The sequence below is a fragment of the Allobosea caraganae genome (genome assembly GCF_003351345.1).
Taxonomy (GTDB): domain Bacteria; phylum Pseudomonadota; class Alphaproteobacteria; order Rhizobiales; family Beijerinckiaceae; genus Allobosea; species Allobosea caraganae.
Genome location: NZ_QQTO01000016.1, coordinates 1 through 109,652 on the forward strand (window position 1 = coordinate 1; position 109,652 = coordinate 109,652).

113 protein-coding genes and 1 tRNA gene are annotated in these 109,652 nt (G+C 65.9%); 52 read left to right on the forward strand and 62 right to left on the reverse strand.

Translation table 11 applies throughout. From position 1 onward, the window contains the following. Positions 1-154 precede the first annotated feature (154 nt). Complete coding sequence (locus DWF00_RS07030) at positions 155-739, forward strand: GNAT family N-acetyltransferase (protein ID WP_114831427.1); 585 nt, start codon at positions 155-157, stop codon at positions 737-739. A gap of 18 nt (positions 740-757) precedes the next feature. Here DWF00_RS07030 and DWF00_RS07035 read toward each other — a convergent pair whose 3' ends face one another. Further along, entirely contained in the window at positions 758-1,612 is an 855-nt protein-coding gene (locus DWF00_RS07035) for an alpha/beta fold hydrolase (protein ID WP_114831428.1), read from the reverse strand. Positions 1,613-1,720: 108 nt separating this feature from the next. Here DWF00_RS07035 and dapB point away from each other — a divergent pair, with 108 nt between their 5' ends. The 4 genes from dapB (at position 1,721) to DWF00_RS07055 (ending at position 6,621) form a co-directional block, all read left to right on the forward strand. Further along, a complete protein-coding gene (gene dapB, locus DWF00_RS07040; protein WP_114831429.1) occupies positions 1,721-2,524 on the forward strand; it encodes a 4-hydroxy-tetrahydrodipicolinate reductase in 804 nt (267 codons plus the stop codon). A 184-nt stretch (positions 2,525-2,708) separates the two neighbouring features. Continuing rightward, entirely contained in the window at positions 2,709-4,352 is a 1,644-nt protein-coding gene (locus tag DWF00_RS07045) for a methyl-accepting chemotaxis protein (RefSeq protein ID WP_181832808.1), read from the forward strand. Between the two features lie 282 nt (positions 4,353-4,634). Continuing rightward, the gene (locus DWF00_RS07050) at positions 4,635-5,729 is read left to right on the forward strand and encodes an ATP-dependent DNA helicase (RefSeq protein ID WP_114831431.1); all 1,095 of its coding nucleotides are present in this window, start codon (positions 4,635-4,637) and stop codon (positions 5,727-5,729) included. A 184-nt stretch (positions 5,730-5,913) separates the two neighbouring features. Continuing rightward, on the forward strand, positions 5,914-6,621 hold the full coding sequence (locus DWF00_RS07055) for a DNA helicase (protein WP_114831432.1): 708 nt from the start codon (positions 5,914-5,916) through the stop codon (positions 6,619-6,621). 172 nt (positions 6,622-6,793) lie between these two features. Here the strand turns inward: DWF00_RS07055 and DWF00_RS07060 are convergent, their stop codons facing one another. Together DWF00_RS07060 and DWF00_RS07065 are read right to left on the reverse strand one after the other, a co-directional pair. Beyond that, on the reverse strand, positions 6,794-7,558 hold the full coding sequence (locus DWF00_RS07060) for an anti-sigma factor (protein WP_245973780.1): 765 nt from the start codon (positions 7,556-7,558) through the stop codon (positions 6,794-6,796). Continuing rightward, complete coding sequence (locus DWF00_RS07065) at positions 7,555-8,118, reverse strand: sigma-70 family RNA polymerase sigma factor (protein WP_114831434.1); 564 nt, start codon at positions 8,116-8,118, stop codon at positions 7,555-7,557. Before DWF00_RS07065 ends, DWF00_RS07060 begins: the two co-directional genes overlap by 4 nt. Positions 8,119-8,316: 198 nt before the next feature. Between DWF00_RS07065 and DWF00_RS07070 the strand changes: the two genes are divergently transcribed. Beyond that, on the forward strand, positions 8,317-9,120 hold the full coding sequence (locus DWF00_RS07070) for a DUF4394 domain-containing protein (RefSeq protein WP_114831435.1): 804 nt from the start codon (positions 8,317-8,319) through the stop codon (positions 9,118-9,120). A 69-nt stretch (positions 9,121-9,189) separates the two neighbouring features. Here the strand turns inward: DWF00_RS07070 and leuD are convergent, their stop codons facing one another. From leuD to DWF00_RS07105, 8 genes are all read right to left on the reverse strand, one after another. Continuing rightward, positions 9,190-9,792, reverse strand: a complete 603-nt coding sequence (gene leuD / locus DWF00_RS07075) for a 3-isopropylmalate dehydratase small subunit (RefSeq protein WP_114831436.1) — start codon at positions 9,790-9,792, stop codon at positions 9,190-9,192. Positions 9,793-9,851: 59 nt separating this feature from the next. After that, entirely contained in the window at positions 9,852-10,484 is a 633-nt protein-coding gene (locus DWF00_RS07080; protein ID WP_114831437.1) for a LysE family translocator, read from the reverse strand. Between the two features lie 3 nt (positions 10,485-10,487). Continuing rightward, entirely contained in the window at positions 10,488-10,961 is a 474-nt protein-coding gene (locus DWF00_RS07085) for a metallopeptidase family protein (protein WP_114831438.1), read from the reverse strand. Next, positions 10,961-11,206 (reverse strand): hypothetical protein, encoded by a 246-nt coding sequence (locus DWF00_RS07090; RefSeq protein WP_114831439.1) that lies wholly within the window; start codon positions 11,204-11,206, stop codon positions 10,961-10,963. The genes DWF00_RS07085 and DWF00_RS07090 overlap by 1 nt, the downstream gene beginning before the upstream one ends. 124 nt (positions 11,207-11,330) lie before the next feature. Further along, a complete protein-coding gene (leuC, locus tag DWF00_RS07095) occupies positions 11,331-12,749 on the reverse strand; it encodes a 3-isopropylmalate dehydratase large subunit (protein ID WP_114831440.1) in 1,419 nt (472 codons plus the stop codon). A 105-nt stretch (positions 12,750-12,854) separates the two neighbouring features. After that, entirely contained in the window at positions 12,855-13,019 is a 165-nt protein-coding gene (locus DWF00_RS29360; RefSeq protein WP_181832817.1) for a hypothetical protein, read from the reverse strand. A 366-nt stretch (positions 13,020-13,385) separates the two neighbouring features. Beyond that, positions 13,386-13,769 carry a 50S ribosomal protein L19 gene (gene rplS, locus DWF00_RS07100; RefSeq protein WP_114831441.1) on the reverse strand — a complete coding sequence of 128 codons (384 nt, stop codon included), beginning with the start codon at positions 13,767-13,769 and terminating at the stop codon, positions 13,386-13,388. 173 nt (positions 13,770-13,942) lie between these two features. Then, on the reverse strand, positions 13,943-14,179 hold the full coding sequence (locus tag DWF00_RS07105) for a DUF6894 family protein (protein WP_114831442.1): 237 nt from the start codon (positions 14,177-14,179) through the stop codon (positions 13,943-13,945). A gap of 142 nt (positions 14,180-14,321) precedes the next feature. Here DWF00_RS07105 and DWF00_RS07110 point away from each other — a divergent pair, with 142 nt between their 5' ends. The 4 genes from DWF00_RS07110 to DWF00_RS07125 all read left to right on the forward strand — a co-directional run bounded on the left by DWF00_RS07110 (position 14,322) and on the right by DWF00_RS07125 (position 20,622). Beyond that, positions 14,322-15,110 (forward strand): SDR family NAD(P)-dependent oxidoreductase, encoded by a 789-nt coding sequence (locus DWF00_RS07110; protein ID WP_114831443.1) that lies wholly within the window; start codon positions 14,322-14,324, stop codon positions 15,108-15,110. Positions 15,111-15,385: 275 nt separating this feature from the next. Then, a complete protein-coding gene (locus tag DWF00_RS07115) occupies positions 15,386-17,464 on the forward strand; it encodes an elongation factor G (protein WP_114831444.1) in 2,079 nt (692 codons plus the stop codon). 219 nt (positions 17,465-17,683) lie between these two features. Further along, positions 17,684-19,399 carry an AMP-binding protein gene (locus DWF00_RS07120; protein WP_114831543.1) on the forward strand — a complete coding sequence of 572 codons (1,716 nt, stop codon included), beginning with the start codon at positions 17,684-17,686 and terminating at the stop codon, positions 19,397-19,399. Between the two features lie 113 nt (positions 19,400-19,512). Further along, positions 19,513-20,622 (forward strand): sulfite oxidase, encoded by a 1,110-nt coding sequence (locus tag DWF00_RS07125; protein ID WP_114831445.1) that lies wholly within the window; start codon positions 19,513-19,515, stop codon positions 20,620-20,622. 4 nt (positions 20,623-20,626) lie between these two features. Here DWF00_RS07125 and DWF00_RS07130 read toward each other — a convergent pair whose 3' ends face one another. The 3 genes from DWF00_RS07130 to dapF form a co-directional block, all read right to left on the reverse strand. Continuing rightward, on the reverse strand, positions 20,627-21,214 hold the full coding sequence (locus DWF00_RS07130) for a hypothetical protein (protein ID WP_114831446.1): 588 nt from the start codon (positions 21,212-21,214) through the stop codon (positions 20,627-20,629). Positions 21,215-21,306: 92 nt separating this feature from the next. Continuing rightward, entirely contained in the window at positions 21,307-22,578 is a 1,272-nt protein-coding gene (gene mtaB / locus DWF00_RS07135) for a tRNA (N(6)-L-threonylcarbamoyladenosine(37)-C(2))-methylthiotransferase MtaB (RefSeq protein WP_114831447.1), read from the reverse strand. Further along, entirely contained in the window at positions 22,578-23,462 is an 885-nt protein-coding gene (gene dapF, locus DWF00_RS07140) for a diaminopimelate epimerase (RefSeq protein ID WP_114831448.1), read from the reverse strand. The genes mtaB and dapF overlap by 1 nt, the downstream gene beginning before the upstream one ends. A 203-nt stretch (positions 23,463-23,665) precedes the next feature. On the opposite strand from dapF, the gene DWF00_RS07145 reads away from it, so the two are divergent. Beyond that, positions 23,666-24,469, forward strand: a complete 804-nt coding sequence (locus tag DWF00_RS07145) for a GyrI-like domain-containing protein (RefSeq protein ID WP_114831449.1) — start codon at positions 23,666-23,668, stop codon at positions 24,467-24,469. 118 nt (positions 24,470-24,587) lie between these two features. Here DWF00_RS07145 and DWF00_RS07150 read toward each other — a convergent pair whose 3' ends face one another. Further along, positions 24,588-25,646, reverse strand: a complete 1,059-nt coding sequence (locus DWF00_RS07150) for an MBL fold metallo-hydrolase (RefSeq protein WP_114831450.1) — start codon at positions 25,644-25,646, stop codon at positions 24,588-24,590. Between the two features lie 110 nt (positions 25,647-25,756). Then, complete coding sequence (locus DWF00_RS07155; RefSeq protein WP_114831451.1) at positions 25,757-26,383, reverse strand: LysE family translocator; 627 nt, start codon at positions 26,381-26,383, stop codon at positions 25,757-25,759. Between the two features lie 137 nt (positions 26,384-26,520). Between DWF00_RS07155 and DWF00_RS07160 the strand changes: the two genes are divergently transcribed. Further along, a complete protein-coding gene (locus DWF00_RS07160; RefSeq protein ID WP_114831452.1) occupies positions 26,521-27,084 on the forward strand; it encodes an NUDIX hydrolase in 564 nt (187 codons plus the stop codon). A gap of 12 nt (positions 27,085-27,096) precedes the next feature. On the opposite strand, the gene DWF00_RS07165 is transcribed toward DWF00_RS07160, so the two are convergent. Further along, entirely contained in the window at positions 27,097-27,525 is a 429-nt protein-coding gene (locus DWF00_RS07165; RefSeq protein WP_114831453.1) for a hypothetical protein, read from the reverse strand. A 392-nt stretch (positions 27,526-27,917) separates the two neighbouring features. Here DWF00_RS07165 and ffh point away from each other — a divergent pair, with 392 nt between their 5' ends. From ffh to trmD, 5 genes are all read left to right on the forward strand, one after another. Next, entirely contained in the window at positions 27,918-29,492 is a 1,575-nt protein-coding gene (gene ffh / locus DWF00_RS07175; RefSeq protein WP_114831455.1) for a signal recognition particle protein, read from the forward strand. A gap of 70 nt (positions 29,493-29,562) precedes the next feature. Then, positions 29,563-29,925 (forward strand): 30S ribosomal protein S16, encoded by a 363-nt coding sequence (gene rpsP / locus DWF00_RS07180; protein ID WP_114831456.1) that lies wholly within the window; start codon positions 29,563-29,565, stop codon positions 29,923-29,925. 73 nt (positions 29,926-29,998) lie between these two features. Further along, on the forward strand, positions 29,999-30,520 hold the full coding sequence (gene rimM, locus DWF00_RS07185) for a ribosome maturation factor RimM (RefSeq protein ID WP_114831457.1): 522 nt from the start codon (positions 29,999-30,001) through the stop codon (positions 30,518-30,520). Next, on the forward strand, positions 30,510-31,178 hold the full coding sequence (locus DWF00_RS07190; RefSeq protein ID WP_114831458.1) for an HAD family hydrolase: 669 nt from the start codon (positions 30,510-30,512) through the stop codon (positions 31,176-31,178). Before rimM ends, DWF00_RS07190 begins: the two co-directional genes overlap by 11 nt. Before the next feature lie 157 nt (positions 31,179-31,335). Next, a complete protein-coding gene (gene trmD, locus DWF00_RS07195; protein WP_114831459.1) occupies positions 31,336-32,076 on the forward strand; it encodes a tRNA (guanosine(37)-N1)-methyltransferase TrmD in 741 nt (246 codons plus the stop codon). Positions 32,077-32,147: 71 nt separating this feature from the next. Here trmD and DWF00_RS07200 read toward each other — a convergent pair whose 3' ends face one another. Both DWF00_RS07200 and DWF00_RS07205 read right to left on the reverse strand, forming a co-directional pair. Then, complete coding sequence (locus DWF00_RS07200) at positions 32,148-32,558, reverse strand: rhodanese-like domain-containing protein (protein WP_147283775.1); 411 nt, start codon at positions 32,556-32,558, stop codon at positions 32,148-32,150. A gap of 50 nt (positions 32,559-32,608) precedes the next feature. Beyond that, the gene (locus tag DWF00_RS07205) at positions 32,609-33,811 is read right to left on the reverse strand and encodes a pyridoxal phosphate-dependent aminotransferase (RefSeq protein WP_114831461.1); all 1,203 of its coding nucleotides are present in this window, start codon (positions 33,809-33,811) and stop codon (positions 32,609-32,611) included. Positions 33,812-33,975: 164 nt separating this feature from the next. On the opposite strand from DWF00_RS07205, the gene DWF00_RS07210 reads away from it, so the two are divergent. Continuing rightward, positions 33,976-34,890 carry a hypothetical protein gene (locus DWF00_RS07210; RefSeq protein WP_147283776.1) on the forward strand — a complete coding sequence of 305 codons (915 nt, stop codon included), beginning with the start codon at positions 33,976-33,978 and terminating at the stop codon, positions 34,888-34,890. A 92-nt stretch (positions 34,891-34,982) separates the two neighbouring features. Continuing rightward, positions 34,983-35,795 carry a transglutaminase-like domain-containing protein gene (locus DWF00_RS07215; protein WP_114831463.1) on the forward strand — a complete coding sequence of 271 codons (813 nt, stop codon included), beginning with the start codon at positions 34,983-34,985 and terminating at the stop codon, positions 35,793-35,795. Positions 35,796-35,911: 116 nt separating this feature from the next. Here DWF00_RS07215 and DWF00_RS07220 read toward each other — a convergent pair whose 3' ends face one another. The 5 genes from DWF00_RS07220 to DWF00_RS07235 all read right to left on the reverse strand — a co-directional run bounded on the left by DWF00_RS07220 (position 35,912) and on the right by DWF00_RS07235 (position 37,376). Then, positions 35,912-36,142 (reverse strand): hypothetical protein, encoded by a 231-nt coding sequence (locus DWF00_RS07220; protein ID WP_114831464.1) that lies wholly within the window; start codon positions 36,140-36,142, stop codon positions 35,912-35,914. 76 nt (positions 36,143-36,218) lie between these two features. Next, positions 36,219-36,350: a hypothetical protein gene (locus tag DWF00_RS29970; RefSeq protein ID WP_281270129.1), complete on the reverse strand. Its 132-nt coding sequence runs from the start codon at positions 36,348-36,350 to the stop codon at positions 36,219-36,221. 290 nt (positions 36,351-36,640) lie between these two features. Continuing rightward, positions 36,641-36,868 carry a hypothetical protein gene (locus DWF00_RS07225; protein ID WP_114831465.1) on the reverse strand — a complete coding sequence of 76 codons (228 nt, stop codon included), beginning with the start codon at positions 36,866-36,868 and terminating at the stop codon, positions 36,641-36,643. A 57-nt stretch (positions 36,869-36,925) separates the two neighbouring features. Further along, positions 36,926-37,156 (reverse strand): hypothetical protein, encoded by a 231-nt coding sequence (locus DWF00_RS07230; protein ID WP_114831466.1) that lies wholly within the window; start codon positions 37,154-37,156, stop codon positions 36,926-36,928. Between the two features lie 34 nt (positions 37,157-37,190). Further along, complete coding sequence (locus DWF00_RS07235; protein ID WP_147283777.1) at positions 37,191-37,376, reverse strand: hypothetical protein; 186 nt, start codon at positions 37,374-37,376, stop codon at positions 37,191-37,193. Positions 37,377-37,505: 129 nt separating this feature from the next. On the opposite strand from DWF00_RS07235, the gene DWF00_RS07240 reads away from it, so the two are divergent. From DWF00_RS07240 to DWF00_RS07250, 3 genes are all read left to right on the forward strand, one after another. Beyond that, on the forward strand, positions 37,506-37,985 hold the full coding sequence (locus DWF00_RS07240; protein WP_114831468.1) for a YaiI/YqxD family protein: 480 nt from the start codon (positions 37,506-37,508) through the stop codon (positions 37,983-37,985). Between the two features lie 302 nt (positions 37,986-38,287). Continuing rightward, positions 38,288-39,262: a Bug family tripartite tricarboxylate transporter substrate binding protein gene (locus DWF00_RS07245; protein WP_114831469.1), complete on the forward strand. Its 975-nt coding sequence runs from the start codon at positions 38,288-38,290 to the stop codon at positions 39,260-39,262. 258 nt (positions 39,263-39,520) lie between these two features. Then, on the forward strand, positions 39,521-40,654 hold the full coding sequence (locus DWF00_RS07250) for a PQQ-dependent sugar dehydrogenase (RefSeq protein ID WP_114831470.1): 1,134 nt from the start codon (positions 39,521-39,523) through the stop codon (positions 40,652-40,654). Positions 40,655-40,761: 107 nt separating this feature from the next. Here DWF00_RS07250 and DWF00_RS07255 read toward each other — a convergent pair whose 3' ends face one another. The 4 genes from DWF00_RS07255 to DWF00_RS07270 all read right to left on the reverse strand — a co-directional run bounded on the left by DWF00_RS07255 (position 40,762) and on the right by DWF00_RS07270 (position 42,549). Beyond that, a complete protein-coding gene (locus tag DWF00_RS07255) occupies positions 40,762-41,064 on the reverse strand; it encodes a hypothetical protein (RefSeq protein WP_147283778.1) in 303 nt (100 codons plus the stop codon). A gap of 39 nt (positions 41,065-41,103) precedes the next feature. Then, a complete protein-coding gene (locus DWF00_RS07260; RefSeq protein WP_114831472.1) occupies positions 41,104-41,862 on the reverse strand; it encodes a class I SAM-dependent methyltransferase in 759 nt (252 codons plus the stop codon). Positions 41,863-41,867: 5 nt separating this feature from the next. After that, positions 41,868-42,224, reverse strand: coding sequence for a DMT family protein (locus DWF00_RS07265; protein ID WP_114831473.1), 357 nt, complete (start codon positions 42,222-42,224; stop codon positions 41,868-41,870). A 64-nt stretch (positions 42,225-42,288) separates the two neighbouring features. After that, positions 42,289-42,549 (reverse strand): SemiSWEET family sugar transporter, encoded by a 261-nt coding sequence (locus DWF00_RS07270; RefSeq protein ID WP_114831474.1) that lies wholly within the window; start codon positions 42,547-42,549, stop codon positions 42,289-42,291. A gap of 137 nt (positions 42,550-42,686) precedes the next feature. On the opposite strand from DWF00_RS07270, the gene DWF00_RS07275 reads away from it, so the two are divergent. The 5 genes from DWF00_RS07275 to DWF00_RS07295 all read left to right on the forward strand — a co-directional run bounded on the left by DWF00_RS07275 (position 42,687) and on the right by DWF00_RS07295 (position 47,700). Next, complete coding sequence (locus DWF00_RS07275; protein ID WP_114831475.1) at positions 42,687-43,859, forward strand: lytic murein transglycosylase; 1,173 nt, start codon at positions 42,687-42,689, stop codon at positions 43,857-43,859. Positions 43,860-44,090: 231 nt separating this feature from the next. Continuing rightward, complete coding sequence (locus DWF00_RS07280) at positions 44,091-44,489, forward strand: RidA family protein (RefSeq protein WP_114831476.1); 399 nt, start codon at positions 44,091-44,093, stop codon at positions 44,487-44,489. Positions 44,490-44,641: 152 nt separating this feature from the next. Then, positions 44,642-45,751 carry a 3-isopropylmalate dehydrogenase gene (leuB, locus tag DWF00_RS07285; protein ID WP_114831477.1) on the forward strand — a complete coding sequence of 370 codons (1,110 nt, stop codon included), beginning with the start codon at positions 44,642-44,644 and terminating at the stop codon, positions 45,749-45,751. Positions 45,752-46,007: 256 nt separating this feature from the next. Next, positions 46,008-46,964 carry a protein-methionine-sulfoxide reductase catalytic subunit MsrP gene (msrP, locus tag DWF00_RS07290; RefSeq protein WP_114831478.1) on the forward strand — a complete coding sequence of 319 codons (957 nt, stop codon included), beginning with the start codon at positions 46,008-46,010 and terminating at the stop codon, positions 46,962-46,964. Between the two features lie 169 nt (positions 46,965-47,133). Continuing rightward, positions 47,134-47,700 (forward strand): methylated-DNA--[protein]-cysteine S-methyltransferase, encoded by a 567-nt coding sequence (locus DWF00_RS07295; protein WP_114831479.1) that lies wholly within the window; start codon positions 47,134-47,136, stop codon positions 47,698-47,700. A gap of 567 nt (positions 47,701-48,267) precedes the next feature. On the opposite strand, the gene DWF00_RS07300 is transcribed toward DWF00_RS07295, so the two are convergent. From DWF00_RS07300 to DWF00_RS07310, 3 genes are all read right to left on the reverse strand, one after another. Further along, complete coding sequence (locus tag DWF00_RS07300) at positions 48,268-49,158, reverse strand: LysR family transcriptional regulator (RefSeq protein ID WP_114831480.1); 891 nt, start codon at positions 49,156-49,158, stop codon at positions 48,268-48,270. A 143-nt stretch (positions 49,159-49,301) separates the two neighbouring features. Beyond that, positions 49,302-50,267 (reverse strand): thioredoxin-disulfide reductase, encoded by a 966-nt coding sequence (trxB, locus tag DWF00_RS07305; protein WP_114831481.1) that lies wholly within the window; start codon positions 50,265-50,267, stop codon positions 49,302-49,304. 92 nt (positions 50,268-50,359) lie between these two features. Next, on the reverse strand, positions 50,360-51,343 hold the full coding sequence (locus DWF00_RS07310; RefSeq protein WP_245973781.1) for a mitochondrial fission ELM1 family protein: 984 nt from the start codon (positions 51,341-51,343) through the stop codon (positions 50,360-50,362). 91 nt (positions 51,344-51,434) lie between these two features. Here DWF00_RS07310 and DWF00_RS07315 point away from each other — a divergent pair, with 91 nt between their 5' ends. Next, positions 51,435-51,899, forward strand: a complete 465-nt coding sequence (locus tag DWF00_RS07315) for an Lrp/AsnC family transcriptional regulator (RefSeq protein WP_114831544.1) — start codon at positions 51,435-51,437, stop codon at positions 51,897-51,899. Between the two features lie 11 nt (positions 51,900-51,910). Next, entirely contained in the window at positions 51,911-52,360 is a 450-nt protein-coding gene (locus DWF00_RS07320; RefSeq protein ID WP_245973782.1) for a GNAT family N-acetyltransferase, read from the forward strand. Positions 52,361-52,369: 9 nt separating this feature from the next. Here the strand turns inward: DWF00_RS07320 and DWF00_RS07325 are convergent, their stop codons facing one another. The 5 genes from DWF00_RS07325 to DWF00_RS07345 form a co-directional block, all read right to left on the reverse strand. Continuing rightward, positions 52,370-52,852: a hypothetical protein gene (locus DWF00_RS07325; RefSeq protein ID WP_114831483.1), complete on the reverse strand. Its 483-nt coding sequence runs from the start codon at positions 52,850-52,852 to the stop codon at positions 52,370-52,372. 27 nt (positions 52,853-52,879) lie between these two features. Continuing rightward, entirely contained in the window at positions 52,880-53,371 is a 492-nt protein-coding gene (locus DWF00_RS07330; protein WP_114831484.1) for a hypothetical protein, read from the reverse strand. Between the two features lie 74 nt (positions 53,372-53,445). Then, positions 53,446-53,919 carry a transcription elongation factor GreA gene (gene greA / locus DWF00_RS07335; protein WP_114831546.1) on the reverse strand — a complete coding sequence of 158 codons (474 nt, stop codon included), beginning with the start codon at positions 53,917-53,919 and terminating at the stop codon, positions 53,446-53,448. Between the two features lie 99 nt (positions 53,920-54,018). Continuing rightward, positions 54,019-57,336 (reverse strand): carbamoyl-phosphate synthase large subunit, encoded by a 3,318-nt coding sequence (gene carB, locus DWF00_RS07340; protein WP_114831485.1) that lies wholly within the window; start codon positions 57,334-57,336, stop codon positions 54,019-54,021. A gap of 145 nt (positions 57,337-57,481) precedes the next feature. Further along, complete coding sequence (locus DWF00_RS07345) at positions 57,482-58,690, reverse strand: MFS transporter (RefSeq protein WP_114831486.1); 1,209 nt, start codon at positions 58,688-58,690, stop codon at positions 57,482-57,484. A gap of 120 nt (positions 58,691-58,810) precedes the next feature. Here DWF00_RS07345 and DWF00_RS07350 point away from each other — a divergent pair, with 120 nt between their 5' ends. Both DWF00_RS07350 and DWF00_RS07355 read left to right on the forward strand, forming a co-directional pair. Continuing rightward, the gene (locus tag DWF00_RS07350; RefSeq protein WP_114831487.1) at positions 58,811-59,167 is read left to right on the forward strand and encodes an ArsR/SmtB family transcription factor; all 357 of its coding nucleotides are present in this window, start codon (positions 58,811-58,813) and stop codon (positions 59,165-59,167) included. 227 nt (positions 59,168-59,394) lie between these two features. Then, positions 59,395-59,802, forward strand: a complete 408-nt coding sequence (locus DWF00_RS07355) for a GtrA family protein (protein ID WP_114831488.1) — start codon at positions 59,395-59,397, stop codon at positions 59,800-59,802. 1 nt (position 59,803) lies between these two features. Here the strand turns inward: DWF00_RS07355 and DWF00_RS07360 are convergent, their stop codons facing one another. Together DWF00_RS07360 and DWF00_RS07365 are read right to left on the reverse strand one after the other, a co-directional pair. Beyond that, positions 59,804-60,496 (reverse strand): class I SAM-dependent methyltransferase, encoded by a 693-nt coding sequence (locus DWF00_RS07360; protein ID WP_114831489.1) that lies wholly within the window; start codon positions 60,494-60,496, stop codon positions 59,804-59,806. Positions 60,497-60,597: 101 nt separating this feature from the next. Further along, a complete protein-coding gene (locus DWF00_RS07365; RefSeq protein WP_114831490.1) occupies positions 60,598-60,846 on the reverse strand; it encodes a PilZ domain-containing protein in 249 nt (82 codons plus the stop codon). A 277-nt stretch (positions 60,847-61,123) separates the two neighbouring features. Here DWF00_RS07365 and DWF00_RS07370 point away from each other — a divergent pair, with 277 nt between their 5' ends. Continuing rightward, entirely contained in the window at positions 61,124-62,377 is a 1,254-nt protein-coding gene (locus DWF00_RS07370; protein ID WP_114831547.1) for an SAM-dependent methyltransferase, read from the forward strand. A gap of 18 nt (positions 62,378-62,395) precedes the next feature. Here DWF00_RS07370 and DWF00_RS07375 read toward each other — a convergent pair whose 3' ends face one another. From DWF00_RS07375 to DWF00_RS07395, 5 genes are all read right to left on the reverse strand, one after another. After that, positions 62,396-62,788 (reverse strand): DUF4280 domain-containing protein, encoded by a 393-nt coding sequence (locus tag DWF00_RS07375; RefSeq protein WP_210207925.1) that lies wholly within the window; start codon positions 62,786-62,788, stop codon positions 62,396-62,398. A gap of 35 nt (positions 62,789-62,823) precedes the next feature. Beyond that, positions 62,824-64,413, reverse strand: coding sequence for a hypothetical protein (locus tag DWF00_RS07380; protein WP_114831491.1), 1,590 nt, complete (start codon positions 64,411-64,413; stop codon positions 62,824-62,826). A gap of 125 nt (positions 64,414-64,538) precedes the next feature. After that, positions 64,539-65,828, reverse strand: a complete 1,290-nt coding sequence (locus DWF00_RS07385) for a DUF2169 family type VI secretion system accessory protein (RefSeq protein WP_114831492.1) — start codon at positions 65,826-65,828, stop codon at positions 64,539-64,541. A 292-nt stretch (positions 65,829-66,120) separates the two neighbouring features. Further along, a complete protein-coding gene (locus DWF00_RS07390) occupies positions 66,121-66,636 on the reverse strand; it encodes a GNAT family N-acetyltransferase (protein WP_114831493.1) in 516 nt (171 codons plus the stop codon). A gap of 69 nt (positions 66,637-66,705) precedes the next feature. Continuing rightward, positions 66,706-67,605: a DMT family transporter gene (locus tag DWF00_RS07395; RefSeq protein ID WP_114831494.1), complete on the reverse strand. Its 900-nt coding sequence runs from the start codon at positions 67,603-67,605 to the stop codon at positions 66,706-66,708. 91 nt (positions 67,606-67,696) lie between these two features. Between DWF00_RS07395 and DWF00_RS07400 the strand changes: the two genes are divergently transcribed. Beyond that, a complete protein-coding gene (locus DWF00_RS07400; protein ID WP_114831495.1) occupies positions 67,697-68,629 on the forward strand; it encodes a LysR family transcriptional regulator in 933 nt (310 codons plus the stop codon). 186 nt (positions 68,630-68,815) lie between these two features. Here the strand turns inward: DWF00_RS07400 and DWF00_RS07405 are convergent, their stop codons facing one another. Together DWF00_RS07405 and carA are read right to left on the reverse strand one after the other, a co-directional pair. Beyond that, positions 68,816-69,616, reverse strand: coding sequence for a prephenate dehydrogenase (locus DWF00_RS07405; protein ID WP_114831496.1), 801 nt, complete (start codon positions 69,614-69,616; stop codon positions 68,816-68,818). 339 nt (positions 69,617-69,955) lie between these two features. Next, a complete protein-coding gene (gene carA / locus DWF00_RS07410; RefSeq protein WP_114831497.1) occupies positions 69,956-71,164 on the reverse strand; it encodes a glutamine-hydrolyzing carbamoyl-phosphate synthase small subunit in 1,209 nt (402 codons plus the stop codon). A 154-nt stretch (positions 71,165-71,318) separates the two neighbouring features. Here carA and DWF00_RS07415 point away from each other — a divergent pair, with 154 nt between their 5' ends. Then, on the forward strand, positions 71,319-71,780 hold the full coding sequence (locus DWF00_RS07415; RefSeq protein WP_114831549.1) for a GatB/YqeY domain-containing protein: 462 nt from the start codon (positions 71,319-71,321) through the stop codon (positions 71,778-71,780). Between the two features lie 24 nt (positions 71,781-71,804). Here DWF00_RS07415 and DWF00_RS07420 read toward each other — a convergent pair whose 3' ends face one another. Together DWF00_RS07420 and DWF00_RS07425 are read right to left on the reverse strand one after the other, a co-directional pair. Beyond that, the gene (locus tag DWF00_RS07420; protein ID WP_245973784.1) at positions 71,805-72,194 is read right to left on the reverse strand and encodes a type II toxin-antitoxin system VapC family toxin; all 390 of its coding nucleotides are present in this window, start codon (positions 72,192-72,194) and stop codon (positions 71,805-71,807) included. Continuing rightward, complete coding sequence (locus tag DWF00_RS07425; RefSeq protein ID WP_114831498.1) at positions 72,191-72,466, reverse strand: type II toxin-antitoxin system VapB family antitoxin; 276 nt, start codon at positions 72,464-72,466, stop codon at positions 72,191-72,193. The genes DWF00_RS07420 and DWF00_RS07425 overlap by 4 nt, the downstream gene beginning before the upstream one ends. 117 nt (positions 72,467-72,583) lie before the next feature. Here DWF00_RS07425 and dnaG point away from each other — a divergent pair, with 117 nt between their 5' ends. The 7 genes from dnaG (at position 72,584) to DWF00_RS30095 (ending at position 80,635) form a co-directional block, all read left to right on the forward strand. Further along, positions 72,584-74,491: a DNA primase gene (gene dnaG, locus DWF00_RS07430; protein ID WP_114831499.1), complete on the forward strand. Its 1,908-nt coding sequence runs from the start codon at positions 72,584-72,586 to the stop codon at positions 74,489-74,491. Positions 74,492-74,687: 196 nt separating this feature from the next. Continuing rightward, on the forward strand, positions 74,688-76,706 hold the full coding sequence (rpoD, locus tag DWF00_RS07435) for an RNA polymerase sigma factor RpoD (RefSeq protein WP_114831500.1): 2,019 nt from the start codon (positions 74,688-74,690) through the stop codon (positions 76,704-76,706). A gap of 489 nt (positions 76,707-77,195) precedes the next feature. After that, positions 77,196-77,690: a hypothetical protein gene (locus tag DWF00_RS28995; protein WP_147283779.1), complete on the forward strand. Its 495-nt coding sequence runs from the start codon at positions 77,196-77,198 to the stop codon at positions 77,688-77,690. Between the two features lie 71 nt (positions 77,691-77,761). After that, on the forward strand, positions 77,762-78,373 hold the full coding sequence (locus DWF00_RS07440; RefSeq protein ID WP_114831501.1) for a LysE family translocator: 612 nt from the start codon (positions 77,762-77,764) through the stop codon (positions 78,371-78,373). Continuing rightward, on the forward strand, positions 78,373-78,795 hold the full coding sequence (locus tag DWF00_RS07445) for a secondary thiamine-phosphate synthase enzyme YjbQ (RefSeq protein WP_114831502.1): 423 nt from the start codon (positions 78,373-78,375) through the stop codon (positions 78,793-78,795). The genes DWF00_RS07440 and DWF00_RS07445 overlap by 1 nt, the downstream gene beginning before the upstream one ends. 128 nt (positions 78,796-78,923) lie before the next feature. Then, entirely contained in the window at positions 78,924-79,211 is a 288-nt protein-coding gene (locus tag DWF00_RS07450) for an HlyU family transcriptional regulator (RefSeq protein WP_114831503.1), read from the forward strand. Positions 79,212-79,324: 113 nt separating this feature from the next. Next, on the forward strand, positions 79,325-80,635 hold the full coding sequence (locus DWF00_RS30095; RefSeq protein ID WP_114831504.1) for a putative bifunctional diguanylate cyclase/phosphodiesterase: 1,311 nt from the start codon (positions 79,325-79,327) through the stop codon (positions 80,633-80,635). 56 nt (positions 80,636-80,691) lie between these two features. On the opposite strand, the gene DWF00_RS07460 is transcribed toward DWF00_RS30095, so the two are convergent. Next, a complete protein-coding gene (locus DWF00_RS07460; protein ID WP_114831505.1) occupies positions 80,692-81,702 on the reverse strand; it encodes a 2-dehydropantoate 2-reductase in 1,011 nt (336 codons plus the stop codon). Positions 81,703-81,938: 236 nt separating this feature from the next. On the opposite strand from DWF00_RS07460, the gene DWF00_RS07465 reads away from it, so the two are divergent. Further along, positions 81,939-83,162 (forward strand): MFS transporter, encoded by a 1,224-nt coding sequence (locus DWF00_RS07465; RefSeq protein WP_114831506.1) that lies wholly within the window; start codon positions 81,939-81,941, stop codon positions 83,160-83,162. Between the two features lie 28 nt (positions 83,163-83,190). On the opposite strand, the gene DWF00_RS07470 is transcribed toward DWF00_RS07465, so the two are convergent. Then, positions 83,191-84,282 carry an SMP-30/gluconolactonase/LRE family protein gene (locus tag DWF00_RS07470; protein ID WP_114831507.1) on the reverse strand — a complete coding sequence of 364 codons (1,092 nt, stop codon included), beginning with the start codon at positions 84,280-84,282 and terminating at the stop codon, positions 83,191-83,193. A gap of 401 nt (positions 84,283-84,683) precedes the next feature. Continuing rightward, positions 84,684-85,103, reverse strand: a complete 420-nt coding sequence (locus tag DWF00_RS07475; RefSeq protein WP_114831508.1) for a VOC family protein — start codon at positions 85,101-85,103, stop codon at positions 84,684-84,686. A gap of 191 nt (positions 85,104-85,294) precedes the next feature. On the opposite strand from DWF00_RS07475, the gene DWF00_RS07480 reads away from it, so the two are divergent. From DWF00_RS07480 to DWF00_RS07500, 5 genes are all read left to right on the forward strand, one after another. Beyond that, positions 85,295-85,477: a hypothetical protein gene (locus tag DWF00_RS07480; RefSeq protein WP_114831509.1), complete on the forward strand. Its 183-nt coding sequence runs from the start codon at positions 85,295-85,297 to the stop codon at positions 85,475-85,477. Continuing rightward, positions 85,470-85,880 carry an acyl-CoA thioesterase gene (locus tag DWF00_RS07485; RefSeq protein WP_114831510.1) on the forward strand — a complete coding sequence of 137 codons (411 nt, stop codon included), beginning with the start codon at positions 85,470-85,472 and terminating at the stop codon, positions 85,878-85,880. The genes DWF00_RS07480 and DWF00_RS07485 overlap by 8 nt, the downstream gene beginning before the upstream one ends. A 125-nt stretch (positions 85,881-86,005) precedes the next feature. Then, positions 86,006-87,379 (forward strand): TadE/TadG family type IV pilus assembly protein, encoded by a 1,374-nt coding sequence (locus DWF00_RS07490; RefSeq protein WP_114831511.1) that lies wholly within the window; start codon positions 86,006-86,008, stop codon positions 87,377-87,379. Between the two features lie 357 nt (positions 87,380-87,736). Next, on the forward strand, positions 87,737-90,142 hold the full coding sequence (locus tag DWF00_RS07495; protein ID WP_114831512.1) for a methyl-accepting chemotaxis protein: 2,406 nt from the start codon (positions 87,737-87,739) through the stop codon (positions 90,140-90,142). A gap of 113 nt (positions 90,143-90,255) precedes the next feature. Beyond that, a tRNA-Ile gene (locus tag DWF00_RS07500) sits at positions 90,256-90,331 on the forward strand. Here the strand turns inward: DWF00_RS07500 and DWF00_RS29790 are convergent. From DWF00_RS29790 to DWF00_RS07540, 10 genes are all read right to left on the reverse strand, one after another. Then, on the reverse strand, positions 90,288-91,850 hold the full coding sequence (locus tag DWF00_RS29790; RefSeq protein WP_114831551.1) for a recombinase family protein: 1,563 nt from the start codon (positions 91,848-91,850) through the stop codon (positions 90,288-90,290). The genes DWF00_RS07500 and DWF00_RS29790 overlap by 44 nt on opposite strands. Before the next feature lie 66 nt (positions 91,851-91,916). Further along, on the reverse strand, positions 91,917-92,336 hold the full coding sequence (locus DWF00_RS07510) for a recombinase family protein (protein ID WP_114831513.1): 420 nt from the start codon (positions 92,334-92,336) through the stop codon (positions 91,917-91,919). A 746-nt stretch (positions 92,337-93,082) separates the two neighbouring features. Continuing rightward, on the reverse strand, positions 93,083-94,339 hold the full coding sequence (locus DWF00_RS29000) for a hypothetical protein (RefSeq protein WP_147284283.1): 1,257 nt from the start codon (positions 94,337-94,339) through the stop codon (positions 93,083-93,085). After that, positions 94,321-94,842, reverse strand: a complete 522-nt coding sequence (locus tag DWF00_RS07515; RefSeq protein ID WP_114831515.1) for an AAA family ATPase — start codon at positions 94,840-94,842, stop codon at positions 94,321-94,323. The genes DWF00_RS29000 and DWF00_RS07515 overlap by 19 nt, the downstream gene beginning before the upstream one ends. Beyond that, a complete protein-coding gene (locus tag DWF00_RS07520; RefSeq protein WP_181832812.1) occupies positions 94,839-96,005 on the reverse strand; it encodes a DNA methyltransferase in 1,167 nt (388 codons plus the stop codon). Before DWF00_RS07520 ends, DWF00_RS07515 begins: the two co-directional genes overlap by 4 nt. Beyond that, positions 95,993-97,156, reverse strand: coding sequence for a hypothetical protein (locus DWF00_RS29365; protein ID WP_181832813.1), 1,164 nt, complete (start codon positions 97,154-97,156; stop codon positions 95,993-95,995). Before DWF00_RS29365 ends, DWF00_RS07520 begins: the two co-directional genes overlap by 13 nt. 119 nt (positions 97,157-97,275) lie before the next feature. Then, positions 97,276-98,721 (reverse strand): hypothetical protein, encoded by a 1,446-nt coding sequence (locus DWF00_RS07525; RefSeq protein ID WP_147283782.1) that lies wholly within the window; start codon positions 98,719-98,721, stop codon positions 97,276-97,278. 32 nt (positions 98,722-98,753) lie between these two features. Beyond that, complete coding sequence (locus DWF00_RS07530; protein ID WP_147283783.1) at positions 98,754-99,422, reverse strand: hypothetical protein; 669 nt, start codon at positions 99,420-99,422, stop codon at positions 98,754-98,756. 796 nt (positions 99,423-100,218) lie between these two features. After that, entirely contained in the window at positions 100,219-102,525 is a 2,307-nt protein-coding gene (locus DWF00_RS07535; RefSeq protein ID WP_181832814.1) for a S8 family peptidase, read from the reverse strand. A 175-nt stretch (positions 102,526-102,700) separates the two neighbouring features. Next, entirely contained in the window at positions 102,701-103,702 is a 1,002-nt protein-coding gene (locus DWF00_RS07540) for an AAA family ATPase (protein WP_114831520.1), read from the reverse strand. A 547-nt stretch (positions 103,703-104,249) separates the two neighbouring features. On the opposite strand from DWF00_RS07540, the gene DWF00_RS07545 reads away from it, so the two are divergent. Continuing rightward, a complete protein-coding gene (locus DWF00_RS07545) occupies positions 104,250-105,995 on the forward strand; it encodes a ParB/RepB/Spo0J family partition protein (protein WP_245973785.1) in 1,746 nt (581 codons plus the stop codon). A 76-nt stretch (positions 105,996-106,071) separates the two neighbouring features. On the opposite strand, the gene DWF00_RS07550 is transcribed toward DWF00_RS07545, so the two are convergent. After that, positions 106,072-106,668 (reverse strand): recombinase family protein, encoded by a 597-nt coding sequence (locus DWF00_RS07550; protein WP_114831522.1) that lies wholly within the window; start codon positions 106,666-106,668, stop codon positions 106,072-106,074. 287 nt (positions 106,669-106,955) lie between these two features. On the opposite strand from DWF00_RS07550, the gene DWF00_RS07555 reads away from it, so the two are divergent. Together DWF00_RS07555 and DWF00_RS07560 are read left to right on the forward strand one after the other, a co-directional pair. Then, positions 106,956-107,183 (forward strand): hypothetical protein, encoded by a 228-nt coding sequence (locus tag DWF00_RS07555; RefSeq protein ID WP_114831523.1) that lies wholly within the window; start codon positions 106,956-106,958, stop codon positions 107,181-107,183. A gap of 9 nt (positions 107,184-107,192) precedes the next feature. Further along, positions 107,193-107,939 (forward strand): hypothetical protein, encoded by a 747-nt coding sequence (locus DWF00_RS07560; protein WP_147283784.1) that lies wholly within the window; start codon positions 107,193-107,195, stop codon positions 107,937-107,939. 77 nt (positions 107,940-108,016) lie between these two features. On the opposite strand, the gene DWF00_RS07565 is transcribed toward DWF00_RS07560, so the two are convergent. After that, the gene (locus DWF00_RS07565; protein ID WP_181832815.1) at positions 108,017-108,595 is read right to left on the reverse strand and encodes a recombinase family protein; all 579 of its coding nucleotides are present in this window, start codon (positions 108,593-108,595) and stop codon (positions 108,017-108,019) included. Positions 108,596-108,779: 184 nt separating this feature from the next. Here DWF00_RS07565 and DWF00_RS07570 point away from each other — a divergent pair, with 184 nt between their 5' ends. After that, a complete protein-coding gene (locus DWF00_RS07570; protein WP_114831526.1) occupies positions 108,780-109,031 on the forward strand; it encodes a hypothetical protein in 252 nt (83 codons plus the stop codon). Positions 109,032-109,039: 8 nt separating this feature from the next. After that, a complete protein-coding gene (locus DWF00_RS29005) occupies positions 109,040-109,378 on the forward strand; it encodes a hypothetical protein (RefSeq protein WP_147283785.1) in 339 nt (112 codons plus the stop codon). Positions 109,379-109,652 lie beyond the last annotated feature (274 nt).

Here is a 109,652-nt window from a genome sequence, read left to right on the forward strand (position 1 = left end):
GCGCCATCCGCTCCCAGGCCGCGTCGTTCAGAACAAGGCGATCCATCACACCCAAGACTGCCTCCCAAAAGCAGTCTTGAATCACAACCCCCGGAAAATGGGAATCCTAAGAGTCCACACCACCTAGCCTGCGCGGGCCGACGACGGAGCTGGAATGGACAAAGCCGGTTTCAAGGTCTTCCCGCTGACGCCTGAGCGCTGGCCCGATCTGGAGGAGCTCTTCGGGCCGAAGGGCGCCTGCTATGGCTGCTGGTGCAACCATTTCCGCATGCCGCAGAAGCAGCGCATGTCTTTGCTCGGCGAGGGCGCGCGGCTGCTGTTCGCGGAGCGCGTGCGCGAGGGGCCACCGCCCGGCGTGCTCGCCTATGACGGCGAAACCTGCATCGGCTGGCTCCAGGTCGGCCCGCGCCGCGACATCCCCGAATGGAACAACCCGCGCCGCGCCTCGACACCGCTGCCGGATGCGCCGGCCGAGGACGCGCGCAACTGGGCTGCGTCATGCTTCTTCGTGCGCCGGCAATGGCAGGGGAAGGGCGTGACGGCGGCCCTGCTCGACGGCGCGGTCGATTTCGCCCGCACCAGCAGCGCGCGCCTGCTGGAAGCGGCGGCGATGGACCACGAGCTCAAGCGCAGCAGCGCGGGCCTTTACGTCGGCCCCGAACGCATCTTCCTGCGCGCGGGGTTCACCGAGGTTGCCCGGCACAAGGAGGGCCGGCCGCTGATGCGGCTGATGCTCTGACCAGTCTATTGCCGGCCGCTATTCCGCGAGGATGAACTCGCGGATCAGGCGAAAGGCGCGCTCGGGTTCGTCCGGGACCACACCATGGCCGCAATCGGGGAAGCGTTCGAAGCGGACGAGTCCATCGGGCAGGCACTCGACCAGGGTCTCGCTGAATGCCATCGGCATGATCGGGTCGCGGTCGCCCGCCAGAACCAGAACCGGACGGGTCACCCGGGCGAGGCCGGCGCGAAAATCCATGCGTCCCTGCTCATTGGCGGGCCCGTTGAACCAGAGCGCGACATCGCTGCGGGCGATCATGCGCGACGGCGCATCAGGCGTGTCGGCGGGCCGCGCCCGGTAGAGTGGCAGGCAATATTTGAAATAGGCGGCGCGGCTCTCGGAGGACGGGCTCGACCAATAGGCTTGCGCGATCGCTCGCGCCTGCGGGCCGCCTATGCGCTCGAAGGCCGCGTAGATCGCCGGGAAGTCGATCTTTGCCGCGGTGCTGGTCAGGATCAGCTTCGCGGCATGGCCGGGGTGGCGGGTGGCATAGGCCTGCGCCACGAAGCCGCCGAAGGATGCGCCATAGATGATCGGCTTCTCGATGCCGAGCGCGTCGCACAGCCCCTTCACGTCGTCGCCCCACTGCGCGAGATTCCAGCTGTCCCGTTCGCCGTCCGAACTCCGCCCGCAGCCGCGGTGATCGAGGTAGACGATCTGCACGACGTCGCTGAGGGCCGAAAAGGCCGGCTTGAAGATGGAATGGTCGGCGCCAGGGCCGCCATGGAGCAGGATCAGCGTCGGCTTGGCGCGCATGGCCGGGCCGTCGGGCACGAGCCCGGCGCCCTCGACATCGAAATAGAGTCTGGTGCCATTGACATGGACGTACATACGGACACGCGCTTGTTCTCGGGACCGGAAGCAGTGTAGCGGCCGGGGCCAGATGGACAATGGCGCGCCGTGCCATCGGCGGCACAACGATAGTCTCGGGAGGTTCTCATGATCCGCATCACGCTTGCCGGCTGCACCGGCTGGGTCGGCAAGGCGCTCGTCGCCGCCATTACGGCCGCGCCCGATCTCGAACTGGTCGCCGGCATCTCGCGCAAGGCGGCGGGGCGCGATCTCGGCGAGGCGGCGGGCCAGCCCACGAACGGGCTGCCGATCTTCGCGACGGTCGCGGAGGCGCTGTTCGTCCCCTCCGACGTGCTGATCGACTACACCAAGCCCGATAGCGTGAAGGCCAACGTGCTGACCGCGGTCGCCGGTGGGCGCCATGTCGTGGTCGGTGCCTCCGGCATGACGGGCGAGGACTATGCCGAGATCGATGCGGCGGCGCGCGAGGCCGGCATCGGCGTTTTGGCGGCCGGCAATTTCTCGATCACCGCGACCCTGCTGCGCCGCTTCGCCCGCGAGGCGGTGAAGTACGTTCCCGATGTCGAGATCATCGACTACGCCTCGGCCTCGAAGCCCGATACGCCGTCAGGCACCGGGCGCGAGCTGGCCGAGACGCTTGGGGCTGAGCGTATGGCCGGAACCTCGAAGCCGGTCTCCGAACTCGGCGGCGCGCGCGAGACGCGCGGCGCGGCAATCGGCGCCCCGCACGCTGTCCAGGTGCATTCCGTGCGCATGCCCGGCTTCGTGCTGTCCTGCGAGGCGGTGTTCGGCCTGCCCGACGAGCGGCTGGTGATTCGCCACGACGCCGGCACCTCCGCCGCTCCCTATGTCGGGGGCACTCTGCTCGCGGCGCGGCGGGTTTCGGAAAGTGTCGGCCTGCGCCGCGGCCTCGACAGCCTGATGGTCTGAGACCGCCCGAAATTGCCTGGAAACGAGGGTTTTCCGCAGGATTCGTAACCGGCTAACTTGCTGATTTCGATCGTTTTCTGACGCAACGTTAACCCCACGTTCGCTCGCATCTGCGAAAGCAGCGGCGCGTTTGGATTTGGCGGTGAGTGCGATGCGGAAACTGGGGCTGACAGCGAAGATCACGATGTTGTTCGCGCTGTTGGGCATCGCCGCGGGCATCGGTCTCTACAGCGCCGTGAAGGGGCTCGATTTGGTCCATGAGATCGACAAGGAGGCCTTTGCCGGGCTCGCCTTGTCGAACCGGGCGACGCTGCTCTCGAACCGCGTCGCCCAGACCTCGCTGCTCAGCCGCTTCGACGACGCGGCCACTCCGCGTGCCATCGAGGCGGCGCTCGATGCGCTCGACGGCTCGATCGAGCTGGTCGATGCGGCCCGCGCCAGCTTCATCTCGTCGCTGCCCGAGGATTTCCGGGCGGAGAACCAGACGCTCGACCCGATCATCAGGACCTTCATCGCCTTCCAGCGCGACATCGTCGCGATGGGCCGCAACGTCTCGCCCAAGGCGGCGCTGATCGAGGCCTCCGCCGACGCCGCGCGCGAGAACGTGCGCCAGATCCTGACGATCACGACCAAGCTGACCGATGGGCTCGACCGGCGCGCGCAGCTCAGCGCCGCCCATGCCAGCGAGCTCGAGCGCTCGGTGCGCTGGAAGGTGATCATCACAGCGATCAGCCTGCCTTTGGCTGGCGCAATGCTGGCGATCTACCTGCTGCGCACGCATCTGACCCGGCCGCTGCGCGAGCTGATGGTCACGATCGCCGCCGCGACCTCGTCGAGCGCCGTGATCGAGGTGCCGCATGTTCGCCGCAAGGACGAGATCGGCCAGCTCGCCCGCACCGTGCGCACTTTGAGCGAGGTCCGCGCCACCCTCGTCACCCGCGAGGCCGAGGCCGACCTCGCGCAACTGCACCAGGGCGAGCGCACGCAGGAGCTCGGCCGCATCGCCGACGAGTTCGAGGGCAGGCTCGGCGTGCTGCTGCGCGACATTGCCGAAGTCAGCGAGATCCTGCGCGCCGCGCTGCAGGATTCCGCGGTGCGCGCCCAGCAGGTCTCGCAGAGCACGGCGACGGCGGCCTCCGCCGTCACCGGCGCCGGCGACGAGGCGCAGCGCATCACCGACGCCGCGCTGCGGCTCGAATACGTCATCCAGCAGATCAACACCGAGGTCCGACGCGTCTCTGAGACCGCGACCGCCGCCTCGCAGGAGGCCGCCGGCACGTCTGGCCTCGTGCGCCGGCTCACCGAGAACGCGAGCCAGATCCGCGACGTCGTCGAGATCATCGAGGCGATCGCGCGCCAGACCAACCTGCTGGCGCTGAACGCGACGATCGAGGCGGCGCGCGCCGGCGTGCATGGCCGCGGCTTCGCGGTGGTCGCCAGCGAGGTCAAGGCGCTGGCGGGCCAGACCGCGGAGGCGACGGCGCAGATCGTCAAGCGCATCAGCAACGTCAACGAGGCGCTGTCGCATGCGGCGCAGGCCGTCTCGGCGATCGTGTCGAGCGTCGGCGCGGTCGAGCAGACCAGCACCGAAATCTCGACCATGGTGGCCTCGCATTCCGAGCTGCTCGGCTCGCTTGGCGATACGGTCGGGCGCATCTCGCATGTCACCGGCACGGCGGCGGGCGCGATGGCCGAGATCGCCAAGGCCAACGTCCAGGGCGTCGCCCAGGCCGATATGGGCGCGATGGGCGCCCGCGACCTCGACGAGCGCATCGCCGCCCTGCAGGGCGAGGCGGTCGAGTTCGTGAGAAGGCTGCGCGCGGCGTGACAGCGCTTCGAGCAGGCGCGCCCTCCCTTCTCCCCCTGCGGGAGAAGGTGCCCGGAAGGGGCGGATGAGGGGTCGCGCTGCGCTATCCGGATGTCGAAGATGCCACGCGCGATGTTGCAATCGTCGCGCGACCCCTCATCCGTCAGCGCTTCGCGCTGCCACCTTCTCCCGCAGGGGGAGAAGGGAAGGACGCGCTTGTTCAGGCTTGCGTCGGAGGCCCGACTCGCGCCCATTGGCGGGCATGCCAACCTGCCCCACATCCCGCCCGAATTGCTTGTGCCCATGAGCAACTGGTCGCCGCAACAGGATGCCGCGCTGAGCGCCGTCGCGCGCTGGCTCCAGGGCGGCCATCCGCAGGTCTTCCGGTTGTTCGGCTATGCCGGCACCGGCAAGACCACGCTCGCGCGCCATATCGCCGAGGGCGTCGATGGCGACGTCGTCTTCGCCGCCTATACCGGCAAGGCGGCGCTGGTGCTGCGCAACAAGGGCTGCGACGGCGCGCAGACGATCCATTCGCTGATCTACCGCTCGCGCGGCGTCGAGGAGGAGAGCCCGACCTTCGTCATCAACCGCGAGAGCAACGCCGCCAAGGCCAGCCTGATCATCATCGACGAATGCTCGATGGTCGACGAGGACCTCGGCAAGGACCTGCTCTCCTTCAATACGCCGGTGCTGGTGCTGGGCGACCCGGCGCAGCTGCCGCCGGTCAAGGGCGGTGGCTTCTTCACCGAGGCCGAGCCCGACGTGATGCTGACCGAGGTGCACCGGCAGGCGGCGGACAACCCGATCGTGCGGATGTCGATGATCGTGCGCGAGGGCGGGCGCCTCGATGTCGGCGAGTACGGCGAGAGCCGGGTGATCCGGCGCGATGCGATCAACTCCGAGATCGTGCTCGGCGCCGACCAGGTGCTGGTCGGCATGAACAAGACACGGCGGCTCTACAATGCCCGCATCCGCCAGCTGATGGGCCGCACCGAGACGGTTCCGGTCGCGGGCGAGAAGCTGGTCTGCCTGCGCAACGACAAGAGCAAGGGCCTGCTCAACGGCGGCTCCTGGATCGTGCAGGAGCTGAAGACCTCGAAGAAGGGCCTCGTCACCATGCGGGTGACGCCGGAGGACGAGGCAGGCGGCAAGCCGGTCAAGGTCTCGGTGCTGCCGAACTTCTTCGATGGCACCGAGGAAGAGGTGCCGTGGGAGCTGCGCAAGCATACCGACGAGTTCACTTTCGGCTACGCGCTGACAGTCCACAAGTCGCAGGGCTCGCAGTGGGACGACATCGTGCTGTTCGACGAGGCCTTCGCCTTCCGCGAGCACCGGGCGCGCTGGCTCTATACCGGGCTGACAAGGGCGGCGGAGACGATCACGGTGGTGGTGTAGCCGCGAGACCGTTTCGGGATTCCAGAGACGTTCAAGTCCGGCTATCATCTGATTCTGGCGTGGCCCGCGCCTCCTCCCTCCAACCGGGAAAGCACTGCGCAGGGCGAGAGAAACGTCGAACCGACTGTTCGAGCACGATGCATGAGGAGGGATTGCAGCAGCCGCTCGCACCAGGAGGTTCTGCATGAAACTGTCTCAACCCGTCGATTATTTGAAGCGCAAGGCCCGGCTGTTGTCGCGGCAGGAGCGGATTCCGCTGCACGCGGCCCTCGACCGCATCGCGGCCGAGGAGGGGTTCCGAAGCTGGGGCTTGCTCATGGCGAGGGCGCCGTCGATTGCGGGCGAACTGTATTCGCGCCTGGAAACGGGGGATCTGGTTCTGCTGGGAGCGCGGCCGGGATTGGGCAAGACCCTGATGGGTCTCAAGCTCGCGGTCGAGGCCGTCAGGTCCGGCCGGCGCAGCGTCTTCTTCACGCTCGAATATGCCGAGAAGGACGTGCTGGGCCGTCTCCGCGCCATTGGCATCGACAGGCGGCAGCTTGGCGCCTCGTTCGACTACGATTGCTCGGATGCGATCAATGCCGACTACATCGCGACTACGCTGGCAGCGGCGCCGGGCGGTACGCTTGCGGTGATCGACTATCTGCAACTGCTCGATCAAAGGCGCGAGAATCCCGACCTGAACAGCCAGGTTCAGGTCTTGAAGGCATTCGCGCAGCGCCAGGGCGTCGTGCTGGTCTTCCTGTCGCAGATCGATCGGCGGTTCGAAGCGTTGGGGAAGGAGCTTCCCGACCTGAGCGACATCCGCCTGCCGAACGCGCTCGATCTGTCCCTGTTCAGCAAGGCGTGCTTCATGAACGGGGCCGAGTACAGCTTCCAGGCGCTGCAGTAGAGCTTGCTCTGAATGGTCAGAATCAAGCGCCGTCATCCCGGCCGGAGCGCAGCGTAGCGCCGGGATCCATCGTAGAGCGCAGTTCCCTACGATGGATCCCGGAGCGGCGCCGCTTCGCGGCTTGTCCGGGATGACGCGGAGAGGTTCCCGCACTGTTCCAGCCGGCCGGTCGTCAAAGCGCCTGCGAGGTCGTTCCCTTGGCGATGACCGGGCCGGTCGGGCGGCCGGTGGGCGAGCCGGTGGCCGGCTCCAGCGTGATCTCGAAGAGCTGGTTTGCGCCGAGCGGCAGCTGGTCGAGCCTGAGCGCGGTGGCGCGGGGGCGCTCGATCAGGCCGACCGAGCGCGGGCCGACCGCGCGGTCCCACAGCGTCCAGATCTCCAGCGCCTTGCCCTCGGGCACCGCGATGGCTTGCAGCGGCAGCATCTCGACGCGCCCGTCGCGGAAGGTGTTGACCACGGCGGCCGCGACATTGGTCTCGGTCAGCAGCACCGCGACCATGACCGGCTGGCGCCGGGCGCGGTCGAGCGCGCCGACGAGGCTGGCCGCGAGCAGCAGCGTCGCCAGCGCGCCGGCGAGCGCTGCGCCGCGCCAAACGAACAGGCTGTTCCACCAGTCGGAGAAGCGCGAGCCGGACGAGGGGATCGGCGGGACAGGGGCCGTCGTGGCCGCGGGCCGCGCGGCCAGCGGCGTGATCGCGGCGAGTTCTGTCTCGATCCGCCGCCAGAGCTCGGGCGAGGGCGGGATTGCCGGCGCGGTCGCATCGATCGCGGCGAAGTGCTGGCGCCAGCGCTCGACGGAGGCGGCGAGTTCGGCATCCGCTTCAAGGCGGCGTTCGAAAGCGGCGAGGTCGGCGCCTTCGAGCAGGCCGAGCACGTATTCGCCGGCCAGCGCGTCGCGTTCGCTCGGAGTGAGCGGCATGTCGGGGGAGGGGCTCATCCCAGGCACTCCTTCAGTGCGAGCAGCGAGCGCCTGATCCAGGATTTCACCGTGCCGATCGGCAGCTTGAGCCGGCCCGCGATCTCGCCATGGGTCAGGCCCTGGACGAAGGCGAGCAGCACGATGCCGCGCCGCTGCTCCGGCAGTTGCTCCAGGCAGGCGCGCAGGGCCTTGGCGTCCGACAGCTTCGACATCACCGTCTCGGGATCGTCCTCTTCGCTCGCCGTCTGTTCGGCGACAGGGGTATCGCTCGTCTCCGTCCGCTTCTCGTCGCGCAGGATCGAGAGCGCCCGGTTGCGCAGGATGGCGTAGATCCAGGTCAGGCCGCTGCCGCGCTCGGGGTCGAAGCGGGCGGCATGGCGCCAGATCAGCACGAAGGCGTCCTGCACCGCCTCCTCGGCCAGCGCCCGCCGCTTGAGCAGGCGCTGCGCCACACCGAGCATACGCGCCGACTCGGCCTCGTAGATGCGCTTCAACGCAAGTTTATCGCCCGAGGCGCAGGCGCGCAGCGCGGCTTCGATCTCGGTCGCCTGCTTTGGCAGCGTGGCGCTCGTCGCCATCCCGTCCCCCTGCTCGGCGCCTCCTGCGAGTGCGCTGGTGCGAGTCTACGCGCCGGAACGCGCCGTGGATGCAGTCCGATCTTTTATTTCTTCAAACGCATCCGCACCAGCGCTCCGGCCTTATCCGCAACGGGCAGCACGCCAGTCACAGGCGGCGACCGGCCCAAGAGAATTGCGATCCAACTGGAGGATACCCTCATGCAGACCGCTCGCATCACGCGCCTTGCGCTCATCGCCTCGACGATCCTCGGCGCATCCTTCGCCGCCACGCTCGCAGCCCCGGCCGGGACGCTGGTCGCTTTGACCGGCGACGACACGCTCACCATGATCGACACCGCCACGCAGAAGGCGGGCAAGTCGATCAAGGTCACCGGCATCAGCGGCAAGATCGCCGGCATCGACGTCCGTCCCGCCGACGGCATGCTCTACGCGCTCGCCGGCGACGGCACGATCTACACGGTCGATCACGCCAGCGGCAAAGCCACGATGAAGTCGAAGATGGACACGGTGCTTAGCCCCGGCACGATGGCGACGGTCGACTTCAACCCGGCCGCCGATCGGCTGCGCGTCATCGGCGCCGATGGCACGAACCTGCGCGTCAATGTCGAGGACGGCAAGACCACCGTCGACGGCAAGCTCAAGTTCGCCGAGACCGACATGCACAAGGGCGAGGCGCCGATGGTCGTCGCCGGCGCCTACTCGAACTCGGTCAAGGGCACCAAGGAGACGGCGCTCTACGACATCGACGGCAAGATTGGCGGGCTGCTGAAGCAGGCGCCGCCGAATGACGGCGTGCTGGGCGCGATCGGCAAGCTCGGCGTGACGCCGAAGGCTGCGGCCTTCGACATCGAGGCCGGCGCTGACGGCTCGAATACCGGCTGGCTGCTGGCCGATGGCACCCTGCACAAGGTCGACCTCGCCACCGGCAAGGCCTCGTTGGTCGGGAAGGTCAGCGGGCTCGCCGCACCGGCGCGCGACATCGCGGCGCTGCCGGCGATGTGAGTTCGCCTGACCTGACCGGCTGGCCGAGGGAGCCGCCGCCTTCCGAGAGGCGGCGGCTCTTTCGTTGGCTCAGGCCCAGGCGCGCTGCGAGAGCTTCTTCTCGTAGGCGTCGATCGCCGGGGCCTTCTCCATGGTCAGGCCGATATCGTCGAGGCCGTTGAGCAGGCAATGCTTGCGGAACGGGTCGAGGTCGAACTTCACCGTGCCGCCGTCGGGGCCCTTGATCTCCTGCTTTTCGAGATCGACGGTCAGCGTCGCGTTCGAGCCGCGTTCGGCGTCGTCGAAGAGCTTTTCCAGGTCTTCCGGCGAGACGACGATCGGCAGAATGCCGTTCTTGAAGCAGTTATTGTAGAAGATGTCGGCGAAGCTGGTGGAGATCACGCAGCGGATGCCGAAATCGAGCAGGGCCCAGGGCGCGTGCTCACGCGACGAGCCGCAGCCGAAATTGTCGCCGGCGACCAGGATCTCCGACTTGCGATAGGCCGGCTGGTTCAGCACGAAATCGGGGTTCTCCGTGCCGTCCTCCTTGTAGCGCATCTCGGAGAACAGGGCGGTGCCGAGCCCGGTGCGCTTGATCGTCTTGAGGTACTGCTTGGGGATGATCATGTCGGTGTCGACATTGATCACCTTCAGCGGGGCGGGGGTGGAGGTCAGCGTGGTGAAGGGCTGCATGGCGAGGACTCCAACAGGTCTTTCTGGTCAGGAGAGCGTGGCGTGGCGGGCGGCGAGGCTCATAGCTGCGCCGTCAGGAGCTTGAAGCTGGCGAAGCCGAAGAAGGCGGCAAGGCAGGCCTCCGCCCGGCGGCGAATCTTGCGGTAGCCGGCGACCATGGCGGCGGTCGAGAACAGAACGGCGTAGCCCTGGTTGAGCACCAGCGAGATCAGCATGCAGCCGATGACGATGGCGTAGACGACGACCGCGGGCGTCTCCGCGCGCAGGCCGAGCGCGATGATCGCGGTCCAGCTCAGGATCGCCTTGGGATTGGTGAGGTGCATGAGGAAGCCGCGCAGATAGGCTTGGCGCCCGGGCACAGCGGCCTTCGGCGGTGGCATGTCCACCCGCATGGCCGAACGCGCCGAACGCCAGGCCAGGAAGAGCAGGTAGAGGCCGCCGACGATCTTGATGGCGTAGAGCGCGCCGGGATGGGCCACGATCAGAGCGGAGACGCCGATGGCGGCCAGAATGCCCCAGGTCAGGGAACCCGTCGTGACGCCGAGCGCAAGGATGAGCCCGGCGCGCCTGCCATGTTCCATCGATGTCGCCATGACGGCGAGGTTGCTCGGGCCGGGGCTGGCCACGGCCACGAAGAAGGCCGAGTAGACCAGGGCCAGATCGGGCCAATGGCGGATCAGATCGTCGATCATCGTCTAGCGCTCCGCTGAGGCTTCGATCGCCTCCATGTCCTCGTCCGAGAAGCCGAAATGGTGGCCGATCTCGTGGACCAGGACATGGGTGACGATGGCGCCCAGGCTCTCGTCGTTCTCCGCCCAGTAGTCGAGGATGGGGCGGCGGTAGAGGTGGATCGTATTCGGCATCTGCCCGGTCTGCGGGGCGTAGCCCTGCTGGGGCAGGCCGACGCCGCTGAACAGGCCGAGGATGTTGAACGGGCTCTCCGCCTCGAGCTCCTTGACCACGTCATCCTCGGGGAACTCGGTGACGTTGATGACGAGGTCGGAGCAGAGCGCGCGGAACTCGTCCGGCAGGTTGTCGAAGGCGGTCTGAGCCAGCAGCTCGAACTCCGCGGTGGAGGGAGCTTTCAGCTCGCTCCAGCCGACGGAGGACGAGGCGTCGGCATGGGCCGAGGCGCTGGCGGAGGCGGAGATCGACGGCACGGTTCCCATCACCAAATCTTGAGCTGATGCCCCAGCCACCAGGCCAGCACGACGACGCCAATGAGCGAGAGGGAGCGGCCGATGCGCCGGCCCCAGAGCTCGATCTTGTCGCCCTCGGGCGCGTCCGTGGCGGAGAAATGCTCCGATGCGCGGGCCATGGAGGAGCCGAACACGCCCTCCTGGTCGCGCTTGACGCGGTCGAGCGTGGCCTTGGCCTCGGCGGCGCGGGCGGCTTCGCGGGGGTCGGATGTCATGCCTTGCCTCCCGCTACGGCATCGGGCCGGATATCGTATCCGATCCGATGCCGTAGCCCTTTGATTGAGCATCGGCTTTTCCGAAAACCGCATGCCACTTTTCGGGCCGATGCCAAAGGGCTTCTCAGCCCAGCTGCCTCACATCGACGAAATGGCCGACCAGCGCTGCCGCCGCCGCCATTTGCGGCGAGACCAGGTGGGTCCGGCCCTTATAGCCCTGCCGGCCCTCGAAATTGCGGTTCGAGGTCGAGGCGGCGCGCTGGCCGGGCTTGAGCTGGTCGGGGTTCATGCCCAGGCACATCGAGCAGCCCGGCTCGCGCCATTCGAAGCCGGCGGCCAGGAAGATCTTGTCGAGCCCTTCCTCCTCCGCCTGCTGCTTCACCAGGCCGGAGCCGGGCACGATCATGGCGTAGTCGAGCGATCCCGCGATGGTCTTGCCCTCGACGATCCTGGCGACGGCGCGGAGGTCCTCGATGCGGCCATTGGTGCAGGAGCCGATCCAGATCACGTCGAGCGGGATCTCGGTCATCTTGGTGCCGGGCTTCAGGCCCATGTAGTCGAGCGCGCGCCATTTCGAGGAGCGCTTGGTCTCGTCGGCGATGTCGTCCGGGTTGGGCACGGCGCCCGCGACCGAGATCACGTCCTCGGGGCTGGTGCCCCAGGAGACGATCGGCGGCAGGTTGGCGGCGTCGAGCCTGACGATGCGGTCGTAATGCGCGCCCTCGTCGGTGCGCAGCGTCTCCCAGTAGCGCACGGCCTGCTCCCAGGCGTCGCCCTTGGGCGCCTTCGGCCGGCCCTTGAGATAGGCGTAGGACTTCTCGTCGGGGGCGACCATGCCGGCCCGCGCTCCGCCCTCGATCGACATGTTGCAGACCGTCATGCGGCCTTCCATCGAGAGGCCCCGAATGCCCTCGCCGGCATATTCGATCACCGAGCCGGTGCCACCGGCGGTGCCGATCTCGCCGATGATGGCGAGCGTGATGTCCTTGGCGGTGACGCCCTTGGCCGGGGTGCCGTCGACCTGGACGAGCATGTTCTTGGCCTTCTTCTGGATCAGCGTCTGGGTGGCGAGCACGTGCTCGACCTCCGAGGTGCCGATGCCGTGGGCCAGCGCCCCGAAGGCGCCATGGGTCGAGGTGTGGCTGTCGCCGCAGACGATCGTGGTGCCGGGCAGGGTGAAGCCCTGCTCGGGGCCGACGATGTGGACGATGCCCTGGCGGATATCGAGCTCGTTGAAATACTCGACGCCGAAATCCTTGGCGTTCCTGGCGAGCGCCTCGACCTGGATGCGGCTCTCTTCCTCGGCGATGCCGGCCTTGCGGTCGGTCGTCGGGATGTTGTGGTCGACGACTGCCAGCGTCTTCTCGGGAGCGCGGACCTTGCGGCCGGTCAGGCGCAAGCCCTCGAAAGCCTGCGGGCTGGTGACCTCGTGGACGAGGTGGCGGTCGATATAGAGCAGGCAGGTGCCGTCAGCCTGCTGGTCGACGATGTGGTCGGCGAAGATCTTGTCGTAGAGCGTGCGGGGGGCGGTGGACGACGTCATGTCGATGAGCCTCGGTCTTGGAATTCTTCGATCTTGGAATTCTGGTGCCGGCTCGAGCCGGCGGAGCGCTTCGCAAACGGCCTGTCGCCGGCCGAAGGGCCGGTCTCAGGCGCGCGTAAGGCCTGCTACGGCAGAGGTCGTGAAGCGGCCGAAGAAGCGCCAGGGCAGGCGGGCATGGTCATGCAGCGCCGCAAAGCCCTGCGTGGTCGGGATGCGGCGCAGGTTCGCCTCGCGCCTCACGGCGCGGCGGCTGCCATCCTCAATCTGCACGCATGGATTCATGCAAAGGCTTCTATCAGTTCCAAACTGGCTCGGCAACGAAGGCGCAGGGCTTCATGCGCCGCGTAACTATATGGGCCGCCAAGCGTCTGCTGCACAGGGGGAGGGCCGGAGCGCCTCCGTCATCCCGGACGGAGCGCAGCGGAGCTCCGGGATCCATCGTAGGGCTCTGGCACATTCCGTCATGCTCGCCCTTGTGGCGAGCATCCACGTCTCGAACGCCGCCCGCGGCAGGCGAAGACGTGGATGGTCGGGACAAGCCCGACCATGACGGCGAGGGTGATAGCGGGCGATCGCCAAAGAAAAACGCGGCCCCGAGGGACCGCGTTGGAAATTCGTTCAGCGCTGGCTGAAATCTTACTTGGCGCCCTTGGCCGGACGGGCCTCGACGCGCTCGGCGATGCGGGCCGACTTGCCGCGGCGATCGCGCAGGTAATACAGCTTGGCGCGGCGGACCTTGCCCTTGCGCACGACCTTGATGGAATCGATGTTCGGCGAGTAGAGCGGGAAGACGCGCTCGACGCCCTCGCCATAGGAGATCTTGCGGACGGTGAAGGCCTCGTTCAGGCCGCCGCCATTGCGCGCGATGCAGACGCCCTCATAGGCCTGGACGCGGCTGCGCTCGCCTTCCTTGACCTTGACGTTGACCTGCACGGTGTCGCCCGGCTGGAAGTGCGGGATCTCTTTGCCTTCGCTGAGCTTGGCAATCTGCTCTTTGTCGAGCTGCTCGATGATGTTCATGGGTCTCTCCATGGCCGTGTTCGCGCGGAAGCGCGGGCTTTCGGCTCGCTGTTTTCAGTTGAGGCCGTGCCCATACAGGAGGGCGGGGCGTTTGTCGAGCGGGCAGGAGACGAGCGGGCAGGAGAGCAGTTCCGCGACGACCTGGACGGCTGACCGTCCAGGCGTGCGCAGGGCTAGTTCTGCCACCTGTCTTCGAAAGCAAGCGCAGCCGAGTAGAGCAGGGAGCCTGCGGCATCCCGGACACTCACTCTGAACAAGCGGCTTTCGCTGTCGGGAAGCTCATCGCCCGCCATATCGCGAAGCGTGCGCACGGCCATCTGGCGCGCGGTCGCCACGTCCGGGAGGTTGTAGCCATCCCGGTCCCGGGCCACCAGGTCGCCGTTGTGTGTGTCGATGAAAAAAAGCGGCATGGCTTCCCAACCCAAGGCAGAACGTAATGTTCCTGCCCAGCATCGGTTTCGCGAGATGAGTCATCTCTGAGAGGCTTGCGCCGGCTCGAATAACACGCTGGCATGCAGACCGTATTGTGAAGCGTTACTACCGGACAGCGCCATGCACCAGGACATACCAAAAACTGCCCTCGTCACCGGCGCCGCTCGCGGCATCGGGCTCGCGACCGCCAAGCGCTTCCTCGCCGAGAACTGGCGGGTCGCGCTGCTCGACGTCGACGCGGTGACGCTGGCGCAGGCGATGGCCGAGCTCGATGCGCCTGAGGTCACGATGGCGCTGGTCTGCGACGTTGCCGACCCCGCCGCTGTCGCTGCGGCCTTCGCTGCGGCGGCGGAGCGTTTCGGGCGGCTCGATGCGTTGGTCAACAATGCCGGCACCGCGGTGTTCAAGCCGTTGCTGGAAACCACTTATGACGAATGGCAGCGCGTGCTGGCGGTCAACCTGACCGGGCCGTTCCTGTGCACGCAGGCCGCCGCGCCGCTGATGGCCGATGGCGGCGGTGGCGCCATCGTCAACATCACCTCGATTTCAGGCTTGCGCGCCTCGACGCTGCGGGTCGCCTACGGCACCAGCAAGGCCGGCCTCGCGCATCTGACCAAGCAGCAGGCGGCCGAGCTTGCCTCGCTCGGCATCAGGGTCAACGCGGTCGCGCCCGGCCCGGTCGACACCGCCATGGCCAAGGCGGTGCACAGCCCGGAGATCCGGGCCGACTACCACGACGCGATCCCGCTCAACCGCTACGGGCTGGAGGAGGAGCTGGCCGAGGCCATCTTCTTCCTGTGCAGCGAGAAGGCGAGCTACATCACCGGCCAGGTGCTTGCCGTCGATGGCGGGTTCGATGCGGTCGGGATCGGATTGACGACGCTGCGCGGCGAGAGGCGGAACCGGTAGCCAGACGCAATTTTCAAAGAGAGCAGGCCAGGCGGGAGAGGTTGGCGGTTTGGGGGGGCGACCCCCGCAACATTCCGCTTGCGCCCCGCCTTCAACGGCGCGAACCTCTCCCCAGCTACCCCTCTATCGACGGCCGCCCGACCCAAGTCGGGCCTGAGCGACCGCCGCCTTCCCGGCGTGGGCGCTCGATCATCGCTGCCGCCGGGCATCCGCCGTGCCGGACACAGCGCCCGCTGCTCTTCGTCCGCCATGGCCCATAACCCAAGGAGGACGACATGGCTGCACAGTCAGGCAATGGAGGTTCCACCAACGGCAATAGAGCGTCGGGGCCGCGATGCATCGCGATCGTCGGCCCCTTCCAGAGCGGCAAGACGAGCCTGCTCGAAAGCATCATGGAGCGCTGCGGCGCACTCACTCGTGCCGGCTCGGTCAAGACCGGCAACAGCATCGGCGACGCCAGTGCCGAGGCCCGCGCTCATCAGATGAGCACGGAGCCGAACGTGGCCACCGTGGACTTCCTCGGCGAGCGCTTCAGCTTCATCGACTGCCCCGGCTCGGTCGAGTTCCTGCACGAGATGCGGCACATCCTGCCTGCCGTCGATGCCGCGGTCGTGGTCTGCGAGGCGGATGACCGCAAGGCGCCGGCGCTCGAACTCGTGCTGCGCGAACTCGAAGAAGCCGACATCCCGCGCTTCCTCTTCCTCAACAAGGTCGACACCGCGTCGCGCCGCGTGCGCGAGACGCTCGGCATCCTGCAGCGGGCCTCGCGCACGCCCTTGCTGCTCCGGCAGATCCCGATCTGGCAGAAGGGCATCGCCGTCGGCTTCATCGACCTCGCGCTGGAGCGGGCCTTCATCTACCGCGAGCATGCGCCGAGCGAGATCGTGCCGCTCGGCAGCGACGAAGTCGGCCGCGAGAAGGAGGCGCGCTTCTCGATGCTGGAGAAGCTCGCCGACTATGACGACGCCCTCATGGAGGACCTGCTCGGGGATATCGAGCCGCCGCGCGACCTCGTCTTCGACGACCTCGCCCGCGAGCTGAGGGAGCGCCATGTCGTGCCGGTGCTGATCGGCGCGGCCGAGCGCGGCAATGGCGTCACCCGCCTGCTCAAGGCGCTGCGCCACGAGGCGCCGAGCCTGGCGGAGACGCGCGGGCGCATCGGCGTGGTCGAGGGCGGCGGGCCGTTGGCGCAGGTGATGAAGACCTGGCATTCCGGCCAGGGCGGCAAGGTCTCGCTCGTCCGAGTGCTGCGCGGCCAGCTGTCGGAAGGGGATATCGTGACCTCGTCCGGCGGCGTCGAGACGCGCATCGCCGGCGTGCTGGAGCTGAAGGGCGCGGAGCAGAGCCGCAAGCCCTCGGCCGGGGAGGGCGAGGTCGTCGCCCTGGCGCGGCTGGAGGGCGTGCGCACCGGCGACGCGCTCGCCGCCGGCAAGGCGCGGCCCGGCATCGTCAACTCGGTCGCCCCGCCGGAGCCGGTGCATGCGCTCGGCATCGGCGTCCGGGATCGCAAGGACGATGTCCGCCTGACCGCGGCGCTCAACCGCATCGCCGAGGAGGACCCGGCCTTGTCGGTGGCGCACCTACCTGAGTTCGGCGAGATGCGCCTGTCCGGCCAGGGCGAGATGCATCTGCGCGTGACGATGGAGCGGCTCTCCGGCCGCTATGGCGTCGCGGTGGAGTGCCGTCCGCCCGAGGTCGGCTATCGCGAGACGATCCGCGGCAAGGCGGGCGCGCGCGGCCGCCATCGCAAGCAGAGCGGTGGCCACGGCCAATATGGCGATGTCGTGCTGGAGGTGGCGCCGCTGGAGCGCGGCGAGGGCATCCGCTTCGTCGACAAGATCGCCGGCGGCGTCGTGCCGAAGCAGTACATTTCGTCGGTGGAGGCGGGCGTGCGCGACTTCTGCCAGAACGGCCCGCTCGGTTTCCCCCTGGTCGATCTCGAGGTGACCCTGACCGACGGCTCCTACCACACGGTCGATTCGTCCGACATGGCGTTCAGGCAGGCGGCGCGCATCGCGATGGTGGAGGCGATCCCGCAGGCGAAGCCCGTGCTGCTCGAGCCGATCCTGGCGGTCGAGGTGGTGATTCCGTCGGACGCGATGTCGAAGGCCTCGGCCATCGTCTCGGCCAGGCGCGGCCAGATCCTGGGTTATGACGCGCGGCCGGGCTGGCGCGGCTGGGACCAGATCAACGCGCTGATGCCGGAGGCCGAAATGGCCGGGCTGATCGTCGAATTGCGCTCGGCGACGTCGGGCGTCGGCTCGTTCAGCGCGCGCTTCGACCACCTTGCCGAGCTTGCCGGCAAATCGGCCGACGCCGTGGTGGCGGCGCATGCCCTGGCGCACGGGCGCTAGCTCTTTAATTTTGCATCGGCTTTTTCCGAAAACCGCATGCCACTTTTCGGGCCGATGCTTTTGCCTCTCGACTTGCAGTGCGAACAGTTCATATCTAAACTTTCTCCCTGCCGGAGCGGCGGGCGCTTGCGCCCGCCGCTTTCGTCTCGCACTGTAACAGTCACAACAAGGCAGCAACGTCCGCAGACAAGGGCGAAATGCCGGCCAAGGGAGGGAATGATGACCGCGACGAGTGCCGCGCAGGTGAAGCCTGAGATGCGTCCCTGGCTGGCCCATTATCCGCCGGCCGTGCCGCCCGTGATCGACGAGGCCAAGGTCGGCACGCTCGCCGACCTGATCCGCAGCGCCTGCGAGACCTATGCGGAGCGCCCTGCCTTCGAGAGCTTCGGCAAGTCGATCACCTTCGCCGAGACCGGCCGCGCCGCGCAGGCCTTCGCCGCCTGGCTGCAGGGCCGCGGCTTCAAGAAGGGCGACCGCATCGCCCTGATGATGCCGAACATCCTGGCCTATCCGGCGACGATCTTCGGGGCGCTGATCGGCGGCTTCACCGTGGTCAACGTCAACCCGCTCTACACCGCCCGCGAATTGACCCACCAGATCAACGATGCCGGCGCGTGCGCGCTGGTGGTGATCGAGAACTTCGCCCATGTCGTCGAGGAGGCGCTGCCCAACCTCAAGCTCGACGCGATCGTGGTCGCGACCGCCGGCGACCTGATGGGGTTCAAGGGCACGATCGTCAATTTCGTCGCCCGCAAGATCAAGAAGGTGGTGAAGCCCTACAACCTGCCGGGCTCGGTCGCGCTGAAGAGCATCCTCGCCCAGGCCGCCCCGATGCAGCCGGTCACCGTGCTGCCGCAGGACGTCGCCTTCCTGCAATATACCGGCGGCACCACCGGCGTCGCCAAGGGCGCGACGCTGACGCATCACAACGTCGCCTCCAATGTCGAGCAATCGGCGCTCTGGCTGGGATGGGGGCTGGAGCCGCCGCAGGGCCGCAGCGACTACCAGCACGTCATGGTCACGGCGCTGCCGCTCTACCATATCTTCGCGCTGACCTGCTGCTGCATGTTCATGCTGCGCATCGGCGCCAAGGGCCTGCTGATCGCCAATCCGCGCGACATCGCCGGCTTCGTCAAGATCCTGAAGACGAGCCGGATCACGCTCTTCTCCGGCGTCAACACGCTCTACAACGCGCTCGCCAACCATCCCGAGATCGGCTCGGTCGACTTCTCGGAGCTGCGCTTCGCGGTGGCCGGCGGCATGGCGACGCAAGCCGCCGTCGCCAAGCACTGGAAGGAGGTCACCGGCCGGCCGATCGTCGAGGGCTACGGCCTGTCGGAGACCTCGCCGGTCGCCTCCGCCAACCGCCCGGATATCGCCGAGTTCACCGGCACGATCGGCTTCCCGCTGCCCTCGACCGATTTCGCCATCCGCGACGCCGAGGGCAACGACGTGCCGATGGGCGAGGCCGGCGAGATCTGCATCCGGGGGCCGCAGGTGATGGTCGGCTACTGGCAGCGGCCGGACGAGACCGCCAAGGTGATGACGGCGGACGGGTTCTTCCGCTCCGGCGATGTCGGCGTGATGCTGCCGGACGGGCAGATCAAGATCGTCGACCGGATGAAGGACATGGTCCTGGTCTCCGGCTTCAACGTCTATCCCAACGAGGTCGAGGACGTGCTCGCGAGCCATCCCGGCGTGCTCGAGGCGGCGGTGATCGGCCTGCCGGACGAGCATTCGGGCGAGGCGGTGACGGCCTTCGTGGTCAAGAAGGACCAGTCGCTCACGGCCGAGGAACTGCGCGCCTTCTGCAAGGAGAACTTGACCGGCTACAAGGTGCCCAAGCACATCGTCTTCCGCGAGGCCCTGCCGAAGACCAATGTCGGCAAGGTGCTGCGCCGGGCGCTGCGCGAGGAGGCCACGACGAAGCGCTGACATTGGGAACCACAGCCCTCGGGACGAGGGCTGTGGTTCCCGCCGGCTGCCGGGTTGCCCGGTTCCATGGCTGCGGCTAGCTTCTGCGGCCAATCCCGGAACAAGGTGGCCGTTTGCCCCGTCGTCTCATCGAATTGCCGCTGCTGCGCCGCCTCAAGCCCGGCCTCTACGTCCATGACGAGGAGGCGCTCAACGCCGAGCCCGAGGTCGGCCTGCTCGACCAGCCGATCACGCCGGTCGACGCCTTCTTCATCCGCAACAACGGCGCCCTGCCGGAGATCGACCATTCGCGGGACTGGACGCTGACGCTCGACGGCGAGGTTGAGCGTCCCCGCGCCTGGACGGTCGAGGCGCTGCGCGAGCGCTTCGAGACGGTGACCATCGCCGCCGTGCTGGAATGCGCCGGCAATGGCCGCTCGCTGTTCTCGCCGCCGACCGACGGGCTGCAATGGCGGCTCGGCGCGGTCGGCTGCGCGCGCTGGACCGGCGTGCGGCTCAAGGATCTGCTGGAGCATGCCGGCGCGAGGCCGGGCGCGGTCTATACGGCGCATCACAGCCCGGATCGGCTGATCAGGGACGAGACCAGGCCGGCGCTCTCGCGCGGCTTGCCGATCGCGAAGGCGCTGAGCGAGGAGACGCTCGTCGCCTTCGCCATGAACGGCGAACCACTGCCGCCCCTGCATGGCGGGCCGCTGCGCATCGTCGCGCCGGGCTTTCCCGGCTCGGCCTGGCAGAAATGGCTGAGCGGCATCACGATCCGCCCGGTCGAGCATGACGGCGAGAAGATGTGCGGCACCGACTACCGCATGCCGGTCAGGCCGGTGCTCCCGGGCGAGCCGATCGACAAGAGCCTGTTCGAGGTCATCACCGACATGCCGGTCAAGGCGCTGGTGACGGCGCCTGTCGAGGGGTTCTCGGTCGAGGTCGGCGGCGCGGTCGAGATTCGCGGCTTCGCCTGGAGCGGGACGGTGCCGGTCGCGGGCGTCAGCCTCTCCAGCGATGGTGGCGCGAGTTGGCGCGAGGCTGCGCTGGAGCCGGGCGAGGGGCCTTTCGCCTGGCGCCGTTTCCGCGCGCGCTTCGTTGCCGAACAGGCCGGGCCGGTGACGATCATCGCCCAGGCCCGCGACGAGGCTGGTAACGTCCAGCCGCTGCACGAGGCGCAGTGGAACCCGCGCGGCTATTGCAACAACCAGGCGCAGCGGGTGAGGGGCACGGCGCGGTGATGCGCTATTCCGGCGCCCTGATGCTCGCGCGCAGCGCGCGAAACAGCGGCAGGACCTTCTCAATCTCGTCCTTCGTCGTGACGCAGACGAGGCTGGTGCGGCCCTTCTGCGTATCCAGCAGCGCGCTGTAGATCACGCTCGTGCCCGCGCCTGGCCCGATATTGGCCACGGCCGTGAGCTCGATGCCGGCATGTCCCTGCTGCCTGAAGATGGTGAAAGGGCTGATCGTACCCATGCGCTCGAATGCAGTCCGCTGACGGGCGAGCCAGTCCGGATCGGAGAACTGCCTGTCGAGCTCTTCCCGGGTGAAAATCGAGCCCGGCGGGGGCTTGATGAAATAGGCGCCGCAGAGCCTGCCATCGACATTGCCGCTCTTCGGTTCGCCCGTGGTGCTGTCGATATCGATGATCGCGGCGTAGAGGCGGCGCTCGGCCTCGTCCATGGCATGGGCGCTGGCGGCAAAGGGCGGCGGCGGATCGATGACGGCGAGCCCGGTCGCGGGGTCGGTGTAGGACTGGGCCTGGCTTGCCGTGGCGCAGAAGGCGAAGGCGATGCTGGCGAAGGCGGTTCTGACGGCTTTGGTCTGGATCATGTGCCCCGCATGAGGCCGATCGGGACCGCAACAACAGTACGGTGCGGTTGTGTTTCTGCAACAATGCAGTTGTTGGGGCGGCGCAGCCCGGCTCAGGCCGCCATCAGCGCCTTGTCGTCGCAGGCCATCGCCGTGACCGGCAGGATCGCGCCCGGCGCGATGTCGCGGCTGAAGCGCAGCAGGGTGAAGTCCTCGGCGCGGCCGGTGTTGCCGCGCTCGGTCAGCACGCTCAGCGGCCGGCCGATGCGGGCCTGTAAATGCCGGGCATGCGCCTGGCGCGCGGCCTCGCGCAGGCGGGCGGCGCGCTCGCCGACGATCTCGCCCGCAAGCTGCGGCATGCGCGCTGCCGGCGTGCCGGGCCTGGACGAATAGGGGAAGACGTGGACGAAGCTCAGACCGCATGCCTCGATGAGCGAGAGCGAGCGGGAGAACATGTCCTCGTCCTCGGTCGGGAAGCCGGCGATGAGGTCGGCGCCGTAGACCATGTCGGGCCGTAGAGCTTGAATCTCGGCGCAGAAGCGGATCGCGTCCTCGCGGCTGTGCCGGCGCTTCATACGCTTCAGGATGAGGTCGTCGCCGGCTTGGAGCGAGAGGTGCAGGTGCGGCATCAGCCGCTTCTCGCCCGCGATCAGTTCGCGCAGCTCACCGTCGACCTCGACGGCGTCGATCGAGGAGAGGCGCAGGCGCGGCAACTCCGGCAGCTCGCGCAGGATCGTATGCACCAGCCGGCCGAGCAGCGGCTGGCCGGGCAGGTCGCGGCCATAGCTGGTCAGGTCGACACCGGTCAGGACGATCTCGCGGGTGCCGGCCTCGACCAGCCGGCGACATTGGGCAACGACGTCCGCAACTGCGAGCGAGCGCGAATTGCCGCGGCCGAAGGGGATGATGCAGAAGGTGCAGCGATGGTCGCAGCCGTTCTGGACCTGGACGAAGCCGCGCGTGTGGGCGGTGAAGCTGGCGGGCGCCAACGTGCCGAGGGCGGTCTCGCGCATGATGTCGCCGACGGCGAGCTTGTCTTCGGGCAAAGCCGAGGCGACCCGCAGGCTGTTGGAGCCGGCAAGCGTGGCCCATGTCTCAGCCCGCATCTTCTCGGCATTGCCGAGCACGCGCGCCGTCTGCGGCATCGCGGCGAAGCCGGCGGGCTCGATCTGCGCGGCGCAGCCGGTGACCACGACCGGCCGCCCGGGCTGCTCGCGTTTCAGGCGGCGGATGGCCTGGCGGGCCTGCCGGGCGGCTTCGGAGGTAACGGCGCAGGTGTTGACGATGGCGAGGTCGCCGAGGCCGGCGGCCTCGGCCTGGGCCTTGATCGCCTCGCTCTCGACAATGTTGAGGCGGCAGCCGAAGGTGAGAACCTCCAGCGCCATCAGGCGGCGCTCTCGAACAGGGCGGGCGCCAGCGTGCCCTCCCATTCGAATTCGACCGGGCCAGTCATCAGGACATGGCCGTCGCTCTCGCGCCATTCGATGGTGAGGTCGCCGCCGGGCAGGCTGACGGTCGCCTTGCGATCCGACAATTCCCGCCGCACGGCGGCCACGAGCGCGGCGCAGGCGCCGGAGCCGCAGGCCTGCGTGATGCCGGCGCCGCGTTCCCAGACGCGCAGCACGATATGATCGGGCGCCTTCACCGCGGCGAGCTCGATATTGGCGCGGTCGGGGAAGATCGGGTGGTTCTCCAGCAGCGGGCCGATCTGCTCGAGGTTGAAGGCATAGGGGTCGTCGACGAAGAAGACCGCGTGGGGGTTGCCCATGTTGACGGCGCAGGGCGTGTGCAGGATCGGATCGTCGATCGGGCCGATCTGCAGCTCGAAGCGGCTGGTGTCGTGGAACGGGTCGGCGAGCGGGATCTCGTCCCAGGCGAGCCTGGGCTCGCCCATGTCGACGGTGAAGACGATCTCGGAGTTTCTGATGGCCGGCAGCAGCCCGGCCTTGGTCTCCAGCAGCAGCTCGCGCCGGCCGGGCGCGCCGCTTTGCGGATCGGCCATCATCGCCCAGGCGACGCAGCGCGTGCCGTTGCCGCAGGCGCCGGCCTCGGAGCCGTCGACATTGTAGATGCTGACGAAGGCGTCGGTGCCGGGCGTGCGGGCGTCGTGCAGGACCATGAGCTGGTCGAAGCGGGCGCGCGGCTCCGAGGCGATGGCGCGGGCCTCCGCTTCGCCGACTTTCAGCTTCGTTCCGCGCAGGTCGAGCACGGTGATCTGGTTGCCGAGCCCGTTCATCTTCAGGAACCGGCGATGCGCCAATGCGTTCATTCGGTCACACGTCCAACAAAGAGCGGGTATATGGGCGAGCCGACGCGAAAAAGCCACCCTTCGGACCGTTCCTGAGCGCAGTTGGACATTCTATGCTGCGCCGCGAAGGTGCGAATCAATTTTCTGTCGGAGCCATGGTGATGCGGCGTTCCAAGCTTGCTTTTGCAGCTCTGGCATTTCTTGGTGGGGCGAGCGCTGTCGTCATGGCGCAGACGCGCGTCGCGCCGCCGATTGCCGTCGATTCCGCGCCGCTGGCACCCCCTCCGGGCGCGACTCCGGCTCAGGCCCAGCCGGCTCCCGACCCCGTGCCCTCGCCGCAGCCCGTCCAACCCGCGCCCGCGCCGCAGGCGCCGTTGACGCCGCAGCCGGTGCAGCCCGCGCCGGTGCCGCAAGTGCCGCTGGAACCGCAGCCGGTCCAGCCGCCGCCGGCCTTGCCGGCCCCGACGCAGCCGCAGCTCCTGCCGGCGCCTCCGGTCGCGCCGCAGCAACAGACCGGCGCGCCCAATGCCAACGCCACCCTTGCCGGCAAGCCGGGCGATCCGAGCGATGTCGACGAAGTCCAGCTGATTGCCAAGCCGGCGCTGATGCTGTCGGGCCAATCGAGCTGGGACCAGGGCTTCCAGCGCCTGTCGGAGAGCATGAAGACCCTGCGCCAGGAGGCGGCGAAGGCGGGGCTGGCGGTTGCCGGCCGGCCGCTGACGCTGTTCGTCGAGACCGACGATAACGGCTTCCGCTTCGAGGCGATGCTGCCGGTCGAGCGCGCGCCGGATGCGGCCACGCCGCTCGGCAACGGCGTCAAGGCGGGAGCGACGCCGGCCGGGCAGGCGCTGCGCTTCGTCCACACCGCGCCCTATGACGACATCGACTCGACCTATGAGACGATCACCGCCTATCTCGAAGCCAAGAGCATCGTGGTGAAGGACGCCTTCCTCGAGGAGTATGTCAGCGATCTCAACGATCCGCTCGACCCGAACCTCGAGATCAACGTCTACGTGCAGCCGAAATAGGGCGAGCCTCTTTCCGTCATTGCGCACGTAGCGAAGCAATCCAGGGCGGCCGCGCTCTATGTCCCCCTGGATTGCTTCGCTACGCTCGCAATGACGGCGTTGCGTCGGGAGCCAGCCTTCATACCTCCCAGCTCAACCCCGGCTGCATCGGCCTGAAGCGCTCCGCCGGCAGCCCCGCTTCTGCCAGCGCCAGCTTCAGCGCCTCGGGCGGGCGCTCGATGCCCTCGTCGGTGAGCTGGAACGTGCCCCAGTGGTGGCCGAGCGCAGCTTCGGCCCGCAGGGCGAGCATCACCTTCACCGCCTCTTCCGGGTTCATGTGGTTGTCGCCCATGAACCAGCGCGGCTCATAGGCGCCGATCGGCAGCACCGCCAGCCGGAACGGGCCGTGCTCGGCGCCGAGCCGCTCGTAGAGCGAGCCGTCATGGTAGCCGCTGTCGCCGATATGGAAGAGCTTCGCCGCCGGCGTCTCGATGACGAAGGACGTCCAAAGCGCCATGCGCCGGTCGAGCGCGCCGCGGGCCGACCAGTGGTAGGTCGGCACCAGCGTGATCGCGACATCGTCCGAAAGCGCGACGCGGTCGCTCCAGTCATGGGCCTCGGCCCGGATCGCCGGGTTGCGGGCGCGGATGATCGTGTCGTTGCCGAGCGGCATGATCATGCGCGGCTGGTCGCGCCGGTGCAGCGCCTCGAGCGTGGCGAGGTCGAGATGGTCGTAGTGGTTATGCGTGACCAGCACGACGTCGATCTTGGGCAGGTCCTCAAAAGCGACGCCCGGCGCGTTCACCCGCCTGGGGCCGATGAAGCTGAAGGGGCTGGCGCGCTCGGCATAGACCGGGTCGACCAGCACGTTCAGCCCGGCCATCTGGTAGAGGAACGAGGCGTGGCCGAGATGGACGATGCGCAGGCCTTCGACGCGCTCGGGCGGCTTGTCCTGCGGCGGAGCGGGGTAGTGCTTCGGGAAGGCCTCGCGCTCGCGTTTCGAGGTCTGCCAGCGCAGGACATCGCGCAGGCCCTTGGTCACCGGCCTGCCGTCGCTGAAGAGCAACCCGTCGAAATGGTCGCTGACCGGCCCCTGGTAATAGGGGTTGCGCGAGCGCGCGAAGGCGGCAAAGGCCGCGCCCGTCGAGCCGATGAGCGCGGTGATGCCGAGGAGCGAGAGCAGCTTGCGTCGATTCATGGCAGGAGAGGTGGGGCGGATCGGCTGAAGGTCAAGCGCCGATCCTCTCCCGGATCGCGCGCCGCGTCAGGCCGACCTCACGGCGTCTTGAACCGCCGCGAGGCGCAGGCTCAATTGCTGCCCGAGCGCACGGCGACGGTCGCAATGCCGGCGCCGATCAGTAAGGTGCCGCCGGCCTTGTTGAACAGGCCGATGGCGCGCTCGTTGCTGACCAGCGAGCGGGCGCGCGAGGCGATCAGCGCGTAGCCGAAAGCGTTGGCGAAGGCGAGCGTGATGAAGGTCGCCTCGAAGATCAGCATCTGCGTCCAGAAATCGGCCTTGGCGTCGAGGAACTGCGGCAGGAAGGTCACGAAGAAGGTGATGCTCTTCGGGTTCAGCGCCGTCACCAGCCAGGCATGGCCGAGCATCTTCACGGCCGAGGCGCGGTCCGTGCGCGGCTGCGCGTCGAGGCTGCCGCCGGCGCGGAAGAGCTTGACGCCGAGCCAGATCAGATAGGCGGCGCCGACCCATTTCAGCGCGGTGAAGACCGTGGCCGAGGCCGCCAGCAGCGCGCCCACGCCGAGCATGGCGAGCGTCATCGCCGTGAAGTCGCCGAGCGCGACGCCGATCGCGACCGGGAGCGCCGTGCGCCAGCCCTGGCCGAGCGCATAGGAGATCACCAGCAGGATGGTCGGGCCGGGAATGACGAGCAGGATCGCGGTGGCGGCGGCGAAAGTGGCCCAGGTTTCGAAGGTCATGGTGTCGGCTCCAATGATGGGCGGAGCAATCCCCAGCCGCAAGCGCTTGTAAAGAGCCTGAAGCCGGGTATCAGCGAGCCAGGTATCAGCAAGCTAGGCATAGGCGCCTGGGAGGCAGGCCAAGGAAAGGGCGACCGATGAGCGCAGCGTGGCAAGTCACCTCCTCGCAGACATTGTTGAAGGATCGCTGGATCGACCTGAGGGCCGATCGCTGCGTCACCGCTGCGGGCACGGTCATCGAGCCCTATTACGTGCTGGGCTATCCCGACTGGGTGCATGTCGTGGCGCTCACCGATGCCGATGAGCTCGTCCTCGTCAGGCAGTATCGCCACGGCGCCGGTGCCATGGTGCTGGAGCTGCCGGGAGGCTGCGCCGATGCAGCCGACGCCGATATGGAGGCGGCGGCGCGCCGCGAGCTGCTGGAGGAGACGGGTTTTGGCGCGGCCGAGGTCCGGCACGTCACGACGCTGTTCCCCAACCCCGCGACGCAGTCGAACCGGCTGCACATCATGCTGGCGACCGGGCTGCGGCGCGAGGCAGCGCAATCGCTCGACCCCGGCGAGGATGGGCTGACGATCGAGCTCCTGCCGCTCGCCGAGGTCTTGGCTGGGCTACAGAACGGACTGATCGGCCAGGCCATGCACGTGGCGGGCTTGCTGCTCGGGCTGGCGAAGGCCGGGCGGCTGAAGCTCGGCGTCTAGCGGCGTTGGCCGTTACCTGCGGGCGGCGGCGATGACGCGGCACATGAAGGCGCGGGCGCTGGGTTCGTTGGCGATCTGGCCGGGCTGGACGGTGAAGACCATGTCGACGCGGGTGGCCGGGCCGCTCGTCTTGGCGGTGACCTTCAGGAATTGCGGGCGTCCCGAGCCGGACGTCTCCTGCATGGCGGAGACCGTGGCGCCGGCCTTGTCGACCTCGATGTTGCCGAAGCCGTCAGCCGCAATGGCGCGGGCAAGCGGGCTCAGCACGACCGCCGGCTTGCGATTGGGGATGAGATCCCAGGTGCGGTAGGTGATGGCCGTGACCATCGGGACGCCGGCCGACTTGAAGTTGTCGGCGCAGGATTGCGCCTGGGCGCCGGCAGCGGCGAAAAAGCTTAGTGCGAAGGGGAGGGCGGCAAATGCCGCGGCGCGCTTGGTCATGCGAATGAGCTTTCTGTTCCTGTAGCCTGATCAACCGCTCATAATCTCCAAACTGCCGCGCTGCCATCCTGACCTAGCGTCGTGGAGACGATCTGTACTGTGGATTGCGCTTGTTCGATTGATTGAGCCATCTGGTGTAGCCGTCGCTGCGCTCGCAATGATGGTGAGGCGCTGCGCGGCGATCTTGACTTTCGCCACAATCTGGCGCTTTAACCCGCCCATTCGTTTCGCCGACATCGACGAGACCACATCCGCCGACCGGGCCGCTCGCCTGAGCCAAGAGAGCCCGGAGGTCAACGCCCGACAGCGCGTCTGCGCCCTCGGGCGCGAAACCGTTTGGAGATGGTGTCCGTTCTGTTCGGCGAGTAACTGATCGAAACGGACAAAGCCGCATGTTCGGCACGCTGAGCGACAGACTCTCCGGCATCCTCTCGGGCCTGACCCGCAGGGGTTCGCTGACCGAGGACGACGTCAACGCCGCGCTCCGCGAGGTGCGCAAGGCGCTGCTGGAGGCTGACGTCGCGCTCGAAGTGGTCCGCACCTTCACCGAGAAGGTGCGTGAGCGGGCCGTCGGCGCCGAGGTGCTGAAATCGATCACGCCCGGCCAGCAGGTCATCAAGATCGTCAATGACGTCCTGATCGACACGCTCGGCGGCGAGGGCGAGGGCATCACCTTCGACGCCGTGCCGCCGGTGCCGATCCTGATGGTCGGCCTGCAGGGCTCCGGCAAGACGACCTCGACCGCCAAGATCGCCAAGCGCCTGACCGAGCGCAACAAGAAGCGCGTCCTGATGGCCTCGCTCGACACGCGCCGCCCGGCCGCGATGGAGCAGCTCGCCATTCTCGGCCAGCAGGTCGGCGTCGCTACGCTGCCGATCGTCGCCGGCCAGTCGGCCGTGCAGATCGCGCGTCGTGCCGTCGAGGCGGCCAGGCTCGGCGGCTTCGACGTGGTGATGCTCGACACCGCCGGCCGCGTCACGCTCGACGACACGCTGATGGCCGAGGTCGCCGAGGTCAAGGCGGCGACCAACCCTCACGAGGTGCTGCTCGTCGCCGACGCGCTGACCGGCCAGGACGCGGTCAACACGGCGCGCGCCTTCGATGCCCGCGTCGGGCTGACCGGCATCGTGCTGACCCGCATGGACGGCGATGGCCGCGGCGGCGCCGCGCTCTCGATGCGCGCCGTCACCGGCAAGCCGATCAAGCTCGTCGGCACCGGCGAGAAGACCGATGCGCTCGAGGATTTCCACCCCTCGCGCGTCGCCAACCGCATCCTCGGCATGGGCGACATCGTCTCGCTCGTCGAGAAGGCGGCTGCGACCGTCGATGCCGACCAGGCCCAGGCGCTCGCCCAGCGCCTCGCCAAGGGCAATTTCGACCTTTCCGACATGCGCACGCAACTCCAGCAGATGGAGAAGATGGGCGGTCTCGGCGGTGTCATGGGTATGCTGCCCGGCATGAAGCAGGCGCAAGGCCAGCTCGCCAATGCCGGCATGAACGACGCCGTGATCAAGCGCCAGATCGCGATCATCGGCTCGATGACGCCGGGCGAGCGCAAGAATCCCGACCTGCTCAAGAACAGCCGCAAGAAGCGCATCGCGGCCGGCTCCGGCACGACGCCGGAGGCGATCAACAAGCTGCTCAAGATGCACCGCCAGATGGCGGACATGATGAAGCAGATGGCCCGCCAGAAGGGCGGCATGCTCGGCAAGCTCGGCCAGATGTTCGGGCTTGGGGGCGGCATGCCGGCCGGGATGCCGGACCCCTCGAAGATGGATCCGGCGCAACTCGCCGAGCTCCAGAAGCAGCTCGGCGCTGGCGGTGGCATGCCGTCGCTACCGCCCGGCGGCTTCCCCGGATTGCCCAAGGGCGTCACGCCGCCCGCGGGCATGATGCCGAAGCTGCCCGGACTGGGCGGTGGCGGCGGATTGCCCGGCCTCGGCAACCCGTTCGGCAAGAAGAAATAGGGGCGGAGCGGGAAACACCCTCTTCGTCGCTCGCTATCAGTTCAAGCACTCAACCAAAGGAAGAAGACCAATGTCCCTCAAGATCCGCCTGACCCGCGGCGGCGCCAAGAAGCGCCCCTACTATCGCATCGTCGTTGCCGACGCCCGCTCGCCGCGCGATGGCCGCTTCATCGAGAAGATCGGCTCCTACGATCCGATGAAGGCGAAGGATTCGCCGGAGCGCGTCGTGCTCGACCTCGAGAAGGCCGCGGCCTGGCTCGCCAAGGGCGCCCAGCCGACCGACCGCGTGCTGCGCTTCCTCGATGCCGCCGGCATCGCCAAGCGCCCGGCCCGCAGCAACCCGGAGAAGGCCGTTCCCGGCGACAAGGCCAAGGAGCGCGCCGAGAAGAAGGCCGCGAAGTCCGCCGCCCCGGCTGAAGCCGCTGCTGAGTGAGCTGCTTGCGGTCATGCTCGGGCGAGGCCCGGGCATGACGCGCTTGGCGCGTTCCTGTCCGGATTGACCCCTCATGGCTGACGACCTCGTCCTGCTCGGCATCGTCGGCGCGCCGCATGGCGTGAAGGGCGAGGTCCGGATCAAGACCTTCACCGGCGATCCCCTCGCGATCGGCGAATACGGCCCCCTGTTCGACGATCAGGGCCGCAGTTTCGAGATCGCCGAGCTCCGGCCCGCCAAGGAGGTGGTCGTCGCCCGGCTCAAGGGCGTGAGCAGCCGCGAGGCGGCCGAGGCGCTGAACGGCGTCAAGCTCCATGTCGAGCGCAGCCGCCTGCCGGTTGCCGACGACGAGGACGAGTTCCTCCATGCCGATCTCGTCGGCTGCGCTGTCACCGATTCCGACGGCGCGGTGCTCGGCGAGGTCCGCGCCGTCGCCAATTACGGCGCCGGCGACCTGCTCGACATCGAGCTGCCCGACGGTCGCTCGGTCTTGATGCCCTTCACCAAGGCCTTCGCGCCGCATATCGACATCGCCGCCAGGCGGATCGAGGTCGCGCCTCCGGTCGGGCTGTTCGAGGTCGACGATGACAAGTGAGCCTGCCCGCGCGCTGATCTTCGACATGGACGGCACCATCGTCGACAACATGCGCTTCCATGACGATGCCTGGGAGCGCTGGCACCAGAGCCAGAACCTCGCCTTCGACCGCGCGAGCTTCTTCAGCCGCACCGCCGGCAAGGCCAATACCGAAATCCTCTCCGGCTATTTCCCCGGGGCCAGCCTGGCCGAGCTCGAAGCCTTCGGGCTCGACAAGGAAGAGCTCTACCGCGACACGTACCGGCCGCATGTCGTGGCGCATGCCGGCCTGATCGAGCTGATGGCCAGGGCTGAGGCGGCCAACGTGCCGATGGCGGTGGCCTCAGCCGCGCCGCCGGCCAATATCGACCTCGTGCTCGACACGCTCGGCCTGCGCTCGCGCTTCGCCACCATCGTCTCGCCCTCGCAGGGCTTTCGCGGCAAGCCGCATCCCGACATGTTCCTGGCGGCGGCCGAGCGCATGGGCGTGCAGCCCGAAGCCTGCCTCGTCTTCGAGGATGCGCCGCTCGGCGTCGAGGCCGCCAAGCGCGCCGGCATGAGGTCGGTCGCGATCCTGACCATGCTGGGCGCCGAGGCCTTCGCCCATTTCGACAACGTCATTGCCAGCGCGCCCGATTTCACGGCGCTGGACGGGGTGCCAGCCCTGCGCTTCGTATAGTTTTCCGTGGAAGCACGCCGTCATCCCGGGCAAGCCGCGTTTGCGGCGCAGCTCCGGGATCCATCGTAGGACGCCGGAGCCCACGATGGATCCCGGAGCTCCGCTTCGCTCCGTCCGGGATGACGCCGCATTTGCTTTGTGTCAGCAGAGTCGAACCATGCCCTTCCGCGCCGACATCCTGACGCTCTATCCGGAGATGTTTCCCGGCCCGCTCGGCATCTCGCTGGCGGGCGAGGCTCTGCGCACCGGCCTGTGGTCGCTTCAGGCGCATCAGATCCGAGAGCACGGCATCGGCCGGCACCGCACGGTCGATGACAGCCCGGCCGGCGGCGGGGCTGGCATGGTGCTGCGCTGCGACGTTCTGGCGGCGGCGATCGATGCGGCGGTGCCGGCCGAGGATACCAGACCGCGCCTGCTGATGTCGCCGCGCGGGCGCCGGCTCGACCAGGCCTATGTCCGCGAGCTGGTGGCGGGGGAGGGCGTCGTCATCGTCTGCGGGCGCTTCGAGGGCGTCGACGAGCGCGTGATCGAGGGACGTGGCCTCACCGAGGTCTCGGTCGGCGACTACGTGCTCTCCGGCGGCGAGATGGCGGCGCTCGTGCTGCTCGACGCCTGCGTGCGGCTCATCCCCGGCGTGATGGGCAAGGAAGCCTCCGGCACCGACGAGAGCTTTGAGAACGGGCTGCTGGAGTATCCGCAATACACCCGCCCGCGCGAATGGGAGGGCAGGGGCCTGCCCGAGGCGCTGCTCTCCGGGGATCACGCCCGCATCGCGAGGTGGCGGCGTGAGCAGGCGGAGCTGATTACAAGAGAGCGGAGGCCGGATTTGCTCTCTCCTTCTCCCCTCGGGGGAGAAGGTGGCCCGGCGAAGCCGGGTCGGATGAGGGAAGGACGGTAGGGGAGTTCGCCATCCTTCCCTCATCCGTCAGCGCTGCGCGCTGCCACCTTCTCCCCCGAGGGGAGAAGGGTTTACGGCGCTTCGACCGGCAGCCTTTCGGCCAGCCAGCCGCCGTTGCCCAGCATCCCCGCCCTTACGATGGCGAGATCGCGCCAGCCGCGGCCCGCGAGTTTCTGCTGGACAGAGCTGGCCTGGCCGCCGCTGCGGTCGATCAGGATGATGCGCTTGTTGGGGTAGTCGACGCGCAAGCCGGCGAGCCTGACTTCGAAACCGGATGCCTCGGCATCGAACCTGAGCGCACCTTTCGGCACGCCGGTATCGGTCCATTCCTCCGGCGTGCGGATGTCGACGAGGATGAGCTTGCGGGCGCGGACGCCGTCATAGGCCTCGCGGGCCGAGAGCGCGGGCACAGACGATTGTGCGCCGGCCTGGGTGGCCGGCGCACATAATGCGATCGCAAGGAGGAAGACGCGACGGTTCACGCCAGAAGCGCCAGCCAAGGCCAGCCCTCCCGGCGCTTTGCCGCCAAGCCTCAGCGCAGCTCGGCGCAGAAGCGCTGGATGCGGCGGCAGGCCTCTTCCAGCTTCTCGTCCGCGGTGGCGTAGGAGATGCGGAAGTTCGGGCCCAGGCCGAAGGCCGAGCCCTGCACGGCGGCAACGGATTCGTGCTCGAGCAGGCCGATGACGAGGTCCTCGTCGGTCTCGATCACCTTGCCGTCCGGCAGCTTCTTGCCGATCAGCCCGGAGCAGTCCGGGTAGACGTAGAAGGCGCCTTCCGGGGTCGGGCACTTCAGGCCGCGCGTCTGGTTCAGCATGGAGACGACGAGGTCGCGCCGGCGCTCGAAGGCCTTCTTGAACACCGGCAGGTGGTCCTGCGTGCCGTCGAGCGCCTCGACCGCGGCCCATTGCGAGATCGCCGAGGTGCCCGAGGTCTGCTGGCCCTGGACCATGTCCATGGCGTTGATCAGGTGCACGGGGCCGGCGGCGTAGCCGATGCGCCAGCCGGTCATGGCATAGGACTTCGAGACGCCGTTCATGGTCAGCGTGCGCTCGTAGAGGCCGGGCTCGACCTGCGCCGGCGTGACGAACTTGAAGTCGCCGTAGACGAGGTGCTCGTACATGTCGTCGGTCAGGATCCAGACATGCGGGTGGCGCATCAGGACCTCGGTCAGCGCCTTCATCTCGGCATGGGTATAGGCCGCACCGGACGGGTTCGAGGGCGAGTTCAGGATCAGCCACTTGGTCTTGGGCGTGATCGCGGCCTCGAGATCGGCCGGCTGGAGCTTGAAGTTGTTCTCCAGCCGCGCCTCGCAGAAGGTCGCGGTGCCGCCGCAGAGTGCGACGATCTCGGGATAGCTGACCCAGTAGGGCGCGACGCAGATCACTTCGTCGCCCGGGTTCAGCGTGGCGAGCATGGCGTTGTAGATGACGTGCTTGCCGCCGGTGCCGACGATGGTCTGGTTCGGCTTGTAGTCGAGCCCATTCTCGCGCTTGAGCTTGCGGGTGATCGCCTCGCGCAGCTGCGGGATGCCGGCAACCGGCGTGTACTTGGTCTCGCCGCGGCGGATCGCGGCGATCGCCGCCTCCTTGATATTGTCCGGCGTGTCGAAATCGGGCTCGCCGACTGAGAGCGAGATCACGTCCTTGCCCTGCGCTTTCAGGTCGCGCGCCTTCTGCGTGATGGTGATGGTCGCAGACGGCTTCACGCGCTTCAGGGCGTCGGCAAGAAAGGCCATGGAACTGATCTCCGGGGAGCGGACAGGGCTGCGCTCAAGGCTAAGCGCGCGCGTGGTTTAGGACTCATGCGCCGGCATCGCAAGCAAGAGTGCTTGATCATTCGCAGAAGCGAAGCGAATTTGAGCAGCTGTCTGGCGGTTTTTTGGCGCGGGAGGCCCGGTTCGTGGCGGAGGAAAGCTGGTTCTGGAAGCATCGCTGGAGCCTGATTCCCGCCGGCTTCGTCGCGGCCTGCTTCGCCTATGGCGTCGGCGGCGCACTCTGGTACCGCTTCGTCACCTCCGGCAGCAACCGGCCCGAGCAGGTCGAGACCTGCGCGCTCGGCTCGTATGACGTCGCGGCCTTTCGCGCGCTGATTGCCCGGGTCCGGCAGGATGGCGGTGCGGGCGGTGGCGGTTGCGGCAAGGCGGACGACCCCGGCGCCTGCCTTGGGCGGGTGCTGAAGGAGCGGGTCGACTCCGTCCAGCGCGTCGCGGGGCCGGACATGATCGGACGGATCATGGCGATGCATGCCGTCATGCGCGCCAACAAGGCCGTCCTGCTGTCGCAGAAGACGGAGCCGCCGGACCAGCCGACCCGCTTCGAGCCGACGCCGGCCGGGTTGCGCCTGGTGCCGTTCGGCCCATCGACGGTGGTCCGGGCCGAGCGCTTCGTCTACGCGCTGGACCAGCGCGAGGTCGGCTTCGACGGGCCGGCCCTGCTCGGCAGCGCGCGGCGGCAGTTCACCTGGGACAGCAGCAGAACCAATGCGCCGAGCGGTCTCTATGCCATCGCCGAAGTGACGATCCTGCTGTCGGACCCGGCGCTGAAATATCCCGACGACCTGACCACCGGCGCAGTCCGCGAGACGATCGATTATGTCGATGCGGCCTGGAGCCATCGCAGCTCCGATTCGGAATGGGCGCGGCGACAGGCGCTCCCCGCGGAATCCGTGCATGAGATGACGTCGCTGTGCCCGCGCCGGCCGGGCTGGCTCGACCAGCCGGCGGTCAAGGCGGCGAGGCCGACGAAGCCGTTTTCGTTCAACAACCTCATGCAGGAGATGAACGAGGCCATGGGACGCTCGGGCGCGAAGCCATGAGCTGCGCAAGCTTGGCCGGAAACGTGCATAGTGCCGGCATTGGCTGAGGGGCCACCAATGACCAGCGCGCCGCGACGCGCAGAAGGCATCCCGTGAAACTCAGGATCGGCTACGAGCTCACCTACGATTTTCCGCAGCCGACCCCGATCATCCTGATGCTGAACGTGCATTTCAGCCGGGTCTCCGACCTGGCCGGGCCGGACCAGATGCGGATCAGCCCGCCGGTTCGCGTCAGCGCCTATCGCGACGGCTTCGGCAACTGGTGCAGCCGGCTGCTGGCGCCGCAGGGCCGCATGCTGATCTCGGCCGACGCCGTGATCAGCGACACTGGTTTGCCGGAGGAGATCCGGTACGATGCCGGGCAGGTCCCGGTCGAGCAATTGCCGGAGGAGTGCATCGTCTTCCTGCTCGCCAGCCGCTTCTGCGACAGCGACCGCCTGCTCGACCTCGCCTGGCAGCTCTTCGGCCATACCCAGCCCGGCGCGCCGCGCGTGCAGGCGATCTGCGACTTCGTGCACCAGCGCATCGCCTTCGACTACAACGACGCCAGCGTGACGCGGACGGCGTCCGACGCCTATCGCGAGGGCCGCGGCGTCTGCCGCGACTATGCCCATCTCGCGATCGCCTTCTGCCGGGCGATGAACATCCCGGCGCGCTATTGCACCTGCTATCTCGGCGATGTCGGCACGCCGCCGCCCTATCCGCCGGGCGATTTCGCGGCGTCCTTCGAGGCCTATCTCAGCGCTGGCTGGCAGATGTTCGACCCGCGCAACAACGTGCCGCGGATCGGCCGCGTGCTGATCGCGCGCGGGCGCGACGCGGCCGATGTCGCCATCGCCACCACGTTCGGGCCGAATACGCTTACGGGCTTCAAGGTCTGGACCGACGAGGTCGTCGAGGCCTGAGGCGCAGCCGCCAGGCCAGATCGCCGTGCGTCCTCTCGGACGCACAGTGGCGATCCAGGCTTTTGTCATTGCATCGGATTTTCCCGAAAGTGGATTCCACTTTTCGGTCCGATGCTCTAGCCGGCGGCTTCGCTATCCGCCGCAGGAGCCTTCTCGTCGAAGAGCGGAGCGACGTCCGGCTTCCTCGCGCGCAGCGGGGTCTTGCGGGTGAGGCCCTTGGATTTCACGGCGGGCTCGTCGGCCTCCGCAGGCCGCGGCTCGAATTGCGCCGGAGCCGGCCGTGGGGCCTCAGCGGGCTGAGTGGTCTTCGCAGCCGTCTCCGGCTCGATCGTCTTGAAGCGGATCATCGTGGTCCTGTCGGTTGGCTTGAGCCGTGGCTGACATGCCCCCGACGGGCTGGATATCGCTGCTCGGGGGCCGTGTTCACTTCTTCTTCGGCGTGGCGGCCTTTGCGACCACTGCGGCGAAGGTCGAGGGCGCGGCGGCTGCGACCTTCGGCTTGTCCTTCTTCGGCTTCTTGGCTTCGCGGTTGCCGCGTTGTTCGCCTTTTGCCATGGGATCGGCTCCTTGTTTCGAGGCCGCGGGCTGCGGCCTTGCAGGGTCAGGCCAGCCGGAGCTGCGTATCGATCGCCACGATCGGAAACGCACGCGGGGCCGCATTCGCTGCGGGCGCGGCGTGCTGCTTTTCGGGATCGATGGTGCTTTCGGTCATTGCGGCCGGCTTTCGGCTGCCGCGGCTGTCCCGGACAGAGGCCGGGCGCACATGTCGAAGCAGAATCGGAGTCTAGGGCAGAGCCTGCGCGGGTGCACGCGGTTTCTTGCGCAACACGCGAGGAGGGGTTGCTTCAGGCGCGCGCGTCCAGCCAGGCCTTGCGCCGCAGCACCATGCTCACAGCGCCGGCGCTCCAGCGCGGCCGGCCCCAGCAGGGAAAGCCGCGGCGGTTCAAGCGGCGGGCGATGTCGGCTGGGTCGTCTATGCCGGCCGCGACGAGCTGGCCGATCAGCGCGCCGGCCGCCTCGACGAAGATCGCGAACAGCGCCCGCTCGAGCCGGCGCTCCCTGCCATCACGCAATCGGCCGGGCTTTCGCCCGGCCGAATCCGCCTGGATATGGTCAATTCTTGCGAGAATTCAGCGTACTCCCAGGCCGAAGCTGGGCTCGACCGCGTTGGGCGAGAGCATCACCGCGTTGGGATGGCCGCCCTCGAACAAGGCGAAGCGGACAGCGTCCTTCTTGTCGCGGAAGATGCCCTCGGACTTGCCTTCGAGATCGCGGGCGACCCAGAAGCCGGCCTTGGACTGGCCGACCAGGAAGAGATGGCTCGTGGCATCGAGCGGTTGGATAGGCGTGGATTGGCCCATGTCTTTCGTACTTAGCCTCTTTCGTGCTCAGCGCTCAGTTCGGCATCATCAGCCAGGTGCGCAGGGCGACCAGGCCGGCCGCGACCAGCATCATCACGGCGAGAACGGCGAGCTCCGCCGCCAGGATTCCGACCTGCGGCCGCTTGGTCGCAATGCTGCGATAGACGGCGCGGGCGCGGCGCTGGTGAGGGGTGTAGGCGTTGGTGACATCAATCGTCATATCGACCTCCATCGATGACGGAGATGTAGGTCCGGCCCCGGTAAGCTCGCCATGCGGAAGATGCTGCAGCGCATAAGGCCGGCATAAAGGCCGCTTGCCTGCGCCGATTTTCCCTGCGATGGGCCGGGAATGAGCGAAGCGCCAAACCCGATCGCGATCTATGTCGATGCCGATGCCTGCCCGGTGAAGCCCGAGATCTACCGGGTGGCCGAGCGGCACCGGCTGAAAGTCTTCGTCGTCGCCAACTCGTTCATGGCGGTGCCGCGCGAGAGCTGGATCGAGCGCGTCATCGTCTCCGACGGGTTCGATGCGGCCGATAACTGGATCGCGGAGCGGGTCGGGCGTGGCTCGATCGTTGTCACCTCCGACATCCCGCTGGCCGACCGCTGCATCAAGGCCGGCGCCGACGTCATCGGTCCGACCGGAAAACCCTTCACCGAGGCCTCGATCGGCATGGCGCTGGCGACGCGCGACATGATGGAGGACCTGCGCGCGGCCGGCACCGTGACCGGCGGGCCGAAGCCGTTCTCGGCGCGGGATCGCTCGGCCTTCCTGCAGGCGCTGGACGTCGCGATCCAGCGGCTGAAGCGGGCGGGATTTACCGGGTAAAAAGAGAAGCGCGAGGAACCCTCCCCCGTGTGGGAGAGGGCAGGGTGGGAGCCTGCGGTTAGACGCTGCTGCTGTGAGCTATCCGCGGCTCTGTTTCCGCTTCGCTGGTTTTCTGTCCGGCCCTCACCCGCCCCTGCCGGGGCACCTTCTCCCACACGGGAGAAGGGAAGAGGGCGTCGTGCTCGGCGTAGTCGGCGAGCCCGCTCGTGAAACGGCGTTAGCCGACGCTGGACGCATGGCGCCTTTGCCCGTAAATCCTCGGCGAAAGCCCGTTTCCCAATCGGGCTTCTGGGAGGAATTTCATGTCGATCACCCGCCGTTCCGCGCTCGGCCTCGTTGCCGGCGCCGTCTTCGCTCCGGCCGTCGTCCGGGCCCAGGCCTTCCCGTCGAAGCCGATCAGCCTGGTCGTGCCCTATCCGGCCGGCGGCCCGACCGACGCGATCGCCCGCTTCGTGGCGCAGGACCTCTCGACTTCGATCGGCCAGAACGTGCTGGTCGACAACCGCGCCGGCGCGTCCGGCGCCGTCGGCACCCGCGCCGTCGCCCATGGCGCGGCCGATGGCTACACGATCGTGTTCGGCAACAACCAGACGCATGGCAACAACATGTTCCTGCTGAAGGATCCGGGCTACGACGCGGTCAAGGATTTCGCGCCGCTCGCCGGCGTCGGCGCCTTCGAGCATGCCTTCGTGGTGCGCAACGACCTGCCGGCCAAGACCATCCCCGAGCTGATCGCGCTGGCCAAGGCCGATCCCGAGAAGCTCAACTACGGCTCGACCGGCGTCGGCTCCGGCTCGCATCTCGCCATGGAACTGTTCATGCAGCGCACCGGTATCAAGATGACGCATGTGCCGTTCCGCGGCGCCGCGCCGCTGGTGCAGGAGATCATCGGCGGCCGCATCGACATCGCCAACTCGACGCTGCCGAGCGTGCTGGAGCAGATCAACGCCGGCACGCTGCGGGCGCTCGCCATCGCGAGCCCGGAGCGCAACCCCTACGCCAAGCAGATCCCGACGCTGCGCGAGCAGGGCGTGAACAATGCCGACGCCGATTCCTGGGCCGCCTTCTTCGCGCCGGCGGCGACGCCGCAGCCGATCTTGGACCAGCTCTCGAAGGCGATCATCGCTTCGCTCGCCAAGCCGGAGACCAGCAAGGCGATCCTGAACCTCGGCTTCACGCTGAAGGTGCGCGATCCAGCCGCGTTCAAGCCCTACCACATCCAGGAGATCGCGACCTGGAAGCAGATCATCACTGACGCCGGCGTGAAGCCGGAGTAGGCGGCGCGGCTTGCTGCGCTTCGCCGGCCCGGGCGACGCCTCTCCCGTCATGGTCGGGCTTGTCCCGACCATCCACGTCTTCGCTCATCCTGGGTGGCGTTCAAGACGTGGATGCTCGGGACAAGCCCGAGCATGACGGTGAGGGCAAACCTTACGACGGGGCCGACCGTTTCACTTCGGCGTGAGCCGGTGGCAACGGAGTGGTGAAGCATCGCGTTATGCTCCACTGCCGTTCGCAGGAACGACAGGGAGAACTCGATGCGCCCCACCGCCCTTGCCCTCTGCCTCAGCGCCGTGCTTTCAGCCTTCGCCAGCACGCTTCCGGCCGGCGCCCAGCAGCGCTTTCCGTCGAGTGCTGGCGAACTCGTGGTCGAGACGGTCGCGGGCGGGCTCGAAAATCCCTGGGGCCTCGCCTTCCTGCCGGATGGGCGCATGCTGGTGACGGAGCGGCCGGGCCGGCTGCGGCTGGTCTCGGCCTCCGGCGAGCTGTCGCGGCCGATCACCGGCGTGCCCAGCGTGATGGCGCGGGGGCAGGGCGGGCTGCTCGATGTCGCGCTCGATCCGAACTTCGCGCAGAACCGGCAGATCTACCTGTCCTTCGCCGAGCCGCGCGCCGGCGGCAACGGCACCAGCGTCGCCAAGGCGCGGCTCAGCGCCAACGGCACGGCGCTGGAAGGCCTGAGCGTGATCTTCCGGCAGATGCCGACGATCAACAGCAACATGCATTTCGGCTCGCGGCTGGTCTTCGACCGCACGGGCGCGCTCTTCGTCACGGTCGGCGACCGCTACAGCCAGCGCGACCAGGCGCAGAACCCGGCCAACCATCTCGGCAAGGTGCTGCGCATCAGCACCGATGGCGGCGCCGCCCCGGGCAATCCGAAGAAGGAGGGCTGGGCGCCGGAGATCTGGTCGATCGGCCATCGCAACGTCCAGGGCGCGGCGCTGCATCCGGAGAGCGGCCAGCTCTGGACCGCCGAACATGGCGCGCGCGGCGGCGACGAGGTCAACGCCCCCAAGGCCGGGCTGAACTATGGCTGGCCGGTCATCACCTACGGCATCGACTATTCCGGCGTGAAGATCGGCGAGGGCACGTCGAAACCGGGCATGGAGCAGCCGCTGTTCTATTGGGACCCGTCGATTGCGCCTTCGGGCGCCGCCTTCTATACCGGCGCGGTCTGGCCGGCCTGGAAGAACTCGCTCTTCGTCGGCGCGCTCGCCGGCCAGATGCTGGTCCGGCTGTCGACGAGCGGCGAGGCCGTGACCGGCGAGGAGCGCCTGCTCACCACCATCAGCGAGCGCATCCGCGATGTCCGGCAGGGGCCGGACGGGTTTCTCTACCTGTTGAGCGATGATGCCGGCGGGAAGATCTTGCGGGTGCGGCCGGCCCGGTAAGGCATTCTCCACCCGTCATTGCGAGGAGGCGCAGCCGACGAAGCAATCCAGGGGCCTCACGCACTTCCTCTGGATTGCTTCGCTGCGCTCGCAATGACGGGGCGGCCTCAGGGCCCGCAATCCCACTCGTTCTCGATGGCGAAGACGTTGCGCTTGGCGAGTTCGCCGGTCGGGGAATAGAGGTCGCCGATATAGTACGCAGTGCCGGAGGCATCATGCGTGCTGCGCTCGACCTGCAGCGACCAGCCCAGGCCGACATGGTTGGCGCCGCGATAGTCGCGGTGGAGGTTGCTCGGCGAGGCGGAGGCGAGGATGCGCGCGCTGTCGTCGCTCGGGCTGCAGGTCGGGCCGGCGAGGACCGGGCTCGCGGCGGCCAGAAGGCAGCCGGCGATCAATGCCGTTCTAATCAAGACGTGTCTCCTAAGGCTTAGGCTGGGAAGCGAGGGCAGTCAGGTGATGGCCGCCAGCCGCGTGTCGAGCGCCAGCACCATGCACCAGTGCGGCTCGAAATCGGCGCCGAGCGGCCAGAGTTGCTCCTTGAAGATCTCGAGCATCCGGGTCTGGTAGCGCTCGAACCAGGACCGCTGGCAAAGCACGAACTTGGTCGCGGCGACAATCGTCTCGCGGTCGATGATGCAGAGCGGCACAATCTCAGGATGCGCTTCGAGATAGTTCTGCACAGTTACCATCAGCGTCGGGTAGCCAGGGTGGAGCATGTCGTCGAGGACGAGCAAGCCGCCATCGGCGAGGCAGGCGGTGGCGAGGGCGAGGTCCTTGGTCAGCGCCGCACGCGAGTGCTCGCCGTCGATATGGATCAAGCGCAGCGTCTTGCCGCCCGCGTGCTTAAGCAGGTCGGCCGGGGCCATCGCGCCGGCATCGGCCTTGATGGTAACGCGGCGCTCGGGCGCGATGCCGTGCTTCAGGCAATTGGCCTCGAAGCGATCCTTCACCCCGGCATCCGGCCATTCGAAGATGTCGATGCCGAGCGCGACCTCGCCGGGGTCGAGCGCATGCGCCAGCGCGATGAAGAAGCGGCCCTCGAAGGCGCCGATCTCGGCGATCGGCCCGCTCACGCCCTCCTCGGTCTGGAGGCGTAGCAATCGCGCGCAGATCGACGCAGCGAAGCGCGAGGACATGCCGACGACGCTGTCATAGCCCTCGGTGAGATAGGCTTCGACGGCAGGATGTCCGGGCGAGGGAAAGGGCATGTGGTTTAAGCCTTGGCCTGGAAGATGAAGAAGGCGCCGGCCGCGATCAGCGCGAAGCCGATGGCGTGGTTCCAGGTCAGCGGCTCCTTCAGCCAGAACACCGAGAAGCCGGCGAAGACGGTCAAGGTGATGACCTCCTGCATCGTCTTGAGCTCGGCGGCGGAATAGACCGCCGAGCCGATGCGGTTGGCGGGCACGGCCAGCATGTATTCCGGCAGCGCGATCATCCAGCTCACGAAGATCGCGAGCGCGATCGCGCTGCTCTTGTAGCTGAGATGGCCATACCAGGCGAAGGTCATGAAGATGTTCGAGCCGAGCAGCATCAGGATCGGCAGGAGATGGGCTGAGGTGATCGCGGGCATCGGGACAGCCGTTGGGTAAGGGACGCCAAGCCTAGCGGGCCGGCCGACAACCCGAAAGGGCGGCTCAGCCGTAGCGCAGCTTCATCGACAGGATGGTGAGGACGAGGAGCAGCGTCACCGCATTGGCGCCGATCAGCGGCCAGGACATCAGCAGCACGCCATAGGCCAGCCAGAGCACGATGCCGAGCGCGAAGAAGACCTGCGTCCAGAGCGAGATCGCCCTGGTGTCGCGCGTGCGGATCGTGTGCCAGGCCTGCGGCACCCAGCACAGGGTCGTCAGCGCGGCTGCGGCGAAGCCGAGCATTTCGGTCGTTGCGGTTGGCATGGTCCGGGGCATCTCGAATCGATTGGTCCGCTGCTTAGCTGCTTTTCGCAGCGTCCGCGCCCTGAAAACCGGCATGGTTAACCTCTCTTAACCCCCGCCGCCCTAGATTCGCGCCATTGCTGAGATTCGGTGGGTTCATGCGCGCTCTCAAACTGGCTCTTCCGCTCCTCCTCGCAGCCTCGGCCGCTCAGGCGGATTTCGACTCCTGCGTCGCAGGCCTGCGTTCGGCCGCGGCGGCCCAGGGCGTCTCGGGCGCGACCTTCGACCGGGCCATGGCGGGCGTCACGCCCGACATGAAGGTGATCGAGGCGATGAACAACCAGCCGGAGTTCAAGACTCCGATCTGGGACTATCTCGGCACGCTCGTCGATGACGAGAAGGTCGCGGAGGGGCGCAACATGCTGCGCCAATACGCGTCCGTGCTGGCGTCGGCGGAGCAGCGCTTCGGCGTCGACCGCCACACCATCGTCGCCGTCTGGGGCGTCGAGAGCGATTTCGGTAAGGCGCGTGGCAAGATGCCGCTGGTGCAGGCGCTCTCGACCGGGGCCTGCCTGGCGCCGCGCCGCAACGCCTTCTTCAAAGGCGAGCTGATCGCGACCCTGCAGATCATCCAGCGCGGCGATCTCAGGCCGGAGCGGCTGATGGGCTCCTGGGCCGGCGCCTTCGGCCATACCCAGTTCATCCCCTCGACCTATATGCGCCTCGCCGTCGACGGCGATGGCGACGGCAGGCGCGACCTGGTCGATTCCGTCGCCGACGCGCTGCATTCGACCGCGAACTTCATGGCCAAGGCCGGCTGGCAGACCGGCGCGACCTGGGGCTACGAGGTGCGCGTGCCGGACGGCTATTCCGGCCCGACCGGACGCAACCCGAAGCAGCCGGTCTCGAGCTGGGCGGCGCGCGGCGTCGTCAAATACGATGGCTCGTCGCTCTCTGGTTCTGGCAATGCCGGGCTGCTGATGCCGGCGGGGCGCAACGGCCCGGCCTTCCTCGTCTTCAAGAACTACGACGCGGCCTACAGCTATAACGGCGCCGATTCCTATGCGCTGGCGATCTCGCTGCTCTCCGACCGCATCCGCGGCCGGCCCGGCATCCAGGCTGCGTGGCCGACCGACGACCCGCCGCTCTCGCGCGAGGAGCGCCGCGAGCTGCAGCGCCTGCTGATCGCGCGCGGCTTCGATGTCGGCGAGCCGGACGGTGCCGTCGGCGCGTTGACGCGGGCGGCAATCAAGCAGGTCGAGGCGCAGATCGGCATGGCCCAGACCGGGCGGCCGGGCGGGAAGGTGCTGAGGTCACTCCGCGGGCGCTGAGACCATTCGATACTTCTACTGGCGCGGCCGTCTGACGCGGCTGTCTGCGCTTCCGGTGCTCACGTACAAACGTACGCTCCGCTCCGGTTCTCGACAGCCACGCCAGCCAGCTCACGCCAGCGAAGTCTCGAACGGCCTCAGGCCTGAGGGAATGCACTTCCCAGAAAACGGGTGGCGTAGCGGCATCGTCGCGGCAGGATCGCGGCGGACGTCCTTCTGGAGCTCAACGACATGACACGCCGCCTGATTTCGACCGGATCACCCTTCGAGACCGCCTTCGGCTATTCGCGCGCCGTGGTCGACGGCGATCTCGTCTTCGTCTCCGGCACGACCGGCTACGACTACGCCACCATGATCCTGCCGGAGGACCCGGCCGAGCAGGCCCGCAACATCTTCCGCACGATCGAGGCGGTGCTGACCGAGGCCGGCTCGTCGCTGGCCCAAGTGGTGCGGGCGCAGTACTTCGTCACCGACCGCGCCTATTGCGAGCCGGTGCTGCAGGTCTGCGGTGAGGTCTTCGGCCAGATCAGGCCGGCTGCTGCGATCTATGTCGTTGCCGGCCTGCTCAAGCCGGAGATGAAGCTGGAGATCGAGGTCACCGCGCGGATCGTGGCGAAGTCGCAGACCTGACGGCCTTCCCTCGCGACATATGCCCTGCGAGCAAGGTCCTTCTTCGCCAGGCGAAGCCGGCTTTGCTTGCGCTCGGCCCGATCCCCTCGTAATCAGCCCGGCAAGGCTTTCCCGGCCTGCCCACAACCAGAAAACGCGTGCGAGGCGACCCCATGGCGACCCACAAGCTCCTGCTCCTGCCCGGCGACGGCATCGGTCCCGAAGTCACTGGCCAGGTCGAGAAGATCGTGAGCTGGTTCGAGAAGCAGGGCCTCGCCTCCTTCGCGCTGGAGCGCGGCCTCGTCGGCGGCGCCGCCTATGACGCCCACAAGCAGGCGATCTCGGAAGGCGACATGAAGCTCGCCCAGGATGCCGACGCCGTGCTGTTCGGCGCGGTCGGCGGCCCGAAATGGGCTGATGTGCCCTATCAGCACCGGCCCGAGGCCGGCCTGCTGCGGCTGCGCAAGGACCTTGGCCTGTTCGCCAACCTGCGTCCGGCGATCTGTTATCCGGCGTTGGCCTCGGCCTCGTCGCTGAAGCCGGAGGTGGTCGAGGGGCTCGACATCCTGATCGTGCGCGAGCTCACCGGCGGCGTCTATTTCGGCGAGCCGAAGGAGGTCGTGACGCTGGAGGACGGCTCGAAGCGCGGCGTCGACACGCAGGTCTACACGACCGGCGAGATCGAGCGCATCGCCCGCGTCGCCTTCGAGCTGGCGCGCACGCGCAGCAACAAGGTCTCCTCGGCCGAGAAGCACAACGTGATGAAGACCGGCGTGCTCTGGAAGCAGACGGTGACCGCGCTGCACGCCAAGGACTATGGCGATGTCGAGCTCGAGCACGTGCTCGCCGATAACTGCGCGATGCAGCTGGTGCGGTGGCCGAAGCAGTACGACGTCATCGTCACCGACAACCTGTTCGGCGACATCCTCTCCGACGTCGCGGCGATGCTGACCGGCTCGCTCGGCATGCTGCCCTCGGCCTCGCTCGGCGCGGAAGACCCCGCCACCGGCAAGCGCAAGGCGCTCTACGAGCCGGTCCACGGCTCGGCCCCCGACATCGCCGGCAAGGGCCTGGCGAACCCGATCGCGATGATCGGCTCCTTCGCCATGGCGCTGCGCTATTCCTTCGGCGCCGGCGAGGCCGCCGACAGGCTCGAGGGCGCCATCGCCGACGTGCTCGGCTCCGGCACCCGCACCAAGGACATCGCGGCGCCCGGCGCCAACGCCGTCTCGACCACCGAGATGGGCGACGCGATCGTCAAGGCGCTGGAAGCGCGCGGGTGAATTCCTGCCTTCTCCCCTTGCGGGAGAAGGTGCCCCGAAGGGGCGGATGAGGGTCGCGCTGTCCTCTGTCACTGAGTTGGGTGAGGTGTCGCATCGCTACCGTTGCGCGACCCCTCATCCGTCTCGGCTTCGCCGAGCCACCTTCTCCCGCAAGGGGAGAAGGAAAGGCGTTGCGCCTCTGCCTCTCCCCCTCGTGAATTGGCGGATGCCCCCGCGTGCACTAAGCTCCGCGCACCGAAACGGAGTATGTCCGTCTATGCTGATCAAACGCCGCCTGGGCTGGGAATTGCCCGAGAGCCAGGCCACGCCTGAATCCGTCTTCTTCAACCGGCGGGCCTTTCTCGGCGCAGGTGCCGGCCTGATCGCGGGGGCGGCGCTGCCGCAGATCGCCGCGGCGCAGGGCACTGACCCGACGCTCGACCTCTACCCGGCCAAGCAGAACCCGGCCTACACGCTCGACCGGCCGGTGACCGAGGCGGATTTGGCGGCGAACTACAATAATTTCTACGAGTTCGGCACGTCGAAGGACGTGGTCGGCGCGGCCAAGCGGCTGCAGCCGCGGCCCTGGACCATCGCGATCGACGGCATGGTCGAGAAGCCCTTCGAGATCGGCTTCGACGACCTGATCCGCAAGATCCCGCTGGAGGAGCGGCTCTACCGCTTCCGCTGCGTCGAGGCCTGGTCGATGGCGGTGCCCTGGACCGGCTTCCCGCTGAAGGCGCTGGTCGAACTCGCCAAGCCGCAAAGCGGCGCGAAATATGTCAGATTCGAGACCTTCATGAACCCGCGCATCGCGCCGGGGCAGTCGCAGCGCTGGTATCCCTGGCCCTATACCGAGGGCCTGACCATGGCGGAGGCGACCAACGAACTCGCGCTGATGGTGACGGGCATCTACGGCAAGCCGGTCCCGAACCAGCACGGCGCGCCTCTCAGGCTGATCACGCCGTGGAAATACGGCTTCAAGTCGGTGAAGTCGATCAACAAGATCAGCTTCGTCGCCGAGCGGCCCAAGACCTTCTGGGAGGGGTTGCAGGCCTCCGAATACGGCTTCTGGGCCAATGTGAACCCTGAGGTGCCGCATCCGCGCTGGAGCCAGGCCAGCGAGCAGCTGCTGGGCTCGCGCGACCGCCGGCCGACCCTGCTGTTCAACGGCTATGCCGAGCAGGTCGCGGGGCTGTATAAGGGGCTCGAAGGCGAGAACCTCTATATGTGAGAGACCATTTGAGAATTCTACTGGGGCGGTCGCCTGACGCGGCTGTCTGCGCTTCCGGTGCTCACGGACCAAATGTCCGCTGCGCTCCGGTTCTAGACAACCACGCCAGTCGACTCACCCCAGCGAATTCGCAAACGGCCTCCAGCGTCGCCGGATGTGAGGAGGCGCAATGAGCCAGGGTTTCTGCTTGTTCGACACCGCGATCGGCGAGTGCGCGCTCGTCTGGGACGGCGAGCGTATCATCGGCGCGCAATTGCCGGAGCAGGACGAGGCGAGGGCACGCAAGCGCCTTGAGCAGCGCTGTGCCGATGCGGTCGAAGCGCTGCCGCCGCCCTTTGTCGAGCAGGCGATCGCCGCGATCAGGGCGCTGCTCTCCGGCGAGCAGCGCGACCTCTCCACGCTGCCGATCGATCTCGCGGGTGCGCCCGAATTCAACCGCAAGGTCTATGACGTCGCGCTCGCGATCCCGCATGGCGAGACGCTAACCTATGGCGAGGTCGCGGCGCGGATCGGCGAGCCCGGTGCGGCACGCGCAGTCGGGGTGGCGCTCGGCCAGAACCCGATTCCGATCATCGTGCCCTGCCATCGCGTGCTGGCGGCCAATGGCAAGACCGGCGGCTTCTCGGGCGGTGCCGGTGTCGAGACCAAGCTGCGCATGCTGACGATCGAGAAGGCGCGCACGAGTCACGCGCCGAGCCTGTTCGACGCGCTGCCGCTGGCGGCAAGGCCGCGCTGAGGGGCGCTGTCCCGCCAAACACTCTCCACGTCATGCTCGGCCTTGTGCCGAGCATCCACGCCTTGCGCGATCGAAGACGAGTGGCAGGTCAAACACGTGGGTGGCCGGGACAAGCCCGACCATGACGGCGGAGGTTTCCCAGCCAACATGGGCAGCCGGTTCCAGCCGCGCGGCAATGCCCAAATTCTAGGCAAGAAAAAAGGCCGGCATCCCGAAGGAGCCGGCCTTGAAGTTTGAAACATCCGGCGCAAGCGCCAAACATCTCAGAGGGGAACGGCTGGAACGAACTCAACGCCGGGAGGAGATTGCGGAGCCCGTTCCGAACAACCGTGATTGCTATATCGGGCAGCAGCTGCCTTTTTGCAATGCAGCATAGCTTGGGTCCGTCATGCGCTGTCTGCATGACCTTTCGGCAACCGTATCAAATTTTAGCCTAAATGACGGAGAAGCATGCGTTTGCTGCGGTGTTGGTCGCTTTTTCGTTACCGCCAATAGTCCCTGCCGGAAACGAGAAAGCCGGCTTCGCAGGTGAAGCCGGCTCAATCGGGATGGTGCCATGCGCTGGGCTCAATACGTCCAGCGCTGCGCCTTCTGGATCAGGAAGTCGCGGAAGACCTGGACGCGGGCGACCGACTTCATCTCCTCGGGGTAGACGAGGTAGCTCTCGAGCTGCGGCATCTCGGTCTCGCGCATCAGCTGCACCAGCGGCGAACCGGTCTCGATCAGGTAGTCGGGCAGCACCGCGATGCCGGCACCCGAATCGACCGCGCGCTTCATCGCCGTGATGTTGTTGACGGTGAGGTGGATCGTGCGCGGATTGCGCTGCTCGCGGCCGAGCGTGCCAAGCCAGTGCACCGCCGTCAGGTAGGATGGCGAGGTGCCGCCGAAGGTCAGCAGGCGGTGGTTGTCGAGGTCATCGTAGCTCTTCGGCTCGCCGAAGCGCTTGATATAGGCCGGCGAGCCGTAGACGTGGAAATGCACCGTGAAGAGCTTGCGCTGGATCAGGTCCGGCTGCTGCGGCTGGCGCAGGCGAATGGCGATGTCGGCCTCGCGCATCGAGAGGTCGAGCTCCTCGTCGGTGAGGATGAGGTCGACCTTGATGTCGGGGTAGAGATCGAGGAACTCGGCCAGCCGGGGCGTCAGCCAATGGCCGCCAAGCCCGCGCGTGGCCGTGACCTTGAGCTCGCCCGATGGGTGCTCGCGCGTCTCCGACAGCTGCGAGCGCGTTCGCTCCAGGCGCTGTGTCATCTCGCGCGCGGCACGCCAGAGAAGCTCGCCCTGCTCGGTGAGGATCAGCCCGCGCGTATGGCGGTGGAACAGCGGCGCGCGCAATTCCCGCTCCAGCGCACCGATCTGGCGGCTGACGGCAGATTGGCTCAAGCCCAGAACGTCGCCAGCTTTGGTGAAGCTGCCCGACTCTGCGACGGTATAAAAAATCCTGATGCGGTCCCAATCCACCGCGGTTCCCCCGTTATGCGTTTAATGCATGTTGGGGGGTAAAATTCTTTTCCGTCAATGGTTGCGTTGCAGGTCAGCCTGTTTTTCGCACCGATTATCGTGAAAAAATCCATCAACAAACGTGATGAATCCTCGGGGAGCCCCTATTCGGCGGCCTGTCGCTCTTCCGAGACATTGGCGGCGAGCCACCGCTCGGCATCGAGCGCGGCCATGCAGCCGAGGCCGGCCGCGGTGACCGCCTGGCGGTAGTGCTCGTCGGTGACGTCGCCGGCCGCGAAGACGCCGGGAACGTCGGTCTGAGTCGTGCCGGGCGTGGTTTCGAGATAGCCCGATTCGCGCATGGCGAGCTGGCCCACGAACAGCTCCGTCGCCGGCTTGTGGCCGATGGCGATGAAGACGCCGTGCGTCTGGAGTTCGCTCTCGGCGCCGGTCTTGAGGTTGCGCAGGCGCAGATGCGTGACGGAGGGCGGCTGCGTGCCGCCGCAGATCTCGGCGATCTCGCTATCCCAGATCACCTCGACCTTGGGGTGCTTGAACAGCCGGTCCTGCATCACCTTCTCGGCGCGCAGCGAATCGCGGCGATGGACCAGCGTGACCTTCGAGGCCAGGTTGGCGAGGTAGAGCGCCTCCTCGACGGCGGTGTTGCCGCCGCCGACGACCACGACCTCCTTGTTGCGGAAGAAGAAGCCGTCGCAGGTGGCGCAGGCCGAGACGCCGAAGCCCTGGAAGGCCTGCTCCGAGGGCAGGCCGAGCCACTTGGCCTGGGCTCCGGTGGCGATGATCAGCGCATCGCAGGAATAGGTCTCGCCGCCATCGCCCCAGAGGCGAAAGGGGCGCTGCGAGAGGTCGACCTTGGCGATGTGGTCGGAGACCATCCTGGTGCCCATGTGCTCGGCCTGGGCGCGCATCTGCTCCATCAGCCAGGGGCCCTGGATCACATCGGCGAAGCCGGGATAGTTCTCGACATCGGTGGTGATCATCAGCTGGCCGCCGGCCTGGAAGCCCGAGATCATAACCGGCTCCAGAAGGGCGCGCGCGGCATAGATCGCGGCGGTGTAGCCGGCCGGGCCTGAGCCGACGATCATGACGCGGGCATGGGTGTGGGCCATGGTCACTATCCTCAACGCGCGGCGCGCTGCCGCGTCTTCGTTCCGTCAGATACGGTCTCGGCTGCGCTTCGCAAGTCCGAACCCATTCAAGATCAGGCGATGCCGAGCTCGGCGCGGTGGCGCAGCCAGCCTTCGCGCACCCTCTCGGCGATAATCCCGGTCGAGTCTATGGGCTCATAGCGGGCGCCTTCAAGCCGTCCCGCAAAATGATGCACAGCGCCCTGCCGCCTCAGCGCCTCCAGGAACTTCGCCAGCTTGCCATGGCCGCCATGCGGCTCGAAGACGAGGATGGGGGCGCCGGTCGCCGCCGCCTCGCCGATCATGTTGGTCGAATCGGCCGTGGCGACGATGGCGTCGGCATTGGCGAGCAGCGGGACGTAGGGGTTCAGGCCCGCGCCATCCCACCACCAGCCGCCGTGCCGGGCGAAGACAGCCGCGACCGCCTGGTCGAGCGCCGGCGAGGTCCGCCGCGAGCGCGTGCCCATCAGCGCGACGCCCGAGCTTGCCAGCGCATCGAGCCCCTGCGCGAAGCGGGCGATGTCGTCCGGCCTGAAGCGATGGTGGCGGCTGTCGCCGCCGACGATCACGGCGGCGCGCGGGCCGGACAGGGCGGCGATGGCGGGCGGCGGGTTCGCCCTGGCCCGGCTGAGCTGCTCCGGCGCGAGCTTGTGCGGAGAGGTCACCGTGACCAGCACGTTGTCGCCGCGCAGGCGATCATGCTCGGAAACCCAGATCAGGTCGGCTGCGCCTGTGCCGATGCGCGGGTCCTTGAGGAAGACGGTGAAGCTGCGGCCGTTCGAGGCCTTCTTGACCGCGCGCAGATAGGCGACGGCGCGCCGGCCCGAGGCGATGGCGATGTCGGGGAAGGGCGGGCGAATCGGGCTGTTCGGCCGGTCCGCGCCTTCGCGCGGGTCGATCGGCCCGCGCGGCATCAGCCAGGCCCAGGGCTTGCCGGGCGACACGCGCCTGACCTCCGGCTCGACGCCGAGTCGCTCGGCCACGCCGAGGCATTGCACCTCGTCGCCGGCCTTGCCGTCAGTCAGGACCCAGATCGAGGGCGGGGGATCGGCCGGCAATAAAATGTCTCCGGAACTGGTGCGGACGATGCCTTGTATCGCCTTGGCGCTGCGTCTACACCAGCGCGACTTTGCTTTCCTGGGGGATTTTGTGCGTTCAAAGCTCGACGAGATCGATATCCGCATCCTGCGCGAACTGCAGGCCGACGGGCGGATGACCAATGTCGAGCTAGCGAGTCGGGTCGGCATCTCGCCGCCGCCATGCCTGCGCCGCGTCAGGGCGCTGGAGGAGGCCGGGCTGATCACGGGCTACCGCGCCCAGCTCGACGAGCGCAAGCTCGGGCTCGACGTGGTCTGCTTCGCCTTCGTGCACCTGGCGAGCCAGGCCGAGGCCGATCTCGAAGCCTTCCAGGGCCGTATCCGCGCCTGGGATGCCGTGCGCGAGTGCTGGAAGCTCTCCGGTGATATCGACTTCGTGCTGAAATGCGTCGCGCCGGACCTGAAGGCCTTCCAGGATTTCGTCGGCGACCTGACGGCGCTGCCAAACGTGCGCAACGTCCGCACCGCGCTGGCGCTCGACCGGGTCAAGGACGAGCCGATCGTCCCCTTCGGCTGAGCGAGGCCCGCGTGAGCGTCACGGTACGCAAGGCGGTCACTGCCGACCTGCCGTCGATCCTGGCGCTGTATCGCCAGCTCAGCATCACCGATCAGGTTCCCGATGCTGCGACCGCCGCCGGGACATGGCAGCGCATCCTCGCCAGCGACTTCATGACCGTGCATGTCGCGGAGCTGGAGGGGCGGGCGGTGGCGACCTGCGTGCTGCTGATCGCGCCCAACCTGACCCGCAACATGCGGCCCTTCGCGCTGGTCGAAAACGTCGTTACCGAAGCGGGGCTGCGCGGGCAGGGCGTCGGCAAGCGCGTCGTCCAGGCGGTGATCGCGCAGGCCTGGGCCGAGGGCTGCTACAAGGTCATGCTGCTGACCGGCCGGAAGGACCCGGCCGTGCTCGGATTCTACGAGGCCTGCGGCTTCAGCCGCGGCAAGACGGCCTTCGAGGTCCGGCGGCCGGTAGCCTGAGACTTTGCCTCAGCCCTGCACCATCCGCTTGATCCAGAGCGCGTGATTGGTGGCGAGCCGGGCGATGCGCTTGTCGATCAGGTTGGGGTCGTACCAGGCGCCGGCATCGCCCGAGCCGTTCGAGGCATTGACCGGATAGGTCGCGAGCACGCGGCCATTGGCGTCCGTGACGGTGGTGAGGCTGTCGAGGGAGTCGCTGCCCTCGCCATCGTCGAAATCGCTGCCGACATAGGCGGAGAGGAAGAGCGAGCGCACGGCGACGGTCACCGTGGCGCCGCCGCGGCGGCCGTCAGGCGCGAAGGCGTTGGTCAGGTCGCGTTCGATGATCGCCTTGATCGTGGCCGCATAGGGGCCGACGCCGAGCTCGACGAGGCGCGAGACGTCCACGCGGACTGCCGAGATCTGAATGCCGGCGCCGAGCGGCGGCGTGGTCTGGCAGCCGGCGAGCGCTGCCGCCAGGCCGGAGAGGATCAGGGCGCGGCGGTGGAGCATGGCAGGCTTCCCGGATGAAGGTGCGGATCAGCCCGCGACGTAGCGCTTGATCCAGGCGGCGTTGTTGCGCACGAGCTGGTCGAGGCGGCGCTGGTCGATATCGGGCAGGTACCAGGCGCCGGCTGATCCGGCATCGACCGTCGAGAGGATCGGATATTTCGCGATCGCGCGGTCGCCCTTGCCGAGCAGCAGGGTCTCGCTGTCGAAGGTGTCGAAATTGCCGGCGCTGCCGCCGCCCTTGCCGCCGCCGGCAGCGGCATAGCTGCTCAGGTTGATGGCGCGGACCGTAACGTAGAGCAGCGGGCCGCCGCGCTGCAGGGCCGGGCCGAAGGCCGTCGCGAGCTCTCGCTCGAGCGCAGTCTTGACCCAGGCGGCGTGGGCGCCCCAGGCAGGCACCAGACGGGAGGTGTCGACGCGGATGCCCCCGATCGCGACGGGCTGGGCCGTCGCGGCGTAGGCGGAGAGCGCAAGGGCTGGAGCTGCGAGCGAAGCGGCGAGGAAAGCGCGGCGAGTGGTCATGGCTGAGCCTCCGGATGCGATCATCCAGACATAGGATGCCGCGCGGGCGAAACCATGCCCGCGCTCACAGTTCGTCAGCGGAAGACGACGCTCACGACCTCGTAGGACTTGCCGCCGCCGGGCGTGTTGACCTGCACGGAATCGCCGACCTTCTTGCCGATCAGCGCGCGCGCGATCGGGGAGCCGATCGAGACCTTGCCCGAGCGGACATCGGCCTCAGGCTCGCCGACGATCTGGTAGCGCTTCTCTTCCTCGGTATCGTCGTCGATGAGCTGGACGGTGGCGCCGAACTTGATCGTGTCGCCGCCGAGCTTCGAGACGTCGATGATATCGGCCCGGCCGATCAGCGATTCGAGCTCCATGATGCGGCCCTCGTTATGCGACTGGGCTTCCTTGGCGGCATGATACTCGGCGTTTTCCGAGAGGTCGCCGAGCGCGCGCGCTTCCGAGATCGCCAGGATGATGCGCTGGCGCTCGACCTGCTGGCGGTGCTTCAACTCCACCTCGAGAGCGGCAAAGCCGCCCGCCGTCATAGGAACCTTGTCCATCATCCCGTCCCAATTACGAAAGATCAGAGCCGCCGGCCGCCTGTTCGGCGCCCTGCGCTCCCCTTCCGACCGTTTGTAGAACTGCCCCGGCGCGCGGCCTCAGGCCGCGTGCACGAAGTAGGATTGCAGCGATCGTACTTCGAGATCGCCGCTGCGGTAGGCCTTGATGCCCTCCGCTGCCGCGATCGCTCCGGCCAAGGTGGTATAATAGGGAACCTTGTGCAAGAGGGCCGTGCGCCGAAGCGAGCGCGAATCGGCCAGCGCCTGCGGCCCGTCGGTGGTGTTGAAGACCAGCTGGATCTCGCCGTTCTTGATGGCGTCGACCACGTGCGGGCGGCCTTCCAGCACCTTGTTGATCTTGGCGGCCGGGATGCCTTCCTCCTGCAGCAGCCGGAGCGTGCCGCCGGTGGCGAGGATGCGGAAGCCGATATCGGCGAGGATGCGCATCGAGGGCACGATGCGCGGCTTGTCCTCGTCGCGCACGGAGACGAAGACCGTGCCCTTGACCGGGACCTTCGAGCCCGCGCCGAGCTGGCTCTTGGCGAAGGCGATGTCGAAGGAGCGGTCGAGGCCGATGACCTCGCCGGTCGAGCGCATCTCCGGGCCGAGCAGCACGTCGACGCCGGGGAACCGCGCGAAGGGGAAGACGGCCTCCTTGACGCCGACATGGCCGAGCACGGCCGGCTTCAGGCCGAAGCTCGCCAGGCTCTCGCCGGCCATGATGCGCGCGGCGATCTTGGCGATCGGCTCGCCGATGACCTTGGCGACGAAGGGCACGGTGCGCGAGGCGCGCGGGTTGACCTCGAGCACGAAGATGACGCCGTTCTGGATGGCGTATTGCACGTTCATCAGGCCGCCGACGTCGAGCGCCAGCGCCATGGCCTTGGTCTGGCGCTCCAGCTCGGCGATGGTCGCCAGGGAGAGCGAGCGCGGCGGCAGCGAGCAGGCCGAATCGCCGGAATGGATGCCGGCCTCCTCGATATGCTCCATGATGCCGGCGATGAAGGCGTCCTTGCCGTCGCTGAGGCAGTCGACATCGACCTCGATCGCGTCGGAGAGGTAGCGGTCGAACAGCAGCGGGTTCTTGCCCAGCACCGTGTTGATCTGGCCGGTCTTGTCGTTCGGGTACTTGGCCTTGACCTCGGACGGGATCAGGCTCGGCAGCGTGCCGAGCAGGTAGTCCTCGAACTGGAGCTCGTCGCGGATGATCGCCATGGCGCGGCCGCCGAGCACGTAGGACGGGCGCACGACGAAGGGCAGGCCGAGCTCGGCCGCGATCATGCGGGACTGCTCGACCGAATAGGCGATGCCGTTCTTCGGCTGCTTCAGGTGCAGCTTGTCGAGCAGGCGCTTGAAGCGGTCGCGGTCCTCGGCGAGGTCGATCATATCGGGCGAGGTGCCGAGGATCGGGATGCCGGCCTCTTCCAGCGCGTTCGCCAGCTTGAGCGGGGTCTGGCCGCCGAACTGGACGATGACGCCGTGCAGCGTGCCGTTCTGCTGCTCCGTCGCCAGGATCTCGAGCACGTCCTCGGCGGTCAGCGGCTCGAAATAGAGCCGGTCGGAGGTGTCGTAGTCGGTCGAGACCGTCTCCGGGTTGCAGTTGACCATGATGGTCTCGTAGCCGGCGTCGCGCAGCGCGTAGCAGGCATGGCAGCAGCAATAGTCGAACTCGATGCCCTGGCCGATGCGGTTCGGCCCGCCGCCGAGGATGACGACCTTCTTGCGGTCGGAAGGCTGGGCCTCGTCCGCCGCCTTGCCGGCGAAGGGCATGGCGTAGGTCGAGTACATGTAGGCGGTCGGCGAGGCGAACTCGGCGGCGCAGGTGTCAATGCGCTTGAAGACCGGGCGCACCTCGAGCCCGTGGCGGCGCTGCCGGACCTCGGCCTCGGTCAGGTTGGCGAGCGCGGCGAGGCGCTTGTCGGAGAAGCCCATCGCCTTGACCTGGCGGAAGGCGCCCGGCGTCTGCGGCAGGCCGTGCTTGCGGACCTTGTCCTCGGTCTCGACGATGCCGCGCATCTGGGCGAGGAACCAGGGGTCGATCTTGCAGCTCTCGTGGATCTGCTCGTCGGTGAAGCCGAAGCGCATGGCCTGGGCCACCTGCAGAATGCGGTCTGGCGTCGGGGTCGAGAGCGCGGCCTTGATCGCGTTCCGGTCGTCGCCCTGGCCGAGGCCCTCGACCTCGATCTCGTCGAGTCCGTCGAGGCCGGTCTCCAGCGAGCGCAGCGCCTTCTGCAGCGATTCCTGGAAGGTGCGGCCGATCGCCATGGCTTCGCCGACCGACTTCATCGCGGTGGTGAGCGTCGGCTCGGCGCCGGGGAATTTTTCGAAGGCGAAGCGCGGGATCTTGGTGACGATGTAGTCGATCGTCGGCTCGAACGAGGCCGGGGTCGCGCCGCCGGTGATGTCGTTCTCGATCTCGTCGAGCGTGTAGCCGACCGCGAGGCGAGCCGCGACCTTGGCGATCGGGAAGCCGGTCGCCTTGGAAGCCAGCGCCGAGGAGCGCGAGACGCGCGGGTTCATCTCGATGACGATCATCCGGCCCGTGGCGGGGTCGACGGCGAACTGAACGTTGCTGCCGCCGGTTTCGACGCCGATCTCGCGCAGCACCGCCAGCGAGGCGTCGCGCATGATCTGGTATTCCTTGTCGGTCAGCGTCAGCGCCGGGGCGATGGTGATCGAATCGCCGGTATGGACGCCCATCGGGTCGATGTTCTCGATCGAGCAGACGATGATGCAGTTGTCCTTCTTGTCGCGGACAACCTCCATCTCGTACTCCTTCCAGCCGAGCACGCTCTCCTCGATCAGGACCTCGCTGGTCGGCGAGGCGTCCATGCCGCGCTCGCAGATCTCGATGAACTCGCCCTTGTTGTAGGCGATGCCGCCGCCGGTGCCGCCCATGGTGAAGGAGGGGCGGATGATCGCAGGCAGGCCGATATCCTCAAGCGCGTCGAGCGCCTGGCCGAGCGTCTTGACGTGATGCGAACGCGGCGTGTCCAGCCCGATCTTGGTCATCGCCTCGCGGAAGCGCTCGCGGTCCTCGGCCTTGTCGATGGCATCGGCGGTTGCGCCGATCATCTCGACGCCGAATTTCTCCAGCACGCCCATCTTCTGGAGCGAGAGCGCGCAATTGAGCGCCGTCTGCCCCCCCATGGTCGGCAGGAGGGCGTCGGGGCGCTCCTTCTCGATGATCTTGGCGACGATCTCCGGCGTGATCGGCTCGACATAGGTCGCGTCCGCCAGGTCCGGGTCGGTCATGATCGTCGCCGGGTTCGAATTGACCAGGACGATGCGGTAGCCCTCGGCCTTCAGCGTCTTGCAGGCCTGGGTGCCGGAATAGTCGAACTCGCAAGCCTGGCCGATGATGATCGGGCCGGCGCCGATGATCAGGATCGATTTGATGTCTGTGCGCTTGGGCATGCTTGAGACCGGTCGGTTCGCGGGCGCGCGCGGCCCCGGTCCGATCGATCGAGCGGAGACCAAGCGAGCGCCTGAATGAATGCTAGGCGCTCGCTATAGAGGCAGGATGCGGCTGGGGGAAGGGGAAAGCGTAGCGGCCTGCCCCTTAGCGCACAGGCGGCGCGATCGAAATCTCGTCGATCTCCGCTGCGGGCCGTGCCGGCCTGCGGCGGCGGATCGAGACGAGAAGCAGCGCGAGAGCGCCGATCTCGCAGAGCGCGCCGACGAAGCCGAGCTGCCAGGAAGAGCCGAGCCGCAAGGTCTGCTGTCCCAGCGCCGAGCCGGCGGCGATGCCGAAATACAGCGCCGAGGCATTGAGCGAGAGCGCCACCACGGCTGCGTCCGGCGCCATCGCGGCGAGCCGCGACATCTGCGCGGGATGTCCGGCCCAGCCGGCGCCGCTCCAGACCATGAGGACCAGCGGCAGGATGAAGATCGCGGTCTCCGGCGGCAGCGTCACGGCCACTGTGGAGGCGGCGGCGAGCGCGCTGGCGAGCAGGATCAGCACGAAGGTCAGCGCGCGCTCCGGCCCGATGCGGTCGGCGGCGATGCCGCCCCATTGGTTGCCGATGGCCGAGCCGATGCCGGTGACGACCAGCGCGGCGCTGAGCCAATGGCCGGTGATGCCGGCATGGGTGGCGAGGAAGGGCGCGATATAGGTATAGAGCGTGAAGGCGCCCGTCGTCCAAAGCGCGGTGGTGCCGAGCGCCAGCAGCACGTCGCCGCGGCGCGCGACCTGCAGCCGCTCGCTCAGCGTGTTCGTGCTGCGCGGCAGGCCCGCGGGCAGCTGGAACAGCAGGCCGAGCAGGGCGAGCGCACCGAACAGCGCGACGACCAGGAAGGCGAAGTGCCAGCCATAGGCGGCGACCGCGGTGCCGAGCGGGACGCCGAGAATCAGCGAGACGGTCATGCCGCCGGTGACGAGCGCGATGGCGCGGCCACGCCGCTCGGGCGCGACCAGCGCCACGGCGACCGCGTTCGCGGCGGGCATGAAGACGCCCGAGGCCAGCGCCATGACGATGCGCGCCACCATCAGCGAGGTGAAGTCGCTGGTGAAGGCGGCGAGCAGGTTGGCCAGCGTGAAGACGGTGAGCGCGCCGGCGAGCACGGCGCGCCGGTCGACATCGCCGAGCAAGGTCGAGAGAATCGGCGAGCCGATGGCGTAGGCCAGCGCGAAGATCGAGATCAGCAGCCCGGCCGTGTCGACCGTGACGCCGAAGGCGGAGGCGAGGTTGGGCAGGATGCCGGTGATGACCAGACTGCCGGTGCCAATGGCGAAAGCGCCGCCGGCCAGCCAAATGAGACGCGTGTCCATTGGATGTCCTTCAAAATTTCAATGATCATTGAATTTAGGGTGGTGCCCGCTTTGAGGTCAAGTTAATTTCAATGATCGTTGAATCTTGTCAGCAGTGATGAATCCGCCTATCTCGGTGAGATGAAGCCCGTCCTCCACCCGGACATCGCCGATATCGAAGCTGCCGCGGTCTTCGCCGCGCTGGCCGACCCGACGCGGCTGGCGATCGTGCTCGCCATGGCTGAGGCGGAGGAATTCGAGTCGCGCTGCAGCAGCTTCACCGATTTCGGCTCGCCCTCGCTGCTGACCTATCATTTCAACAAGCTGCGCGAGGCCGGCGTCACGCGGGTCCGGGCTGCCGGAACGTCGCGCTATGTCAGCCTGCGCCGCGAGGACCTCGACGCGCGCTTCCCCGGCCTGCTCGACAGCATCATCGCCACGGCAAGGCGCGATCCTTCGGTGCCGCGGATTCCGGAAGGCCGGCTGATCGCACTTTGAGCGCCGACTCACTCAGCCCACATCCTGAGTTTCTGACCAGAGATTCGAGCCCTCACCCTGAGGAGCCGCTTTAGCGGCGTCTCGAAGGGTGAACCAGTGGGCTTCCGAACCCCCTGGAGCATCCTTCGAGACGCGCTTCGTGCTCCTCAGGATGAGGGCTGAGCGGGCGGCAACCTTTGGCGCGGCCGTAAACAATCCTTCGGCAATCCGGGCTATAGACTGCCCTTATGCCGCTCTCCCGCCTCCCGCGCCATTCGCGCCAGCTCATCGCCTATGTCTTCGCCGGCGGCGTCACCGCGGTGGCGCATTATTCGCTGCTGATCGGGCTGGTGGAGCTGGCCAGAGTCGATCCGGTGCCGGCGACGCTAGCCGGCTTCGCGCTCGGCGCCATCGTCTCCTACACGCTGAACCGCTGGCTGACCTTTGACGCGACTCATAGCCATGCGCAGGCGACCTGGCGCTTCGCGCTGATCGCGCTCGGCGGCTTCGTGCTAACCGGCATCCTGATGCATCTCTTCGTCGACAGGCTGAGGCTGCCCTATCTGCTGATGCAGGTGGTCACCACGCTGATCGTGATGGTGTTCTCCTTCCTCGGCCACAAGTTCTTCTCGTTCGCCGACCGGGAAGGGGCGTGACTCAGCCCGGATTGCGGGCGGCGAAGGTCATGCGGTGCGGGTTGTGGCCAAAGTTCTGCTGGCGCTCGACATCCGCGAAGCCGGCCGCGCCGATGAGCTCGGTGATCTCGGCTTCGGCATAGGTCGAGAGGCCGAGCTCGGCGCGCAGCTTGCGGTAGTCGGACAGCGCCGTGCGCACCAGACCGGCCAGCGCCGCGATCAGGAAGCCGCCGCGCCAGGCGAAGGCGAGGAGCTGCGAGGCGTCGGTGAGCGGGCTGACATCGGGCGGGATCACGTCGGCGAGCACGAGCTTGCCGCCGGGCTTCAGCTTGGCGCGCCAGAGGCCGAGCAGCTCCGATAATTCCTCGCGGCTGAGATACTGGATCAGCGAGTTGGCGACGACGAGGTCGAGCGCGCCATCACCGAGCGCCGCGACCTCCTCGGGCGAGACCACGGCGATGGTGGGGATATGGCCGAAGCTTGCGCTCAGCTTGTCGCGCACGCTGGGCGCGGCCTCGCAGAGGTAGAGCCTGGCGCAGGCGGCAGCCACGCGGTCGGCGGAGAGCGCCTCGCCGCAGCCATGGTCGAGCACGATCGCCTCGCGCGAGGGGATGTGACGGATCAGGTCGGCGGCGACCTGCCGATAATGCAGCAGCTTGTGGCGGGGCGAGACGTAGATCGCATGGTCGCCGTTCCAGAAATCGCGCCAGGACATGGTGCCGTCATTCGCCCTTCGATGGGCAGCGCCTTGCCGCCCCTGAAGCCACGACTACGACGAGCGGGAGATCGCAACAAGTTCGGCGAGGCGGTTCGGGTTCAATCCACGAAGCGGATGCCGATCTCGCCTTTCCTGACCCAGATCAGGGTTGCCGAAGCGAAATTCCGGTCGTCGCCGTCGCTGTAGTTCAGCGTGAGCGGCAGCGGCCGGTCGATTTCCGGCTTCAGGCGGGCGCCGGTGAGCGACAGGTCGAGCACCCGGCACTCGACGAGGAAGCGCCGGGACGTGTCGAAGAGCCTCACCATGCGCAGCCGCGCACGCCATCGCCTCGCACCCCGATTCTCCATGCGCTTCCCTTTCTCGCGCGACGATTCTGCGCGGCAGGCTAAGGCCGCTGGATGGTGCGAGGCTTGAGAGCCTTCGGTTCGATAGGAGCCCCCATCTCCGTCATTGCGAGCGCAGCGAAGCAATCCAGGGGGACCGGGCGAGCAAGCCCCCCTGGATTGCTTCGCTGCGCTCGCAATGACGAGGGGGAGGCCCGTGGCTCCAGGCAAGGCTACGGACGTCGAGGTTGGTAGAAACCTCAAAAGCTCTCTAAGGTCTGGCCCGACTCTGGGGATGCCGATGCTGTTACTGCCTAAACTCTTGAAGCGCTTCGTCAGGCAGGGCCGCCTGACGGTGATCACGCCCGATAATCAGCGCCATGTCTTCGGGCCGGGAGCCGGGCCGATCCATTTCGCCGGCCAGGACAAGATCGCGCCCGAGGTCACGGTGCGCTTCAGCGACAACAAGATCGAGCGCGAGATCTTCCTCAATCCCGAGCTGGCCCTGGCCGAAGGCTACATGGACGGGCGCGTCAATTTCGAGGAGGGCTCCATCCACGACCTGCTCAGCCTGTTCTGGCTGCAGCGCAAGGAGCTGCGCAAGCACCCGCTGCAGAAGGCGATCCGCAACGTGCGCTTCCGGATCAGGCGCTGGCGCATGCACAACCCTGTCGGCATTGCCGGCAAGAAGGTGAAGCACCACTACGACATCCCGACCGATTTCTACCGGCTCTGGCTCGACGAGACGATGACCTATTCCTGCGCCTACTGGCATTCGCCGGACGTAGGATTGGAGAACGCGCAGAAGGCGAAGCTCCGGCACATCGCCGCCAAGCTGAAGATCGAGCCCGGCATGCGCGTGCTCGATATCGGCTCGGGCTGGGGCGAACTGGCGATCTACCTGGCCAAGGCCTGCGGCGCCAAGGTGACGGGTCTGAACGTCTCGCCCGACCAGATGGCCGCCGCGCAGAAGCGGGCCGATGCCGCCGGCGTCGGCGATGCCGTCAGCTTCATCAACAAGGATTATCGCGAGCTCGAGGGCACGTTCGACCGCATCGTCTCGGTCGGGATGATGGAGCATGTCGGCGTCGCGCATTACCTCGAATATTTCGAGCGCATCCGCGAGCTTCTGACGCCTGATGGCATCGCGTTGGTGCATTGCATCGGCCGCGTCGGCCCGCCCGGCTTCACCGGCCCGTTCTTCGACAAGTACATCTTCCCCGGTGGCTATGCGCCGGCGCTGTCGGAGGTGTTCGCGGCCGTCGAGCAGACCGGGCTCTGGCATTCCGACTGCGAGTTCTGGCGGCGGCACTACCACTGGACGCTGGAGGCCTGGCGCGAGCGCTTCATGGCGCGGCGCGAGGAGGTGGTGGCGATGATGGGCGAGCGCTTCGCGCGGATGTGGGAGTTCTACCTCTGCGCCTGCTCGATCTCGTTCGACATTGGCGGCGACATGGTGTTCCAGCTCCTGCTTGGCCCGCATAAGAGCGCCGTGCCGGTGATCCGCGACTACATCACCGACGCGGAGAAAGAGCTGGAGGCGCGCGGCTTCTGAGGCCCTTTGGAATTGGGCTCAGGTTGTCGAACTCGGCCCGGGCGCCTTCTGTGAGACCTTGACCATGCCGCCGAAGGCGCAGGCGCAGATGCTCTGGGCCGTCGCCAGCGGCACGCCCATATGCGAGGAGCAGACCGATGACGGCGCCCAGGGCGCGGGGATCGTCGGCGTGCACGGCATCGGCGTCAGCGCGCCCTGCGCCGCCGCGGTGGCCGAGGCCACGGTCGGATTGGCCAGGCTCTTGCACATGCCGAAGGGCATGATGTTCTTGCCGGGAACGATCTGGACGATGGTCGCGGCGGGCAATCCCGCCTCCGTCGGCACCGCCGGCAGCTGATCGGCGACGAACGGCGTCGGCATCGCGCCCATGCTGCACTCGAGCAGGGTCGCCGTGGTGAGGAACTGCGACATCTAGGCGCTTCCCGATCGCTGATGATGAACGTGCTTCAAGATCCGATGCGGGGCAGGGGCATGATCGGCGGCACGGGCACGTGCTGGATCTGCGCTCCGATATTCTTGACCGCCGTGCCGCCGATCTCCACGGTCCCGGTATTGGCCACGATCCTCACGCCGGCATTGGTGATATGGATGCCGTTGGCGCCGCAGCGCAGCACCATGCCGGTGCTGGTGATGTCGATCCTTGGCGCCAGCGGATCCTCGACTGGGACCTGCAGGTTCCGGGCCTGAACCGCTGCCAGGACAGCACCTGCTGCCGCTGTGACCGCGCTCAGCAGGGCGCAGCTTTCATACATGTAGATGCCCGCATCCAGGTCGGTCCGGAGGCCATGGGCGTTGTCGGGCTCCGCCTCGTCGGCACCGGCCGGGCCGAGCTTCTGCGCCGAGGTGACCAGCAGCGTCGCGTTATAGGCAAGGAACGCGCCCATCTGCGCGGCCGTCGCCGCATAGGCCGCGACCTTGTAGGCCGTGGCCGCGGTCTGGAACGGCAATGAGCCGAGATCCCTGACCTTGAGCGTGATCTTCTCGTTGGCGGAGATGGTGTTCTGGTCGTTCTGGGTCCAGCGGCCGGCAGTGCCCTTGCTGACCGCACCTTCCCCGCCGATCTCGATGCCCCAGCTCTTGCTCAGCTCGATCTTGCCCGAGATCGAGGTCTCGTAGGCGAGCCCAATCGAGTGGTCGATCTTGGCGCCGACGGAGACTCCGTAGGAGGAGTTGAAGGAGACGTCTCCCTTGTTCGCGGCGGAGAAGTCGAGGCTCATGCCGCGCTTGAATTCCTGCTTGTACCAGCCGGTGACGCCCTTCCGCTTCATCTCGACCGCGACGATCTTCCGGTCGACCTCGCCGGGCTTGGCTTTCCCCTCCTTGACGCGCTTCTCGTCGTCCTCGCTGGGGTATTCGTAGGTGACCTCGTAGTTCTCGCCGACGATCTCGATCGCCTTCTCGTCCGCGATCACGTTGAACGACTTGTTGGTGTAGAGATTGATGTCGCGCTTGGTCCAGACGTTGAGCTCGCCATCGCTGTACAGGCCGATGCCGGGCTCGTATTTCTGGTCCATCAGCAGGTCGGACCCGCGCTCCAGCGGCTTGCCGTCCTGGCCCGTCAGCTTCGGCTCGGGCTTGCCGACGCGCAGGTAGTTGAGGCCGGGCTTGAACTTGCCGGCGTTGTCGGGATCGGCCTCGAAGGTCTGGTCGACGACCTGAAACAGCGCCGCGCCGTCAAGGACGCGAACGTCGAAATTGCTTTTGAGATAGCCGCTGAAGCGCCCGCCGGTGATGAAGCTCGCTCCCGTATGCGGGGTGAACATCAAGGCGCGCTTGACGTCGGCGAGCGCGTCCGTCAGGGCCGGTGCGGTCGTGACGTCGTTGGTGTAGGTCGGCAGGTTTTCCGCCGGGATGCCCGCTGCGGCGCTGCGGGCGATTTGGGCATCGGTTTCGGTCGTGCCCTGCTCGGTCAGGCGGGGATAGCCCAGGCGCAACCGGGTATCGATGCCCACAGCCGGTTGATTGGCGCCGAGCAAAGGCTGATCGACATCGGCCGAGTCGGTCGCCTGGAAGAGCATGTCGCTGTTGGTGACCATCGGTTCTGCTTCCTGTTGCCGCGCTCTAGATCGCCGTGCGTCCTACCGCGCAAAGTGGCGATCTAGACCTTTGTTGTTGCATCGGATTTTTCCGAAAACCGGATTTCGCTTTTCGGTCCGATGCTCTAGCGCGCCTTCATCGAGGCCGTCATGGCTTCGAGCTCGGCGGTCTTGCTCTGCATCAGCTCGATCAGCATCGCGAACTTGGCGTCGGGGGTCGGGGCGGCGTCGAATTTCGCGATGACGGCCTCGTCGACCTTGGCGTCGACCAGGGTCTTGCGGGCATCGCCAAGCGCGGCCTGTTCGTCGCGCGCGAGCTTGACCGCGTTTGCTTCCGGCTCGGGGCCCTTCAGCTTGAGGTAGTCCTGATAGTGGGCGGCGACGGAGGCCGGCTCGTCGGTCAACAGCTCTTCCGCGAGATAGACTGCCTGGATCTCGCTCCCGCCCTGGAGCCGTGGCAGGAAGCGCTGGCGCCAGATCAGCTGCAGGCGCTCGCTGGTCATGTCGATATGGACGGTGTCCAAGTCGAGCGGGACCTCGCCGAACTTGAGCTTCTCGCCCTCGCCGGTCAGTGCCTCGATGAAGCAGCGCAGGCGCTTGCCCGGCAGGGCTGTGGTGAAGCTCGCATGGTCCGGATGCATGTTGGTGAGCTCGATGCGCTCGTCGCCGGTCCAGTAGCCGCTCTTCAGGCACTGGTCGTCCGGCGCGGCCTGGGCTGCGCGCGGATCGTGGTCGCGCGGCCGGAGCGGCGCGACGAACGTGGCCCAATGCTGGTCGCGCGTGCCCTCGCGGCCGAAGCGAGGCTGCCAGTTCGGCGAGATCGGCGCGAAGCAGGCCGGCGGCAGCAGATGGTCGTGGCCGCGGATCGGCAGGTCGGGCGATTCGATGTTGGCGAGGTAGAGGAATTTCCGGCCATCCTCGGCGGTCCAGGGCTCGATGCCGCGCCCCATCGGGTTCTCGGGCAGGTTCAACCCGCCGAAGGCGCGCTCCCAGCGCAGCGGCATCTGGATGAAGGGGGCCGGGCCCTCGATCATGAACTGGCCCTGCGGGTCGCGCAGCCAGACGCGGTCGCCGAAGACGCGCAGGTGCTTGCTGATGGGGCCGATGGTGAGGCCGGCATCGACGGATGGCGCCGGGTAATTGTCCGGCGCGTGGCAATTGGCGGTGAGCAGCACCTCGCCGAAGGGCTTGAACGGCACGAGGTCGCTGGCATAGCGCAGGCTGCGGCCGATCTCGTCCATGTAGCGCTCGTCGCCGGCGAAATCGGCCTGCTCCTCGGCCGGCAGCGTCGTCGGCATGCGCCAGTTCTGCAGCGAGAACGTGGCCTTGACGATGAAGCTCAGCTCCGGTTTGGCCGGGTCGAGCGTGCTGTCGAGCGGGATGAATTTGTAGGGGAGCGACGAGAACAGTTTCATCAAAGGGAGTCCGGCCTGCCCTCGGTAACGTGCGCGAGGTTCCTTAATCGACAAAGGTTAAGAGGTCGCCGCTACATGGTTATGACGGCAATCTTGTCCGTGACTTGCGATTCATATTGTAATAGTTAGCCGGTTTATTTTGCGCCGATGCCGGGTGATCCTGCGCAATGCGCGGAAAGCGGACGTAAGCTAGATCGCGGTGCATCCATTCGGATGCACAATTGGCGATCTAGCTCTTTGATCCAGCATCGGATTGTTCCGAAAACCGGTTCCCACTTTTCGGTCCGATGCTTTAGCCCAGATCAAGCGCCAGCAGCGCCTCGTCATGGAAGACGCCATCGACGTGAAGTGCCCGGGATTCGATGCCGTAGGGTTCGAAGCCGAGCCTGTCGTAGAGGCGGTAGGCCGCGCGATTCGTGGTGACGACATTGGCTTGCAGGACCAGGACGTGGCGGCGCGCATGGTCGATCACCGTGCTGACCAGTGTCTCGCCGAGGCCGTGGCCGCGCGCGGCCGGGGCGACGTAGACGCCCCAGAGCTTGCCCCTGTGCCGGGTCTTGGGCGAGTTCATGGCGAGGAAGCCGGCCGTGCCGACGAGGGCATCGTCGAGGAAGGCGCCGAAGACCTGGCTCGGCGATTCCGGTGAAAGCCTGGTTGCGAAGAAGGCGAGGGGCTGCGCCGCCTCCTCAGCATGGCTGGCGCCGAAGGCCTCGGGCGCGCTCTGCAGCGCGGCGAGGCGCAGGCTCCGAAAGGCTTCGGAATCGTCAGGGCCAAGCGGCCTGATCAGGATCGTGCTCTCGCTCGCCATTGCGCGAACGAGAGCACGGGATCGGCATGCGCCGCAAGCAGGTCAACGCTTCAGGTTGCCGCAAGCGGGTCAGCGCTTCAGGTTGACGATGACGACGCCGGCGAGCGCCATCAGGCCGCCGACGATCCCCAGCGCGCTCGGCACTTCGCCGAGCCAGAGGAAGCCGATCAACGTCGCGATCGGCGGCACGCAATACTGGAAATTGGAGGCGCGGGCGGCCGGCAGCCGCGAGAGCGTGATCGCCCAGGTGCCGTAGGCGGCGAGGCTGGAGACGATGGCGAGGTAGAGCACCGAGAACAGCGCCTCGGTCGAGGCGACCTGCGCCTGCGCGATGGCGTTCGGCAGGAGCGGCGAGAGCGCGAGCCCGCCGATCGCCATGTTCCAGGCGGCGACCGAGAGCGGCTTGTGCCGGGCGAAGAGCGGCTTCTGCACCACCGTGGTGATGGCATTGCAGAAGGCGGCGCCAAGGATCAGCAGGACGCTGATGCCGATGTCGAGGCTGAGCCCGTTGCCAAGCGCGATCAGCCCGATGCCGGCAAAGGAGACGGCGGTGCCGAGCCAGGAGATCAGGCTGAAGCGCTCTCCGAGAATGAGCATCGCCAGTGCGGCGGTCATGATCGGGTTGGTGTTGATGATGAAGCTGGCGGCGCCGGCCGGCACGACGGTCTGGCCGAGATTGAGCAGCACGGCATAGCCCGCGATGAAGACGATGCCACCGACCAGGAAGCGCCAGATGTCGCTCGCCGCCGGCAGCGGCGCGCGGGTGAGGACGAGGAAGAGCGCGGCCGGCACGCCGGCGAGCGCGAAGCGTAGCGCGGCCATCTCCAGCGGGCCGAAGCTGCCCAGGCCGGCGCGGATCGCCGGGAAGGAGGAGGCCCAGGCGATCACGGTGAAGCTGATCGTGAAGATCAGCGTGGCGTCGAAGACGGGGCGTGATCCGGCCGGCAGGGCGGGGGAGGCGGAGGTCATGGGTTGGTCCTCGGGTGGGACGACAGGTTGCCCCGATAGACGCCCGATCGAGCTGATTGACAAACGAGTAATTGAGGGATGATCTGTGAGTATGGATCACAGCTCGGCCTTGCCCCCACTCGACACGCTGCGCGCCTTCGAGGCCGCCGCCCGCTCCGGCAGCTTCTCGGCCGCGGCCGAGGCGCTGAACCTGACCCATGGCGCGATCAGCCGGCAGGTCGCCAAGCTCGAGCATTGGCTGGGCACGCGGCTCTTCACCCGGCAGGCGCGCGGCGTGGCGCTGACGCCGGAGGGGCAACGGCTGATGCAGCGCACGCAGGAAGCTTTCGCATTGATCGCGGATACCTCCGACCGCTGGAGCGAGCCGCGCGGCGCTGCGGTGGTGCGCTTCAGTGCGATTCCCTCGGTGTGCAGTTTGTGGCTGATGCCGCGGCTGAAGCGGTTGGAGACGGGCGACCCGCAATTGCGCATCCTGCTGCAGATCGACCATCGCCGCGTCGATCTCGAAAGCGAGGGCATCGACCTCGCCATCCGCTGCGGGCGCGGCGGCGCGCCGGGCCGGGTCTCGGTGCAGCTCTTCGAGGAATGGTGCTTCCCGATCGCCTCGCCGGAGCTGGCGCAGGCCATAGGCGCGGGCAAGCCGGAGCGCCTGCTTGAGCAGCCGCTGATCCATGATTCCGATGCGGCCGGCTGGCGCGCCTGGTTCCTGGCGCAGGGGCTCGACTATCGGCCGCGACCGCAGGACCGCCGCTTCGAGGATTATAACCTCGTGCTGGACGCCGCTGCCGCCGGGCTCGGCGTCGCAATGGCGCGCCCGCCTCTGGCGCAGGGGCAGATCGATGCGTGGCGGCTTGCCGTGGTCGACAAGCGCACGGCGCTCAACCCGGTTTCCTACTGGCTCGACCGGCCGCTCGGCCAGCCACGTCCGGCCGCGATGGCGCTGGCGACGCGGATTGCCGCGGAGGCCGGCCTGCCGCAGGCTCGGCTTGCCGCGTTCCTGAAGAGCGAGGCGAGGGCGGCTTAAGGCCGTCTTCCCGGACGAGCCCGCCCCTGCCCGTCATGGTCGGCCTTGTGCCGACCATCCACGTCTTCGCTTATCGCGGGCACCGTTCAAGACGTGGATGCTCGGGACAAGCCCGAGCATGACGGTGAGGGCGATGCTCTACGATGGATCCCGGAGCTCCGCTTCGCTTCGTCCGGGATGACGCGGTCAGGTTGTCGCCAAGTTCCGGCTTGTCTTGGCTGGTGCGGACTTGTGCCCATTCTCCAGCAACATCCGCATCTCCTCGGCAAGGTCGAAGAACTGGTCGCGAACCGCCTTGGCATGCGGATTGGCGCGCTCGATCGCGAGGAAGACGCCGGGCGCGTCGTAGCGCACCATCTCTGTCGCCTGCATCAGGAGGTCGAAGCTCGCGGTGGTCATCCGGCGCGGCAGCGGCTCCATCCGCACCAGGATCTTGGCGATGAGATGGGTCAGGCCCTGGACCATGGCCGCCTCACGGTCATGCGCGTCGGGCGTGGTCATGATCACCTTGAGGCGGAGCACCTTGCGCAGGAAGGCAGCGATACGCCAGGCGCTGCGGCCACGGATCGGGCAGAGGGCGATCTTCAGGCCACTTATGCCGTTTCGTCCGCTTTGCGGGCCGAAGAGCGGATGCGTGCCGATGATCTCGACATGCTCGGGTAGCCCGGCCTGCATCGCGATGGCCGGGCCGATCTTGACGGAGCCGACATCGAGCACGATGGCGCCGGCGCGCAGATGTGGGCTCAGCGCCGCGAGTGCTGCCGGAAGCTGGTCGACCGGAACGGCCAGGATCACGAGACCGCAAGCAGCGATGCCGGCGATGTCGGTCGGCGTCAGCCCCTTACCCGAACTATCGGCCGTCGCGGGCTGGCCGGGATCGAAGACCGAGAGTGCAAAATGCGGCTGAAGATGCGTGGCCATCAGCCGGCCGAAGGCGCCGAAGCCCATGACGCCGATTGAGGAGATCTGTCTGCGTGGGGTGTGCATCGCGTCGTCCTTGAGAGGGCCGCGATGCCGGGTGACTGCCTGAATTCATCAACCGCCAGCGCGGCGGTTGAGCATGGAAATGCAACCCGCCTTATGAGGACGGGGCGTAATAGTTCCGGGCGAGAAGGCAGGACATGGTCATGACGCGCTTAAATCGCGTGCTGGATGGCCTGTCAATGCGGGAGCCATTCGAAACCTGAGCCCTCATCCTGAGGAGCGCCGCAGGCGCGTCTCGAAGGATGTTCCAGGAGGTTCGGAAGCCCGCTGGTTCACCCTTCGAGACGCCGCTTCGCGGCTCCTCAGGGTGAGGGCTGAGAGTTTGCTAGGGCGGCCGCCTTGTCAGGCCGCCGTCTTCGCCTTCTCGGCGTCCATCATGTCGATGAAGCGGGTGAAGAGGTAGTGGCTGTCCTGCGGGCCGGGCGAGGCTTCCGGATGGTGCTGGACGCTGAAGGCCGGGCGGTCGTTCAGCGCGATGCCGCAATTCGAGCCGTCGAAGAGCGAGACATGGGTCTCGGTCGCGTTGGCCGGCAGCGTCGCGGGGTCGACGGCGAAGCCGTGGTTCATCGAGACGATCTCGACCTTGCCGGTGGTCTTGTCCTGCACCGGATGATTGGCGCCGTGATGGCCCTGCTTCATCTTCATGGTCTGGCCGCCAATGGCGAGCGCCAGCATCTGGTGGCCGAGGCAGATGCCGAAGGTCGGGATCCTGCGGTCGAGCAACTGCTTGATCACCGGCACGGCATATTCGCCCGTGGCGGCCGGGTCGCCCGGGCCGTTCGAGAGGAAGACGCCATCGGGCTTCAGCGCCAGGATGTCGTCGGCCGATGTGGTCGAGGGCACCACGGTGATCTCGCAGCCGGCCTTGGCGAGCAGGCGCAGGATGTTGCGCTTCATGCCGTAGTCGATGGCGACGACCTTGTGGGCGACGCTCTCGCGCTGGCCGTAGCCGGCCGGCCATTGCCAGGGCGTCTCGCTCCACTCGTAGCGCTGGGCGGCGGTGACGAGCGGCACGAGGTCGAGCCCGGCCATGTCCGGCAGCGCCGCAGCCTGCTGCTTCAGGCGCGGGACGTCGAAGACGCCGTCCGGATTATGGGCGAGGATCGCGTTCGGCATGCCCTTGTCGCGAATCAGCGCGGTGAGCGCGCGCGTGTCGACGCCGCAGATGCCGACGATGTTGCGGGCCTTCAGCCAGGTGTCGAGATGGCGGCTGGCGCGCCAGTTCGACGGTTCGGTGATGTCGGCATGGAGCACGACGCCGCGGACGCCGGAGGAGGAGGCGGCGTTCACCGTCTCGGTGTCCTCGTCGTTGACGCCGACATTGCCGATATGGGGGAAGGTGAAGGTGATGATCTGCCCGGCATAGGACGGGTCGGTCAGGATCTCCTGATAGCCGGTCATCGCCGTGTTGAAGCAGACCTCGCCGGGGGCCTCGGCTATGGCGCCAAGGCCGAAGCCCTCGAGCACCGTGCCGTCGGCGAGAACGAGGAGGGCGGTGGCGCGCGGCTCTGTCCAGCCGTCCTGGCCGGGGTTTCCTTCGGAAGCGGTCATGTCTATGTCTCGTCCAGGCCGCGATGGCGGCAATGCGGGGGTGGGGCAGCGGCTTCGCGCTCCGCCGGTCTGGAGCGCGAGCCTTAAAGGCGCGGGTCCATGCCGTCAATCTGGGGCCTACGCTGGCCTGTCGTGAGATAAGGGAATGACAGAGATGACGAGCCTGCGCGAGCGCTTCATGGGAGATCTGAAGGTGGCGATGAAGGCCGGCGAGAAGGGCAAGGTCTCGGCGATCCGCCTGGTACAGGCCGCCTTGAAGGACAAGGACATCGAGGCGCGCGGCGCCGGCAAGGGCGAGGCCACGGCTGAGGAGATCCTCGCGCTGCTGCAAAAGATGATCAAGCAGCGCCAGGAATCGATCGCGATCTACGACGCCAATGGCCGCCCCGAACTCGCCGCCGGCGAGCGCGCCGAGGTCGACGTCATCTCCGCCTATCTGCCCAAGCAGATGAGCGAGGACGAGGTGAAGGCGGTGATCGCTGCGGCCGTGACAGAGAGCGGCGCGGCCTCGGTCAAGGACATGGGCAAGGTCATCGCGATCCTGCGCGCCAACTACGCCGGCCAGATGGACTTCGCCAAGGCGAGCGGGCTGGTGAAGGCGGCGCTGGGCGGGTGACTCAGCTGGGTAGGTCGAGCGGGCTCACGCCCGCTCGATATCCGTCAGCGCGAAATCCTCGCCCTTGTAGAGCAGTGGCCAGCCGCGAGCCTTTGCCAGTGCGTAGGCCGCGCAATCGCCCATGTTGAGGCGGGCGGCGTGGCGGCCCTTGCCGAAGCGGCGATAGGCGTCGAAGGCGAGGTCGGAGAGGGCTTCGTCGAAGGGGATGATTTCGATGTTCTCGTTGCCGATGAACTCGTCGACCCACTCACGCGGCAACCCTTTGGAGCCCGTGAGCACGATGCGCGCCTCCAGCAGGTTGACGCTCGACAGGACCCGTCGTTGAGCAAGCGTCAATAAGCGCATGAAAGCCGGCCTTTCCTGTTCTTTCATGAGGCAGGCGACGATGGCCGAGGTATCGACGACGAGACTCACCACATGCCGTTCTCATCATAGCCGATCGCGTCGTCCATCTCCTCTCGTGTCATGCTGCGCTCGGCAGGCTTGATGCCGTATTTGCGGTCGAGCGCTTCCATCCGCGCAAGCGCCGCGGCCACCCGCCGCTCCTTCTCCTCCTCCGACAACTCGTCTTTGTCGAGTTCGTGGTGCACCGCCTGGCGTACCGCTTCGGTCAGCGTCAGGCCACGTCGGCGAGCCAGCATGCGCACGGCCTTTTCCGTCTCCGAATCCTTGATGTTGAGGGCCATTGCTGTCTTCCTTTTGCGTCGCTTTCTTTATCATGGCGCTGTGGATAGCGCCAATAAGCCAGTGCGATTCGATAACGGCGATTGGCTTCGGAGGCGGCAGGCCCCAGATAGAGAGCAATGAAATTCCCGCCCTCCATCCTTGAGGAGATCAAGGCGCGGCTGCCGGTCTCGGCGGTCGTGGGCAAGCGCGTGCGCCTGGCCAAGTCGGGGCGGGAGTGGAAAGGGCTTTCGCCCTTCAATGCCGAGAAGACGCCGTCCTTCTTCGTCAACGACCAGAAGGGCTCGTTCTTCGATTTCTCCTCGGGGAAGAACGGCGACATCTTCAAGTTCGTGATGGAGACCGAGGGGCTCTCCTTTCCCGAGGCGGTCGAGAAGCTCGCCGCCGATGCCGGCGTCATCCTGCCCAAGGTCAGCCATGAGACGCAGGTCCAGGAGGAGCGGCGCAAGGGGCTGCACGAGGTCGTCGAGCTCGCCGCGAAGTTCTTCGAGGCCGAGCTTGCCGGCGAGCGCGGCGCCGGGGCGCGGCGCTATCTGCAGGGGCGCGGGCTGGAGGGCGAGGCGCGCAGGCAGTTCCGCATCGGCTATGGCCCCGCCGACCGCTTCGCCCTGCGCGATCATCTCGCGGGCAAGGGCGTCAATGCCGAGCTGATGATGGAGGCGGGGCTGCTGGTGCATGGCGACGAGATCGCCGTGCCCTATGACCGCTTCCGCGACCGCGTGATGTTCCCGATCCATGACGGGCGCGGCCGGGTCATCGCCTTCGGCGGCCGGGCGATGAGCGCGGAGGTCTCGGCCAAGTACCTGAACTCGCCGGAGACGCCGCTCTTCCATAAGGGCGGCCTGCTGTTCAACCACCACAATGCCCGCAAGGGCGCGCATGACACCGGCCAGGTCATCGTCGTCGAGGGCTATGTCGACGTCATCGCCATGACGCTGGCCGGCTTCCCGCAGACGGTGGCGCCGCTCGGCACTGCGCTGACCGAGGACCAGCTCGGCCTGCTCTGGCGCATGGCCGACGAGCCGGTGATCTGCCTCGACGGCGACAAGGCCGGGCGCAAGGCGGCGAGCCGCGCGATCGATTTGGCTCTGCCCATGCTGGAGCCGGGCAAGTCGCTCTCCTTCGCGCTGCTGCCGGATGGGCAGGACCCGGACGACCTGGCGCGCTCGGGCGGCAAGCCGGCGATCATCGAGGTGCTCGGCGCTGCCAGGCCCCTGGTCGACATGCTGTGGACGCGCGAGGTCGAGGCGGGGTCGCTCGATACGCCGGAGCGCCGGGCCGCCTTCGAGCGCCGGCTGAAGGAGCCGCTCGGGCAGATCAAGGATGAGGCGACGCGCCGGCACTATCGCCGCGAGATGGACGAGCGGCTGGCCCAGCTCTTCGCCAGCGCCGCGCCGGCGCGAGGCGACCGCGGGCAAGGTGGAAATTATTCGAATGGTCGTGGCCGCGGTGGCGGCGGCGGTCAGCGCGGGCAATGGCCGGGTGCGCCGATGCGGCCGCTGCTGCCGCTGAAGGCGAGCAGCCAGCTCGCCGGTTCGCGCATGATGACGCGCAGCCGCGGCGAGGATAAGCGCGAGGCCTTCATCCTGCTGGCGCTGGCGAGCCATCCCGAGCTCGTGCTGCGCTGCGCCGACGAGATTTCGGAGCTGGCGCTCGACGGGCCGGCGGCCGAGCGCTTCCGGCAGGTGCTGCTCGACGTCGCGCTCGATGGCGATCTCGACCGCGAGGCGCTGGCGAGCCGGCTGGAGCAGCCCCGGGTGCAGGAGGCGCAGGGGGCGCTGATGGCCGTCACCGGCCCGGCCGAGCGGCTGAAACTCGTCGGGGCGGCTGATCCGGAGTCGGTTTTTGATTCGATTCGTCAGGCTATCGTCTTGCATCAGCGGGCGCGGACGCTACATAGCGAGTTGAAGGCAGCCGAGCGCGCATTGGCTGACGAAGCGACGGAAGCCAATTTCGCCTGGATCAAGGACGTCAAGGGCCGCCTCGACACAATCGAGGGGACCGAGGCGATGTCCGAAGAGCAATAGGCCGTGCTTTTTGCCGCTGCCGTCCCTGTCGCGCGGCATGCCACGGGTGGTTCACGATTCATCAACGATGATCGGGTCCATCTGGACGAGATGATTTGGCTGGGTGAGCGTGCCGGACCAGCGGCCGCATCGCCCTTTTATGCGTCGGCACGGGACCTTCGGTTCCAGGTCGCGCGAGAGTGCGGAGCGCTGATTGATGGCGACTAAAGTGAGCGAGCGGGAAAAGGCCGATCAAGTCGCGCCGGAAGCCCCCCCGACATCCGATGGGCCCCTGCTCGACCTCACCGATCAGGCCGTAAGGCGGATGATCAAGCTCGCCAAGAAGCGCGGGTACGTGACCTATGACGAACTGAACGAAGTCCTGCCCTCGGAGGAGTTCTCCTCGGAGCAGATCGAGGACGTGCTCGGCCAGCTCAGCGAGCAGGGCATCAACGTCGTCGACAACGAGGATCCCGAAGCCTCCGGCGAGGAGCGCGCCGCGGCGCGCGCCGGCAAGGACGGCGAGGAAGAGGAAGGCGACGGCGATCTCGTCGAGACGCAGCGCTCGGCGCTGCCGGTCGAGGTCAAGCGCAACCTGGAGCCGACCGAGCGCACCGACGACCCGGTGCGGATGTACCTGCGCGAGATGGGCTCGGTCGAGCTGCTCTCCCGCGAGGGCGAAATCGCCATCGCCAAGCGCATCGAGGCCGGCCGCGAGGCGATGATCGCCGGGCTCTGCGAGAGCCCGCTGACCTTCCAGGCCATCATCATCTGGCGCGACGAACTCGTCGAAGGCAAGGTGCTGCTGCGCGACATCATCGACCTCGAAGCGACCTATGCCGGCCCCGACGGCAAGAACCCGGCGCAGCTGCCGGGCGAGGGCGAGGAGGCCCCCGAGCCGGCAGAGGAGGCTGCGCCCGAGGGCGAGGCCCCGCCGGACGGCCTGGACGACGACGACATGGAGAACAACGTGTCGCTTTCGGCCATGGAGGCCGAGCTGAAGCCGCGCGTGCTCGAGACCTTCGATTCGATCGCCGACAACTATAAGAAACTGCGCCGCCTGCAGGACCAGGACATCGCCAACCGGCTGGAGAACACCAAGCTCTCGCCGTCGCAGGACCGCAAGTACAAGAAGCTCAAGGACGACATCATCGTTGCGGTGAAGTCGCTCTCGCTCAACAACAACCGCATCGAGGCGCTGGTCGAGCAGCTCTACGACATCAACAAGCGCTTGATCTCGCACGAGACGCGCCTGCTGCGCCTGGCCGAGAGCTATGGCGTCGGCCGCGAGGACTTCCTCAAGCAGCATGTCGGCGGCGAGCTCGATCCGAAATGGGTCCTGCGCGTCTCCAAGCTCGGCTCACGCGGCTGGCGCGAATTCGTCGGGGCGGAGCTGGAGCGGATCAAGAGCCTGCGCGAGGAGATCCACACGCTGGCCTCCGAGACCGGCCTGGAGATCCAGGAGTTCCGCAAGATCGTGCTGATGGTCCAGAAGGGCGAGCGCGAGGCCCGTCAGGCCAAGAAGGAGATGATCGAGGCCAACCTGCGCCTCGTGATCTCGATCGCCAAGAAGTACACCAATCGCGGCCTGCAGTTCCTCGACCTGATCCAGGAAGGCAATATCGGCCTGATGAAGGCGGTCGACAAGTTCGAGTACCGCCGCGGCTACAAGTTCTCGACCTACGCGACCTGGTGGATCCGGCAGGCGATCACCCGCTCGATCGCCGATCAGGCCCGCACGATCCGCATTCCGGTCCACATGATCGAGACGATCAACAAGATCGTGCGGACCTCGCGCCAGATGCTGCACGAGATCGGCCGCGAGCCGACCCCGGAGGAGCTGGCCGAGAAGCTCGCCATGCCGCTGGAAAAGGTGCGCAAGGTGCTGAAGATCGCCAAGGAGCCGATCTCTCTGGAGACGCCGATCGGCGACGAGGAGGATTCGCATCTCGGCGACTTCATCGAGGACAAGAACGCGATCCTGCCGATCGACGCGGCGATTCAGTCGAACCTGCGCGAGACGACGACGCGCGTGCTGGCCTCGCTCACGCCGCGCGAGGAGCGCGTGCTGCGCATGCGCTTCGGCATCGGCATGAACACCGACCACACGCTCGAAGAGGTCGGCCAGCAGTTCAGCGTGACGCGCGAGCGCATCCGGCAGATCGAGGCGAAGGCGCTGCGCAAGTTGAAGCACCCGAGTCGGTCGCGGAAGCTCCGGAGCTTCCTGGATAACTAAAAACGTTGGGAGTCTGACACTTTCAACGACTTGAGATGTGCCGAGCATTTGCGCCCGTCTAACCGTGCAACGGAGGCGGATAACCAATGCTGTTTAGGCTCGTTCGTTTGGTGAAGCGTTCCGGCGCTTCACCACTCTAATTCGTTCAGTGCATCCCTGCCGATGTGCTGCCACGAACTGCCAACTTGAAGCTCTCCATCCGGCCGGGCGATGGGGAGTTTCAGCACATCACGGTATCGCCCGAGGCCATGGCTGTTCGATTCAGCTTGCGGACCCGCGACCTGAAGAGTCGGCAGGCAGGGTGTGTGCTTCTGTGGTGTGGTCCGACCAGCGAAGCTTCTCTCCTCAATGCCCGGCCTATTGATTTTCGTCGGCTGTCCCGTGCGACGGCTTACATACTGCAGAGCCGATTTGCTCCTGACGCAATACGTCTTCTCTCGGCTCTATGTGTGCGATTTGGAGAGATGAACGCACGACGCGGGAATTCGAATGTCTGACGCAATTGCGAAATACAGCACCGCTAAGGGATACGTCCAATCTTCTTATGTAATAATGGCCAGTCCGAACCGTTTCAAGATACCGAACGATACAACATTCTTCCTCTCGTTCCATATGCTCTGCGGGTTTGCAGTGGAGCTCTATCTAAAATCCTTTTTGACGCACGCGGGCTACAGTGAGCGTACCCTTACGAGAGAGTTAGGCCACAATCTTCAGAGATTGCATGAAACAGCCCGTGCGGAGGGACTGGACGATTTCCAAGAGGGTATGCTCGTGCAACTTTTGAATAAGCATCATGGGAGCAACGAGTTTCGTTATGCGAAGAGAGCAACGGAGTACCGAACAGCCAATCTCAATGAGATATTTTTGGCCTTTTCTACTCTCGATTTTGGAATAGATGCTACCGTTGGGGCGAGTGCCTCGGTAGGTAAAACGCCGGGAGGTTTTTGGAAACTACCTAAAGAGCGTTCAATGTGGCGATTATAGGAAGCGCAACTTAGCCATCCGAATTTATGCGGTGTGTTGCTCTCTCGGGACATCGGAGCTAGAGGCCGAGCATGTCCCCCGAATTCCTCCTGACATCGCTGATCATCGTCGCCTCGCCCGGTACGGGCGCGATCTACACGATCGCCGCCGGGCTGACGCGCGGCAGCCGGGCCAGCCTGCTCGCGGCCTTCGCCTGCACGCTCGGCATCGTGCCGCATCTCATCGCCGCGATGATGGGGTTGGCGGCGCTGCTGCATGCCAGCGCACTCGCCTATGAGATCGTGAAATATGCCGGCGTCGCCTACCTGCTCTTCATGGCCTGGCAGACGCTGCGCGAGCAGGGCGCGCTCAAGGTCGAGACCGGGGCCGATCCGCGTTCGGGGCTGCGCGTGCTCGTCGATGGCATCCTGATCAACGTGTTGAACCCCAAGCTCTCGATCTTCTTCGTCGCCTTCCTGCCGCAGTTCATCACGGCCAATGAGCCCAGCCCGCTGCTGCGCATGCTGGAGCTTTCCGGCGTGTTCATGGCGATGACCTTCGTCGTCTTCGCGCTCTACGGCCTGTTCGCCGCGGCGATGCGCGACAAGGTGATCAGCCGGCCGGCGGTGATGGCCTGGATGCGGCGCTCCTTCGCCGCTGCCTTCGTGGCGCTGGGGGCGAAGCTCGCGCTGACGGAGCGCTGATGCCGCGCCAGAGCATCATCGGCATCGAGACGCGGGGGCAGGGCCTCTACGAGTTCACCGACCGCGTCCAGGCCTTCCTGCGCGAGGCACCGGCCGATAGCGCGCTGCTGACGCTGTTCGTGCGCCACACCTCCTGCTCGCTGCTGATCCAGGAGAACGCCGATCCCGACGTGCGGCGCGATCTCGACGCCTTCTTCAGGCGGCTGGTGCCGTCGGCCGACGATCCGGCCATGGCCTATCTCGTCCACCGCATGGAGGGGCCGGACGACATGCCCGCCCATATCAAGGCGGCGCTGACGCCGGTCTCGCTGTCGATCCCGGTGATGGACGGGAGGCTGATGCTCGGCACCTGGCAGGGCATCTACCTGTTCGAGCACCGCGACAGGCCGCATCGCCGCGAGGTCGTGCTGCATCTGGGCTGAGGTGCAGGCAGGAGAGGCCCTTCGCGGGCGCGCTATCCATGCGAAGCTCGCCTCAGTGTTGGGCGAACAGATCCGGCTCCCCCTCGCGCCATTCGTGCCTTATAGAGGGGCGATCTGGAGGAATTCCCATGTCGTTTTTGAAATCCCTGTTCGGCGGGCGCAAGGCTGCGGACGACAAGCCGGCCGGCCCGGTCAAGAGCATCGACCACAAGGGTTTCGCCGTCCACGCGACGCCCTATCAGGAGGGCGGGCAGTACCAGCTTTGCGGCGTGATCGAGAAGGAGATCGACGGCGAGACGAAGAGCCATCGCTTCGTCCGTGCCGATCGCTTCCCGGGCATCGATGATGCTGCCGACTTCACGCTGGTCAAGGGCCAGCAGCTCGTCGACGAGCAGGGCGACCGCCTGTTCAAATGAGCCTGATGCTTCGACCAAAGGTTGATTGACGTTGGGTCAGCTAACTTAAGCTTTTGTTGGCATCTCTGCGCTCTGATTGCGTGTCGAATTTACGCAGTGCGAGCGAATTCCGAATGTTCCAGGCCGTCGCCGGGCCAGAAAGCGCCGAACAGGGCTTTCCGTCCGGAGCTACCCCTCTCGCCCCAGGGCTCTCGGCGCTGGTGGAGAATGGCTTTGCGCTTCCGGCGCTGCTCGCCAGACCTGTCGAGGCTGCGCGCGCCGTCGACGATGCCTGGCTCGCCGGCATTCTCGACCAGCTTCCAGCCGCGGTCTACGTCACGGATGCGCAGGGCCGGATCCGCTATTTCAACCGGGCGGCGGCCACCCTTGCCGGGCGCGAGCCGCGGCTCGGCGCCGATCTCTGGTGCGTGACGCAGCGCCTGCTGGGCAAGGCCGGCGAGCCGCTGGCGCCCGCGGACAGCCCGATGGCGCAGGCGCTGCGCGAAGGCCGCGCGCTGCGCGGCGTCGAGCTTCTGGCCGAGCGGCCGGATGGCAGCCGCATCCGCTGCCTGCACAATCCGACGCCGCTCTTCGATGGCCAGGGCCGGCTCGTCGGTGGCTTCAACCTGCTGCTCGATCTCGGCGAGCGCGGCGATGTCCGGATCGCCGATCCTGCCGAGGCGGGGGCCGATGGCGAGCGCCTGGCCTTCCGCCGGCATCTGCGCGAGGCGATCGAGACCGGCGCGATCCTGCTGCAATACCAGCCGCAGTTCCGGGCGAATGGCGAGGTCGTCGGCTTCGAGGCGCTGGCGCGCTGGCGCGATCCGGTGCGCGGGGTCATCTCGCCCGCGACCTTCATCCCGGCGGCGGAGGAGGGCGGGCTCATCGCTGCGCTCGGCGCCCATGTCCTGCGCAGCGCCTGCCGCGAGGCTGCAGGCTGGAAAAAGCCGCTCAGGATTGCCGTCAACCTGTCGCCGCTCGAATTCGAGTCGGATGAGTTGCCGGGGCTGGTCGAGGCCGTGCTGGGCGAGACCGGGCTCGACCCCGAGCGGCTCGAGCTCGAGATCACCGAGGGCGTGATGGTGACCGATGCGGTGCGCGCTATGGCGACGCTGTCGCGGCTGCGGGCGCTCGGCGTGCGCATCGCGCTCGACGATTTCGGCACCGGCTATTCCTCGCTCTCCTACCTCCACCGCTTCCCGCTGACGACGCTGAAGATCGACCGCAGCTTCGTCGCGACGCTCGGCGTCACGCTGGAGGCTGCGGCGATCACGCGGGCGGTGATCCAGCTCGGCCATGCACTCGGCATCGAGGTGGTGGCCGAGGGCGTCGAGACGCCGGAGCAGTTCGACTTCCTGATCTGCGAAGGCTGCGACCTGGCGCAGGGCTACCTGCTCGGCCGGCCGCTCGATGCGTCGGCCTATGCGCATCTGACGGGTGGTTGAATAGCTCCTGAGCTTCATCGTGAGGAGCCCGCAAGGCGGCGCTTCTCCGTGGAGATTCAAGCCGCCTGCAACTCCGCCAGCAAGGCTTCCCCAGTCCATGACGGACGGGCATCGCTCGCCTCAGCCGCGTGAACCAGCGTGCGCAGGCGCGCGTTCACCGGCGCGCTTCGCCCCAGCCGCTCGGCCAGGCGCAGCACCTCGCCGTTGATCCAGTCCACTTCGGTCGCGCGCTTCGCGGCAAGGTCGTCCGACATGGATGAGCGCGCGAGTGGGTCGATCGCAAGCATCTTGCCACCCAGTAGCGCGAACAGGGCATCGGGCAGCCGCAGGACAGGCGGAATCCAGGCGGCGGGCAGGGGCGTCAGCCGCGCCGGCTTGATGCCGGCTTGCTTCAGCAGGGCGAGCGCCTCGGATTGCGCCAGCGCCAGGCAGCGGCGATAGGCAAGCTGCGACAGCTCTTCCTTCAGCGGCTGGTTCGCCAGGGCGTTGATGGCGTTGTTGAGGTTGAACAGCAGCTTCGCCCATTGCACCGGCAGCATGTCGAGATGGCGGACGAGCGGCAGGCCGGCCTTGTCGAAATTGGCGAGGAAGGGCTCCAGGTCGAAGGAGGCCCGGACCTCGAGCTTGCCCTCCGAGGCCTGGTGGAAGGCGCCGGGGCCGCGCCTCACCACGTTGAAGGGCACCATGCCCTCCAGCACGGTCTGCCGCGCGAGCGCGGCACGCAGGATTTCGGCATTGCCCAACCCGTTCTGGAAGCTGATCACGACCGCGCCCGGCCGCAGCGCAGCCGCCAGTTCGGCCGCAGCTGCAGCGGTGCCGGCGGATTTCACCGTGACCAGCACGAGGTCGGCCGCGGCCGCCGTCGCGGGATCGGACGAGAATGCGATGGCGGATGGCGGGAGCTGCCAATGGCCGCCGCGATAGTCGGAGATCGTGAGGCCGCGTTCGCTCAGCTCGTCGCCGATGCGCGGGCGCCCGACGAAGGCGACCCCACTGCCCGAGGCCAGCAGCCGGCCGCCGATATAGCAGCCGATCGAACCGGCGCCGTAGATGCAGATCCTGGCCATGTCGGTCCCCGGACGATGCGCGTCATTCCCGGCCGGAGCACAGCGAAGAGCCGGGAACCTCATGCAGAAAGAAGCTTCCTTCATGAGATGCTCGGGTCAAGCCCGAGCATGGCGACGGGTTCTTCCATCATCCGCGCCGTGGGGCACTGTCGCCAGTGCGCTTGCCGCGCCTCCGTGGGCTGCCTAATCATCGGGCAGCAAGAAAGCCGTTCCACCGAGACGGCCGTCGAGGAAACATGTCGACCGAAGAGCAGCGCTATCGGCCCGATTCCACCTATGCCTGGCTGCGGCTGGCCGTGTCGCTGCTGGTCGGCACCGTCGCCTGCGTCGGCACCTGGTCGGTCGTCGTCGTGCTGCCTTCGGTCCAGACGGAGTTCGGCACGCTGAGGGCAGGGGCCTCGCTGCCCTATACCTGCGCCATGCTCGGCTTCGGCTTCGGCAATATCGCGATGGGCCGGGTCGCCGACCGCTATGGCATCGTGGTGCCCATCGTGGTCGGCGCGGTGCTGCTCGGCGCCGGCTACATCCTGGCCGGGTTCTCACACAGCCTCTGGCAATTCGCGCTGGTGCATGGGCTCCTGATCGGCATCGGCGCAGGCACCGGCTTTGCGCCGCTGATCGCCGACCTGTCGCACTGGTTCCGCCGGCACCGCGGGCTCGCCGTCGTCTTCGGTGCGTCGGGCAGCTATCTCGCCGGCATGATCTGGCCGCAGGTCATCACCTGGGGCGTGCAGGCGCATGGCTGGCGCGCGACCCATATCGGCATCGGCATTGCGGCACTCGTCATCATGCTGCCGCTGGCGCCGTTCTTCCGCCGCCGCCCGGCCGCTGCGACCATCGCCGCGGCGGAAGCGTCGAGCGCCGGCGCGCGCGGCGATCTCGGCCTCACGGCCAATCAGCTCCAGCTCCTGTTGGCGGTGGCGGGCTTCTGCTGCTGCGTCGCCATGGCGATGCCGCAGGTCCATATCGTCGCCTATTGCGGCGACCTCGGCTACGGCGTCGCGCGTGGCGCCGAGATGCTTTCGCTGATGCTGGGTTTAGGCATCATCAGCCGCGTCGGCTCCGGCTTCGTCGCCGACCGGATCGGCGGAGCCGCGACGCTGGTGATCGGCTCGGTGATGCAGGGGCTGGCGCTGTTCCTCTACCTCTGGTTCGACGGGCTGACCTCGCTCTACGTCGTCACCGGCATCTTCGGCCTGTTCCAGGGCGGCATCGTGCCGATGTACGCGATCATCATCCGCGAATACCTGCCGCCCAAGGAGGCCGGCATGCGCATCGGCCTCGTCATGTCCGCCACCATCCTGGGCATGGCCTTCGGTGGCTACATCTCCGGGCTGATCTTCGACCTGTTCGCGTCCTACCGCATGGCCTTCCTCAACGGGCTGGCCTGGAACCTCGTCAACCTGAGCATCGTCTGCTGGCTGATGCTGCGGGTGCGGACGAGGGCGCAGCCGGCCTGACCAGGCAGGCTGCGTCGATAGGAGGCGATCACACCGCCCCGTGCGCCTCGACATAGAGCGCGTAGAGCGAGTGCGAGCTCGCCATGTACAGCCGGTTTCCCTTCGGCCCGCCGAAGCACAGGTTGGCGCAGCGCTCCGGCAGGCGGATGAAGGCGAGCGGCTTGCCGGCGGGGCTGAACACCATGACGCCGTCGAGGTCCTCCGACTTGCCCCTGAGGCCGAAGACCTTGCGCCGCCCTGCCTCCGCAGGCTCGGCGTCGAGGGCGCCGTTGCTGCCGTAGCCGCACCAGAGGTTGCCGTCGCGATCGACCCGGAAGCCGTCGAGCGCGCCGAAATCGGCGGCGTCGACCACCTTCACCTTGTTCGACGCCTTGCCGGCAGCGTCGATGTCGTAGCTCCAGATGCTGCGGTTCGGCGTGCCGCGCCACTCGACCACGTAGAGCTTCTTCTCGTCGGGCGAGAAGGCCAGGCCGTTGGGATTGACCAGATCGGTGATCACGGCGGCGAGCTTGCCGTCGGCACTGAGCCGATAGACGTTGGTCGTAGCCTGCTCCGGCTTGCCGCGCGACCCTTCCCACTCGCCGCTGATGCCGAAGAGCGGATCGGTGAACCAGATCGTGTCGTCGGACCTGACCACCACGTCGTTGGGCGCGTTCAGGCGCTTACCCTCGTAGCTGTCGGCGAGCACCGTGATCTTGCCGTTCTTCTCGGTGCGGGTGACCCGGCGCGTCACCGAATGCTCGCAGCTGATCAGCCGGCCCTGCCGGTCCCGGGCGTTGCCGTTGGCGAAGTTGGCGTTCTCGCGGAAGACGCTGAAGCTGTTCTTGACCTCGTCATACTTCATGATGCGGTTGTTCGGGATGTCGCTGAGCAGGAGATAACGCCCCTCGGGGAAATAGACCGGCCCTTCCGCCCAGCGCATCCCGGTCGCGAGCTGCTCCACCGTGCTCGAATAGATCCGGTACTTCGCGAAGCTGGGATCGAGGATCTCCACCGCCGGGTCGGGGTAGCGCTGGTTCGGCTTGAAGGGGAAGGCCTGGGCGAAGGCCGATTTCGACAGGGCGGAGCCGGCGACGGCGGCAAGGCCGCCCGCGAGCAGATGGCGACGAGACGTTTCCACGTTGTTCCCTCCAGCATTTGTTTTGGTTGTGTCGGATTGCGAGGCGCGACTTCCTCCGGCGCCGACGCGCTTGCCGTTGGGCAAGGGCGGGCGCCTAGCCGCTGACATAGCACATGATTTCAGATTTGAAATCTGAAATTTCAGTTGATGGAAATGGATGCGCCGCGGACCTGTGCATTCCGTTGGCGGTGCATCTGGAGCGAAGCGCCTCCCGGCTTGCGGCGCTCAGTCCTCATCCTGTGGAGTGGACGAAGTCCGCGTCTCGAAGGATGCTCCGGGAGGCTCCAGAAGCGTCTGGAACATCCTTCGAGACGCCGCTTCACGGCTCCTCAGGATGAGGGCTCGATATTAGGTGAGGCTCCTCAGGATGAGGGCTGAGCGTGCGAACGCCGCAGATGTGATCAGGCCGGCGCATCGCCCGGCCGGTAGGTGCCGAAGCACCAGACATGGCCTTCCGGGTCCTTGCAGATGAAGTCACGGCTGCCATAGGGCTGGTCGGTCGGCTCCATGCAGATCTCGGCGCCGGCCTTGCGGGCCCGCTCGCAGCGGGCGTCGATCTCGTCGGTGGCGATATAGGGCGAGGCCGTGGTGCCGCCGAGCTCGGCCGGGCGCGAGACCAGCTTGCCGAATTCGTTGTTCTCGGCCGAGCCGAGCATGATGAAGCTCTCGCCCATGCGCAGCTCGCCATGGAGCAGGGTCTTGCGGTCTTCCGAGTAATAGGCGGCGTGCTTCTCGAAGCCGAAGGCCTCGATCAGCCAATCGTACATGCGCGGTGCGTCGGCATAGCGCAGCGAGACGCAGATCATGGCGGGCTTGGTCATGGCCTCTTCCTCCAGTCGGCTTGACGCAATCTGCCGCCTGTCGGATGCAAGCGCAAAGAGGAAACTGATGCGGCTGACGCAGTTCGAGCATCACAGGCAACAGGTGATCCCGGCCCGGCACTTCGCGCTGCGGATGGGGCGGGCGATCCTGCTCTGGCTCGGCCTGACGATCCCTCGGGCTCTGCATCGGCATGATGGGCTATGCCGTGACCGAGGGCGTGAGCGCGGCCGACGCCTTCGTCAACGCCGCGACGATCCTCTCCGGCATCTCCGGGCTGTTCGTGGTGATCGCCACCGGCTTCGTGCTGGCGCCGGTGCTGCATCGCGTGCTCCACTCGTTCCGTGTCGAAAAGGGAAAGGACGACGATGACTGAGCCCGGCCTGCAGCCTGACGAGGAACCGCGCGGGGACCTGACGGTGCGCACCATCGCCATGCCTGCCGACACCAACGCCAATGGCGACATCTTCGGCGGCTGGGTGATGTCGCGGATGGATTCGGCCGGCGGCATCGCCGGGGTCGACCGGGCGCAGGGGCGGGTGGTCACGATCGCGGTCGAGGCCATGACCTTCATCCGCCCGGTCAAGGTCGGCGACGTGCTCAGCGTCTACACCCAGATCGAGGCGATCGGCCGGACCTCGATGAAGATCCATGTCGAGGCCTGGGCCCGGCGCTTCCGCACGACGCTGCACGAGAAGGTCACCGACGCGACCTTCACCTTCGTGGCGATCGACGAGGAGGGCAAGCCGCGTCCCGTGCCGCCTTTGCCGGGGGCTTGAGCGGGGCGGCGGAGTCTGTGATCGCGATAATGGAATCTTCACTGCTCTTTGAAGTCGGCGGGTTCCATTAACGTAAGTTATGCGTCGGGATGGTTTACTGAGGCATCGCCCTGGAACCCATCGCCATGTCAGCTTGCCTCAACCGTGTCCGCGCCCTGGTCGCGGACTTCGCCCGCCGCCGCGACGGCGTCGTCGCGCTGCTGTTTGCGCTGCTGCTGCCGGTGCTGCTCGCGTTCATGCTCGGGCTGATCGACTACACGCGCGCCTCGACCACCCAGCTCGCGCTGCAGACCAATCTCGACGCGGCCGCGCTCTACATCGCCCGCTCGACGGCGACGACGCCGGCCGACGTCCAGGCCATGGGCGAGCGGATGATGAAGGCCAACGAGGCGAACCTGAAGCACGGCACCGCGACGTCCTACACCTTCACGATGACCCAGGACCAACGCGTCGTCGCCACCGCCGCGGCGACGGTGCCGGTGACGATCGCAGGCCTGCTGGGCACGTCGCAGGTCCCGGTGGCTGCGAGCGCGGAGGTGACGCGGTCTTCGAATAACATCGAAGTCGGGCTCGCGCTCGACATCACGAAGTCGATGGAGGGGCAGGACCTTACTGACCTGAAAGCTGCTGCTAAAGACCTGATCGATCTCGTGGTAAAAGACCAGCAAACTCCTTATTATTCTAAAGTCGCTCTCGTTCCTTATTCGATGGCTGTAAATGTTGGTACATATGCCAACCAAATACGCGGTACTCCGAAGAAGAATTGTACAACCTATGGCTGCGAGAGATATACATTCGACAGCACAGCTCGAGATAACAAAAATAAACCCGTTCCGGTTACGTTAAATGTGAGCACTTGCGTAACCGAGCGATCCGGGGCTGATGCGTATACAGATACGGCCCCTGGTACAGCTCCGCTGGGAATGAACTATCCCGCTCCAGCTACTGAAGGTAATCCATGTCTTTCGAGCACGATTGTGCCGTTGTCTAGCAATCGTACCACGCTGAAAAACACGGTTGGTAACTTCGTCGCCCAAGGATCGACTGCGGGTCATATCGGGTTGGCCTGGGCCTGGTATATGGTTTCGCCGAATTTTGCCTCCCTGTGGTCGGGTGAAAGTAAGCCTGCTGCCTATGGAACACGAGAGTTAATTAAGGTGGTCGTCATGATGACGGACGGTGCATTCAATACGCCTTACTACAACGGTGTTATCGCAAGCGATGCTGGTTCTGGCAGTGGCTCGACGAAAATCAACCACGTTGCTGTGAATGGAAGTTCTTTCAGCCAGGCCGACAAGCTTTGCACCAGCATGAAAGCTGCCGGCGTGATTGTTTATACGGTCGGCCTAGGTGTTGGTTCCGATGCTCAAGCCAATGCAATGCTGACGAAGTGCGCCACCAGCTCGAAGCATGTCTATTTTCCATCGAGCGGCTCGTCTCTCAAGGACGCATTCCGCGCCATCGGCCAGGACATCAACTCCCTGCGCATCTCGAAATAGGCCGACTCATTCTTACCACACTCATTAAAGACCCCTGAATCGCCCTCCCACGCAGGCGATTCAGAATAGTGCGCTCACTTAAGCGTTTTTTAAGCGCGATCCGGCATTCCTTTAGGTCAAGAGGCTCTAAGCCCGCGAAGCTGATCAAAGGTCTGGGGGACCGATTTCCTGCCCGTCTATCGGGAACCCGGCGGCCGGCTCATTTCCGGCGTGATCCCGCTTGCCCAGGCGAACCTATTCCGGCCTCCGCACACTCTGCGGCTGCGGCGATGGCACCCCGTCATCGCCGGGGCTGTCCGACATTCGCGGCCGTCTCGGCCTGAACCTCTTGCCTGCGGCGATGCATACCGGAGACTGATGATGAAGAAGGTCAAGAAGCCAGCGCGCGAGCGGACGCCGCTGCGCATCGGTATCGCCGCGCGCATCTATGCCGCGCTGGGATTGCTGACGCTGCTGACCATCGCGGCCTCCGGCATTGCCTGGCTCTCCTATGGCCGCGTCGACGAGACGGTCGACCAGCTCGTCGAGGTCAAGATGCCCGTCGTCGAGCGGGCGCTGGAGCTGTCGCAGGCCGCGACCAAGTCGACCGCGATCGCCGGCCAGTTCGGCGAGATCCGCACCGCGCGCGAACGCTCCAACCTGACGACCGAGCTCGACAAGGTCGAGAGCCGCCAGTTCGAGCTGCTGCGCCAGATCGCCGACAGCAATGTCGACAAGAAGAAGGCCCATATGGCGATCGACGAGTTGTCGCGCCAGATCGGCGCGCTCAACGAGCTGACCGGCCAGCGGCTGCGCAACGCCTCGGAGGCGGCGAGCGCGCTGGCGCTGCTCGACAGCGCCAAGGAGGAGTTCATCCGCGCCATCGCCACCGAGGCCGACGCGGCGAAGTCCGACCTGCTGCTCGGGCTCGAAGGCATCAAGGGCCTCGACGGCAACGAGCTGGAGACCGCGCTCGAGACCATCATCGAGAAGAACCTCGTCAGCTTCGATCTCGCCCGCAGCCTCCAGGCCGATATCAACGAACTGGTCGGCCTGCTGCGCGAGATCGCGCAGACCGATGACAGCACCCAGCTCGGCATGGCGCGCGACCGCTTCCAGCAGCTGGCGCAGCGCGCCCGCAAGAGCGTGGTCGAAGCCGAGAAGCTCAGCCCGAACGGCTCGCGCGGCCGCTCGGTCGAGACCATCATCACGGTGGGCGAGGGCGCCAGCGGCCTGCTCGACGTCCGCGACCGCGACATCATCACCCGCGAATCCATCGCGGTCGGCCTGAAGGAGCTCAACCTCGCCGCCGAGGTGGTGCGCAAGGAGGTCGAAGGCCTCGTCAAGACCGCGCGCGGCGAGGCGGTGGAGGCGAGCAAGTCGACGACCGCGCTGATCGAACAGAGCAAGCTCTGGCTCGGCGGCCTCGGCGTCGGCTCGCTGCTCGTCGCGCTGGCGCTGGCTCTCGCCTATGTCCGGCCGATGATCGTCGGGCGCCTGAACCGGCTCTGGTCCGCGACGCGCGCCATCGCCGACGGCCAGCTCGAGACCGTCGTCGACACCAAGGGTAATGACGAGATCTCCGACATCTCGAAGAGCGTCCTGCTCTTCCGCGACAATGCTGTCGCCCTGCGCAAGGCCGAGGCCCAGAAGGTCGAGGACGACGCGCTGGCGCTGCAGCACCGACGCGAGATGATGCAGGAGCTCGGCGTCGCCTTCGGCGAGGTCGTGGCGGCTGCGGCTGCCGGCGATTTCAGCCGGCGCGTCTCGGCGACCTTCACCGATCCCGAGCTGAACGCGCTGGCCGAATCCGTCAACTCCCTGCTGGAGACGATGCAGGGCGGCCTCAGCGAGACCTGCGACGTCCTGGCCGAGCTTTCGGCCGGCCATCTCTCGGCCCGTGTCGCCGGGCTCTACCAGGGCGCCTTCGCCGAGCTCAAGGACGGCACCAACGGCCTCGCCGAAGAGTTCGAGAGCACGCTGGCGCGGCTGTCCGACACGGTTGCGGCCGTGCGCAGCGCCACGAGCGAGATCCTCGACGGCGTCACCGACCTGGCCGAGCGCACCACGGAAGAGAGCAACGCCGTCTCGATGGCGACGAACCAGCTCGGCGCCTTCGCCGGCACGGTGAAGAAGACCGCCTCGGAAGCCGCCCAGGCGATGGGTATGGCCGAGAGCGCCGAGCAGCGCGCCCAGCAGGGCGAGAAGGTCGTCGCCTCCGCCCTCGACGCGATGCACCGCATCCGCGCCTCCTCGAACAAGATCTCCGAGGTCATCGCGATGATCGACGAGATCGCCTTCCAGACCAACCTGCTGGCGCTCAACGCGGCGGTGGAGGCGGCGCGCGCCGGCGATAGCGGCCGCGGCTTCGCGGTGGTCGCCGCCGAGGTGCGCAGCCTGGCCAAGCGCTCGGCCGACGCCTCCAACGACGTCAAGAAGCTGGTCGAGGCCGCCCATGGCGATGTCGCGGTTGGCGTCGGGTTGGTCGAGGAGACCTCGTCGATGTTCGAGAGCATCGTCTCCTCGGTCAACGACCTCACCGGGCTGATGAACGGCATCTCGCAGACCGCGCGCAGCCAGGCCAGCGACGTCTCGACCATCAACAACGAGATCGACGGCATCGGCACGATGGCGCATCAAAACGCGGCGCTGGTCGAGGAGACCAATGCGGCGCTGGCGCTGACCGACGAGCAGACCCGCGCGCTCACCGAGCATATCGGCCGCTTCCAGTTCCGCGAGGGGCATGTCGCCGAGCACGCCAGGGGCATGGCGCGCGCTGCCTGAGCCCGGCCTTCGGCACTGATGGACCAAGGAGACCCCGCTGCTTCGGCTGCGGGGTCTCCTGCTTTTGAGATCGGGCCTTGCCTGCCGAGTGGCGGCGATGTTACGCGAGGAGCGGGCCGGTAGCTCAATGGTTAGAGCTCGCTGCTCATAACAGCGCCGGTGCCGGTTCGAGTCCGGCCCGGCCCACCAAATCTTTTTTCCCATCCCGCAGGCTCGCTAAAGCCTTGAATGGCAAGGCGAGATCGGCGGTTCGAAACCCCTCGTTTGGCAGGTAGGCGATGCGCCCCGCGAAGGCGAGGCGAAGGACCATTCTCTGGTCCTCGATCTGCCCGGAAAGCCATAATTTCCAAGGGTTTGCGAGGAAATCGAAAGCGGTTCGAAACGTCTCGTCGAAATTCGCCAGCGGACGCCCGCAAGTCTTCTCTTTCTCGGCGAGCGCGGCATTCCGCTCGTGCAGCTTGCGAACCTGATCCTCATACGCCGTGATCAGCGCGTGGCTGTCGCTAGCCAAAATCCGTTCCATGATCTGCTCGGTCTTGCGTTCGATCGTTTTCAATTCGGCGCGAATCGCTTGGAGCTGCTGCTGGCCCGTACGGCTTCGATCCTCCCAGAGATCGCGCAGCATATCCCTGGCCATGAAGAAGAGGCCCTGCGTCGGCCTGAGGCTCTGGAGGACCTGTTCGAAGTCGCCTTCGATCCGATCCTTGCGGATCGATTTTCTGAACGAAGGGCAGGCCTTCGTGTTGCAGAAATAATAGGCGTAGAGGGCACTCCTCCCCTTTGACCATGCGGCCGTCATAGGCGCTTCGCAGCAGCCGCAGGTGACGAAGCCACGCAAGGGGAAGTCCGCATGGATGTCCTTGCGGATGGGAGCCTTGGCACCGACTTTGAACCGGTCCTGGACCTTCTGCCAAGTCTCGAACGAGATGAGGGGTTCGTGCTTGCCTTGAGCGAGCGTGATGCGCCACTCGGGCGCATCGAGATAGCCCGCATAGACCGGGCGGCAGAGCATGTCCTTCACATGCTGAATATGGACCTCGCCGTTTCGGTAGCGCGGGAAGGCGGGAAGCGTTTCGAGGAAGCGCTTGATCTCCATCAGGGTCTCGAATCGACCCGAGGCGAAGCCTTCGAAGGCTTGCTGGACAGCTGTTGCGTTCGGCTCCGAACGAACAAGCAGCTTGCCGTGACCGGCAACGCGATCATAGCGATAGCCGATGGGAGCACGAAAGACCCAGTAGCCGTTCATGAGGCGCGCTCGCATGCGGTTGACCACCTGCTCGGCGTTTTTCTGGCGCTGATGCTGCGAGACGCTGGCGAGCAGGTTTTCGACGAGGCGGCTGTCGGAATCGTCGCCAAACTCGATTGAGGGTGATTCAAGCTTTCCACCCGCCGCGCCGATCTCAGTGCGAAGGCGGATATGAGCTTCGAGCCCGCGCGCCAGGCGGCTAATGTCGTCGATGATGACGACATGCTCCTCCCGTCTTCGGTGCTTCTTCAGGAAAGAGAGCATCGCCTGCATGCCCGGCCGATCGATCATTCCGCCGGAGACGGCCTCGTCGCGAAATACCTCCGCGACAACATAGCCCTTGAGAGCGGCATACTCCCGGCAACGGGTCTCCTGTGAGGCCAAGCCGTCGCCCTTTTTCACCTGCGCGGCGCTGGAGACACGGCAGTAGATAATGGCGGGGATTTCGGTCTTGGCAGGCATGCGCGGTCAGTCTCCTTTCGTGTCGGTTTCGGTTGATAAGGGGTGTTCTACTTGGTTGGCCTTCACTCAACGCAGGAATAATGAGGTGCTGGCCAGCACGCTTTCGACGAGGCGGCTCTCGGGGGCGTCCCTCAATTCGATCGAGGGAGATTCGAGCTTCCCGCCGGCGGCGGCGATCTCGGTTCGGAGGCGAACGTACGTTTCAAGACCACGCGCCAGACGGTTCGTATCGTCGATCACAACGACATGCTCGTTCTGGGGCCCGTGCTCCTTCAGAAAAACGAGCATGGCCCGCATGCCCGGCCGATCGACCGCAGTGCCGGAGACACCCGCATCACGGAAAACCTCCGCAACCGCATACCCCTTCCGGGCGGCATATTCCCGGCAGCGCGCCTCCTGATAGACAAGAGCGTCGCCCTTGTTTGAGATGGTTGTGTTGGCGACGCGGCAATAGATGACAGCGGGGATGTTGGTCTCGGGGCGCATGGTTGGTCAGTCTCCTTTCGAGCTGGGTTCCTTCGGTTCGTGTGGGTGGTCGGCCTGCGCCGTGAATCGGTCGCTGAGCCTAATCGATTGTACCGCTTTTTCGGGGCGGATTGGAAATTCCTGCCTCGGCGGTATCACCAATTGAGCCGGATGGTCGCAGAAAGCTCTGTCGACGAAGCTCTCCATGATCGACCAAACCGTGCGGACGAGTTCGGCTTTCTGGCTTTCGCTGAGTGCGAAGTCATCGAGGTGATGACGGTATCGGTCGATGTCTGGGAGCATTTTAGCCACACGCGTCCTAACGCCCGCTTCGGGGCGGGCGTGTGGATTGGTCAGAGGTTGAAGGGAAAACGGCGACCACTGCGCTTGGCGCGATCGAGCACGGCGACATTACGCCGCTGCAGTCTCAAATGAGATGCACAGATACAGGCCAAATTTTCGAAGATTACCCTACGACATGGCAACCATGCCGTTGGTTCGCAAGGTAAGATATGGAAAATATCGCAGGCACAGGTTGGCTAATGACGAGGAATAATATCCTATAATTTGATCTTTCTGTCAATGCCTATTTCGGTCATTCGTGAAGTATATCATTCTAGGTCGGCCCCTACTGCACAATGGTAAAAATAGAAACGCGACACGGTCGGCAGATCGGCTAGTAATTCTAGGTGTAATATCGATTAATGTCAGCAAGTGTGATATTTCTCCAAACCATCTAAAGTTGAATTCCTTCTAGGCGATTCGATTCAACCGGATATCGGTCGCAATTGTGTCGCGTCTAGGTTTTGTCTGCGCAAAACTAAAATGATCTCGCTCGCCATCGTGACCACCTTTCCGCGCTCGCGGATTTCGGGCGAGACGGAGCGTCCGAAGCGGTTAATCGTGCGGGGAACCCGCTTTTGTTGGAGATCCCTAGCTTGGCGACTTTCGAGCCCAAATCCAAACTTTCCAAGGCAATCTACAGTAAATTCGTCCAGCTTCACGCGGTACCCACCTGTCGAACGTCGTCCCACCACGAGCACGGCGGTTCCGCCAGGCCTGACGTTGGCGGCGATGGTTTCGCAGGCGGCTTCATAATCGGAAAGAAAGCGCGTCACGCCTCTTGCGAGCTTGCTGTCACCGGCTCCTGCCCAATACTTCCGAATCTCGATGCTGCGCGGCGGCTCGATGGAAACAGCCCCACCCAGACATTGCGCGTCGATCTCGCCTCCAGTCTTGACGAGATGGCCTAAGCCATCAATGGCGCAGACCACAGCAAGGCAAAGGGCTGAGGCTGCTCCGTACTGAACAGTGGTTCGCGAGTCGCCATAGGGCGGAGAGGTGAGAACAACGTCGTACGGCCCTTGAGAGCGAACTGGATGCTGAAGGTCGTTGAGGGCACTGATAGGTCCTAGCGCTACAAGGCGCTCTCCGGAAATTTCGCCCACCCGGCGTAGTTCGGTAGCACAATAGGAGAGCCGGCGCTGAAGCCGTTGCCACGGGCAGACAGAAAGCGCTTCTCGCTCTGACGCAGCTCTGCGGTGAAGCTTCCAACCGCTCTGGCGAGCGAATGAAACCTCCCGCACTGTGGCGCTCAGCGCTGAGGCGATGATCCAGCGCTCCGACTCTCCCAGTCCCAAGCTATTGATCCAACCCACAATACGGCCGAGTTCAAAGATCACGGAAGGGGAGAACCAGTCGACTTGCCGGTCCTCCAGATGCTTAAAAGAGGCTCCCGCCGCGACCGTTTTCTGAGCTTGTTGGAGACGCCCAGCCAAGTCCCTCACCACTGTGGCGCTTGCGTTGGATAGCTTGGTACTGGTCAGAAGCCAGGCCAGGGGATTGGTGTCGATGCCAGCTCGAACAGCTGCATGGTCCGCAGCGGCCAGAAGGCGCCCCGAACCACAAAACGGATCGAGGACCTTGGCGCCAATTGAGACATGGCGACGTGCTAGATCGAGGGCGAGTTCGTCCGCGACCATTGCCGGATAGGGATGAAGTCGACTTAGCCGGGTGGTTGGCAAAGGGCCAGCTCGATCAGTTCACGCAATTGTCGCGCGCACTCATCCACCGTCAGACCGGAAGTATCAAGCACCTGCCACGGCATAGCGGCGACGCGGTCTCCAAACAAACGTTCGCGGAACGCGTTGTCTTCATCATCCAAGCGCCGTAAATCGTCGGCAGAGAAGGTTGTGTTTCCGCTTCGGCCCTTTGCGCGCGAGACCCGGCAGGCGTCTGAGGCTCTTATTAAAATGAGGGTGACCGGCGTGCGCGAGTCCGCGAACACTCTATCAAGGTAGCGACCCTCTACGATGCAGGACTTATTTCCCATCGCCCAGACCACCGTTCCGGCGTCGACCTCGCGGTGTTGTTCATCGGGCAGATCATTGATTGTGAGGCCGTGCGCTGTGGCTGCGGCGCGCACGGCCTCACCGCAGGAGCGAAGAGGTAGTCCCAAGGCGACGGCTGCCCGCTGTGCGAGCGTAGTCTTGCCAACGCAGGAAGGGCCGAACAAGCAAACAATCATGGCTTGCGGAACACGCAAACGTACTCGACGGGATCGCTAGACGCGCGATCCGATACCCGCCTGCGAGACATCAAGCGGGGCACCGGCCCCCACACCATCGGCATAAGTTGTGCGAAGTCCGAGAGTATCTCTAAGGCAGTGCCCGGAAACCGCCTAGACTCGCCTATCACGATGGCGCAGCCCCCCCCGGGACGCAGCACACGATAGATCTCGTCCTTCGCGCGTCGCATATTCTCCTTGTACTCAGCGACGGCGTTAACGCGCGTGCGGCGGAAACGGGCCCCAATCTCATGTTCGCGCTCGATCCGCATGGACCATCCCATCCAAGTATAGAGAAGGCGGTTCGCGTGCGTGTAGTCTATTACGCCGATATATGGAGGTGACGTAACGACGAGATCCACCACCGCATCGGGTAGGGCGAGCGAGCGAGCGTCCTGTTGGGTGACGAGTGCGGCATGCCCAATTGGCTCTCCAATGCGGGCGGGAACCTCATCGAGGGCCATCAAGCGCTGGCGGAACAGCCCGATTGCATTGTGTGGTGCAAACTCGCGCGGTTTCACGTTGTCGGCCACCCAGCCCCAATGGTGGCGTCGCCGCCGCCCGCTCGACGTGAGAGCCGACCCGGGAGCAGCGCAATCGAACAGCACATCGGAGAAAAGCACCTCCAGAACCTGACGAGCCGGACGTGTGTCGGCCGCTTCCACCAGTTGCCAAAGGAAGCGGAGCTGCGCGAGGGTGTCATGCGCAAACCAGTTATTGAGCTCTGGGTCCGCCCCTTCCCCGTTCCCGCCGAACCGGTCGCTGCGACAGCGCTGCTCGAAGGTGAGGTCCGCCAGCAGCACGCTGCGGCGGCGGCGGTCGAGCGCGCCATCAAGGAGTGCAAGCTTCGCGCGGGTTATTAGGACGCTCGCGGACATGCGATCGCTTACCATTACGCGGCGGTTGAGCCGCAAAGCCTCGACAGCGGTGGTGCCGCTCCCCCCGAATGGGTCCAGCACCAGGTCGCCGGGCTCAGATAGAACCTGAATCAGAGCCGCGGGGATCTGTGGGATATAGTTGCCTGGGAACCAATGGAGTGTGTGAACGGAGCCCCGAGTGTTGCCAGCGTTCGGAAAGTTCCAGTCTATTCGGGCGAGGCGTTGAGCTGCGTTCAGAACAGACACGCCTGGGTTTCCTGGCTGCCCGCCCGGCGCGCTGGAGCGAGAACCCTTGAGCCGAAGGTCTGAGAGGCAAGGTTGAACGCTTTCTCGACCTGGGTTGAGCTGAAAGGTTCTTTGCGGGGCGAGCCGATCCCGAGAAGCCATTGATGGGCGTCCGCACCGTAAGCGCGGCGTGAACCATCGTCGAACGTAATAGCGAGGCGTCTTTCGCGCTTATCCTTGATGGCGTAGGCAAAGCAGGTTCGTCCAAGCTCGCTGCCGACGGCATGCGAGAATGCGCGCAGGGCTGGATAATCCGGTCGCTCTCCTTCCATCCAACGGAGTGGTGTGCAGTCCCACAATTCGCCTGCGATCCAACGCTCAGCCGTTTCTTTCACTTCTCTCACACCGGATCCGAGTAGAAGCGTAATGAATTGATGGTCCACGAAGGACCAGTCAGTTTGGGTGAATTCGCCCGCCTCGTAAGCCCCGACGGCAGCCGACAACATCATGACCTTACCGATGAAGTCTCGCTCAGCTAGCATGAGGTGCTCGTAGACATCGCGCCGTGCCGTGCGCCAGGCCCCAATGTCTGACTCCGCTTCCGCTTTGAATACTAGCTCGCCCCGTTCGGGCGTGATCCCTACGATCGCACGGGCGATCCTGATTGGTACCCCCCGGTCCACCTCAAGCCCAAGGTGGTAGGCCATACGGAAAACGTTATCGACATTGTCTAGATCGATGTCACCGGCAATCACGCGGCCCCACGGTCCCCGCCCCCGAATGCTCTCCATGATATCGGACAGGAGCTGCTCCGAACGCTGCCGGCCTACGACCTTATTCGCCCAGCCCCGAAGGCCGGTCTCCCGCCCCACGAGAATTTGCATGTCGACGCCCCCAACCTCAGCAGGCTCGGCGCTCGTCATGATCTCGCGAAGCCGCTCTTCATGATCGAAGCGCGTGCCGACGTATTGCAGGGCCTCCTCTACGAGGTGGCCGAACGATGTGATGGCCCAATCATGGAGCAGGGCAGCTGCGCGGAGGGCAAGAAAGTCGTAGGGCTCCATTCCCCCGCGAAAGCCCACCTCGCCAGCGAGATGGGCGACACCGATAACGTGCTCAAGTCGCGATAGGTTCGCAATGGACGGCATATCGATGGAGTCGATGTTGGACAAGCGCACGTGGCGCAGGCGCTGGAGAGTAGGCGTACGCACGAGGGCATGAAGCTCGTCACCAAGCCCGACGGAGCCGTAAAGCGCGTCCTGAAAGTGTAGCTTCCCGCTGCTATTCGCGCTCAAGGCTTCACGTCTTTCACCAATCCATTCAGTTCGGCCGCACTTGCTGCCATTGCCACCACCTCGGGCCGGGGGTGGTCGGGAATGGCCTTGTCAGGGGGCGAAGCGCCGCCCTTGTCAGGGATCACACTGCGCTGCCGAAGGTCCAGCCTCATGCTGGCATACCCCTGAAGCATTCTCCAGTCCGCGTCGAGCATCGCGGACTCAAGAAACACTGTGAACATTCCATCCCACATCCGCTCCGACGGCATCACGTGGCGGACGAAGATACGATACTGCTCCGGTGACTCCAGATCCGTCAGCGCGTAGGCGTCCTCGTAAATCACAAGAGTGGGACGTCTGTCCTTCTCGGCGACCTGCTTTTGAATGACATTGAAGGCGTGCGACGATGCCGTGTGCATGCCGGCATACGTCATTCGCGAGACCACGCATTCAACGTCGAGGGACTCCAACTCCCGATCCTTCTTCGGGTAGATCGAGTCAAGAAAGGCAAAGTGCGGGGAGTAGGCGTCGATCACAACGATTCTGCGTGTGTAATTCGACCATGTCAGGTTACGATCTTCCAGGTGCCGTTTCAGGAAGCCTACGAACTCGATTGGGTGACGCGACGCCGTGAGATACTGGACCGAAAAATCCTTGCGGAGGAATGCCTCGGCGAGCTGGGCCAGGAGCTTATTCCCCTGCCCCTGATGCTGCACGGCTAGTGCGAGTGCCTTCGGGTCGAGTTCCTTTCTATCCTCGAAGGTCTCGGCATTCGCCGCAGAAAGAATCTCGACGATGTCCGCTTTCAGATCATCTGGGATGGGGATGGTGTTGTGAGCATAGTTTCTGCGCGAACTTTTAAGAGATTTTCGTCGGCGCCAATCACGAACGAGAGGCAGATGCTTTAAGCTGATCGAGTCCACAAAATAAACTGATCGCACCGCGATTCGGTAAACTCGAATCGCTGAGAATAGGAAGGTCAGCACTAACAGTCCTGCACTCCCCTTGAGCAGCAACTGCTCAAGCCAAGAAGGAAGCAAGACTGATAGCAGTGCTAGCGCTGCGACGACCAAACAGATCAGAAAGATCGGGAAAACGGAATTGATAATATATGGCGACTTCCGCTCACGTCCGACAAGCGTGAAGAGCCCGATGTGGAAAGCGATCAAGCCTGCAGTGGCGGTAAGAAGCGCCCATGGTGTCAGCGCTGGCGGCGGCATACCGCCGTCAACTATTCCTAAAGCCGCGGCGGGGCTCGGTGCGGCATTGGCCCCTGCGGCGGCAATCGGCGAGGCTAAAGGCGGGCGCATTGGGGGCGCGGCCGCAGACGTTGATGGATCTCCACGCGGAGAGCTGGTTGATGTGCCGACTTCGCCAGAAGATTGGGCCAGAACATGCGTTGGAATGGAACCTGTGAAGAACGCAGCGCCCGCTACGACCAACAACGCGAGGGTGACGGCCATTTTCCTCAACAAGCTTCTCCTCCTGAGCGGCACTAGCGGAACTCACGCATCCGCCGCTCCTCCATCACGTCGATTGATATTTCGTCTAGCTTGCACATCGACTGATCGATAGCCTGCTCCCAGAGCCTGACTTGCTGCTCAAGTCGCTCCTCGGAAAGCACCACGTTTTTGATCTGCTGAAGGCATTTCTGCTCCAAGGCGAACGTGCTGAGACCGTAGGCTGCCAGTTCAGCTATGATATCTTCCTTCGCAGGAACGTCATACACCGGCAGCTCCAGAGTGATCTCGTGTCGCGCAAGGACGTTGCGCATCCGGGTTATGGCGAGGGGCGTCTGTTCAGGCCAGCCTTGCTGATAGGTAACATATCCAAAGGCAAGGCGCGTGGCACCGAACAAGCGAGCGACGGCGCCGGACACAACAACATAAGCATGGTGGCAAGGCAGGCAGGTCGTCTCATAGAAGGAGGTGTCGGTCCGCAACTCCGTTGGCTGGCGCACTTGAAGCCAGGAGGTTTCTGGCGGAAGGAAAGGTGCGAGCTCGCGAAGCCTGGTTTTGACCCGCTCGATTCCAACGAGGTGCCCGGACGTAACGGTTACGAGCACCATCGGGGCGCCATCGGTAGCCATACGTAGCGCGGCGAGAGTCGAATCGCGGCCGCCGGAGAACATCAGAAGACGTCCAGCCGGCTTAATGCGGTTCATGGCGCCCGCAAAAGAGAGCTCCTCACCAGTCACAAGAGATGCTCCCAAGGCAATTCCACCGCGTCCGGCCGAGAGTTAGATTCCACGGGTGTACTGATTCTTTGAATACAGGCACTGCCAACAATCCATAACACGTTTTTTAGAGTACGCGGCAAGGCCGTTCCCATGCATTAATATTTGTGCGCTTGGCTAGCCTTTACATGTGGGTAGGTCGTTTACGAAACCCAAAGATCGCGCGTTTTGCTAACCTTTACTCCTCCAGGTTCATGCGGCGGGGGCAACGATCGAAGTTGGAAATGTTGCTGACGCAGGAAATTTGCGCTGAAGGTTCCCCTGCGATAGACGTGAGTTAGTCGTCCGTCCAAAATATCTGCGCCGCACTTCCGGACCCGGTCCGGTAAAATGGCCAAAGGGCGCAAACGGACATGCACCAGATTCGCAGCGCTCGAAGTACACTAATGCCCTTGCGCTTCGCATGAAACCGAACTTCGTGAAGTTCGCAAGATGTGTGCGTGTGTAGTACACGCACCCACTTGGCAAGGGGCCCCGCTGGCGCGTCCCCGTTGCATCCCCTCGGCCTTGGCGCATGAACCGGTATCGAACCGTCATGCACCATCCAACCGTATCGCCGGTTGAACACTCGCCAGGCTTGGAGATGTCCCTCTCCACCGGCACCGAGCCATGGACAACCCGCTGCCGGGTCGATCGCCACTCAGGGGAGCGTTCCATCTGCCCCTGAGAACCCCATGACCGAAGGAGATGGCGCTCTCCCTCGGAACCCATCGAAGGCCCCCGATCAAACCTCAATCGGAATAGCATTCCGGATATCGACGCTTGCCGCGATCGGGGTGTACAGGTCGATGTCCACATTGCGCGTCTTCATGGTGACGATGAGCGCGTAACGAGTCGCCTTGTTGCAATATTCGGCAGACGCCCTGGTACGCCACCAGCCGTTCACCGGCTTGATGCAGAGTTTGTCCCGCCCGAGCAATTCGATCGCGGGTCCGCTCCAGATATCGCAATGCAAAGACCCCGCAGAGATGCTCTGCGGGCCGAGAAGCCAGCGATTATCATCGGGCTCGGTACGCGGCGCCACGCGAGGGTCCTCGCGTTCCGAAGCGTTTACCCGCTTCTGGAAATTCGAGATGGATTCATTCTTGCGGCGAAGATCGAAGCGCAGCCCATGCGACTGATAGCGCTGCGGGTCGACATTGGCCGAAAGGCCCGGATTCGGATCGATGAAATACGACAACGTGACCTTCATCTCGACCGGCTCATTGCCCAATTCTTCGAGCGTCTGGCGGGGGAGAGGAAGATCGTAATAATGACACTCGTTGAATTTCCGGCTTCCTTGTAGCCGGAAGGGCTGGATCGGACTTTGCGATATCAGCGCCAAATGGTTTCGCGAGGATGCCGCCGCGCGTTCAAGGCTCGGCACGCCATAGCCGAAGCGCCGAACCAACTCGTAGTTGTCCTTCTTCCCGCCGGCGGTTGCGAAAGCGGCAAGCATTGGCTGCGTCCACTCGGCGCTGTGAATGATGAGCGCGCGAATGGTCTCGGGCCAGTAGTCGGGGTGCGCGGCGCTCAGTTGGGCGGCCAACCGTCCCGCCTGTGCCGTGGCAGCGCTCGTCGCTTGAAACGGTACGAGCGGCTGCCTGTCGACGTCCCTTCCTGTCGACAGCAGCGATAAGGAGTCGACCGTGAGCACTTCATTCCCGGAGGGGCTCACCGCACGATTGCCCGCTTCGAGCACGATCTCCGGCTTGAACGGAGCCCGTCCCTGCGGCCACGCAACCGACGTCCGGCTATATGGGCTTAGTTGCCCGGCGGCGCAGAAAGGCCGCCAATCCTCATATCCGGCGTCGTTTACATTGATCAGGTCGGTGTACCCGCCGACTGTCAGCGCGTTCCACGCTTGCGCGGGATCCTCGACGGGATACATATCCTGCGACCGGATACGCCGAAATTCGATCTCCGGGGCGATGTTGCCGGTCGAGACGACGAAAAGCCGCTTCGGAGAGCTGGCATCGTCGCCGATCATCGTTCCGGCCGCCGCCTGATCGATGGCGGCGCTCCAGGTCGTAGCCATCGAACCGGACACATCCTTGTTCGTGACGGCCATGCAGAACACGCGGGCTCGCTCGGGCGCTGTGATTTCCGGCAGTGATATGGCCGCTTGTGTGAGCACGCCGTAGCTGTGCGGATCATTGGCTTCGAACCCGTCAGGGGGCAGGACCTTGACCGATTCCAGGCGATGCTGAAGCACCCGCTCGGATTGATCGCCCAGTTGGGCGGTGAGATCACCGTGCAGGGCGAGACCGGCCATGGCCGTCCCGTGCCCCATTCCGTCGTGATCGTCCGTCCCCCAATCCCTGTCGATCACATGCATGTCGCCATTCGCGAGAGCGGGCTCGATCAGCATATGTGCCCTGTTGACGCCCGTATCGAGCAGGCAGACAGCGGGAGCAGTCGACGGCGGCCAGATGACCCTCGTTGCGAGGTCTTCCGACCATTCATGCTGGCTATCGCGCACCTCGTCCGTGAAAAACACCGGCGAGTCGCTGGCCCTGCGCAATTCCGCGATCGCTCCGGTCGCAAACAGTATCAGCTCGATATCGGCCCGCGTTGCCAGAACCGGAATAACCACCGCCTCGGGAAAATAGAGCCTTCTGTCCCCGTTCGCCGCCCGGACTCCGAGCCGTTCGCAGACCTCATCGATCTTCGCTTCGCTATTTTTCCAGCACCAAAGCGCCCACCAAATCTGGTCGGACGGGTTTTTGGGTAAGGCCTCGGGGTCATCGGTCCAGAATGTCTCAAGCCTCGCGCGCCGGAACGCTTCGATCGGCTCCACGAAGGATTTCATCGGGGGCTGCCTCGCAACCACCGACAGCGGTCCGTTGGTGTAATCTTCTAGAATCCGCTCCAATGCGCTCCGTGCATGATCGGGGACATAGAGCGCGACGGTCCTCTGGTCATCCGGCTTGACCGCTCCTGGCCGAACGCCATCCGTCTTGCGCTCCAGAATATCTGCCTTCGTTCCCCGACGAAGTTCGACCTCTAGAAACGTGCCCTCGGGAGGCTCCAGCCGATCGTCCGACGGCATGGCCGCATCCGCTGCCGCGAACGCAACGTTCAATTCATTTTGAAGGCGCCGGCCATGCTCGCCCCGTATCCGAACCGCGCTTCCGCCGTTCGGGGAGCCCGAGCCTGCATAGGGGCTGGAAGACCGAAACGCCGCGATGTCGATATGAGGCAGATCAAATCGGGTCGGCATAAATTCAGGACCTGCCGGCTTCTAAAAATGCCACCCGCATTTCCTGGCGTTCGTGAAGGCGTAAGAGCAGATCGTCGGTGGTGATCTGATTGCGCTCGTCCAGAATGGCGGTTTTGACCGCATCATCAGCAGCGCGAACGATCTCCGACTGGCTCAGATTCACAGCCGCTTCGATGATCTTTTTCCAGGCGAGCCGCTGCGCTTTCATCGGACGCAGGTTTGCGCCGATGATTTCTTTGATTTGCTCATCCGACGGAGCCTCAAACTCCAAGACCTGATCGTACCGGCGAAGCAAGGCACGATCGAGCAACGACGGATGGTTCGTGGAGCACACAATCAGGCTGTCGGTCGAATTGCCCTCCTCCATGAACTGGAGGAAGGAATTCAGAACGCGGCGCATTTCCGCGACATCGTTGGTAGCGGTTCTCTGACCGCCGACGGCGTCAAACTCATCGAACAGATAAACGCCGCGATGCTTGGCTGTTTCGTCGAAGATCAGACGCAGCTTTGCGGCCGTCTCGCCCATGAAGCGCGTTATGAGCGTCTCGAGGCGAATGACGAAGAGCGGCAGATTGAGTTCTCCAGCCAGCGCCTCTGCCGACATGGTTTTTCCTGACCCCGGAGGACCGACGAACAGGAGGCGCCGAACAGGCGTTTTGCCGTGTTCCCGAAGCCAATCCCGCTTGCGCTGCTGGCGAAGGATGTCGGAGATTCGTCCGAGCAGACGTTCGTTGAGAACCACGTCCTTGAGCTTGAACCGCGCATGGCGCATTTCGAGCAATCCTTCGAGATTGCCTCGCGGCAACGCGAAGGAGATCGCAACAGACGCCCCGGTCGATTTTTTTGCACGAGCCTTGTCGATTTCGGCGCGCATATCTTCGGCAGTTTGCCTGCGCCCCTGACGAGCTTCGGCAGCAGCCACCTGGAGAGCGATCGAGAAAAACGTCTCGTCATCACCCTCGGCGCGGCTTCTGAGCATTGCCAGTATTTGTTTTGCGCTCGACACTTGCGGCGGGCCTCCAGTCCTACCGAATCTTACTATAAATTGGCACCAGAACGAAGATGAGTTTTTGCGCCGTCCCCTTTCATGAGGTCCGATCATATTAGAATTATCTTATACTATTCAAACAGTTAGTTTTAGAGAGGCGATGGCCGTCTCCGCCCCATAGGGCGGACTGCGCTCTATTCCGCCGGACGTATCACCGGCTCCACCGAACCCGTGTGCGGTTTCGGCCCATGCGGGTGACGATCGCTGACGGGAAGATCTGTGGCGGCGGCCGTGTAGCCGCCAGGCTTGGGTGAGACGCGCCGCTGTCGCGCGCGTGAACCCTCTTTTCCAGCTTACACCGACGCCGAAGGCTTGCCCAAGGCCGCGAAGTCCGGGCCGCCCGCTCCATTCGGCCAGCCGCTACGCTGGTCTGGCCTCCCGTGTTGCCCGGACCGCGCTGTGCGCGCCCCAAGGGGTTCGGACCTTGGAGCCTTCGTCTTTCGGTCGAGACGTCGCCCGCCTGTCGGCGGGTTAAGGGGCGACGCTCGGCGCTGGCCAAGGGTTCATGCGCGGCTTTTTCAGAAGAAAGGAAAGGGCTTCGCAGATTCAACCCTTACCCAAGAAAGACAGCACCATGAAACTGCATCATATCGACCTCACCAACCTCAAACCCTCACCCCTCAATGTCCGCAAACATGGCGGCGAGGATGTCTCCGACCTCGTCCCGCTGATCCGCAAGCTCGGCGTTCTGCAACCGCTTCTGGTCAGGCCCAACTGCGAAGGCTTCGAGGTCATCGCCGGTGGCCGCAGATTGAAAGCCTGCCAGATCGTCGCGGCGGAAGGGGATGAGTCATTCCCGCCCGTGCCCTGCGCCGTGATGGAGGATGGTGACGATGCTGCCGCCATCGAGGCATCCTTGGCCGAGAACATTGCCCGTCTGCCGATGGACGAGATCGACCAGTATCAGGCTTTCGCCGCGCTGGTGAAGGAGGGGCGGACACTCTCGGATATCGCCGACCAGTTCGGCGTGACCGAGCGGCTGGTCAAGCAGCGCTTGGCGATTGCCAACCTTATCCCGCAGGTGCTGACCCTTCTGCGCAAGGACGAGATCGGCGGCGACACCATGAGGGCTTTGACGCTGGCAACCAAGGCACAGCAGAAGACATGGCTGAAACGCTTCCGCGACCCGGGGGATCGTGCCCCGCAAGGCCGACAGCTTCGTCAGTGGCTGCTCGGCGGGGAGCAGATTGCGACCTCGGTCGCGATCTTCCCGCCGGAGGCCTACACCGGAGCGATCGTCACCGACCTGTTCGGGGAGGAGGCGTATTTCGCCGACCCCGAGGCGTTCTGGTCGTTGCAGATGGCGGCGGTGGCCGAGAAGATCGAGGCCTATCGCCAGCGCGGCTGGAGCGACATCGTCGTGCTGGAGAAGGGTTCCTATTGGTATGGCTACGAGTACCGCAAGGCGACCAAGAAGGAGGGCGGCAAGGTCTTCGTCACCCTGACCCATAGCGGCGAGGTGACGTTTCACGAGGGATTCGTGACCGAGAAGGAAGCCCGCCGCAAACAGGCCGTCGCGGATCGCAGCGATGGCATAGAGATCGAGGACAAGGCCTCCCGACCCGAGCTGACCAAGGCCGCGCTCAACTATGTCGATTTGCACCGTCATGCGGCGGTCAGGGCCGCGCTTTTGAACGAAGGCGGCATCGCGCTTCGCCTGATGGGCGCGCATACGATTGCGGGGTCGAACCACTGGCGGGTCGAGGCCGATCCCTGCCGCGCCGACAAGCATGAGACGGAGGCCAGCCTGTCATCATCCGAGGCGACGACTGCTGTAGCCCAGGAAGAACGGGCTGTGCTGGCGCTTCTCGAACTGGACGAGGACGGCGCGGTCATGGGAAATCGTCATGCCGATATCGGCGCGGTGTTCCAGGCTTTGCTCGGGCTCGAGGATGGCGATGTCCTGCGCATCCTGACCTTCGTCATGGCGCAGAGCTTGAGTGTGGGGACGGCTCTGGTCGATACGCTCGGCAGTCTCTTGAGCGTGGACATGGGTGCGATGTGGCAGGCGGACGATGCCTTCCTCGGTCTGATTCGTGATCGCCAGACGCTCCTGCCCATGCTGGAGGATATCGGCGGCAAGGCTGTCGCCGAAGTTCACAAGGCCAGTCCGGCGAAGGTGCTCCGCTCGATCATCCGGCAATGCGCCACAGGCGATGGCCGCGAGAAGGTCGAAGGCTGGGTGCCGCCCTATCTGGCCTTCCCGGCCAAGGGCTACACCGAACGCGGCGGTATCCCGCAGACAGCCTAGAAGACAGCGCAATATCAGCACCGGAGGGCGACGCGCCCTCCGGAATTTTTTGCGCGGGCGCTTGGGCGCCCGCGCATTACGGATTGATCGGTGTCATCAGCGCCGCTTCGGCAACCGGCGACAGTCGCCGCAAGGCGCGCGTCAGGCTCCAGGGCTTTACATCCAGATCCGTCGCGACGCTTTTGACCGTCACAAGGGGATCGGTCAGCCGTTGTCTGGCATCAGCCAACTGTTCCATCGTCAGTTTCGGAGGTCGCCCGAGGCGAACGCCGCGCCGCCTTGCGGAAGCAAGACCCTCGCGCGTCCGCTTGATCAGCACCTTGCGTTCGTACTCGGCCACGGCCCCGACGAGTTGGTAGACCAGCATGCCTTCCGGCGTGGCCGTATCGACATGGAGATTGACGATGTGGAAGGCCACGCCCTCCTTGAGCAGCCGTTCGGCTTCCAGAACGGCATCGACGATCGAGCGGAAAGCCCGGTCAAGGCTCCACACCACCAGCGTATCGCCGGCCTTTAGGCGGCGGCGCAGGGCTTTGTAGACTGGCCGGTCGCGGTTGACGGCCGAGACCGTCTCGACATGAAGCTCATCACACAGAGCCAAAAGCCCGTCTGTCTGCCTGTCATGGCTCTGGTCGGAGGTCGAAACGCGGAGGTAGCCATATCTTTTTGTCATTCTACTCAATTACTTAGGGGTTATCCGGCGGTCAGCCGAAACCACCCTTTTCGTGCGTTCATTGGCAGGCATCCCTACGTTGCATTGGCCAAGTCTAAAACAACTATATTAAATAGATCTTAGCATAATAGCATATCTTATGGAAATTTCAACAAATACGGTCGATTGTGAGTGTCGTATACGCCAGTAGAATTCTAAAATTTGGCTCGTTATATGCTGTCATGTCTCTGGCCGTTGCCAACGACGCTGCTGCGCAGACGATGACGGCTGGCGTTGTCATGGAGAAAATGGAAGGCCGAGACCGCTACACCTATGTCGCGGGCATCGTCGAAGGCCTGGCCCATGCCCGCTTCGTCAAGGATGCCAAGGACACACAAGGCCGCGCCTGCATCTACACCTGGTTCTATAACGACAAGGCCACCATCCAGAAAATCTACGAGGCGTTCGAGCGCTATCCCGGCACGTTGCCCGGCGCCATCGTCGGCGCGCTCGCTGCCACGAAATGCGGGGTGTAGATGGAACCATTGAGCGTCAAATCCGCCAGACTGGAATTTACCCTCAGGGCGCAGATCACCGCCGAGCAGCGGCAACGCCTCCTGATGGAAATGGGTGCCCGCCTCAACGCCGAGCGTAACCAGGCCGAGGTCGAAAAGCGTCGCCGGCAGGATGCTGAATTTTTCGCGAGCATGGAGGCAACTCTCGCCCCGGCGCACAAGATCGAGCAGTTCACCATCAAGCTCGATCGCTACGAGACGGCGACGGTGCAGGCGCTCATGGACAATGATCGCGACACCGTCGCCATCCGCGATAAGATCGACGGCATGCTGCTCAAGGCTCACGCGCTCCCGGACGGCCGGCGCGTGTTCAAAACCGAAGACGGAACGCGCGTCTTCGACGAATTCGGCGCTCAGCTCAAAACTGAGGAGATTGATCCGCAGGCGATCGACGACGCCAAGCCGAAATGGGAAGCGTTCGACGCCGCAGGCATCGAGATGGACAGGCTGGCCAAAGAGCGAACCGAACTGATCGATTATCAATCCAAGCTCGACAGGTCCCGCGAGCGTGCGAAAGATTCGAAACTCACCGAAGGCGAACTTTCCGCACTCGACAAGGAACTCGGCGAGACTATGCCGGATCGCGTGCGCAAACTGACCGGCGAACAGAAACCGGATCAGCAACGCGAGCTTGCCGCTGATGTTGTGCCCGACAGTGCACCGCCAAGCACCGACCCTAATCGGGCCGCTATGGCACCGGCCACCTTCCGACCCTAGTCTGAGACAGGCTGCGGCAATCCGCCGTCCTCTAAACCCCTTCTCCGCCGACGAAGCGGATGCGCGCTGCGCAACGGCTACCGGCTGCTTGCCTTCTTCCCGCTGCAAGCCCTACGGCTTGATTTACGATTGGCGACCGCGGCGAACTTCAATTGAAGACTGCGGGGACGCGCCCGCGCAGGCATGCCGCTCGTCCTGTGGGCTTCAATCCCAGCCAGGGTGCGCTCGCGGTTCATCGTCAGCTCGAACTCGGCAAAGGCGGCATAGGCCGCGTAGAGCGATGGACCCTCGGCCTGCCCGATGTCGATCGACGACGCTGCCCCGGTCAGCACCTGAAGTCCGATGCCCCGCGATTTCAGCACGTCCAGGACGGCGAGCAGCTCACGCATGTTCCGGCCGAGCCGATCGAGCTTCCATACCACCAGCAGGTCGCCCCGGCGGCAGCTGCCGATCGCGGCGAGAAGCCCCCGCCCCAGGCTGACGCCAGACAGCCGCTCCGAGACGACGAGATCGCATCCCGCCGCCTCCAGCGCCTTGAGTTGCAGATCGAGCTTCTGCCTTTTCGTGGATACCCGCGCATAGCCGATCAGTGATCTACTGCCGGCACCTACGCATTCCTGAACGCTTTCCCTCATCGCCCCGTCATTGCCGATCATTCTGGCCGTCACTGTCGTGGATTCGCCTGCTGCGCTGCAATGAAAAGGTTTGCGGCATACAATCGTAGCGGCGTAGGGCGCTAGGCGCTCAGCGGCGTGTGCTGATCGGGCGGCTCGAACATCCATTGCGTCCCCTCGATTGAGAACGTAATGAGAACTCGCCGCGCTGGCCCGGAGTCAAGCCATGAACGTCGACAGCTTCTTTCTCCAGCCGTTCAAGACGCATCGCAAGAAGCTGGCGCCGGGGCAGCGCGTGCCGGCGAAGACGAAGCATCATGCGCTTGCCGACGGCGAGCGGATGGCGCGCACGGCCGAGGGCGTGGCGGTGATCCACGTCGTCGCCGATGACGAGACCGGCGAGGCCTCATCAATCACGGTCCTGGCCCGGCACGGCGCTATTCCCGAAGAGTTCGAAGAGCAGATCCGGGCGTTGTGATGGGGGCGATGACGCTTGGCAACATGCGTGAAAACGGTACGCGCTGGATCGCGCTCTATTGTCCGCTACCGTGCTCCCACCATACCGACATTCTCGTCGACGAGCTGGCTGACGAGGTCGAGGTGCCGTCAATCGGGCGCCGCTACCGCTGCACGAAATGCGGCCGCAAGGGACCGGAGAGCCGGCCAGCCGGCCATTTAAGTGAGCGGCCCGGCAAGGATCTTCAGGCTGCTATTGGTGGTTCAGCATCGGCTGGAAGCCTTGCACCATCGAGCCTCACCGTGGAAGCCGGGGAGGTCGCCTTGCTGAATGTCCCTGACGCCGGGCGAGAGCTGCCGGAAAACTAAAATCTGGGCAGCAAACGAGCTCGGCTTCGCCGCGCAGCGGAGCGACGTGCCGGAGGCAGTCGGTCCCGCGTCCCGCCTTCGGCGTCGCTATGCTGACGCTCCTGCGGCTACCTTGTTGAACCGGTCGCGTTGCAGGCGAATGGCCGCCAGCCGGTCGCAGAAATTAGAATTCTTCGGCCCCGGCCGACTGGCGTCTGATATGCCCATTTCTGCATGGAGGCGGTCGGTTGACCGCCAGGGTGATCCGGGTGTGCCGGTGCGGCTACGACAGAGG

Coding starts and splice junctions, on each gene's coding strand:
- DWF00_RS07030 (WP_114831427.1), top strand. CDS start 155: ATGGACAAAGCCGGTTTCAAGGTCTTCCCGCTGACGCCTGAGCGCTGG.
- DWF00_RS07035 (WP_114831428.1), bottom strand. CDS start 1,612: ATGTACGTCCATGTCAATGGCACCAGACTCTATTTCGATGTCGAGGGC.
- dapB (WP_114831429.1), top strand. CDS start 1,721: ATGATCCGCATCACGCTTGCCGGCTGCACCGGCTGGGTCGGCAAGGCG.
- DWF00_RS07045 (WP_181832808.1), top strand. CDS start 2,709: ATGTTGTTCGCGCTGTTGGGCATCGCCGCGGGCATCGGTCTCTACAGC.
- DWF00_RS07050 (WP_114831431.1), top strand. CDS start 4,635: ATGAGCAACTGGTCGCCGCAACAGGATGCCGCGCTGAGCGCCGTCGCG.
- DWF00_RS07055 (WP_114831432.1), top strand. CDS start 5,914: ATGAAACTGTCTCAACCCGTCGATTATTTGAAGCGCAAGGCCCGGCTG.
- DWF00_RS07060 (WP_245973780.1), bottom strand. CDS start 7,558: ATGAGCCCCTCCCCCGACATGCCGCTCACTCCGAGCGAACGCGACGCG.
- DWF00_RS07065 (WP_114831434.1), bottom strand. CDS start 8,118: ATGGCGACGAGCGCCACGCTGCCAAAGCAGGCGACCGAGATCGAAGCC.
- DWF00_RS07070 (WP_114831435.1), top strand. CDS start 8,317: ATGCAGACCGCTCGCATCACGCGCCTTGCGCTCATCGCCTCGACGATC.
- leuD (WP_114831436.1), bottom strand. CDS start 9,792: ATGCAGCCCTTCACCACGCTGACCTCCACCCCCGCCCCGCTGAAGGTG.
- DWF00_RS07080 (WP_114831437.1), bottom strand. CDS start 10,484: ATGATCGACGATCTGATCCGCCATTGGCCCGATCTGGCCCTGGTCTAC.
- DWF00_RS07085 (WP_114831438.1), bottom strand. CDS start 10,961: ATGGGAACCGTGCCGTCGATCTCCGCCTCCGCCAGCGCCTCGGCCCAT.
- DWF00_RS07090 (WP_114831439.1), bottom strand. CDS start 11,206: ATGACATCCGACCCCCGCGAAGCCGCCCGCGCCGCCGAGGCCAAGGCC.
- leuC (WP_114831440.1), bottom strand. CDS start 12,749: ATGACGTCGTCCACCGCCCCCCGCACGCTCTACGACAAGATCTTCGCC.
- rplS (WP_114831441.1), bottom strand. CDS start 13,769: ATGAACATCATCGAGCAGCTCGACAAAGAGCAGATTGCCAAGCTCAGC.
- DWF00_RS07105 (WP_114831442.1), bottom strand. CDS start 14,179: ATGCCGCTTTTTTTCATCGACACACACAACGGCGACCTGGTGGCCCGG.
- DWF00_RS07110 (WP_114831443.1), top strand. CDS start 14,322: ATGCACCAGGACATACCAAAAACTGCCCTCGTCACCGGCGCCGCTCGC.
- DWF00_RS07115 (WP_114831444.1), top strand. CDS start 15,386: ATGGCTGCACAGTCAGGCAATGGAGGTTCCACCAACGGCAATAGAGCG.
- DWF00_RS07120 (WP_114831543.1), top strand. CDS start 17,684: ATGACCGCGACGAGTGCCGCGCAGGTGAAGCCTGAGATGCGTCCCTGG.
- DWF00_RS07130 (WP_114831446.1), bottom strand. CDS start 21,214: ATGATCCAGACCAAAGCCGTCAGAACCGCCTTCGCCAGCATCGCCTTC.
- mtaB (WP_114831447.1), bottom strand. CDS start 22,578: ATGGCGCTGGAGGTTCTCACCTTCGGCTGCCGCCTCAACATTGTCGAG.
- dapF (WP_114831448.1), bottom strand. CDS start 23,462: ATGAACGCATTGGCGCATCGCCGGTTCCTGAAGATGAACGGGCTCGGC.
- DWF00_RS07145 (WP_114831449.1), top strand. CDS start 23,666: ATGGCGCAGACGCGCGTCGCGCCGCCGATTGCCGTCGATTCCGCGCCG.
- DWF00_RS07150 (WP_114831450.1), bottom strand. CDS start 25,646: ATGAATCGACGCAAGCTGCTCTCGCTCCTCGGCATCACCGCGCTCATC.
- DWF00_RS07155 (WP_114831451.1), bottom strand. CDS start 26,383: ATGACCTTCGAAACCTGGGCCACTTTCGCCGCCGCCACCGCGATCCTG.
- DWF00_RS07160 (WP_114831452.1), top strand. CDS start 26,521: ATGAGCGCAGCGTGGCAAGTCACCTCCTCGCAGACATTGTTGAAGGAT.
- DWF00_RS07165 (WP_114831453.1), bottom strand. CDS start 27,525: ATGACCAAGCGCGCCGCGGCATTTGCCGCCCTCCCCTTCGCACTAAGC.
- ffh (WP_114831455.1), top strand. CDS start 27,918: ATGTTCGGCACGCTGAGCGACAGACTCTCCGGCATCCTCTCGGGCCTG.
- rpsP (WP_114831456.1), top strand. CDS start 29,563: ATGTCCCTCAAGATCCGCCTGACCCGCGGCGGCGCCAAGAAGCGCCCC.
- rimM (WP_114831457.1), top strand. CDS start 29,999: ATGGCTGACGACCTCGTCCTGCTCGGCATCGTCGGCGCGCCGCATGGC.
- DWF00_RS07190 (WP_114831458.1), top strand. CDS start 30,510: ATGACAAGTGAGCCTGCCCGCGCGCTGATCTTCGACATGGACGGCACC.
- trmD (WP_114831459.1), top strand. CDS start 31,336: ATGCCCTTCCGCGCCGACATCCTGACGCTCTATCCGGAGATGTTTCCC.
- DWF00_RS07205 (WP_114831461.1), bottom strand. CDS start 33,811: ATGGCCTTTCTTGCCGACGCCCTGAAGCGCGTGAAGCCGTCTGCGACC.
- DWF00_RS07220 (WP_114831464.1), bottom strand. CDS start 36,142: ATGATCCGCTTCAAGACGATCGAGCCGGAGACGGCTGCGAAGACCACT.
- DWF00_RS29970 (WP_281270129.1), bottom strand. CDS start 36,350: ATGGCAAAAGGCGAACAACGCGGCAACCGCGAAGCCAAGAAGCCGAAG.
- DWF00_RS07230 (WP_114831466.1), bottom strand. CDS start 37,156: ATGGGCCAATCCACGCCTATCCAACCGCTCGATGCCACGAGCCATCTC.
- DWF00_RS07235 (WP_147283777.1), bottom strand. CDS start 37,376: ATGACGATTGATGTCACCAACGCCTACACCCCTCACCAGCGCCGCGCC.
- DWF00_RS07240 (WP_114831468.1), top strand. CDS start 37,506: ATGAGCGAAGCGCCAAACCCGATCGCGATCTATGTCGATGCCGATGCC.
- DWF00_RS07245 (WP_114831469.1), top strand. CDS start 38,288: ATGTCGATCACCCGCCGTTCCGCGCTCGGCCTCGTTGCCGGCGCCGTC.
- DWF00_RS07250 (WP_114831470.1), top strand. CDS start 39,521: ATGCGCCCCACCGCCCTTGCCCTCTGCCTCAGCGCCGTGCTTTCAGCC.
- DWF00_RS07260 (WP_114831472.1), bottom strand. CDS start 41,862: ATGCCCTTTCCCTCGCCCGGACATCCTGCCGTCGAAGCCTATCTCACC.
- DWF00_RS07265 (WP_114831473.1), bottom strand. CDS start 42,224: ATGCCCGCGATCACCTCAGCCCATCTCCTGCCGATCCTGATGCTGCTC.
- DWF00_RS07270 (WP_114831474.1), bottom strand. CDS start 42,549: ATGCCAACCGCAACGACCGAAATGCTCGGCTTCGCCGCAGCCGCGCTG.
- DWF00_RS07275 (WP_114831475.1), top strand. CDS start 42,687: ATGCGCGCTCTCAAACTGGCTCTTCCGCTCCTCCTCGCAGCCTCGGCC.
- DWF00_RS07280 (WP_114831476.1), top strand. CDS start 44,091: ATGACACGCCGCCTGATTTCGACCGGATCACCCTTCGAGACCGCCTTC.
- leuB (WP_114831477.1), top strand. CDS start 44,642: ATGGCGACCCACAAGCTCCTGCTCCTGCCCGGCGACGGCATCGGTCCC.
- msrP (WP_114831478.1), top strand. CDS start 46,008: ATGCTGATCAAACGCCGCCTGGGCTGGGAATTGCCCGAGAGCCAGGCC.
- DWF00_RS07295 (WP_114831479.1), top strand. CDS start 47,134: ATGAGCCAGGGTTTCTGCTTGTTCGACACCGCGATCGGCGAGTGCGCG.
- trxB (WP_114831481.1), bottom strand. CDS start 50,267: ATGGCCCACACCCATGCCCGCGTCATGATCGTCGGCTCAGGCCCGGCC.
- DWF00_RS07325 (WP_114831483.1), bottom strand. CDS start 52,852: ATGCTCCACCGCCGCGCCCTGATCCTCTCCGGCCTGGCGGCAGCGCTC.
- DWF00_RS07330 (WP_114831484.1), bottom strand. CDS start 53,371: ATGACCACTCGCCGCGCTTTCCTCGCCGCTTCGCTCGCAGCTCCAGCC.
- greA (WP_114831546.1), bottom strand. CDS start 53,919: ATGGACAAGGTTCCTATGACGGCGGGCGGCTTTGCCGCTCTCGAGGTG.
- carB (WP_114831485.1), bottom strand. CDS start 57,336: ATGCCCAAGCGCACAGACATCAAATCGATCCTGATCATCGGCGCCGGC.
- DWF00_RS07345 (WP_114831486.1), bottom strand. CDS start 58,690: ATGGACACGCGTCTCATTTGGCTGGCCGGCGGCGCTTTCGCCATTGGC.
- DWF00_RS07350 (WP_114831487.1), top strand. CDS start 58,811: ATGAAGCCCGTCCTCCACCCGGACATCGCCGATATCGAAGCTGCCGCG.
- DWF00_RS07355 (WP_114831488.1), top strand. CDS start 59,395: ATGCCGCTCTCCCGCCTCCCGCGCCATTCGCGCCAGCTCATCGCCTAT.
- DWF00_RS07360 (WP_114831489.1), bottom strand. CDS start 60,496: ATGTCCTGGCGCGATTTCTGGAACGGCGACCATGCGATCTACGTCTCG.
- DWF00_RS07365 (WP_114831490.1), bottom strand. CDS start 60,846: ATGGAGAATCGGGGTGCGAGGCGATGGCGTGCGCGGCTGCGCATGGTG.
- DWF00_RS07370 (WP_114831547.1), top strand. CDS start 61,124: ATGCTGTTACTGCCTAAACTCTTGAAGCGCTTCGTCAGGCAGGGCCGC.
- DWF00_RS07375 (WP_210207925.1), bottom strand. CDS start 62,788: ATGTCGCAGTTCCTCACCACGGCGACCCTGCTCGAGTGCAGCATGGGC.
- DWF00_RS07380 (WP_114831491.1), bottom strand. CDS start 64,413: ATGGTCACCAACAGCGACATGCTCTTCCAGGCGACCGACTCGGCCGAT.
- DWF00_RS07385 (WP_114831492.1), bottom strand. CDS start 65,828: ATGAAACTGTTCTCGTCGCTCCCCTACAAATTCATCCCGCTCGACAGC.
- DWF00_RS07390 (WP_114831493.1), bottom strand. CDS start 66,636: ATGGCGAGCGAGAGCACGATCCTGATCAGGCCGCTTGGCCCTGACGAT.
- DWF00_RS07395 (WP_114831494.1), bottom strand. CDS start 67,605: ATGACCTCCGCCTCCCCCGCCCTGCCGGCCGGATCACGCCCCGTCTTC.
- DWF00_RS07400 (WP_114831495.1), top strand. CDS start 67,697: ATGGATCACAGCTCGGCCTTGCCCCCACTCGACACGCTGCGCGCCTTC.
- DWF00_RS07405 (WP_114831496.1), bottom strand. CDS start 69,616: ATGCACACCCCACGCAGACAGATCTCCTCAATCGGCGTCATGGGCTTC.
- carA (WP_114831497.1), bottom strand. CDS start 71,164: ATGACCGCTTCCGAAGGAAACCCCGGCCAGGACGGCTGGACAGAGCCG.
- DWF00_RS07415 (WP_114831549.1), top strand. CDS start 71,319: ATGACGAGCCTGCGCGAGCGCTTCATGGGAGATCTGAAGGTGGCGATG.
- DWF00_RS07425 (WP_114831498.1), bottom strand. CDS start 72,466: ATGGCCCTCAACATCAAGGATTCGGAGACGGAAAAGGCCGTGCGCATG.
- dnaG (WP_114831499.1), top strand. CDS start 72,584: ATGAAATTCCCGCCCTCCATCCTTGAGGAGATCAAGGCGCGGCTGCCG.
- rpoD (WP_114831500.1), top strand. CDS start 74,688: ATGGCGACTAAAGTGAGCGAGCGGGAAAAGGCCGATCAAGTCGCGCCG.
- DWF00_RS28995 (WP_147283779.1), top strand. CDS start 77,196: ATGTCTGACGCAATTGCGAAATACAGCACCGCTAAGGGATACGTCCAA.
- DWF00_RS07440 (WP_114831501.1), top strand. CDS start 77,762: ATGTCCCCCGAATTCCTCCTGACATCGCTGATCATCGTCGCCTCGCCC.
- DWF00_RS07445 (WP_114831502.1), top strand. CDS start 78,373: ATGCCGCGCCAGAGCATCATCGGCATCGAGACGCGGGGGCAGGGCCTC.
- DWF00_RS07450 (WP_114831503.1), top strand. CDS start 78,924: ATGTCGTTTTTGAAATCCCTGTTCGGCGGGCGCAAGGCTGCGGACGAC.
- DWF00_RS30095 (WP_114831504.1), top strand. CDS start 79,325: ATGTTCCAGGCCGTCGCCGGGCCAGAAAGCGCCGAACAGGGCTTTCCG.
- DWF00_RS07460 (WP_114831505.1), bottom strand. CDS start 81,702: ATGGCCAGGATCTGCATCTACGGCGCCGGTTCGATCGGCTGCTATATC.
- DWF00_RS07465 (WP_114831506.1), top strand. CDS start 81,939: ATGTCGACCGAAGAGCAGCGCTATCGGCCCGATTCCACCTATGCCTGG.
- DWF00_RS07475 (WP_114831508.1), bottom strand. CDS start 85,103: ATGACCAAGCCCGCCATGATCTGCGTCTCGCTGCGCTATGCCGACGCA.
- DWF00_RS07480 (WP_114831509.1), top strand. CDS start 85,295: ATGATGGGCTATGCCGTGACCGAGGGCGTGAGCGCGGCCGACGCCTTC.
- DWF00_RS07485 (WP_114831510.1), top strand. CDS start 85,470: ATGACTGAGCCCGGCCTGCAGCCTGACGAGGAACCGCGCGGGGACCTG.
- DWF00_RS07490 (WP_114831511.1), top strand. CDS start 86,006: ATGTCAGCTTGCCTCAACCGTGTCCGCGCCCTGGTCGCGGACTTCGCC.
- DWF00_RS07495 (WP_114831512.1), top strand. CDS start 87,737: ATGATGAAGAAGGTCAAGAAGCCAGCGCGCGAGCGGACGCCGCTGCGC.
- DWF00_RS29790 (WP_114831551.1), bottom strand. CDS start 91,850: ATGCCTGCCAAGACCGAAATCCCCGCCATTATCTACTGCCGTGTCTCC.
- DWF00_RS07510 (WP_114831513.1), bottom strand. CDS start 92,336: ATGCGCCCCGAGACCAACATCCCCGCTGTCATCTATTGCCGCGTCGCC.
- DWF00_RS07515 (WP_114831515.1), bottom strand. CDS start 94,842: ATGATTGTTTGCTTGTTCGGCCCTTCCTGCGTTGGCAAGACTACGCTC.
- DWF00_RS07525 (WP_147283782.1), bottom strand. CDS start 98,721: ATGGCCGTCACCCTCGCGTTGTTGGTCGTAGCGGGCGCTGCGTTCTTC.
- DWF00_RS07530 (WP_147283783.1), bottom strand. CDS start 99,422: ATGAACCGCATTAAGCCGGCTGGACGTCTTCTGATGTTCTCCGGCGGC.
- DWF00_RS07535 (WP_181832814.1), bottom strand. CDS start 102,525: ATGCCGTCGGACGATCGGCTGGAGCCTCCCGAGGGCACGTTTCTAGAG.
- DWF00_RS07545 (WP_245973785.1), top strand. CDS start 104,250: ATGCGCGGCTTTTTCAGAAGAAAGGAAAGGGCTTCGCAGATTCAACCC.
- DWF00_RS07550 (WP_114831522.1), bottom strand. CDS start 106,668: ATGACAAAAAGATATGGCTACCTCCGCGTTTCGACCTCCGACCAGAGC.
- DWF00_RS07555 (WP_114831523.1), top strand. CDS start 106,956: ATGGAAGGCCGAGACCGCTACACCTATGTCGCGGGCATCGTCGAAGGC.
- DWF00_RS07565 (WP_181832815.1), bottom strand. CDS start 108,595: ATGATCGGCAATGACGGGGCGATGAGGGAAAGCGTTCAGGAATGCGTA.
- DWF00_RS07570 (WP_114831526.1), top strand. CDS start 108,780: ATGAACGTCGACAGCTTCTTTCTCCAGCCGTTCAAGACGCATCGCAAG.
- DWF00_RS29005 (WP_147283785.1), top strand. CDS start 109,040: ATGACGCTTGGCAACATGCGTGAAAACGGTACGCGCTGGATCGCGCTC.